This is a genomic window from Agromyces sp. P2_B3 (assembly GCF_056404815.1).
On the sequence record NZ_JBFUDH010000002.1, the window covers coordinates 172,744 to 288,086 of the forward strand.

The 115,343-nt window shown below is 70.9% G+C and carries 96 protein-coding genes, 1 tRNA gene, 1 pseudogene and 1 riboswitch (2 of these 99 only partly in view); of the genes and pseudogenes, 51 read left to right on the forward strand and 47 right to left on the reverse strand.

Annotation, left to right across the window (positions count from 1 at the left end; genetic code table 11):
• The 4 genes from AC1DZA_RS03685 to AC1DZA_RS03700 all read left to right on the forward strand — a co-directional run.
• Positions 1-95, forward strand: the 3' end of a protein-coding gene (locus AC1DZA_RS03685) for a type II secretion system F family protein (protein WP_476771748.1). It extends 934 nt beyond the left edge of the window; only the last 95 of its 1,029 coding nucleotides appear in the window; its start codon lies beyond the left edge, outside the window; the stop codon is at positions 93-95.
• Positions 96-236: 141 nt separating this feature from the next.
• The gene (locus tag AC1DZA_RS03690) at positions 237-428 is read left to right on the forward strand and encodes a DUF4244 domain-containing protein (RefSeq protein WP_476772006.1); all 192 of its coding nucleotides are present in this window, start codon (positions 237-239) and stop codon (positions 426-428) included.
• A gap of 16 nt (positions 429-444) precedes the next feature.
• Positions 445-756, forward strand: a complete 312-nt coding sequence (locus AC1DZA_RS03695) for a TadE family type IV pilus minor pilin (protein WP_476771749.1) — start codon at positions 445-447, stop codon at positions 754-756.
• Positions 753-1,121, forward strand: a complete 369-nt coding sequence (locus AC1DZA_RS03700) for an Rv3654c family TadE-like protein (protein ID WP_476771750.1) — start codon at positions 753-755, stop codon at positions 1,119-1,121. Before AC1DZA_RS03695 ends, AC1DZA_RS03700 begins: the two co-directional genes overlap by 4 nt.
• Positions 1,122-1,123: 2 nt before the next feature.
• Here the strand turns inward: AC1DZA_RS03700 and AC1DZA_RS03705 are convergent, their stop codons facing one another.
• The gene (locus AC1DZA_RS03705) at positions 1,124-1,360 is read right to left on the reverse strand and encodes a hypothetical protein (protein WP_159602713.1); all 237 of its coding nucleotides are present in this window, start codon (positions 1,358-1,360) and stop codon (positions 1,124-1,126) included.
• A gap of 201 nt (positions 1,361-1,561) precedes the next feature.
• On the opposite strand from AC1DZA_RS03705, the gene topA reads away from it, so the two are divergent.
• The 5 genes from topA (at position 1,562) to AC1DZA_RS03730 (ending at position 7,949) form a co-directional block, all read left to right on the forward strand.
• Entirely contained in the window at positions 1,562-4,384 is a 2,823-nt protein-coding gene (gene topA, locus AC1DZA_RS03710; protein ID WP_476771751.1) for a type I DNA topoisomerase, read from the forward strand.
• Positions 4,381-5,001: a dTMP kinase gene (gene tmk, locus AC1DZA_RS03715; protein WP_476771752.1), complete on the forward strand. Its 621-nt coding sequence runs from the start codon at positions 4,381-4,383 to the stop codon at positions 4,999-5,001. The genes topA and tmk overlap by 4 nt, the downstream gene beginning before the upstream one ends.
• Positions 5,002-5,071: 70 nt before the next feature.
• On the forward strand, positions 5,072-6,235 hold the full coding sequence (locus AC1DZA_RS03720) for a DNA polymerase III subunit delta' (RefSeq protein WP_476771753.1): 1,164 nt from the start codon (positions 5,072-5,074) through the stop codon (positions 6,233-6,235).
• Positions 6,236-6,270: 35 nt separating this feature from the next.
• A complete protein-coding gene (locus AC1DZA_RS03725) occupies positions 6,271-7,797 on the forward strand; it encodes an alpha/beta hydrolase (protein ID WP_476771754.1) in 1,527 nt (508 codons plus the stop codon).
• Between the two features lie 79 nt (positions 7,798-7,876).
• Positions 7,877-7,949: transfer RNA gene (locus AC1DZA_RS03730), tRNA-Thr, on the forward strand.
• A 71-nt stretch (positions 7,950-8,020) separates the two neighbouring features.
• Here the strand turns inward: AC1DZA_RS03730 and AC1DZA_RS03735 are convergent.
• Both AC1DZA_RS03735 and AC1DZA_RS03740 read right to left on the reverse strand, forming a co-directional pair.
• Positions 8,021-8,893, reverse strand: coding sequence for an SGNH/GDSL hydrolase family protein (locus tag AC1DZA_RS03735; RefSeq protein ID WP_476771755.1), 873 nt, complete (start codon positions 8,891-8,893; stop codon positions 8,021-8,023).
• A complete protein-coding gene (locus AC1DZA_RS03740; protein WP_476763625.1) occupies positions 8,890-9,693 on the reverse strand; it encodes an SGNH/GDSL hydrolase family protein in 804 nt (267 codons plus the stop codon). Before AC1DZA_RS03740 ends, AC1DZA_RS03735 begins: the two co-directional genes overlap by 4 nt.
• A 185-nt stretch (positions 9,694-9,878) precedes the next feature.
• Between AC1DZA_RS03740 and AC1DZA_RS03745 the strand changes: the two genes are divergently transcribed.
• Together AC1DZA_RS03745 and AC1DZA_RS03750 are read left to right on the forward strand one after the other, a co-directional pair.
• Complete coding sequence (locus tag AC1DZA_RS03745; protein ID WP_476763626.1) at positions 9,879-10,205, forward strand: DUF7882 family protein; 327 nt, start codon at positions 9,879-9,881, stop codon at positions 10,203-10,205.
• On the forward strand, positions 10,202-10,456 hold the full coding sequence (locus tag AC1DZA_RS03750) for a hypothetical protein (RefSeq protein ID WP_476771756.1): 255 nt from the start codon (positions 10,202-10,204) through the stop codon (positions 10,454-10,456). The genes AC1DZA_RS03745 and AC1DZA_RS03750 overlap by 4 nt, the downstream gene beginning before the upstream one ends.
• Before the next feature lie 24 nt (positions 10,457-10,480).
• Here AC1DZA_RS03750 and AC1DZA_RS03755 read toward each other — a convergent pair whose 3' ends face one another.
• A complete protein-coding gene (locus tag AC1DZA_RS03755) occupies positions 10,481-11,014 on the reverse strand; it encodes a hypothetical protein (RefSeq protein WP_476763623.1) in 534 nt (177 codons plus the stop codon).
• Between AC1DZA_RS03755 and AC1DZA_RS03760 the strand changes: the two genes are divergently transcribed.
• The 5 genes and pseudogenes from AC1DZA_RS03760 (at position 10,964) to AC1DZA_RS03780 (ending at position 16,312) form a co-directional block, all read left to right on the forward strand.
• Entirely contained in the window at positions 10,964-11,947 is a 984-nt protein-coding gene (locus tag AC1DZA_RS03760; protein ID WP_476771757.1) for a Gfo/Idh/MocA family protein, read from the forward strand. The two genes, AC1DZA_RS03755 and AC1DZA_RS03760, sit on opposite strands and share 51 nt — an antisense overlap.
• Before the next feature lie 84 nt (positions 11,948-12,031).
• Positions 12,032-13,618, forward strand: a complete 1,587-nt coding sequence (locus tag AC1DZA_RS03765; RefSeq protein WP_476771758.1) for a D-alanyl-D-alanine carboxypeptidase/D-alanyl-D-alanine-endopeptidase — start codon at positions 12,032-12,034, stop codon at positions 13,616-13,618.
• A 35-nt stretch (positions 13,619-13,653) separates the two neighbouring features.
• The gene (locus AC1DZA_RS03770; RefSeq protein ID WP_476771759.1) at positions 13,654-14,853 is read left to right on the forward strand and encodes a M20/M25/M40 family metallo-hydrolase; all 1,200 of its coding nucleotides are present in this window, start codon (positions 13,654-13,656) and stop codon (positions 14,851-14,853) included.
• Positions 14,850-15,425, forward strand: a pseudogene (locus tag AC1DZA_RS03775) (isochorismatase family protein); the annotation flags it as partial. The gene AC1DZA_RS03770 and the pseudogene AC1DZA_RS03775, both read left to right, overlap by 4 nt.
• 110 nt (positions 15,426-15,535) lie before the next feature.
• The gene (locus tag AC1DZA_RS03780) at positions 15,536-16,312 is read left to right on the forward strand and encodes an alpha/beta fold hydrolase (RefSeq protein ID WP_476771760.1); all 777 of its coding nucleotides are present in this window, start codon (positions 15,536-15,538) and stop codon (positions 16,310-16,312) included.
• A gap of 28 nt (positions 16,313-16,340) precedes the next feature.
• On the opposite strand, the gene hpaD is transcribed toward AC1DZA_RS03780, so the two are convergent.
• From hpaD to hpaH, 6 genes are all read right to left on the reverse strand, one after another.
• Positions 16,341-17,462, reverse strand: coding sequence for a 3,4-dihydroxyphenylacetate 2,3-dioxygenase (hpaD, locus tag AC1DZA_RS03785; RefSeq protein WP_476771761.1), 1,122 nt, complete (start codon positions 17,460-17,462; stop codon positions 16,341-16,343).
• A 50-nt stretch (positions 17,463-17,512) separates the two neighbouring features.
• Complete coding sequence (gene hpaE, locus AC1DZA_RS03790; protein WP_476771762.1) at positions 17,513-19,006, reverse strand: 5-carboxymethyl-2-hydroxymuconate semialdehyde dehydrogenase; 1,494 nt, start codon at positions 19,004-19,006, stop codon at positions 17,513-17,515.
• An 11-nt stretch (positions 19,007-19,017) separates the two neighbouring features.
• Positions 19,018-19,719, reverse strand: a complete 702-nt coding sequence (locus AC1DZA_RS03795) for a GntR family transcriptional regulator (RefSeq protein ID WP_476771763.1) — start codon at positions 19,717-19,719, stop codon at positions 19,018-19,020.
• Positions 19,709-21,205: a fumarylacetoacetate hydrolase family protein gene (locus AC1DZA_RS03800; protein WP_476771764.1), complete on the reverse strand. Its 1,497-nt coding sequence runs from the start codon at positions 21,203-21,205 to the stop codon at positions 19,709-19,711. The genes AC1DZA_RS03795 and AC1DZA_RS03800 overlap by 11 nt, the downstream gene beginning before the upstream one ends.
• A gap of 65 nt (positions 21,206-21,270) precedes the next feature.
• Positions 21,271-22,092 (reverse strand): HpcH/HpaI aldolase family protein, encoded by an 822-nt coding sequence (locus AC1DZA_RS03805; protein ID WP_476771765.1) that lies wholly within the window; start codon positions 22,090-22,092, stop codon positions 21,271-21,273.
• Positions 22,077-22,862, reverse strand: coding sequence for a 2-oxo-hept-4-ene-1,7-dioate hydratase (gene hpaH, locus AC1DZA_RS03810; protein ID WP_476771766.1), 786 nt, complete (start codon positions 22,860-22,862; stop codon positions 22,077-22,079). The genes AC1DZA_RS03805 and hpaH overlap by 16 nt, the downstream gene beginning before the upstream one ends.
• Positions 22,863-23,252: 390 nt before the next feature.
• On the opposite strand from hpaH, the gene AC1DZA_RS03815 reads away from it, so the two are divergent.
• On the forward strand, positions 23,253-26,066 hold the full coding sequence (locus AC1DZA_RS03815; RefSeq protein WP_476772007.1) for a hypothetical protein: 2,814 nt from the start codon (positions 23,253-23,255) through the stop codon (positions 26,064-26,066).
• A 128-nt stretch (positions 26,067-26,194) separates the two neighbouring features.
• Here AC1DZA_RS03815 and AC1DZA_RS03820 read toward each other — a convergent pair whose 3' ends face one another.
• Positions 26,195-26,359: a hypothetical protein gene (locus tag AC1DZA_RS03820; protein WP_203230729.1), complete on the reverse strand. Its 165-nt coding sequence runs from the start codon at positions 26,357-26,359 to the stop codon at positions 26,195-26,197.
• Between the two features lie 99 nt (positions 26,360-26,458).
• Here AC1DZA_RS03820 and AC1DZA_RS03825 point away from each other — a divergent pair, with 99 nt between their 5' ends.
• The 4 genes from AC1DZA_RS03825 to AC1DZA_RS03840 all read left to right on the forward strand — a co-directional run bounded on the left by AC1DZA_RS03825 (position 26,459) and on the right by AC1DZA_RS03840 (position 30,555).
• Positions 26,459-26,764, forward strand: coding sequence for a hypothetical protein (locus AC1DZA_RS03825; RefSeq protein ID WP_476761590.1), 306 nt, complete (start codon positions 26,459-26,461; stop codon positions 26,762-26,764).
• 246 nt (positions 26,765-27,010) lie between these two features.
• Positions 27,011-28,483 (forward strand): glyceraldehyde-3-phosphate dehydrogenase, encoded by a 1,473-nt coding sequence (locus AC1DZA_RS03830; protein WP_476772008.1) that lies wholly within the window; start codon positions 27,011-27,013, stop codon positions 28,481-28,483.
• 43 nt (positions 28,484-28,526) lie between these two features.
• Positions 28,527-29,702, forward strand: a complete 1,176-nt coding sequence (locus AC1DZA_RS03835) for a thiolase family protein (protein WP_476771767.1) — start codon at positions 28,527-28,529, stop codon at positions 29,700-29,702.
• Positions 29,703-29,766: 64 nt separating this feature from the next.
• The gene (locus AC1DZA_RS03840) at positions 29,767-30,555 is read left to right on the forward strand and encodes an SDR family NAD(P)-dependent oxidoreductase (RefSeq protein ID WP_476771768.1); all 789 of its coding nucleotides are present in this window, start codon (positions 29,767-29,769) and stop codon (positions 30,553-30,555) included.
• A 20-nt stretch (positions 30,556-30,575) separates the two neighbouring features.
• Here AC1DZA_RS03840 and AC1DZA_RS03845 read toward each other — a convergent pair whose 3' ends face one another.
• The 3 genes from AC1DZA_RS03845 to AC1DZA_RS03855 form a co-directional block, all read right to left on the reverse strand.
• Entirely contained in the window at positions 30,576-31,571 is a 996-nt protein-coding gene (locus AC1DZA_RS03845; RefSeq protein ID WP_476771769.1) for a permease prefix domain 1-containing protein, read from the reverse strand.
• The gene (locus AC1DZA_RS03850) at positions 31,568-31,912 is read right to left on the reverse strand and encodes a PadR family transcriptional regulator (RefSeq protein ID WP_476763082.1); all 345 of its coding nucleotides are present in this window, start codon (positions 31,910-31,912) and stop codon (positions 31,568-31,570) included. The genes AC1DZA_RS03845 and AC1DZA_RS03850 overlap by 4 nt, the downstream gene beginning before the upstream one ends.
• Before the next feature lie 218 nt (positions 31,913-32,130).
• On the reverse strand, positions 32,131-33,573 hold the full coding sequence (locus AC1DZA_RS03855; protein ID WP_476771770.1) for a helix-turn-helix domain-containing protein: 1,443 nt from the start codon (positions 33,571-33,573) through the stop codon (positions 32,131-32,133).
• A gap of 127 nt (positions 33,574-33,700) precedes the next feature.
• Between AC1DZA_RS03855 and AC1DZA_RS03860 the strand changes: the two genes are divergently transcribed.
• Positions 33,701-35,566 carry a phosphoenolpyruvate carboxykinase (GTP) gene (locus AC1DZA_RS03860; RefSeq protein WP_476771771.1) on the forward strand — a complete coding sequence of 622 codons (1,866 nt, stop codon included), beginning with the start codon at positions 33,701-33,703 and terminating at the stop codon, positions 35,564-35,566.
• On the opposite strand, the gene AC1DZA_RS03865 is transcribed toward AC1DZA_RS03860, so the two are convergent.
• Positions 35,563-35,688 carry a hypothetical protein gene (locus AC1DZA_RS03865; RefSeq protein ID WP_476771772.1) on the reverse strand — a complete coding sequence of 42 codons (126 nt, stop codon included), beginning with the start codon at positions 35,686-35,688 and terminating at the stop codon, positions 35,563-35,565. The two genes, AC1DZA_RS03860 and AC1DZA_RS03865, sit on opposite strands and share 4 nt — an antisense overlap.
• Before the next feature lie 53 nt (positions 35,689-35,741).
• On the opposite strand from AC1DZA_RS03865, the gene AC1DZA_RS03870 reads away from it, so the two are divergent.
• Positions 35,742-36,128, forward strand: a complete 387-nt coding sequence (locus AC1DZA_RS03870) for a DUF1622 domain-containing protein (protein ID WP_476771773.1) — start codon at positions 35,742-35,744, stop codon at positions 36,126-36,128.
• A 103-nt stretch (positions 36,129-36,231) separates the two neighbouring features.
• Here the strand turns inward: AC1DZA_RS03870 and AC1DZA_RS03875 are convergent, their stop codons facing one another.
• From AC1DZA_RS03875 to AC1DZA_RS03885, 3 genes are all read right to left on the reverse strand, one after another.
• Positions 36,232-37,152: a hypothetical protein gene (locus AC1DZA_RS03875; protein WP_476771774.1), complete on the reverse strand. Its 921-nt coding sequence runs from the start codon at positions 37,150-37,152 to the stop codon at positions 36,232-36,234.
• Between the two features lie 107 nt (positions 37,153-37,259).
• Positions 37,260-37,736, reverse strand: a complete 477-nt coding sequence (locus tag AC1DZA_RS03880) for a 2'-5' RNA ligase family protein (protein ID WP_476771775.1) — start codon at positions 37,734-37,736, stop codon at positions 37,260-37,262.
• 44 nt (positions 37,737-37,780) lie between these two features.
• Positions 37,781-38,602 (reverse strand): hypothetical protein, encoded by an 822-nt coding sequence (locus AC1DZA_RS03885; protein WP_476771776.1) that lies wholly within the window; start codon positions 38,600-38,602, stop codon positions 37,781-37,783.
• A 271-nt stretch (positions 38,603-38,873) separates the two neighbouring features.
• Here AC1DZA_RS03885 and AC1DZA_RS03890 point away from each other — a divergent pair, with 271 nt between their 5' ends.
• Entirely contained in the window at positions 38,874-39,959 is a 1,086-nt protein-coding gene (locus tag AC1DZA_RS03890) for a ScyD/ScyE family protein (protein ID WP_476771777.1), read from the forward strand.
• 45 nt (positions 39,960-40,004) lie between these two features.
• Here the strand turns inward: AC1DZA_RS03890 and AC1DZA_RS03895 are convergent, their stop codons facing one another.
• The 4 genes from AC1DZA_RS03895 to AC1DZA_RS03910 form a co-directional block, all read right to left on the reverse strand.
• Positions 40,005-41,897 carry an ABC transporter ATP-binding protein gene (locus AC1DZA_RS03895; protein WP_476771778.1) on the reverse strand — a complete coding sequence of 631 codons (1,893 nt, stop codon included), beginning with the start codon at positions 41,895-41,897 and terminating at the stop codon, positions 40,005-40,007.
• An 81-nt stretch (positions 41,898-41,978) separates the two neighbouring features.
• On the reverse strand, positions 41,979-42,206 hold the full coding sequence (locus AC1DZA_RS03900) for a hypothetical protein (protein ID WP_476771779.1): 228 nt from the start codon (positions 42,204-42,206) through the stop codon (positions 41,979-41,981).
• Between the two features lie 37 nt (positions 42,207-42,243).
• Entirely contained in the window at positions 42,244-43,197 is a 954-nt protein-coding gene (locus tag AC1DZA_RS03905) for a carbohydrate kinase family protein (RefSeq protein ID WP_476771780.1), read from the reverse strand.
• Positions 43,181-44,098 carry a pseudouridine-5'-phosphate glycosidase gene (locus AC1DZA_RS03910; protein WP_476771781.1) on the reverse strand — a complete coding sequence of 306 codons (918 nt, stop codon included), beginning with the start codon at positions 44,096-44,098 and terminating at the stop codon, positions 43,181-43,183. The genes AC1DZA_RS03905 and AC1DZA_RS03910 overlap by 17 nt, the downstream gene beginning before the upstream one ends.
• Positions 44,099-44,189: 91 nt before the next feature.
• Here AC1DZA_RS03910 and AC1DZA_RS03915 point away from each other — a divergent pair, with 91 nt between their 5' ends.
• The 4 genes from AC1DZA_RS03915 (at position 44,190) to AC1DZA_RS03930 (ending at position 47,282) form a co-directional block, all read left to right on the forward strand.
• Complete coding sequence (locus tag AC1DZA_RS03915) at positions 44,190-45,116, forward strand: ABC transporter ATP-binding protein (protein WP_476762047.1); 927 nt, start codon at positions 44,190-44,192, stop codon at positions 45,114-45,116.
• Positions 45,113-45,952 (forward strand): ABC transporter permease, encoded by an 840-nt coding sequence (locus AC1DZA_RS03920; protein ID WP_476762048.1) that lies wholly within the window; start codon positions 45,113-45,115, stop codon positions 45,950-45,952. Before AC1DZA_RS03915 ends, AC1DZA_RS03920 begins: the two co-directional genes overlap by 4 nt.
• Positions 45,949-46,782, forward strand: coding sequence for an ABC transporter permease (locus tag AC1DZA_RS03925; RefSeq protein WP_476762049.1), 834 nt, complete (start codon positions 45,949-45,951; stop codon positions 46,780-46,782). The genes AC1DZA_RS03920 and AC1DZA_RS03925 overlap by 4 nt, the downstream gene beginning before the upstream one ends.
• Before the next feature lie 146 nt (positions 46,783-46,928).
• On the forward strand, positions 46,929-47,282 hold the full coding sequence (locus AC1DZA_RS03930) for a hypothetical protein (RefSeq protein ID WP_476762050.1): 354 nt from the start codon (positions 46,929-46,931) through the stop codon (positions 47,280-47,282).
• Positions 47,283-47,339: 57 nt separating this feature from the next.
• Here AC1DZA_RS03930 and AC1DZA_RS03935 read toward each other — a convergent pair whose 3' ends face one another.
• From AC1DZA_RS03935 to AC1DZA_RS03975, 9 genes are all read right to left on the reverse strand, one after another.
• Complete coding sequence (locus AC1DZA_RS03935; protein ID WP_309973363.1) at positions 47,340-47,918, reverse strand: four-helix bundle copper-binding protein; 579 nt, start codon at positions 47,916-47,918, stop codon at positions 47,340-47,342.
• A gap of 51 nt (positions 47,919-47,969) precedes the next feature.
• On the reverse strand, positions 47,970-49,391 hold the full coding sequence (locus AC1DZA_RS03940) for an MFS transporter (protein ID WP_309973361.1): 1,422 nt from the start codon (positions 49,389-49,391) through the stop codon (positions 47,970-47,972).
• Between the two features lie 203 nt (positions 49,392-49,594).
• On the reverse strand, positions 49,595-49,951 hold the full coding sequence (locus AC1DZA_RS03945) for a hypothetical protein (protein WP_476771782.1): 357 nt from the start codon (positions 49,949-49,951) through the stop codon (positions 49,595-49,597).
• Positions 49,952-50,038: 87 nt separating this feature from the next.
• Complete coding sequence (gene ribH / locus AC1DZA_RS03950) at positions 50,039-50,509, reverse strand: 6,7-dimethyl-8-ribityllumazine synthase (RefSeq protein ID WP_476762053.1); 471 nt, start codon at positions 50,507-50,509, stop codon at positions 50,039-50,041.
• Positions 50,506-51,810 carry a GTP cyclohydrolase II gene (ribA, locus tag AC1DZA_RS03955; RefSeq protein ID WP_476771783.1) on the reverse strand — a complete coding sequence of 435 codons (1,305 nt, stop codon included), beginning with the start codon at positions 51,808-51,810 and terminating at the stop codon, positions 50,506-50,508. Before ribA ends, ribH begins: the two co-directional genes overlap by 4 nt.
• Positions 51,807-52,523 carry a riboflavin synthase gene (locus AC1DZA_RS03960; RefSeq protein ID WP_476771784.1) on the reverse strand — a complete coding sequence of 239 codons (717 nt, stop codon included), beginning with the start codon at positions 52,521-52,523 and terminating at the stop codon, positions 51,807-51,809. Before AC1DZA_RS03960 ends, ribA begins: the two co-directional genes overlap by 4 nt.
• Before the next feature lie 3 nt (positions 52,524-52,526).
• Complete coding sequence (gene ribD / locus AC1DZA_RS03965) at positions 52,527-53,567, reverse strand: bifunctional diaminohydroxyphosphoribosylaminopyrimidine deaminase/5-amino-6-(5-phosphoribosylamino)uracil reductase RibD (protein WP_476771785.1); 1,041 nt, start codon at positions 53,565-53,567, stop codon at positions 52,527-52,529.
• Positions 53,568-53,656: 89 nt separating this feature from the next.
• A riboswitch (FMN riboswitch) is annotated at positions 53,657-53,802 on the reverse strand.
• Between the two features lie 74 nt (positions 53,803-53,876).
• Positions 53,877-55,043 carry a hypothetical protein gene (locus tag AC1DZA_RS03970; protein ID WP_476771786.1) on the reverse strand — a complete coding sequence of 389 codons (1,167 nt, stop codon included), beginning with the start codon at positions 55,041-55,043 and terminating at the stop codon, positions 53,877-53,879.
• Between the two features lie 79 nt (positions 55,044-55,122).
• Positions 55,123-56,115: a sugar-binding transcriptional regulator gene (locus AC1DZA_RS03975; RefSeq protein WP_476771787.1), complete on the reverse strand. Its 993-nt coding sequence runs from the start codon at positions 56,113-56,115 to the stop codon at positions 55,123-55,125.
• A 150-nt stretch (positions 56,116-56,265) separates the two neighbouring features.
• On the opposite strand from AC1DZA_RS03975, the gene AC1DZA_RS03980 reads away from it, so the two are divergent.
• From AC1DZA_RS03980 to glpK, 3 genes are all read left to right on the forward strand, one after another.
• On the forward strand, positions 56,266-58,020 hold the full coding sequence (locus tag AC1DZA_RS03980; protein WP_476771788.1) for a glycerol-3-phosphate dehydrogenase/oxidase: 1,755 nt from the start codon (positions 56,266-56,268) through the stop codon (positions 58,018-58,020).
• A gap of 167 nt (positions 58,021-58,187) precedes the next feature.
• Entirely contained in the window at positions 58,188-58,949 is a 762-nt protein-coding gene (locus AC1DZA_RS03985; protein ID WP_476771789.1) for an MIP/aquaporin family protein, read from the forward strand.
• A gap of 59 nt (positions 58,950-59,008) precedes the next feature.
• Positions 59,009-60,523 (forward strand): glycerol kinase GlpK, encoded by a 1,515-nt coding sequence (gene glpK, locus AC1DZA_RS03990; protein ID WP_476771790.1) that lies wholly within the window; start codon positions 59,009-59,011, stop codon positions 60,521-60,523.
• Positions 60,524-60,623: 100 nt separating this feature from the next.
• Here glpK and AC1DZA_RS03995 read toward each other — a convergent pair whose 3' ends face one another.
• Genes AC1DZA_RS03995 through AC1DZA_RS04015 form a run of 5 tightly spaced genes read right to left on the reverse strand, consistent with a single transcriptional unit; the run spans position 60,624 to position 65,103 of the window.
• Entirely contained in the window at positions 60,624-61,397 is a 774-nt protein-coding gene (locus AC1DZA_RS03995) for an HAD family hydrolase (protein ID WP_476771791.1), read from the reverse strand.
• Positions 61,394-61,972: a GNAT family N-acetyltransferase gene (locus tag AC1DZA_RS04000; protein WP_476763183.1), complete on the reverse strand. Its 579-nt coding sequence runs from the start codon at positions 61,970-61,972 to the stop codon at positions 61,394-61,396. The genes AC1DZA_RS03995 and AC1DZA_RS04000 overlap by 4 nt, the downstream gene beginning before the upstream one ends.
• Position 61,973: 1 nt before the next feature.
• Positions 61,974-62,984, reverse strand: a complete 1,011-nt coding sequence (gene trpS, locus AC1DZA_RS04005; RefSeq protein ID WP_476771792.1) for a tryptophan--tRNA ligase — start codon at positions 62,982-62,984, stop codon at positions 61,974-61,976.
• 55 nt (positions 62,985-63,039) lie between these two features.
• On the reverse strand, positions 63,040-63,879 hold the full coding sequence (locus AC1DZA_RS04010) for an exodeoxyribonuclease III (RefSeq protein ID WP_476771793.1): 840 nt from the start codon (positions 63,877-63,879) through the stop codon (positions 63,040-63,042).
• Between the two features lie 9 nt (positions 63,880-63,888).
• On the reverse strand, positions 63,889-65,103 hold the full coding sequence (locus tag AC1DZA_RS04015; protein WP_476771794.1) for a YihY/virulence factor BrkB family protein: 1,215 nt from the start codon (positions 65,101-65,103) through the stop codon (positions 63,889-63,891).
• 246 nt (positions 65,104-65,349) lie between these two features.
• On the opposite strand from AC1DZA_RS04015, the gene AC1DZA_RS04020 reads away from it, so the two are divergent.
• From AC1DZA_RS04020 to AC1DZA_RS04030, 3 genes are all read left to right on the forward strand, one after another.
• Positions 65,350-67,779, forward strand: coding sequence for a DUF7927 domain-containing protein (locus AC1DZA_RS04020; protein ID WP_476771795.1), 2,430 nt, complete (start codon positions 65,350-65,352; stop codon positions 67,777-67,779).
• 251 nt (positions 67,780-68,030) lie between these two features.
• On the forward strand, positions 68,031-75,200 hold the full coding sequence (locus AC1DZA_RS04025; protein WP_476771796.1) for a prealbumin-like fold domain-containing protein: 7,170 nt from the start codon (positions 68,031-68,033) through the stop codon (positions 75,198-75,200).
• Between the two features lie 308 nt (positions 75,201-75,508).
• Positions 75,509-85,024, forward strand: coding sequence for a VWA domain-containing protein (locus AC1DZA_RS04030; protein ID WP_476771797.1), 9,516 nt, complete (start codon positions 75,509-75,511; stop codon positions 85,022-85,024).
• A gap of 136 nt (positions 85,025-85,160) precedes the next feature.
• Here the strand turns inward: AC1DZA_RS04030 and AC1DZA_RS04035 are convergent, their stop codons facing one another.
• The 4 genes from AC1DZA_RS04035 to sdhC are packed head-to-tail and all read right to left on the reverse strand — an operon-like array spanning position 85,161 to position 88,620.
• Complete coding sequence (locus tag AC1DZA_RS04035; protein ID WP_159599891.1) at positions 85,161-85,919, reverse strand: succinate dehydrogenase iron-sulfur subunit; 759 nt, start codon at positions 85,917-85,919, stop codon at positions 85,161-85,163.
• A 1-nt stretch (position 85,920) separates the two neighbouring features.
• On the reverse strand, positions 85,921-87,729 hold the full coding sequence (gene sdhA, locus AC1DZA_RS04040; protein ID WP_476771798.1) for a succinate dehydrogenase flavoprotein subunit: 1,809 nt from the start codon (positions 87,727-87,729) through the stop codon (positions 85,921-85,923).
• Between the two features lie 7 nt (positions 87,730-87,736).
• Positions 87,737-88,183, reverse strand: coding sequence for a succinate dehydrogenase hydrophobic membrane anchor subunit (locus AC1DZA_RS04045; protein WP_476771799.1), 447 nt, complete (start codon positions 88,181-88,183; stop codon positions 87,737-87,739).
• Between the two features lie 14 nt (positions 88,184-88,197).
• On the reverse strand, positions 88,198-88,620 hold the full coding sequence (gene sdhC / locus AC1DZA_RS04050) for a succinate dehydrogenase, cytochrome b556 subunit (RefSeq protein ID WP_309973315.1): 423 nt from the start codon (positions 88,618-88,620) through the stop codon (positions 88,198-88,200).
• A gap of 215 nt (positions 88,621-88,835) precedes the next feature.
• On the opposite strand from sdhC, the gene AC1DZA_RS04055 reads away from it, so the two are divergent.
• From AC1DZA_RS04055 to AC1DZA_RS04105, 11 genes are all read left to right on the forward strand, one after another.
• On the forward strand, positions 88,836-89,960 hold the full coding sequence (locus AC1DZA_RS04055; protein WP_476771800.1) for a mannose-1-phosphate guanylyltransferase: 1,125 nt from the start codon (positions 88,836-88,838) through the stop codon (positions 89,958-89,960).
• A gap of 28 nt (positions 89,961-89,988) precedes the next feature.
• Entirely contained in the window at positions 89,989-91,059 is a 1,071-nt protein-coding gene (locus tag AC1DZA_RS04060; protein ID WP_476771801.1) for a BMP family lipoprotein, read from the forward strand.
• 202 nt (positions 91,060-91,261) lie between these two features.
• Positions 91,262-92,356: a BMP family lipoprotein gene (locus AC1DZA_RS04065; RefSeq protein WP_476771802.1), complete on the forward strand. Its 1,095-nt coding sequence runs from the start codon at positions 91,262-91,264 to the stop codon at positions 92,354-92,356.
• Positions 92,357-92,520: 164 nt separating this feature from the next.
• Positions 92,521-94,038 carry an ABC transporter ATP-binding protein gene (locus tag AC1DZA_RS04070; RefSeq protein WP_309973308.1) on the forward strand — a complete coding sequence of 506 codons (1,518 nt, stop codon included), beginning with the start codon at positions 92,521-92,523 and terminating at the stop codon, positions 94,036-94,038.
• Positions 94,035-95,426: an ABC transporter permease gene (locus AC1DZA_RS04075; RefSeq protein WP_476771803.1), complete on the forward strand. Its 1,392-nt coding sequence runs from the start codon at positions 94,035-94,037 to the stop codon at positions 95,424-95,426. Before AC1DZA_RS04070 ends, AC1DZA_RS04075 begins: the two co-directional genes overlap by 4 nt.
• Entirely contained in the window at positions 95,423-96,712 is a 1,290-nt protein-coding gene (locus AC1DZA_RS04080; protein ID WP_476771804.1) for an ABC transporter permease, read from the forward strand. Before AC1DZA_RS04075 ends, AC1DZA_RS04080 begins: the two co-directional genes overlap by 4 nt.
• Positions 96,713-96,777: 65 nt before the next feature.
• Positions 96,778-97,197 (forward strand): cytidine deaminase, encoded by a 420-nt coding sequence (locus tag AC1DZA_RS04085; RefSeq protein WP_476771805.1) that lies wholly within the window; start codon positions 96,778-96,780, stop codon positions 97,195-97,197.
• Positions 97,194-98,501, forward strand: coding sequence for a thymidine phosphorylase (locus AC1DZA_RS04090; protein ID WP_476762864.1), 1,308 nt, complete (start codon positions 97,194-97,196; stop codon positions 98,499-98,501). The genes AC1DZA_RS04085 and AC1DZA_RS04090 overlap by 4 nt, the downstream gene beginning before the upstream one ends.
• A 66-nt stretch (positions 98,502-98,567) precedes the next feature.
• Positions 98,568-99,680 (forward strand): adenosine deaminase, encoded by a 1,113-nt coding sequence (locus AC1DZA_RS04095; RefSeq protein WP_396133139.1) that lies wholly within the window; start codon positions 98,568-98,570, stop codon positions 99,678-99,680.
• A gap of 51 nt (positions 99,681-99,731) precedes the next feature.
• The gene (locus AC1DZA_RS04100; RefSeq protein ID WP_476771806.1) at positions 99,732-100,205 is read left to right on the forward strand and encodes a PTS sugar transporter subunit IIA; all 474 of its coding nucleotides are present in this window, start codon (positions 99,732-99,734) and stop codon (positions 100,203-100,205) included.
• Entirely contained in the window at positions 100,202-100,486 is a 285-nt protein-coding gene (locus AC1DZA_RS04105; RefSeq protein ID WP_476771807.1) for a PTS sugar transporter subunit IIB, read from the forward strand. The genes AC1DZA_RS04100 and AC1DZA_RS04105 overlap by 4 nt, the downstream gene beginning before the upstream one ends.
• Positions 100,487-100,560: 74 nt before the next feature.
• Here AC1DZA_RS04105 and AC1DZA_RS04110 read toward each other — a convergent pair whose 3' ends face one another.
• Genes AC1DZA_RS04110 through AC1DZA_RS04120 form a run of 3 tightly spaced genes read right to left on the reverse strand, consistent with a single transcriptional unit; the run spans position 100,561 to position 103,967 of the window.
• Entirely contained in the window at positions 100,561-101,427 is an 867-nt protein-coding gene (locus AC1DZA_RS04110) for an SDR family NAD(P)-dependent oxidoreductase (protein ID WP_476771808.1), read from the reverse strand.
• Positions 101,424-103,130 carry a phospho-sugar mutase gene (locus tag AC1DZA_RS04115; protein WP_476771809.1) on the reverse strand — a complete coding sequence of 569 codons (1,707 nt, stop codon included), beginning with the start codon at positions 103,128-103,130 and terminating at the stop codon, positions 101,424-101,426. Before AC1DZA_RS04115 ends, AC1DZA_RS04110 begins: the two co-directional genes overlap by 4 nt.
• Positions 103,131-103,139: 9 nt before the next feature.
• Positions 103,140-103,967 carry a purine-nucleoside phosphorylase gene (locus tag AC1DZA_RS04120; protein WP_476771810.1) on the reverse strand — a complete coding sequence of 276 codons (828 nt, stop codon included), beginning with the start codon at positions 103,965-103,967 and terminating at the stop codon, positions 103,140-103,142.
• Positions 103,968-104,052: 85 nt separating this feature from the next.
• Here AC1DZA_RS04120 and AC1DZA_RS04125 point away from each other — a divergent pair, with 85 nt between their 5' ends.
• Together AC1DZA_RS04125 and AC1DZA_RS04130 are read left to right on the forward strand one after the other, a co-directional pair.
• Positions 104,053-105,483 carry an NAD(P)H-quinone dehydrogenase gene (locus AC1DZA_RS04125; protein WP_476771811.1) on the forward strand — a complete coding sequence of 477 codons (1,431 nt, stop codon included), beginning with the start codon at positions 104,053-104,055 and terminating at the stop codon, positions 105,481-105,483.
• Positions 105,484-105,532: 49 nt separating this feature from the next.
• Positions 105,533-107,047, forward strand: a complete 1,515-nt coding sequence (locus AC1DZA_RS04130) for an APC family permease (RefSeq protein WP_476771812.1) — start codon at positions 105,533-105,535, stop codon at positions 107,045-107,047.
• 45 nt (positions 107,048-107,092) lie between these two features.
• Here AC1DZA_RS04130 and AC1DZA_RS04135 read toward each other — a convergent pair whose 3' ends face one another.
• Positions 107,093-108,877, reverse strand: coding sequence for an acetyl/propionyl/methylcrotonyl-CoA carboxylase subunit alpha (locus tag AC1DZA_RS04135; protein WP_476771813.1), 1,785 nt, complete (start codon positions 108,875-108,877; stop codon positions 107,093-107,095).
• A gap of 129 nt (positions 108,878-109,006) precedes the next feature.
• Positions 109,007-109,645, reverse strand: a complete 639-nt coding sequence (locus AC1DZA_RS04140) for a Maf family protein (RefSeq protein ID WP_476771814.1) — start codon at positions 109,643-109,645, stop codon at positions 109,007-109,009.
• A 46-nt stretch (positions 109,646-109,691) separates the two neighbouring features.
• Between AC1DZA_RS04140 and AC1DZA_RS04145 the strand changes: the two genes are divergently transcribed.
• From AC1DZA_RS04145 to AC1DZA_RS04160, 4 genes are read left to right on the forward strand one after another with little or no spacing between them, the layout of a single operon-like run.
• Complete coding sequence (locus tag AC1DZA_RS04145) at positions 109,692-111,029, forward strand: class I SAM-dependent RNA methyltransferase (protein ID WP_476771815.1); 1,338 nt, start codon at positions 109,692-109,694, stop codon at positions 111,027-111,029.
• 23 nt (positions 111,030-111,052) lie between these two features.
• Positions 111,053-111,760: a response regulator gene (locus AC1DZA_RS04150; protein ID WP_476771816.1), complete on the forward strand. Its 708-nt coding sequence runs from the start codon at positions 111,053-111,055 to the stop codon at positions 111,758-111,760.
• Entirely contained in the window at positions 111,747-112,985 is a 1,239-nt protein-coding gene (locus tag AC1DZA_RS04155; protein ID WP_476760615.1) for a sensor histidine kinase, read from the forward strand. The genes AC1DZA_RS04150 and AC1DZA_RS04155 overlap by 14 nt, the downstream gene beginning before the upstream one ends.
• Complete coding sequence (locus AC1DZA_RS04160) at positions 112,982-114,007, forward strand: hypothetical protein (RefSeq protein WP_476771817.1); 1,026 nt, start codon at positions 112,982-112,984, stop codon at positions 114,005-114,007. Before AC1DZA_RS04155 ends, AC1DZA_RS04160 begins: the two co-directional genes overlap by 4 nt.
• A gap of 319 nt (positions 114,008-114,326) precedes the next feature.
• Here the strand turns inward: AC1DZA_RS04160 and AC1DZA_RS04165 are convergent, their stop codons facing one another.
• Complete coding sequence (locus tag AC1DZA_RS04165) at positions 114,327-114,623, reverse strand: acyl-CoA carboxylase epsilon subunit (protein WP_476771818.1); 297 nt, start codon at positions 114,621-114,623, stop codon at positions 114,327-114,329.
• Positions 114,624-114,631: 8 nt separating this feature from the next.
• Positions 114,632-115,343: the 3' portion of an acyl-CoA carboxylase subunit beta gene (locus tag AC1DZA_RS04170; protein ID WP_476760612.1), read on the reverse strand. Its footprint extends 887 nt past the window's final position; 712 of the gene's 1,599 nt are visible here — the last part of the coding sequence; its start codon lies off the right edge, out of view; it ends in the stop codon at positions 114,632-114,634.

Below are 115,343 nucleotides of genomic sequence, written 5' to 3' on the forward strand. Positions count from 1 at the left end.
CGCTCGGCGCGTGCGTCCTCCCCGCGTTCGTCCTCCTCGGCGTCATGCCGCTGCTCATCTCGGTCGTCTCGGGCACGCTCGGCGCCGCCGCATGATGCCATCGAACTCGTGCCGTCCACCCGCCGGGACATCCGGCACCATGAAAGGAACACTGCATGCACGACCACGACCATGACCACGTCGCCGACCATGGTGGCGACGGCACCTGCACCGCGAGGCGCCACTCCACTGAGGCGGTGGCGAGGCCGCGACCGTTCCGTTCGGGGTTCCGCCGCCTCGCCGGCGAGCGCGGGGCCGCCACCGCCGAGTACGCCGTCGCGACGATGGCCGCCGTCGGGTTCGCCGGACTGCTCGTCATCATCCTCCGAGGTGATGAGGTGCGCGGAATCCTCACCGACCTCGTGCGGAATGCCCTCACCGTCGGATGAAGGCGAGCGCGGCAGCGTGACGGCGGAGTTCGCCGTCGCGCTGCCGGCGATCGCCGTGGTGCTCGCCACCTGCCTGGCGGCGGTCGTCCTCGTGGCGCAGCAGGTGCGGCTGACGGATGCTGCGGCCGACGCCGCGCGTGCCCTCGGGCGTGGTGAATCCGATTCGTCCGCCGTGTCGATCGCCCACCGGGTGTCGGGCGTCGGCGCGGGGCTGACGAGTTGGCACGAGGACCCGTTCGTCTGCGTCGCGCTGTCCGCGCCAGGCGCTGGCCTGCTGTCCGCCGTCACGCTTCGCGCGGAGTCGTGCGCCCTGGCCGGGGGACGGTGAGCGTGCGCGAGGCGGAACGCGGTGCGGCATCCGTGCTGGCGCTCGGCATCGTGGGTGCCGTGGTGGCGCTGACCGTGCTCACGGTGCCCATGCTGTCGGCCTTCGCGCTGGCGCAATGTGCCGCCAACGCGGCCGACGCGGCCGCCCTCGCTGCGGCCGACGCGATCTCGGGCGCGGTCCCCGGAGCGCCGTGCGACCTGGCCGAGCGGACGGCGGTCCGCAACGGGGCGGACGTGGAAGTCTGCGATCTCGATGGGGCGGTGGCGTTCGTCGCCGTGCGGGTGCAGGGAATCGGCATCGATATCCGCCGCGCGGCGCGGGCCGGGCCGCCGGGCGCGACCGGGCCGCCCGGCCCGACCGGTTGAGCTCAGTCGAAGACGGTCTCCACGAAGCGGTACTCCACGGCGGTGGGTCGGTCGTCGTCCTCGGCGCCGAACTCGAGGCCCGCGGCACGGGTATAGATGTAGTGCTTGCCCTTGTCGGTGTTGAGCTCGAGACGAGGACGGGGATCGCCCGTCTCGAGGAAGGCGGTGGCGACCGTCTTGCCCTCGAGCGGACCGTCGATGAGTTTCGCGGTGTACGAGGTCGCGGAAGTGGTGTCCATGGCGTCATTCTCCTCCGCGGCCCGCGAACTGCAAGGGGTTGCAAGCGCGTCGCCCCACCCCCAGTTCGCGCCGCCCGGTGGGTGCACTCACGGTGAGTGTGTGTATGGTGTGGCTGTCGGCGGTCCGATCCACCGGCAGGCACACCGCTCGGGGGCGCGGCTCGAACGTGCGTTGCCCCATTCATGGAACAGAGGAGTCTGGTGTCAGGCGCGAAGAAGTTGGTCATCGTGGAGTCGCCGACGAAGATGAAGTCGATCGCCCAGTACCTGGGCGACGGCTACCAGGTGCTGTCGTCGGTCGGCCACATCCGTGACCTCATCGAGCCGAAGAACCTGCCCGCGGAGTTGAAGAAGGGCTCGCTCGGCAAGTTCTCCGTCGACGTCGAGCACGGCTTCGAGCCGTACTACGTCGTCTCCGACTCCAAGAAGAAGACGGTCGCCGAGCTGAAGCGTGCCCTGAAGGACGCCGACGAACTCCTCCTCGCAACAGATGAGGACCGCGAGGGCGAGGCCATCGCGTGGCACCTCCTCCAGGAGCTCAAGCCCAAGGTGCCGGTGCGCCGCATGGTGTTCCACGAGATCACCAAGGACGCCATCCAGAAGGCGAAGGACAACACCCGCGAACTCGACACCGCACTCGTCGACGCGCAGGAGACCCGTCGCATCCTCGATCGGCTCTACGGGTACGAGGTGTCGCCCGTGCTCTGGCGCAAGGTCGGTCCGGGGCTCTCCGCGGGACGCGTGCAGTCCGCCGCCACCCGACTCGTCGTCGACCGCGAGCGGGAGCGCCTCGCGTTCGTCGCCGCCGGCTACTGGGATCTCATCGGTCGCTTCACGCCCGAGGCATCCGACCAGGGCTCCGCCTTCGAAGCGCGCCTCGTGCGCCTCGGCGGCGAACGGGTCGCGACCGGCCGCGACTTCGACGACGCAGGCCGGCTGAAGGGCAAGGCCGTCGTGCTCGAGGAGCGCGTCGCCGAGGCCCTCGTGCACGCACTGCGCGACGATCGCGTCCGGCGAACGGTCTCCAAGGTGGAGTCGAAGCCGTACTCGCGCCGGCCGGCGGCCCCGTTCACGACCTCGACCCTGCAGCAGGAATCGGCCCGCAAGCTCCGTCTCTCGGCTCGCGACACGATGCGCGTCGCGCAGTCGCTCTATGAGAACGGGTACATCACCTATATGCGCACCGACTCCGTGTCGCTGTCGCAGCAGGCGATCACGGCCGCACGGTCGCAGGCGACGAAGCTCTACGGCGCGGACTCCATCCCCGACGCCCCCCGCGTGTACACCGGGAAGTCGAAGAACGCCCAGGAGGCGCACGAGGCGATCCGCCCCTCGGGCGAGGTGTTCCGCACGCCCTCCGAGCTGCAGAGCGTGCTCCGAGGCAGCGAGTTCAAGCTCTACGACCTCATCTGGAAGCGCACGGTCGCCTCTCAGATGGCGGATGCGAAGGGCCAGACCGCGACCGTCACCATCGAGGTCGGGCCGACGGCAGCGGACGCCGCGACCCCCGCCGAGGCATCCGTCAGCGTCGCGGGCACGATCGCGGAGTTCACCGCGAGCGGCACGGTCATCACCTTCCGCGGCTTCCTCGCCGCCTACGAGGAGAGCCGCGACGAGGAGCGCAACGCCGACGAGACCCCCGGCGAGGCGAAGCTGCCGCCGCTGAAGGAAGGCCAGTCGCTCGCGATCGCCGACCTGGAGGCGAAGGGCCACGAGACCTCCCCGCCGCCCCGGTACACCGAGGCCAGTCTCGTGAAGCGGCTCGAGGAGCTCGGCATCGGCCGGCCCTCGACCTTCGCATCGATCATCTCCACGATCCTCGACCGCGGCTACGTCACGCAGCGCGGCCAGGCGCTCGTGCCCAGCTGGGTCGCGTTCTCGGTCGTCCGCCTCCTCGAGGAGCACTTCGGCGACCTCGTGCAGTACGACTTCACGGCCGAGATGGAGGACGACCTCGACCGGATCGCCTCCGGCGAGGCCGACCGGGTCGACTGGCTGAACGGCTTCTACTTCGGGTCCGACACCCACCGGGGCCTGCGTCAGGTGGTCGACAACCTCGGCGACATCGACGCCCGTGAGATCAACTCCGTCCGGATCGCGCCCGACATCACCCTCCGCATCGGCAAGTACGGTCCCTACCTCGAGACCGCCGACCCGGATGCCGCTGACGACGCCACCCCTCGTCGCGTCAACCTCCCCGTCGAACTCGCGCCCGACGAGCTCACCGAGGCCAAGGCCAGGGAACTCATCGAGGCGCCCGTGCAGACCGACCGCGTCCTCGGCCTGAATCCCGAGAGCGGCAAGCAGGTCGTGGTCAAGGACGGCCGGTTCGGCCCCTACGTCACGGAGCTCGAACCCGAGCCCGAGGAGCCCGAGGCTGCGGCCGCGGCATCCGTCGACCCGGCGACCGGCGAGGTCGTGGAGGCCCCCAAGCCGAAGCGGGCCGCGAAGAAGCCCGTCGCGGCGAAGCCGCGCACCGCCTCCCTCTTCAAGAGCATGCAGATCGAGGAGGTCGACCTCGACACCGCGCTCAAGCTGCTCGACCTGCCGCGCGTCGTCGGGCTCGACCCCGAGTCGGGAGAGGAGATCACCGCGCAGAACGGGCGCTACGGGCCGTACCTCAAGAAGGGCGCCGACACTCGAACGCTGCCCAGCGAGGATGCGATCTTCGAGATCGATCTCCCGGGCTCCCTGGAACTGTTCGCGCAGCCCAAGTACGGCGCCCGGCGCGCGTCGAGCGCACTCAAGGAGTTCGACAACGATCCCGTGAGCGGCAAGCCGATCAAGGTGAAGGACGGAAGGTTCGGTCCCTACGTCACCGACGGCACCACGAACGCGACCATCCCGCGTGCGGAGTCCGTCGAGGAGATCACGTTCGAGCGCGCGGTCGAGCTGCTCCAGGCCAAGCGCGACAAGGGGCCCGCCGCCCCCCGCGCAAAGCGCTCCACGACGACGGCCGCCAAGAAGGCGCCCGCGAAGAAGGCGCCGGCGAAGAAGGCGGCGAGCAAGAAGAGCACGGCGTGAGCCTCGGCGTCTTCATCACCCTCGAGGGTGGCGACGGCTCCGGGAAGACGACGCAGGCCGAACTGCTCGGCCGCTGGCTGGAGGAGGCGGGTCGCACGGTCGTGCGCACCCGGGAGCCCGGCGGCACCGAGGTCGGTGTCGAGGTGCGGGAGATCGTGCTCCACCACCGCGGGGACATCGCGCCGCGGGCGGAGGCGCTGCTCTACGCCGCGGATCGCGCACACCACGTCGCGACCCTGGTCCGCCCGGCGCTCGAGCGAGGCGACGTCGTCCTGCAGGATCGCTACATCGATTCGTCGGTCGCCTACCAGGGCGCAGGACGCGTGCTCGATCCAGACGCGATCCGCGGCCTGTCCGAGTGGGCGACCGAGGGACTGCAGCCCGACCTCACCATCCTGCTCGATCTCGATGCGGTGTCGGCGCGCGGACGCCTCGACCAGGCGCGCACCCGCTACGACCGGCTCGAGGCCGAGGCATCCGAGTTCCACGATCGCGTGAGGGCGGCGTACCTCGCACTGGCCGAGGCCGAGCCCGAACGGTTCCTCGTCGTCGACGCGACGCGCCCCGTCGATGAGATCGCCGGCGTGATCCGTGCCCGCGTCGCCGGCCTGCTCTGAACGGCCGGACGGCACGGATGCCCCGTACGGCGCGGATGGCGCGGTCAGGGGCGGAAGGTAGCGTGGACGCGTGAGCGTGTGGAGTGAACTGACCGGGCAGGACACGGCCATCGGCGTGTTCCGGTCGGCAGCCGAGGCCGCCGGCGGCGCGTCCCGGCAGATGACGCACTCCTGGCTGATCACCGGACCGCCCGGGTCGGGCCGGTCGAACCTCGCCTACGCCTTCGCGACGGCGCTCATCGCCGGGCACCCCGACGGCGATGAGCCCACCCGCATCCAGGTCGAGGCGCGAAGCCACCCCGACCTGCACGTGCTCGCCACCGAGGGCGTGATCATCAAGCGCGACGACGTGCGCGAGATCGTGAAGCGCTCGCACTACGCTCCGTCCGTCGGTCGGCACCGGGTCGTCATCGTCGAGGACGCCGACCGCATGACCGAGCAGACCTCGAACTTCCTCCTGAAGGAGCTCGAGGAACCGCCCGAGCGCACTGTCTGGATCCTCTGCGCCCCCAGCGAAGCCGACCTCATCCCGACCATCCGCTCCCGCGTCCGCTCGGTGCGGCTGCAGATGCCCACTGTGGCCGAGGTCGCCGCGCTCCTCGTGCGCCGCGACGGCGTCGATCCCGAGCTGGCCGAACGCTCGGCGCGCGAGGCGCAGTGCCACATCGGCATGGCGCATCGGCTCGCGACGAGCGACGAGGCCCGGCAGCGGCGAGCCGAGACCCTCCGGCTGGCGCTCGAGGTGCGCTCGGCGGCGACCGCCGTCTCGACCGCGGCGCGATTCCTCCAGATCGCGGGCGACGACGCCAAGGCGATCACGGAGCTCCGCGACGCCGAGGAGCGGGCGCACGCGCTGCGCTCCCTGGGCCTGGCTCCCGGGCAGGCGGTGCCGGCCGCGCTGCGACCGCAGCTCAAGGCGCTCGAGGACGACCAGAAGCGACGGGCCACGCGCAGCCTGCGCGATGGGATCGACCGCATCCTCGTCGACCTCGCGTCGCTCTACCGCGACGTGCTCCTGGTGCAGCTCGGCGCCGACGTCGAGCTGGTGAACCGTGAGCTGCTGCCGCAGATCGAGCGGGCGGCGGCATCCGCTGCGTCGGCACGGACTCTGGCGACGCTCGACGCCATCCAGGCGGCGCGCGAACGCATCGAGGGCAACGTGCAACCCGCGCTCGCGCTCGAGGCGATGCTCGTCAGCGCCATTCGCACTTCCACCGAACGGGGAGCCGCATGACCTCAATACCCCTCATGGCCCGATCAGGTGCACGGATGCGACGCGCTCGTCGTGTCGGCGTCGTCGGAGTGCTGCTCGCGGCGGTCGTCGCGCTGACCGGGTGCTCCACCGACTTCCTCCGCCCTGCGCCGCCGGTCTCGACGCCGACCGGAGAAGACGTGTCCGAGGCACTGCAGCCGTTCTACACGCAGGTGCTCGAGTGGGGGCCCTGCGGCGACGGTCTGGGCTGCGCCACGGCGAAGGCCCCGCTCGACTGGGAGAACCCCGCCGACGGCGAGGTGGAGCTCGCCCTGATCCGGCACGTGGCCACCGGAGAGCGGCTCGGCTCGCTGCTGGTCAATCCGGGCGGTCCCGGCGGGTCCGGATACGACTTCGTCGCGGACTCGCTCGACTACGCGGTGGGGCAGCCCCTGCAGGATCACTTCGACGTGGTCGGGTTCGACCCACGAGGAGTCGGTCGGAGCTCGGATGTCGCATGCTACGACGCCGCCGCGATGGACGACTACCTCTATGGGATCGTGCCCGCCGAGCGCGGCAGCGACGAGTGGATCGACCTCGTGGGGACCGCAGCCGCCGATTTCGGGAAGGCGTGCAGCGAGCAGACCGGCGACCTGCTGGCGCACGTCGACACGGTCAGCGCCGCGCACGACCTCGACCTGCTCCGCGCGGTGCTCGGCGACGAGAAGCTCAACTACCTCGGGTACTCGTACGGCACGTTCCTCGGGGCGACGTACGCCGACCTCTACCCCGAGAAGGTCGGGCGACTCGTGCTCGACGGCGCCCTCGACCCCGCCGCAAGCAACGCCGAGGTCAACGAGGTGCAGGCCGTCGGCTTCGAGCACGCGCTGCACGCCTACCTCGAGAACTGCCTCACCGGCACGGAGTGCCCCTTCCAGGGTTCGGCCGACGACGCCATGGCCGAGGTCGGTCGCCTGCTCGCGTCAGTCGATGCCAGCCCGCTGCGCGGCTCGGACGGCCGCATGGTCGGCGCGGACACCCTGCTGACCGCCATCATCTATCCGCTCTACAGCGAGGAGTCGTGGCCCTACCTCGACCAGATGTTCGAGTCGGTCATGTTCGGCGAGGCCGACGTCGCGCTCTCCTTCGCCGACGCGTATAACGGGCGCGGCGACGACGGCACCTACCTCGACAACTCCACCGAGGCGTTCCGTGCGATCAACTGCCTGGACTACACGTACCAGTCCGACGTGGCGGTGATGCGGGCGGATGCCGCGGCCATCGCCGCTGCAGCACCGATCATCGGGCCGTACTTCGGCTACGGCGACCTGGGCTGCGTGAACTGGCCGTACCAGAGCGACCGCGTGCGGGAGCCGATCACGGCGTCGGGCGCCGCCCCGATCCTCGTCGTGGGCACCACCGGAGACCCGGCGACCCCCTACGAATGGGCGGTGGCACTCGCCGACCAGCTCGAGAGCGGCGTCCTGGTCACCTACGACGGTGAGGGCCACACGGCCTACAACAAGTCGAATGCGTGCGTGAACGACGCCGTGGAACGGTATCTCATCGATGGCACCGTGCCCGAGTCCGACCCTCGGTGCTGAGGTGGTCAACGAGGGCGGCGAAACCCGCTAACATAGATTCTCGTGCCAGCCGGATCGCCCAGGCGAGACCGGATGCCACGCCGCCTTAGCTCAGTCGGCAGAGCGTCTCACTCGTAATGAGAAGGTCGTGGGTTCGATTCCCACAGGCGGCTCAGCACCGCGAACGGCCCCGGATCATCCGGGGCCGTTCGTGCTCTCGACCGAGGTCGTCCTGCGTGTGGCGCTATCCGATCACCTTGCGGACCTCGCCCGCGTACGCGGTGTAGCCGGTCGCCGTCGGATGGAAGCCGTCGGTGGTGCGGAGCCACGACCAGTCGTTGATCCACGGCGTGGCGCTGCCGACGCCATGCCCTGCGAACGCCGCCTCGACGTCGACGAAGACCGCGCCGTTGGCCACCGCGGCGGCCTCGACGGCGTCGTTGAGCGCCGTCGTGCTCTGGTTGACGCGCGCCGCCCACTGGTACTTCGTGTTCGGCACGTTGAAGAGCAGCGGGTAGCCCGTGACGACCACCTTCGCCCCGGGCGCGCGCACACGGAGCGCCTGGATGGCGGCCGCGACATTCGCCCCGAGCGTCCCGTTCGCCACGAGCGTCTCGCCTGAGACGATGCGCGACTCGCAGGTGCTCGACACGAGGACGAAGCAGGACTGCATGACGTCGGCGAATCCGACGTCGTTGCCGCCCACCGTCAGCGACACCCGTGTGGCCGTGGCCGGAATGGCGGGTACCTGCGCGGCGATGACCGTCGCGGTCGACGCCCCGGAGCAGGCCGGGAACGCCACCAGTCTGAGGTTCGCGTCGGCGTCGAGCACCTTCGGGTAGCTGCTCGAGCTGCGGTAGCACGACGTGTCGAGGTAGTTCCGCGCGCCGACGCCCGCGGCGAACGAGTCGCCGGCGGCGGCATAGTCCAACTCGGTCGTGCCACCCCCGCCGCCTGGCTTGCCCGGCTTGTCGGGCTTGCCGGCGACGACGGCTGCGTGAGCCGGCGCGGGCGGGCCGGCCAGTGCCGACGCGCCGACGATCGCGGCCGCGGCGAGCACCGCAGCCGCGAGCACGACGCGGCGCCGGCCCGCGGCCGGCGAGAGTGCGCCGATCATCGGGCGGCGCGGATGGCCGCCGCGTAGGCGTCGTACCCGGCCGGGTTCGGATGGAACGCGTCGGCGTTCGGCGGTGCGACGATCCACGGGCTCGCGGATCCGAGGCCGTGGCCGGCGAAGTCGTCGGTCACGTCGACATAGACGAACCCCGGACCGGCGGCGGCGACGACGCCCTGGATCACGGCATTGAGCGCCACGACGCCCGCGTTCACCACGCCCGCCTGCGGGACGGCCGGATCGAGCAGCAGCGGATAGCCGGTCACGAGCACGGTGGCCTTCGGAGCGGCCGTCCGGATCGCGGCGAGTGCGCCGGCGAGGTCGGACGCCAGCATCGGGAGGTTCGCCTGGGCGGCGGCGACGGCGGCGGCGCACTGCTCGACGGTGCCGAGCAGGCATGCCGTCGTGACGGTGTCGAGCCCGAGGTCGTTGGCGCCCACGGTCAGGGTGACCAGCCGCGTGCGGAGGTCCAGGCCGCCGAGCTGCGTCGCCACGACGTCGTCGACCGTGGCGCCGACGCATCCGCGCAGCGATGCGTGCACGGTGAGGCCGGGGTCGGAGGCGAGGTCGGCCGCGTAGCCGTTCGGGCTGGTGAGGCACGCGTCCAGGTAGTCGCCGCCGCCCACGCCCGCCGCGTAGGAGTCGCCGAGTGCGGCGTATGCGGCCTTGTCGGCCGACGGAGGTCCGGGTTGGCCACCGGGGGCGGCCATCGCGGGGAGAGCACCGAAGAGGGTCGCCGAGGCGACGAGGATCGATGCGCTGGCGAGCGTCGTGAGACGCCGGGTTCTCGACAGCGTTGTCATGCACGGATGGTAGTGCGGTCCGGCGCCGGCCGCCTGTCCCAGTTCGGGGCGCAGCCTTGGCGCCCCATGCGGGACGGGAGCGTCCTCGTCAAGGGGGGGCGGCGAAACACCCCTCGCACTATCCTTGCGGGGAAACGAGCACGTCGATGACCCGATCGAGCGGCGGCGCCGAGGAGGGAGGCACGGTGGGCAAGCTCACCTACGATTCCACGTTGACCGTCGACTTCGACGACCGCGTGCTCGCCCATCTCCAACTCGTGATCGCTGCGAAGCTCCGGCGCGGCGAGTCGTTCACCTTCAGCTGGCGAGACGATCCGGCGGTCGGCGACGGGCGGAGCGCACTGTGGATCCACCCGGCCATCCCGTTGTCGTTCAAGTACGCGGGCGGGCGCCAGCCGTCGATCAATCGAGCCTGGATCGAGGTGCTCATGAGTGCCGCGAACTCGCCGAGCGGCCTGCACCTGATCCCCGAACCCGACGACGTCGTCCCCAGCGGAGAGCGGGAGCCGTGAAGCGCATCCAGATCATCTACGCGGGTCGCGACTTCTCCATCGGCGAAGAGGACTTCGAGGCCATGAAGGCCGCGATCGAGCAGGCGAACCGCGACGGGCGCGCCGTCTGGATCACGGTCAACCACGGCGAGGGGCGGCCTCAGCCCGCTGAGCTGCTGATCGGGCCGGGCATTCCGGTCGCCCTCATGCCGGTTCCCGACGAGCCGCCCGTCCCCCAGGCCGACGGCGAGGGCACGGTGAGCACGTCCTAGGCCGGCTCGGACTCCAGCCGGCCCTCAGACCTCATCGGTCCAGTCGTAGTCGACGGACGACTCGCGATCGGCCGCATGATTGGGCACCGGATGCATCGGCGCGAGCTCGGCGGTGAGTGCCTGCAGCCGCGCGACGATCTCGGCGTCCTCGATCTCCTCGTAGCCCTCCGGATCGACCCGTTCGGTCACGAGCTGGCTGGCCGGACCGACCAGGAAGCGCACCCGACTGAGGCTGCCGTCGTCCTCGTGTCTGACCGGGATGTCGATGGTGCCCGCCGCGCTGCGCGTCGCCAACGCGGCCGCATAGGCGACGAGGGCCTGTGCGATCTCCGTGCCGGTGAGGAAATGGTCGCCCGCATAGTAGATCCGCTCCATACTCCACAGGTAGTGCACGCTTCCGACCCGATCAATCCCTTGACTCGACGGCTCGCGGGTGCGGGGGTGCGGGCATCCCACCCCGTCACGGACGCGCCGCCCGGCCGTCGAGGCCGCCGCTAGGCTTGCGCCATGACGGAACGACTGCGCTGGGGCATCCTCGCGACGGGTGGCATCGCCCATGCCTTCACCCACGACCTGAAGCTCAACGGATTCACGGTGCAGGCCGTGGGCTCGCGCTCCCAGGAGTCCGCCGACGCCTTCGCCGCGGAGTTCGACATCCCGACCGCGCATCCGAGCTACGAGGCCCTCGTCGCCGACCCCGAGGTCGACGTGGTCTACGTGTCGACGCCGCATCCCCTCCACGTCACCACGGCGCGCATGGTCCTGGAGGCCGGCAAGCACGTGCTCGTGGAGAAGCCGTTCACGGTGAACGCCCGCGAGGCGCAGGAGCTCGCCGACCTGGCGAGCGAGCGCGGGCTGCTCGTCCTCGAGGCCATGTGGACGAGGTACCTGCCGCACATGGCGCGCATCCGGCAGATCATCGCCGACGGCACGCTCGGCGAGGTGCGCACGCTCATCGCGGACCACACGCAGAAGCTCTCCGACGACCCGACGCACCGCATCAACGCGCTCGAGCTCGGTGGCGGGGCGCTCCTCGACCTCGGCATCTACCCGGTGTCGTTCTCGTGGGACCTGTTCGGCGCGCCGCGCACCATCCAGTCGACGGCGACGTTCAAGGACACGGGCGCCGACGCGCAGATCGCCAACCTCCTCGGGTACGACGGCGGCCGCGTCGCGTCGATCCTGTCGGCGAGCGACACCCTGGGGCCGAACACCGCGGCCGTGCTCGGCACCCTCGCCCGGATCGAGATCGACCGCGTCTGGTACACGCCGACCTCCTTCCGCGTGGTCGCCGCCGACGGCACCGTCATCGAGGAGTTTCGCTCCGAGGTCACCGGCCGGGGCATGCACTTCCAGGCCGAGGCCGTCGAGCGACTGGTCGCCGAGGGCAACCTCCGCGGCGACCTCCTCACGATCGACGAGACCGTCGCCATCATGGGCACGCTCGACGCCATCCGCGAGCAGATCGGGCTGCGCTACCCGGGCGAATGACGGGCCGGCGGGGCCGCAGCGCACTCGGCTTCCGCTCGGGCGACGGTCAGGTTCCGTTCCGGCCCGCCGCGTACAATTCCCCGGATGACCGACGAGACGGATGCCGCGGGCGAGCCCACGACGTCCGGCGACCCCGGGTCGAAGGACCCCGGGGTGCCTCGCGACGCGCCGACCAGCGGCCCCGCGGAGGACGCGCCCGGCGCTGCGGAGCCACCGGCCGCGCCACCCGCGCCGGCCGCCGGGGCCTCGCTCGGGGCATCCGTCGCCGCGTTCGCACGGAAGCACCGCGTGGCCCTCTCGATCACGGGCGGCGCGCTGGCCGTCGCGCTCCTGGGAACGGGCGCCGTGGTCGCGGGCGCGACCCTCAACGCCGGTGATCCCAGGCCCGACACCATCGCCGCGACGGCGCCGGCCACCCCCACGCCGACGGCCGACCCCGCTCGCCCGGCGCCGGCGGCGGCGATCCCCGCGAGCCGCATCCGCACGTGCTCGGTGGCCGACCGCGCGGCCGACGGACGACTGGCCAACCTCCAGGCGCAGGTCGTGAACGCCGCCACCGGTGAGGTGCTCTACGACCGCGGCGGCACCACGCCCTCGCGCACTGCCAGTGTCATGAAGGTGCTGACCTCGGCGGCCGCGCTGTCGGTCCTCGGACCCGACTACCGGGCGACGACGACCGTGGTCAAGGGATCTGAGCCGGGCTCGGTCGTGCTCGTCGGCGGTGGCGACGTCACCCTCTCGCGCACGCCGAGCGGCACCGAGACGGTGTACCCCGGCGCCGCGCACCTCGACGACCTCGCCGCCCAGGTGCGCGCGGCCTGGGACGCCGACCCGTCCAACCCGCCGCTCACGAAGCTGGTGCTCGACGCGAGCCTCTTCGCCGGCGACGAGTGGGAGCCCAGCTGGGAGGTGGTGGAGCGCGAGGACGGCTACATGTCGAACGTGACGGCGCTCCAGGTCGACGGCGACCGCGACGACCCGGGCGCGAACACGTCGTGGCGCAGTCCCGACCCGATCGGCCGCGCGGGCGATGCGTTCGCGTCGGAGCTCGGCGGCATCTCGGTGATCGAGCGCGGCACTGCGCCCGCGGGGGCGGCGCAGCTCGGCGCGGTCTCGTCGCCGACGGTCGCGCAGCTCATCGACAAGGCGCTGATCGTCTCGGACAACACCATCGCCGAGATGCTGGCGCGCCTCGTCGCGATCAAGGCCGGCACGGGCAACACGTTCGGTGCCATCAACGCCGGCGTGCTGCAGGGGCTGGCCCCCTACGGGATCGACACGAGCGGCATCACCGTCGTCGACGGGTCTGGGCTCAGCGACAACAACGCCGTGCCACCGTCGTACCTCACGCGCCTCTTCGTGAAGATCAACGCGCGCGAGGGCAACCTGGGCGTCATCATGGACGGGCTCCCCGTGTCGGGCGAACGGGGTTCGCTCTCGTACAGCGACCGGTTCTCGGGCGACAATTCCGTCGCCGACGGCGCGGTGTCGGCGAAGACGGGCTGGATCAACAGCGGCTACACGCTGTCGGGCGTCGTGCGCGCACAGGACGGCTCGACGCTCACGTTCGCGGTCTACGCGCTCGGCGACGTGTCGGATGACACGAAGCAGGCCATCGACACCCTCACGACCGGCTTCTTCCTCTGCGGCGACAACCTCTCGAATCGGTGAGCGGGCGGGCATCGGCTGACATGGGGGCAGAGCGGATGCCTCACGAGGACGTCGTGGCGCTCGCCCGCCGGCTCGTGGCCGTCGACGCCACGAACCCCTCGCTCGTTCCCGGCGGTGCCGGCGAGGCCGAGCTCGCGAGCGTCATCGCCGACTGGCTGGGTGCTCGGGGCTTCGAGGTGCGCCTCGTCGGCCAGGACCACGCACGACCGAGCGTGCTCGCGCGCCGTCGCGGGTCGGGTGCCGGCGGCAGCCTGCTCCTCGCCGGGCACCTCGACACGGTCGGCGGCAGCGGGGCGATCAGCGGTGCGTGGGCGGATGCCGCGGGCGATTCGTCACCGGATGCCGCGGCCGACCCGTCGGGGCCCGCGGACCGCATCGTCGGCCGCGGCGCGTACGACATGGCCGGGGGCCTCGCCGCGGCGATGGTCGCGGCGGCATCCGCGCCCGCCGACCTTCCGGGCGACCTCGTGCTCGCGTTCGCAGCGGACGAGGAGTTCGGCTCGGCCGGCATGGAGGACCTCCTCGCAGCCCTCGCCGACGGGTCCCTTCCAAATGCCGCGGTCGTGCTCGAGCCGACCGATCTCGAGGTGACGGTCGCGCACCGCGGCTTCGCCTGGTTCCGCGTCGAGTACGAGGGACTCGCGGCGCACGGCTCGCAACCCGAGCTCGGCGTGGACGCCATCGCCCGGGCCACCGACGGCCTCCTCGCCGTCAGGGCGTTCGCCGACGAGCTCGACGCCCGGCCGCGGCATCCGCTGCTCGGAGCCGGCAGCGTCAGGGTCGCCACCATCGAGGGCGGAACGGATGCCGCGACCGTCGCCGACCGCTGCGTGCTGGTGGTCGAGCGGCGCACGCTGCCGGGTGAGCCGGATCCGGGCGCCGAGCTGGAGCGGGTGCTCGCGTCCTCCCTGCCCGCGCGCATCGTGCCGCTCGTCGCCCGGCCGGCGATGGAGGCGGACGCCCACGCCGAGATCGTCGGGGCCGTCGTCGACGCGGTCGAACGGGCCACCGGCACGCCGGCGGTGCGCCGCGGCGATCCGTGGTGGACCGACGCCGGCCTCATCGCCGAGGCGGGAATCCCCGTCGTGCTCGTCGGTCCGCTCGGTGGCGGGGCGCACGCCGACGAGGAATGGGTGTCGACGGCGTCGTTGCGCACCCTCGTCGACGTGATCGATGGCGTGATCGCCGCCGTGTGCGGCGAGAATGGAAGACACCAGCGAAAGGAGCCGTCGTGACGAGGGCGTTGTTCATCATCGATGTGCAGAACGACTTCACCGAGGGCGGTGCGCTCGGCGTCGAGGGCGGCGCCGCGGTGGCGGCGGGCATCTCCGAGCTGCTCGCGCAGCACAAGGACCGCTACGGCGTCGTCGTCGCCTCGCGCGACTGGCACGACGCCGACAACGACAACGGCGGGCACTTCGCCACCGACGGCGCACCCGACTACGTCACCACCTGGCCCGTGCACTGCGTCGCCGGCACGGTCGGGGCCGCCTACCACCCCGCGCTCGACGTCGATGCGATCGACGTGCACCTGCTGAAGGGCCAGGGCGTGCCCGCCTACTCCATCTTCGAGGCCGTCGACGAGGGCGGTCGTGCCATCGGGGAGGTGCTCGATGAGTACGGCGTCACCGACGTCGACGTCGTCGGCATCGCGACCGACTACTGCGTGCGGGCCAGCGGCCTCGACGCCGTCGAGCACGGCCGCCACGTGCGCGTCTTCACGGACCTCGTCGCCGGCGTCGCACCCGAGACGTCGCAGGCGGCGCTCGCCGAGCTCGGCCATGCCGGTGCGGCCATCGCGGAGTCCACGGTGCTGGATGCCGAGGCCCGGGCGGACGCTGCGGGTGAGGCTGCGACCGGCGAAGCTGCGGATCGCGGCGACGCCGCCGACGCCGACGCAGAGCCCGGGGCGCAGGCGTGAGGCAGCCGGTCGCCGGCGACCTCCCCACGCTGCACGCCGAGAGCGCCGACGGGGTGCTCATCGCCTACCGGGTCCACGGCGTCGCCGAGGCCGACGAGCAGCTGCCGCCCGTGCTCCTGGTGCACGGGTTCGCCTCGAACGCCGCCGTCACGTGGGAGGGCACCGGCTGGGTGCGCGCACTCCTCGACGCGCATCGCGGCGTGATCACGGTCGACCTGCGGGGTCACGGCGACAGCGACAAGCCGATCGAGGCCGACGCCTACGCGCCCGAGCGGCTCGGCGGGGACCTGCTCGCCGTGCTCGACTCGGTCGGGGCCGGCGACGTGGACGTCGTCGGCTACTCCATGGGCAATCGCGTCGTCTCCGCGCTCACCGAGCTCGCTCCCGAGCGGGTGCGCCGCGTCGTCATCGGCGGCGCCGGCCCGACCGAGCTCTTCGCCACGTGGGACCTCGAAGAGGTGCGGGCGCTGCTGCTCCGCGACGAACCGGCACGCAACCCGGTGATCGAGCAGGTGCTGCGGCCCGCGATCGCGGCGGGCGCCGACCGCGAGGCGCTGCTCGCCTGCATCGAGGGGGTCTCGGGTGCGCCGCTGCTCATCCCGGGCGACATCCCGGCGCTCTTCGTCGCCGGCGAGCAGGACCCCGTCCCCGTCGGCGCGCGGGAGCTCGCCCTGGAGTGGGGCGCCGACTACGTGTCGGTCCCCGGGCGAGACCACGTGTCGACGCTCACCTCACGGGCCTTCAAGTCGGCGGCGATCGAGTTCCTGGCCTGACGAGTGCGGCCCGGCCGCGGCATCCGGCCTACAGGGTGTTGCCGAGCTTGAAGCCGCGCTCGTCGTCGCCCTTGCGCGTGTACGAGAATCCGTCCGCGCCGATGGTGACCTCCATCTCGGAGTCGTCGGTGCGCGAGGTGAGCGGCTGCGGGTTGCCGTCGAGGTCGAGCACGGTCGACGCCTCGGTGTACCACGAGGGCACGACCGGGTTGCCCCACCAGTCGCGGCGCTGGTTGTCGTGCACGTCCCAGGTGACGACCGGGTTGTCGGGATCGCCGGTGTAGTAGTCCTGCGTGTAGATCTCGATGCGGTGGCCGTCGGGGTCGCGCAGGTACAGGTAGAACGCGTTCGAGACGCCGTGCCGTCCGGGTCCGCGCTCGATGACGTCCGACATCCGCAGGGCGCCGAGCTTGTCGCAGATCGCGATGATGTTGTGCTTCTCGTGGGTCGCGAACGCGACGTGGTGCATGCGCGGGCCGTCACCGCCGGTCATGGCGGTGTCGTGAACGGTGGGCTTGCGTCGCATCCACGCCGCGTACGTGGTGCCGGCCTCGTCCTGGATGTCCTCGGTCACGCGGAAGCCGAGGTCCTCCATGTACTTCACCGCACGCGGCACGTCGGGCGTGACCTGGTTGAAGTGGTCGAGCCGCACGATCGCACCCGGCGTGTACAGGTCGTAGCGCCAGGCGAGCCGCTCGACGTGCTGCACGTCGTGGAAGAACTCGTAGGGGAAGCCCAGCGGGTCCTCGACGCGCACCGAATCCCCGATGCCGCGGGTGAATCCCTCGGGTCGGCGCTCGACGCGGCAGCCGAGCTCCTCGTAGAACGCGACGGCGAGATCGAGGTCCTCGGGGGTGCGCACGCGGTAGCTGAAGGCGGCGACGGCGGCGGCGTCGCCCTTGCGGAGCACGAGGTTGTGGTGGATGAACTCCTCGAGCGAGCGCAGGTAGACCGCCTCGTCGTCCTCCTCGGTCACGACGAGCCCGAGCACGTCGACGTAGAACGCGCGGGAGGCGGCGAGATCGGTGACGACGAGTTCCATGTAGGCGCAGCGCACGATGTCGGGTGGCGTGGCGGTGGGCGTGGGGATGGCGTGCGCGGGTGCCGGGATGGGGTCGGCGTCGGTGACGGTGGGCTCTGGGATCTGCATGTCAGCGTCCTTGCTGGGAGAGTGCGAGTGGTCTGGTCGGTCGGGAACGGTCAGCGCGCGCCGAAGCGGGGCGAGTGCGCCTCGTTCAGCGTGATGTGCACGGCCTGCTGGTCGGTGTAGAAGTCGATGGAGCGGTAGCCGCCCTCGTGCCCGAGGCCCGAGGCCTTCACGCCGCCGAACGGCGTGCGAAGGTCGCGGACGTTGTTCGAGTTGAGCCACACCATGCCCGCCTCGACGGCCTGTGAGAAGGTGTGGGCGCGCTTGAGGTCGTTCGTCCAGATGTAGGCGGCGAGGCCGTACTTCACGCCGTTCGCGAGGGCGAGCGCCTCGTCGTCGGTGTCGAATGGGGTGATCGCTACGACCGGGCCGAAGATCTCCTCTTGGAAGATGCGGGCGTCGGCTGCGACATCCGCGAACACCGTGGGGGCCACGTAGTTGCCGGTGTCGAGGCAGTCGGGGCGCCCGCCGCCCGCGACGAGGCGACCCTCGCCCTTGCCGATCTCGACGTACGACATGACCTTGTCGTAGTGCTCGGGGTGCACGAGCGACCCGACTTCGGTGGCCGGGTCGTGCGGGTCGCCGACGACGATGTTGCGGGCGCGCTCGGCGTAGCGGGCGACGAAGTCGTCGTAGATCGGCCGCTCGACGAGGATGCGCGATCCCGCGGTGCAGCGCTCGCCGTTGAGCGAGAACACGCCGAACACGGTCGCGTCGAGGGCCTGCTCGAGGTCGGCGTCGGCGAACACCACGGCGGGGCTCTTGCCGCCGAGCTCCATCGAGAGGCCCTTCAGGAACGGTGCGGCGTTGGCGAAGATCAGCTGCCCGGTGCGGCTCTCGCCGGTGAAGGAGATCAGCGGCACATCGGGATGCTTCACGAGCGCGTCGCCCGCCTCCTCGCCGAGCCCGTTCACGAGGTTGAAGACGCCCGTGGGCACCCCCGCCTCGCGGAAGATCTCGGCCCACAGCGAGGCGGAGAGCGGCGTGAACTCCGCCGGCTTGAGCACGACCGTGTTGCCCGTCGCGAGGGCGGGGGCGAGCTTCCACGACTCGAGCATGAACGGCGTGTTCCAGGGCGTGATCAGGCCCGCGACGCCGATGGGCTTGCGGTTCACGTAGTTCACCTGCCGGCCGGGCACCTTGTAGGTGTCGTCGCGCTGCGCCACGATCAGGTCGGCGAAGAACCGGAAGTTCTCGGCCGCCCGCTGCGCCTGCCCGAGCGCCTGCGTGATCGGCAGGCCGGTGTCGAAGGTCTCGAGCTCGGCGAGCCGGGCGTCCTGCGCCTCCACGAGGTCGGCGATGCGGTGCAGGACGCGCGCCCGGGCGCGGGGGAGCATCCGGGGCCACGGCCCGTCGGTGAAGGCGCGGCGCGCGGCGGCGACCGCACTGTCGACGTCGGCCGACTGCCCGGCGGCGGCCTGTACGTAGGTCTCGTTCGTGACCGGGTCGAGCACGTCGAACGTCTCGCCGCCCACCGAGTCGACGAACTCGCCGTCGATGTAGTGCCGGATGCGGTCGGGGAGCCCGTCGGGAATGTGGTGCGTCATCGTGGTCGCTCTCATCGTGCGCCGGCGGCGGCCGCGGCGGTCGGGTGGTTCGGGGACAGGTGGGCGTGGCTCGCCTGGTAGGCCAGCACGGCGTCGAGGGTCGCGGTGCGGTGGCGTCGCGCGGTCAGCTCGATCTCGACCGGGTCGGCGCCCTGCTCGATGAGGTCGACGATGCGGTCGTGCTCGGCGACCGAGTCGCGGGCGCGGCCGGGTACGAAGCTGAACGACGAGTCGCGCAGCATCCGCATCCGGTTCCAGCCGCGATGCACGAGGTCGAGCACGTGCGGGTTCGGGCACTCCTCGAACAGCACGGCGTGGAACTCGAGGTTGAGCTCCGTGAAGCGGTGCGGGTCGAAGTCGTCGAGGGTGCGCCGCATCCGCTCGTTGATCTCGCGCGCCCGGCGCAGGTGGTCGGGCGTCAGGTGCGGGGCCGACAACGCGGTGGCGGCGCCCTCGACGATCGCGAGGGTCTGCATGGTGTGCAGGTACTCGGTCTCCTTGATGAGCGCGACCTGCGCGCCCACGTTGCGCTCGAAGGTGACGAGCCCCTCGGCCTCGAGACGGCGGATCGCCTCGCGCACCGGCACCACCGACACGTCGAGCTCTCTGGCGATCTGGCCGAGCACGAGCCGGTACCCGGGAACGTAGCGCCCGTCGTCGATGCGCTCGCGGATGAACCCGTAGGCGAGTTGCGATTTGCTCTCAGCGGTCAACGGGGCCCCCGGGTTCGCGCTCCGCCTCGTAGCGGGCGCGCCATTCGTCGTTCATGGGGAACAGGCCGTCGACGGATGCCCCGGCCGCGACCTGTGCGGCCACCCACTCGTCCTCCGCCTCCTGGGCTGCCGCCTCGCGGGCCACGTCCCAGGCGAGCGAGGGCGGGATGACGATGACGCCGTCGCCGTCGCCCACGACGACGTCGCCGGGCTCGACGGCCGCGCCGCCGCATGAGACGGCGACGTCGACCTCCCACGGCACATGGCGGCGCCCGAGCACCGACGGGTGCGGCCCCTGCGAGAAGGTCGGGATGTCCATGGCGGCGACCACCTCGAAGTCACGGGTGCCGCCGTCGGTGACGATGCCGGCCGCGCCGCGCACCTGCGCCCGCAGGGCGAGCACGTCGCCGACCGTGCCGGTGCCGCGCTCGCCGCGGGCATCGATGACGATGACCTCGCCGGGCTCGACCGTGTCGAACGCGAGCTTCTGCGCGTTGTATCCGCCGCCCCTGCGGGCGAACAGGTCGGGACGGAACGGGATGAACCGCAGGGTGCGGGCGCGTCCGACGACGCGGGCTCCGGGGCGGTTGGCTCGGACCCCCTCGAGGAAGACGTCGGTGTAGCCGCGCTTGCGCAGCTGCACGCTGAGGGTCGCCACGCCGACGGACCCGAGCAGCTCGCGCAGCTCGTCGGTGAGTTCGAACGGCGGTGCAGCGGCATCCGGAACCGGAACGGCGGGGGCGATGCCCGCCGCCTGCGCGTCGCCCCACGCCTCGATCCGCTGGCGGTCGTCGACGGCGGGCGCGGAGCCGAAGTCGGCGAACGGCGTGGTGCCCTCGGTGATCGTCGTGCGGAGGCGTCCGGAGCTCGGGGCGCCGGGCGCCAGCGGTGCGTCGACCTCGACCTCCACCACGTCGCCGGGCACGACGACCGAGGATCCCGCGGGCGTGCCGGTGAGGATGACGTCGCCCGTCTCGAGCGTCATGAGCTGCGAGAGGTCGGCGACGAGGCGGCCGAACGGGAACAACAGCGTGTCGGTCGTGTCCTCCTGCACGAGGGCGCCGTTCACCCAGGTGCGCACGCGCAGGGCGTCGGGGGCGACGGATGCCGCGTCGATGAGGTCGGGGCCGAGCGGCGTGAACCCGTCGCCGCCCTTCGAGCGCACGTTCGACCCCTTGTCTGCGGCGCGCAGGTCGTAGAGCCCGAAGTCGTTGGCGGCGGTGACGGCCGCCACGTGTCGCCAGCCGTCGTCGGGGGAGACCCGGCGCGCGGGCTCGCCGATGACGAGCGCGACCTCACCCTCGAAGGCGAGGAGCTCGGTGCCCGCGGGGCGTTCCAGCACGTCGCCGGATGCCGCGACCGACGAGGACGGCTTCAGGAAGTAGCTCGGCTGCTCGGGGGTGCGACCGCGCTGCGCCGCGCGCGACGGGTAGTTGAGGTGCACGGCGATGATCTTGCCGGGGGTGGCGATGCCGGAGCTGCGCATGGACGTCCTCGTCTGTTGGTATCTCAAATAATATACGATCCGTGGAGCGGTCGGAGCGAATCCGCTCAGTAGCCGGCGCGCGGTGCCTCGGTCGGCGTCTCCGACGTGTCAGGGATGAACCGGGCCGCGAGGGCCTCGGAGGCGCGCGCCAGCAACGCGACATCCGCGCCGACGAGCACGAACGCCGCGCCGGCAGCGAGGTAGCGGTCGGCCGCCGTGGGGTCGAACGCGTTCACGCCGCAGGGCTTGCCCGCATCGACCGCCGCGCGGATCGAGCGCAGCACCCCGTCGACGACCTCCGCGTGCTCCTGCTGCCCGAGTCGTCCCATCGAGGCGGCGAGGTCGGCGGGGCCGACGAGGATCCCGTCGACGCCGTCGACCGCGACGATCTCGGCCACGTGCTCGACGGCGGCCCGCGATTCCACCTGCACGAACAGCGAGATCGTGCTCGAGGCATCCGCGAGGTAGCCGGGCACCCGGTTCCACCGCGACGACCTGGCCAGCGCACTGCCCACGCCGCGGACGCCGAGGGGCGGGTACCGGACGGCGCGCACGACTTCGGCGGCCTGCTCGGCGGAGTCCACCATCGGCACGAGGAGGTTCTGCACGCCGAGGTCGAGGTACTGCTTGATGACGACCGTGTCGCCGAACGGCGGGCGCACGAGCGGCGCGACGGGATAGGCGGCCACCGCGTGCAGCTGGGCGATGATCGACTCCGGGCCGTTGGGGGAGTGCTCGGCGTCGATGAGCACGACATCGAGGCCGCTGCCGGCGGCGATCTCGGCGTTCAGCGCGCTGCCCGAGCACACCCACATGCCCACGAGCGGCCGGTCGGATGCCGCGAGCCGGGCGGCGAGCGTGGGCGGAAGGGTCATTCGAACCGGCATGTCACCGTTCCCAACTCGCGGTAGTCCGCGTGCACCGTGTCGCCGCGCTGCACCCACATCGGCCGGGTGAAGGAACCCGCGAGGATGATCTCGCCGGCCTCGAGCGCCTGGCCGTGCTGCGCCAGCTTGTTCGCAAGCCACGCGACCCCCATCGCCGGATGGCCGAGGACCGCCGCCGCGACGCCCGATTCCTCGATCACCTGGTTGCGGGAGAGGAGCGCGGAGACCCAGCGGAGGTCGACGGCGTCGGGCTTCACCGGGCGGCCGCCGACGACCATGGCGCCCATCGCGGCGTTGTCGGAGATGGTGTCGACGATCGTGCGGCCCTCGAGCGCGATGTGGGAGTTGAGGATCTCGAGAGCGGGCACGACGTACGCCGTGGCGTCGAGCACGTCGAAGACGGTCGTGTGCGGCCCCTCGAGCCGGTGGCGCAGCACGAACGCCAGCTCGACCTCGATGCGCACGTTCGAGAAGCGGTCGAACTCGACGGATGCCCCGGACTCGAGGACCATGTCGTCGAAGATCACGCCGTAGTCGGGCTCGGTGATGCCGGTCGCGGCCTGCATCACCTTGGAGGTGAGGCCGATCTTGCGGCCGACGAGCCGACGGCCCGAGGCGATGCCGCGGTCGGCCCACTCGCGCTGCACGGCGTAGGCGTCGTCGACGGTCATGCCGGGATGGCGGGCGGTCAGGAGCGGCACCGTGCTGCCCGCACGATCGGCGTCGGCCAGTTCATCGGCGATCGCCGCGATCTGCAAGGGGTCGAGCACGTGCGCTCCACTTCGTCGTCGGATGCTGGTGCGATCGTATACGATCCGGCCGGATCCGCGCCAACACTGGGATCGCGGGGAAGCCCTTTCCCGACGCGCCGCGACGCGCAGAAATCTGCTTGACCCTTCTTCGATGTGAACGGTAACATCGCCCCTGTTCGGGGGACAGACGTCAGCTCACGGTGCAGATCGCATCGCTCTCGAGCTTTTTCCACCACGCAAGGAAGCGTTGCTTCAGCGCGCCCGGAAACGGGTGCGTCAGCACGATACGAAGGGGTATGAGGGGTGCAGGAACACGAAAGAACACGCCGGTCGGGGACTCGGCTGAATCCGCCCCGCGGGGATGCCGCTGCTCGCTGGTCGCGAAGCGCGGCCACCGTCGTGAGCGCGATGGTCATCTCGGGACTCGCGCTCTCGGGCGCGCCGGCCGCGTCGGCGGCCGAGGCCGACGACTCCGCGGGCCAGGTCGCAGCGCCGCCGGCGACCACGGCGACCATCACCGTCGACGGGTCGAGCGAGGGTCGCATCTTCGACGGCATCGGAGCCATCTCGGGCGGCGGCGCGACCTCGCGGCTGCTGCTCGACTACCCGGAGCCGGAGCGAGACGAGGTGCTCGACTACCTCTTCAAGCCGGGCTACGGGGCCTCGTTGCAGCTGCTGAAGGTCGAGATCGGCGGTGACACCAACACCACCGACGGCTCGGAGTCGAGCCATGCCCACGTCCGAGGTGAGGTGAACTGCGACGCGGGCTACGAGTGGTGGCTCATGCAGGAAGCCGTCGAGCGCAACCCGGACATCACGCTCGGCGCCCTGGCCTGGGGTGCTCCGGGGTGGCTCGGCGACGGCGAGTACTTCTCGCACGACACGATCGACTACTTCATCGACTGGCTCGACTGCGCGAAGGGCCACGGCCTGACCATCGACAACATGGGGGTGCGCAACGAGCGGGAGTACGAGTCGGCCTGGGTCAAGGAGTACCGTGCCGCCCTCGACGCGGCCGGCTACGAGGACGTGCGCATCATCGCCTCCGATGAGGCGGCGAGGAAGGGGGAGTGGCCGATCGCCGTCGACATGGCGAACGACCCCGAGCTCGTCGACGCCGTCGACCTGCTCGGCAACCATTACTCGACGGGACCCAGCTCGGCGACCGCGCAGTCGCTCGGCAAGCCGCTCTGGATCTCCGAGGGCGGCCCGTGGTCGGCCGAGTGGGGCGTCGGCGGCTCGGCGAAGTCGATTCCCTCGCTGCTGAACCACGCCTACATCCAGGGCCGCATCACGGGCGTCGAGATCTGGAACCTGCTCACCGCCTACTACGACGGCCTCAGCATCTCCGACGCCGGGCTCATGCGGGCGAACACCCCGTGGTCGGGTGACTACCAGGTGCAGTCGGCGATCTGGGCGGTGGCCCACACGACCCAGTTCACCGAGCCGGGCTGGCAGTACCTCGACGAGGCGTCCGGATACTTCGATCCCGCCTCACCGGCGCAGGGCAGCTTCGTGACCCTGAAGTCGCCGAGTGGCGGCGACTGGAGCACCGTCATCGAGAACATCGGCACCTCGGAGGCGCGCAGCGTCACGCTGTCCGTCAGCGACGACCTGAAGGCCGGCGACCTCCACGTCTGGCAGACGACGGCCGACGACTGGTTCGCGCCTCAGGCTGACCTCGCGCCGGCCACCGACGGCACCTATACGCTCACGGTTCCCGCGAACTCGGCCGTGACGGTCACGACCACGACCGGGCAGGGTCACGGCGATGCAGTCGGCCAGCCGCAGTCCGCATTCCCGTTCCCCTATCGCGACAGCCTCGCCGACGGCGGGGCCAGCGGGCAGACGCGGTACTTCTCGCAGATGGAGGGTGCCTACGAGGAGCGTGCGTGCGAGGGCGACCGCGAGGGCACGTGCCTCACACAGGTCTCGATGCAGCCTGCGATCTCATGGGCTGCGTGGAAGAGGCCGGCGGGCATCCTCGGCGACCTCGACTGGAGCGACTACCGCGCCACCGTCCAGGCGTTCGTGCCCGACGGTGGGACGGCGCAGGTGCTCGGACGCGTCTCGAACGACGCGATGCAGCCGGTCCCGAACGGGTACGGCCTCAGCCTCGCCTCCGACGGGACCTGGTCGCTGAGCCGCGCAGTGCCGGGCGGACGGTCGTCGCTCGAGCTCGCCACCGGCAAGCTCGACGGCTCGGGCGCCGGCTGGCATGAGCTCTCGCTCACCTTCGATGACGACGTGATCACCGGCGAGATCGACGACACGCAGGTCACCGGGGTGACGGATGCCACGTGGATCGCCGGCATGGTCGGCCTCTCGGGCGACTACTCGGCGACCCAGTTCGCCGACCTCGCGGTGGAGCCGCTCGACCCGATCCTCACGATCGACGACGCGGCGACGACGATCACGTACGACGGCGGGTGGCAGCACTGCTCGGCCGGCGCCGGCCGCCATGACGGATGCTCCGGGTTCACGGTGCCGCAGGTCGACGGCGCGGGCGACGGCACGATCGCCGGCAGCAACCGGGCCGGCGACGCGATCACCGTCGACTTCGACGGCACGCAGGCGACTCTTGTCGGCGTCGGTGGACCGCGTGGCGGAGCGGCGACGGCCTCGATCGACGGCAACGAGCCCGTTGCGCTGTCCTTCCAGAAGCAGGGCAGGGGCGGCGAGGTGGTCTGGCGGACGCCGGTGCTGATCGACGGGCCGCACACGCTCCGTCTCGAGGTGACCTCCGACGACCCCGGAAATCGCGGGTGGGTCGGGCTCGACCGCGTCGAGGTCGTCCAGGCGCGCGGAGGCGCGAGTTCCGTCGACGACCAGTCCGAGGGTTCGGGCGGTGGCCGGCTGGACTACCGCGGAAGCGGCTGGCTCAGCTGCCCCGGCTGCATCAACCGCACGGGCCTCTACCACTCGTCCGTCACGTCCACGTCCGTGGCTGGCGACTCGGTCGATTTCCGGTTCGCCGGGTCGTCGGTGGAGCTCTACGGCCTTCGGGCGTCCAACCAGGGCATCGCCACGGTGCTGATCGATGGGGTCGAGGTCGGCAGCGCCGACTTCTACGGCAAGGTCCGGGTCGGCAACCAGCTGATCTGGACGAGCCCTGCACTCGCGCCGGGCGTGCACGTGCTGTCCTTGGTGGCCACCGGCAGCGGCAACGAGCAGGCCTCGGGCGCCGATATCAACGTCGATCGCCTCCTGGTGCGGCCGTGATCACACGGGTGTCGGGGTGCGCGTGACGCGTCCCGGCACCCGTGTCGCCGCGCAAACACGCAGCAGCGCCCGGAACGAGACGTCGTACACGTCTCGCCCGGGCGCTGTCGCGTTCGGGGCCGGCGGGATCAGACCCGGCGGCTGCCCGTCATCATGCGCACCAGCCACACGATCACGGCGATCACGAGCAGGACGATGCCGACCCAGAGCAGGAAGTTCAGGGACTGCACGAACCCGCCGGTGAGCAGCAGGATGATGGCGATGATGGCGACGATGATCAGCAGGATGTTCATGCCGATCACTCGACCACATCCGCAGGATTGTTGTCGAGGGCTTCCGTTGCGGCGCAGATTGTGCCATGCGTCAGCGAACGGGCAGGCAGAATGGGTCGGGTGAAGACGATCCAGCTGCGCCGGTACACGCTCGTCGACGGAGAGTACGACGCGTTCGTCGAGTGGTGGCGTGGGGCGATGCCCGCCGTGCGGCCGCCCGCCGGGTTCACGATCGAGTTCGCCTACGGCGTGCGCGAGTCCAACGAGTTCGTGTGGGCGGTGAGCGCCGCGGGTGACCGCGAGGAGTTCGGCCGGCTCGAGCAGGCCTACCTGGCGTCGGATGCCCGCGCCGCGGTGTTCGACGGGGTGCCGCAGCGGGTCGCGGTCTACGACATCCGGTTCGTCGACGACGCGCCGGCCGGCTGACGCGACGCCGCGTCGTGTACGCGTGCGTGTGCACGCCACGGTGTACAGGGACCGCACGCTCGCGGCCGCATAGACTCGAGGGCATCCCCCGGAAGACACCTGGTCGACGCTGCCCACCGGCAGGCGCGGCCCGAGCATGACACGGCGACGTCGCCCACCTGCGCGCGCCCGAGAAGGAACACCGTGAGCCACGACTTCGACGCCCGACGTGCGGAATGGATCGCCCGAGAGGAGCTCGCCGAGCGGATGATCCCGCTCATCGGCGGCCTCTACCGCGAGCACGGGGTGGTGACCTCGATCCACGGTCGCCGGCTCATCAACCGGTCGGCCATCGCGCTCGTCAAGGCGCACCGCTTCGCGCGCCAGGCCGGCGACGAGGAGCTCTCGCTCGTCGACACGATGCGCGTGCTCGAGGCGCTCCGCGAGTTGCGGCCGCGTGCGGCATCCGTCGACGTCGCGCGCCTCGTCTCGCGCCACCGGGAGTCCGGTGCCGAGGGCGAGCGGATGCCGCTGGCCGACTTCCTGCGCGCCGAGCTCGCTCCCGTGCTCGGTGCCGACACCGCCGCCGACGCCGCGCCCGTGGCATCCGGCGCCGACGTCGTGCTGTATGGGTTCGGCCGCATCGGACGGCTGCTCGCGCGCATCCTCATCGCGCACACCGGCGGCGGCCAGGGGCTGCGGCTGCGGGCGATCGTCGTGCGCAAGGGCTCGGCGAACGACCTCGTGAAGCGCGCGAGCCTGCTGCGCCGCGACTCGGTGCACGGCCCGTTCGCCGGCACGATCGAGGTCGACGAGGAGGCGAACACGATCCTCGCGAACGGCACGCTCATCCAGGTGATCTATGCGAACGACCCGGCCTCGATCGACTACACGGCCTACGGCATCCACGACGCGATCGTCGTCGACAACACCGGGCGCTGGCGCGACGAGGAGGGGCTCGCGCAGCACCTGCGCTCGACCGGCGTCGCGCGCGTGCTGCTCACCGCGCCGGGCAAGGGCGCGATCAAGAACATCGTGCACGGCATCAACCACGACGACATCGCGGCATCCGACCGCATCCTCTCCGCCGCCTCGTGCACCACGAACGCCATCACCCCCGTGCTGAAGGCCGTGGACGACGCCTACGGGGTGGTGCGCGGCCACGTCGAGACCGTGCACTCGTTCACGAACGACCAGAACCTCATCGACAACTTCCACTCGGGCGACCGCCGGGGCCGCTCGGCGGCGCTCAACATGGTCATCACCGAGACCGGTGCGGCGAAGGCCGTGGCCAAAGCCCTGCCGGGCTTCGCCGGCAAGCTCACGGGCAGCGCCATCCGGGTGCCCACGCCCGACGTGTCGCTCGCGATCCTCAACCTGCAACTGGAGCGCCCGGCGTCGAAGGCCGAGCTCAACCGGTACCTCCGGCAGGTGTCGCTCACGTCGCCGCTGCGCCAGCAGGTCGACTACATCGAGTCGCCCGAGGTGGTCTCCACGGACTTCGTCGGCTCCAACCGTGCCGGCATCGTCGACGGGCTCGCCACGATCGCCGACGGCACCGACGCGATCCTCTACGTCTGGTACGACAACGAGTACGGCTACTCCTGCCAGGTCGTGCGCGTGATCGAGGCGATGGCCGGCACGCACCCGCTCGTGCTCCCCGAACGCCAGCCCGTGGTGCTCGAACGCGAGCTCGCGGCATCCGTCGCCTCGCTCACCTCGGTCGCCGACGCCGGCTGAGCGCGGCGGGCCGGCCGCCTCGCAACCGTCCTAGGCTGGAAGCATGAGCACCGAAGCCGTCATCGTCGACGTCATCCGCACGCCCGTCGGGCGCGGCAAGCCCGGCGGCATCCTGTCGGGCGTGCATCCCGTCGACCTGCTCGCCGGCGTGCTCGACGCGCTGGTGGCCCGCAACGACCTCGATCCGGCTCTCATCGACGACGTGATCGGCGGATGCGTCAGCCAGATCGGCGAGCAGAGCTACAACATCACCCGCAACGCCGTGCTCGCGGCGGGCTTCCCCGAGACGGTGCCCGGCACCACGATCGACCGGCAGTGCGGGTCGAGCCAGCAGGCCGCGACCTTCGCCGCGCAGGCGGTGCTCGCCGGGCAGGCCGACATCGTCATCGCGTGCGGCGTCGAGTCGATGAGCCGGGTGCCGCTCGGCTCGAGCGCCGCGGGCGCCGACCCGTTCGGCTCGCGGCTCCGCACGCGGTACCCCGAGGGGCTCGTGAACCAGGGCGTGTCGGCCGAGCTCATCGCCGCGAAGTGGGGCTTCTCGCGCGGGGAGCTCGACGCGTTCGCGGCCCGGTCGCACCGGCTCGCGGCCGAGGCGGGGGAGTCGGGTGCGTTCGCGACCGAGGTCGTGCCCGTGCCCGGCGTGGACGCACTCGCCGACGAGACCGTGCGACCCGGCACGACGGTCGAGTCGCTCGCGGGCCTCAATCCCGCGTTCCACAGCGATCGGCTCGCCGAGCGGTTTCCCGAGCTCGACTGGCGGATCACGCCGGGCAACTCGTCGCCCCTCACCGACGGCGCGTCGGCCGCGCTCATCATGAGCGCCGAGGCGGCCGAGCAGCTGGGGCTCGAGCCGCGCGCGCGATTCCGCGCGTTCTCGGTGGTCGGCAGCGATCCGCTGTACATGCTCACCGGCGTCATCCCGGCAACCGAGCGAGTGCTCGAGCGCGCCGGACTGGTGCACGCCGACATCGACGCCTACGAGGTCAACGAGGCGTTCGCGTCGGTGCCGCTCGCGTGGCTCCGCGAGACCGGGGCGGATGCCGCGAAGCTCAACCCCCGCGGCGGCGCGATCGCACTCGGGCACGCCCTCGGGTCGTCGGGCACGCGCCTGCTCACCACGCTCGTCAACCAGCTCGAGGCCACGGGCGGGCGTCTCGGCCTGCAGACGATGTGCGAGGGCGGCGGCATGGCCAACGCGACGATGATCGAGCGGATCTGACGCCTCACGCGGCGGCCTTCGCCACCCCCGGCGGCCTCGGCCGCACTCGACGAAAGGACACCACATGGAACTCGACGGCGCCTCCGCGATCGTCACCGGCGGAGCATCCGGCCTCGGACGCGCCACCGCCCGCGCTCTCGTCGAGGGCGGCGCCTCCGTCGTCCTGGTCGACCTGCCCGGCCCACGCGGCGAGGAGGCCGCGGGCGAGCTCGGCGACCGTGCCCGCTTCGTGGCGGCGGATGTCGCGAACGAGGCCGAGGTGCAGGCCGCCGTCGACGCGGCATCCGCCCTCGCACCGCTGCGGGTCGCCGTGAACTGCGCCGGCATCGTCACCGCGAACCGCACCGTCGGACGCGACGGGCCCGCGCCGCTCGAGGCGTTCGAGCGCACGATCCGGGTGAACCTCATCGGCACGTTCAACGTGACCCGGCTCGCGGCCGCCGCGATGGCCGCGACCGACCCCGTCGAGGGGTCGGTGCCCGGCGGCCCGGCGACGGCCGAGCGCGGCGTCATCGTGAGCACCGCATCGGTCGCGGCGTTCGACGGGCAGATCGGGCAGGCCGCCTACTCCGCGTCGAAGGCCGCGGTCGCCGGCATGACGCTGCCGATCGCCCGCGACCTGTCGAAGCTGCTCATCCGTGTCGTGACGATCGCGCCCGGCATCTTCGAGACGCCCATGATGGCCGGCATGCCCGACGACGTGCGCGCCTCCCTCGAGGCCCAGGTGCCGCATCCGTCCCGGCTGGGACACCCCACCGAGTACGCCGCGCTCGTGCGGTCGATCATCGCGAACCCGATGCTGAACGGCGAGGTGATCCGCCTCGACGGCGCGATCCGGATGCAGCCGAAGTAGGCCGCATCCGGATCGTCGGGTCAGGCGGCGACGGGCTGGGAGTCGACTCCGGCGCGACGGCCGCTCGTGGCGCGCCAGGCCTTGATGCCGCCGTCGACCACGTCCCACGCGGCGGCCGCGATGACCACGACCACGATGATGGTGACGATGATCGGGCCCGACTCGCCCCACGGCCAGTCCATGGCGTCGAGCGCGGCCGGATTGAGGAGCTGCCCGGTGAGGAAGAGCCACAGTGCCGGCACCGCGAACGCGACGTTGAGCACCAGGTTGGCCCCGGCGAGCCACCAGTTCCAGCCCCAGGCGTAGAGGGCGAACGCGAAGAGGATCTCGAGCACGATCAGCCCGAGGAAGTACGGCAGCCAGAAGCTCCACAGCGACGGGTCGAGCAGCGGCACCGACTCGAGGTCGTCCACCCAGGGCACGCCGAACTGCTGGAGCACGATGAGGCCCGCGAACACCACGAGCATCACGACCGAGGCGATCAACTCGCCGCGCCGAGACGCCTTCGCGGGCTCGGGCAGGGCGGGCAGCATGTCGAGCGTCCATGGGGCGTCGATGCCGCGCCGGCCGGCCGGGGCCGGGGTGCGCTCGAGCACGGCGAAGATCAGCGTCGTCCAGAAACCGATGTGCACCGCGACCGAGATCGTGAGCCCGATCGCCGAGCCGATGATCTCGCCGATGTCGGCACCCGCCACGGCCTTCGCGATCGCGATGCCGAGGGCCGCGAACGGCAGCACGACCGCGAGGAGCAGCTTCAGCAGGCGCCACCACACCAGGTAATAGCGCGGACCGATGAGCTGCAGCGGGCGGTCGACGTAGCGGGCCGCGAGTGCGACCGGGTCGCCGAGCTCAGTGAGGGCCGCGCGTTCGGCGTCGATGGGCGAGCGCCCGCTCTCGACGAGCGCGTCGGTCTCGTCGCCGATGCGCTCGCGCAGTTCGCGCTCGAGCTCGGTGCGCTGGGCTTCCGGCACGCTGCGGGCCGCGGCCCACACGTAGCGGTCGGTGAGGGTGGTCATCGTTCGTCTCCTGTGGTGGTGAGTCTGGTGAGGGCGTCGTCGACACGGCGCCAGTCGGTGGTGAGGACCTCGGCGAGGGCCTCGCCGGTGGGGCTGGTGCGGTAGAACTTGCGGGGTCGCGCCTCGTCGGTGTTCCACTCGCTGACGAGCAGGCCCTGCTTCTCGAGGCGCCGGAGGAGCGGGTAGAGCGTGTTGGCGTCGACGAGGATGCCGAGCGCGTTCAGCGACTCGAGGAGCGCGTACCCGTAGTCGGGCCGGCGCAGGCGCACGAGGCAGGCGAGCACCACGGTGCCGCGTCGCAGCTCCTGGATGTGGCCGGCCGTCGTCTCATCAGTGGTCATGCGTCACACGATACTGTGTGTCACACACTATTGCAAGACACACATCGAAGTGCCGTGGCATCCGCCGATCGACGCGGCGCCCGCCACGCTGCGCGCGCGTCGAGACCTTGTGTTCGGTGCGCCATGCATCTGGATCGGCACCGAACACAAGGTTTCGATGCGCCGTGGGCAGCAGAGCTCGCTCGGCACGCCGAGGCGACGTCAGGCCGCGGATGCCGCTACTGGTCGGCGTGGGCCTCGAGGAACGCGTACACCTCGGCGTCGTCGACGCCCGGGAACGTGCCGGAGGGGAGCGGCGAGAGCACGTGGGCGTGCAGGCGCGCACTCGGCCAGGCCCGGCCCGACCAGCGCTCGGCGAGTCCGTTCGGCGCCCGACGGCAGCATCCCTCATCGGGGCAGGTCGACACCGCCCGCAGCGTGGTCTCGCGCCCGCGGAACCACTTCGCCTGCGCGAACGGCACGCCCACCGTGATCGAGAACTCCGCGGCATCCGTGCGCCCGGTCTGCGTGGCGCACCAGAAGGTTCCCGCGGGGGTGTCGGTGTACTGGTAGTTCTCGGTCGTGCGGTTGGTGTGCTCGAAGGCCGTGCGGGCGCTCCACTTCTTGCACACCCACTGCCCCTCGATCGAGCCGGTGACGTCGGTCGGCAGCACGAGCCCGTCGTTCTCGTAGCCCTTCAGCAGCGCGCCGTCTCCCGCGACCCGCAGGAAGTGCAGGGTCATGTCGAGGTGGCTGGTCGCGAGGTTGGTGAAGCGCAACGCGGCCGCCTCGTGGGTGACGCCGAACGCGTCGCGGAAGTCCTCGATGGCGAGTCGCTTCTCCTTCTTGGCCTGCTGGAGGAAGGCGACGGATGCCTCCTGCGGCATCAGGCACGCGGCGGCGAAGTAGTTGATCTCCAGCCGCTGCCAGAGGAACTCGTCGTAGCTCGCCGGCGGGGTGTGCCCGAGGAGGCGGTGCGCCATCGCCTGCAGGGCCATGGAACGCAGTCCGTGTCCGCCCGGGATGGACGCGGGCGGCAGGTAGATGCGGCCGTTGGCGAGGTCGGTGATGGACCGCGTCGAGTCGGGCAGGTCGCTGACGTAGATGAGCTGGAAGCCGAGCCGCTCGGCCATCACGCTCACCTCGCGGTGGGTGAGCGCGCCGGTGCGGTGGCCCGAGGCGCGCACCTGCTCCTCCGCGAGCTGCTCGATGTGCGGGAGGTAGTTGTCCTGGTCGCGCATGCGCTCGCGCAGGTCGGTGTTCGCGCGACGGGCCTCCTCGGGCGTCGCGATCGCCTCGCTCGCGCGGCGCTGCAACTCGCGGTGCAGTCCCACGATGGCCTCGAGCGTCTCGTCGCTGATGCCCCGGCCGGGCCGCACGGCCGGAAGCCCGAGCGTCGCGTAGAGGGCGCTCGACTGCGCGCGGCCGAGCTCGAGCTCGAGAGCGGCGCGGCGGCTCGGCGCCTCGCGCGCGAGCAGGTCGGCCAGCTCGACGTCGAGTGCGGCCGCGAGGGCGTCGAGCGTCGAGAGCTTCGGCTCGCGCTTGCCGTTCTCGATGAGGGACAGCTGGCTGCCGGCCAGGCCCACGGCATCGCCGAGCTGGTCGAGGGTCAGCCCGCGCTCACCACGGAAGTGGCGGATGCGGTGTCCGAGGGTGGCGAGGTCGGGCGTGCCGGCTTTCATGGCTTAAGGATAGCGAAAGAACGTGCGTTCTTAACGGCTCTTTCGACCGAGAGGAGGCCGCAAACCGTCGCATCCTTGAAGTACGAACCAATCCGGCCCCGGTCGGGAACCCACGAAAGGGACGACGATGACGATCTCCGAGTTCTCGATCGGAACCTCCGGCTCCGAGCCATCCGAGCACGCGCGGCGCGGCACCACCGACTCCGCATTGCGTGCATGGGTCGATGAGATCGCCGCGCTCACCAAGCCCGACGAGATCGTCTGGTGCGACGGCTCCAAGCACGAGGCCGACCTGCTCACCAAGCAGCTCGTCGCCGAGGGCAAGCTCGTCAAGCTGAACCCCGAGTGGCGCCCGAACAGCTACCTCGCGCGCACCGACGCCGGCGACGTCGCCCGCGTCGAGGACCGCACCTTCATCTGCTCCACCTACGAGGAGGACGCCGGCCCCACGAACAACTGGCGCGATCCCCGCGAGATGCGCACCGAGCTGCTCGACGTCTTCGACGGCTCCATGAAGGGCCGCACGATGTACGTCGTGCCGTTCTCGATGGGCCCGCTCGGCGGCCCCATCTCGCAGCTCGGCGTCGAGATCACCGACTCGCCGTACGTCGTGCTCTCGATGGGCATCATGACCCGCATGGGCGAGTCCGTGTACCGCCTCATCGAGGCGGGGGAGCCGTGGGTGCGCACCATCCACTCGGTCGGCTACCCGCTCGTCGACGGGGTCGGCCACCGCCGCGCCGAGGTCGACTGGCCCTGCAACGAGACGAAGTACATCGTGCAGTTCCCCGACTCGCGCGAGATCTGGTCGTACGGCTCGGGCTACGGCGGCAACGCGCTGCTCGCGAAGAAGTGCTTCGCGCTCCGCATCGCGAGTGTCATGGCCCGCGACGAGGGCTGGCTCGCCGAGCACATGCTGCTCATCAAGGTGACGTCCCCCGCCGGCAAGGTCTACCACGTCGCCGCGGCCTTCCCGTCGGCCTGCGGCAAGACCAACCTCGCGATGATGCAGCCCACGATCCCCGGATGGCGCGTCGAGACCATCGGCGACGACATCGCCTGGATGCGACCGGGCGAGGACGGCCGCCTCTACGCGATCAACCCCGAGGCGGGGTTCTTCGGGGTCGCGCCCGGCACGGGCGAGACCACGAACCCGACCGCCGTGCAGACCCTCTGGGGCAACACGATCTTCACGAACGTGGCACTCCGTCCCGACGGCGACGTCTGGTGGGAGGGGCTGACGGACGAGGCGCCGGCCGAGCTCACCGACTGGGAGGGGCACCCGTGGACCCCGGCATCCGGTCGCCCCGCTGCTCACCCGAACTCCCGGTTCACCGTGGCGGCGGCGCAGTGCCCGCAGATCTCCGACGACTGGGACGCGCACGACGGCGTGCCGATCGACGCGATCCTCTTCGGTGGGCGTCGGGCCACCAACGTGCCCCTCGTCGCCGAGGCGCGCAGCTGGAAGCACGGCGTGTTCATGGGCGCGACCATCTCCTCCGAGCAGACCGCCGCAGCCGAGGGCACCGTGGGCGAGCTGCGTCGTGACCCGTTCGCGATGCTGCCGTTCTGCGGCTACAACATGGCCGACTACTGGGGTCACTGGGTGAAGATGGGCCGCGTCCTCGGTGAGAACGCGCCGAAGATCTTCCAGGTGAACTGGTTCCGCAAGGGCGCCGACGGCTCGTTCCTCTGGCCCGGATTCGGCGAGAACTCGCGCGTGCTCGAGTGGATCGTCGGGCGCATCGAGGGCGGCGCCGACGCGGTGGAGACGCCGATCGGCCTGCTCCCGGCATCCGACTCGCTCGACCTCGACGGCATCGAGATCACGGATGACGCGCTCGAGCAGCTCTTCGACGTGGACCGAGACTCGTGGCTGGCCGAGTGCGACCTCACCGAGGAGTACTTCGCGCAGTTCGGCGACCGCGTGCCCGCCGCGCTCAAGGCGGAGCTCGCGAGCCTCCGGTACCACCTGCAGCACCAGGACGCCTAGCTGCTCACGACGGTGCGCCCCGGTCCGCCGGGGCGCACCGACGTGCGGTTGACGGATGCCGCGGGCGTGCGCGCACGGGAAGGCGCCGCGTCCGCGGCATCCGTCATCCGCGTCAGCGGCACGTCGCGCGCCGACGGCGAGCCTCCGGCGCTAGCGTGTGCCGCGAGGAGGCGCCATGGAGTTCGGCACCATCATCGAGTCGATCGGCCAGGTCATCGACGTCGTCGGCGTGCTGGCCATCGTGGTGGGCGTGCTCTACGCGAGCATCGACGCCGGTCTCAGGGGCATCCGTGGGAAGTATCCGATCTACGAACGATTCCGCCGCGTGCTCGGCCGCGCCATCCTGCTCGGCCTCGAGCTGCTGGTCGCCGCGGACATCATCAAGACCGTCGCCGTGACGCCCACGCTCGACTCGGTGCTGGTGCTCGCGATCATCGTGCTCATCCGCACGTTCCTCAGCTGGTCGCTCGAGCTCGAGGTCTCGGGGCGGTGGCCGTGGCAGAAGCGCGCGGCGCCGATCGACGGTGCCGACACGACGCCCGCCCCGGCCGACGCCCGCTGAGTGCGAGGCGACACGCCGAGGCGTTCCGCCGAGTGGTCGCATTCCGTGGTCATCCACCTGGGAAGACCGCGGAACGTGACCACTCGACGCCATGGGGCGCGTGTCACACGCCGCCCGGACGCCAGCCACGGGTCCGCAGCGTCCGCTCGATCAACGCGACCGTGGCCGGCAACGCATCGAACTGGCGTGCACCGACGCGAAGGCTGAGCCATCCGAGCTCCTGGTACCGGTTGAACCGATCGAGATCGTGCGCCCACTGTCGCCCATCGATGAGGTGGTGCGCACCCTCGTACTCGATCAGCACCCGGTAGTCGGGAAAGGCGAGGTCCGCGATCGCGACGGTGATCCCCGCCGCGTCGAGCACGGCGAAGCCGGGGGTGGGACGCGGCAGCCCGGCGTGCACGAGTCGCAACCGGAGCTTGGTCTCGCGCGATGAGTCAGACTCCTCGATCGCCTCGGGGAGGGCGGATCGCAACAGGCGGATGCCGCGAGCACCCGGATGCCGCAGCAGCACCAGCTCGAGCTGGTGGCAGGTCGCGAGCGGCCGGCGCCGACACAGGATCCGGTCGGCTGCGACGATGAGGTCTTCCACGCCGAGACCAGTGGTCGCGAGGTCCAACCAGGTGCGGGCAGGCGCCGTCACGGCGACCGGTCCGTCGACGTGCAGCTCGCCCGGCCGAAGGTCCAGGCGATGCCCGCGGACGACGGCGCCCCGTGGACGCGGGAGCTCCGAATGGACGCTCAGGTGCACCAGGCCTCGATCGCGCGGCGGCTCGACCTGCAGGCCCCAGAACGCTGCGGCGGTGCCATGGCTCAGGAATGATCCCGGATGGCGTTGTGCCAGCAGCCCGGCGCGCACGTCGGGCCCTGCTGAGCCGTCGGCGGGAAGCCGGATGCCCCAAGCCGGCGCCACGAGATCCGACGCCCGCAACCGGGCCGGCGTGAGGCCGTGGGCGCGAGCCTCTGAGACGGTGAAGCCCCGATCGTGCAGGTGCGCTGGAAGCGGGTGCGGAGCTCGCGGCATCCGCTCATCGTGCGATGGACATGGGGTCGACCGCATCGACGGGAGGTCGGGCGGGGAACGAATCCGTGCGTGGCGGCGTGTGGAGGCCGAGTGCTACGTCGCGCGGGTCAGGTGCCGAGCCGCCAGGCCGCCACCACGCGGCGGTGGTGCGCGCCCTCGGCGGGCCGCATGTCGATGAGGGCGACGGTGTCGAGCACCACGCGGTCACCGGGGTGCAACTGGCCGTGCTGCTTGCGGGTGACGTGCGGACGGAAGTCGAGGCGGGAGCGCACCTCGATGCCGGCTCCGACGAGCGCGTGCAAGGTGCGCGCGCGGAGCCCGGCGAGCTCGCCGCCGTCCTGCACGAGCGTCACCGGCACGTCGCGCCGGCGACCGAACAGCGCCTCGTCGCCCGCGGTCGCGCGGATCGGGGTGCCGCCCGTGCCGATGCCCTCGACGCCGCCGACGACCTCGGAGAGCTCGTCGGCATCGAGGCCGGCCTGGAACGGCTCGACGAGCGTCACGTGCAGCGGCCAGTCGGCGACGGTGAACTCGTCGCCCTCGGTGAGCGGCACCAGCGGCAGCACGACGACGAAGCGCGGCATCCGGCGATTCTAGACCGCGGTCTGCTGCGTCGGCCGGATGCCGGTCAGGCGACCCCGTGCGACTCGTCGAGCCGTCCGAGCAGGCGCAGCATCGCGGCGGGGGCGTAGCGGAACTCGACCGTTCCGCTGGCGCCGGGCTCCGACGGGCCGATCCAGGTGCTGGAGCCCTCGTGCACCCGCACCCAGCCGTCCCGGAAGAGCAGGTCGGTGCCGATCACGAAGGCCATCGCGGGCGTGTCGCCCTGGCGCACGGTGATCGAGCCCTCGAAGACCTGCGATGCCGAGGCGTCCTGGTCCTCCCGGGCCTGCACGCCGACGAGGGGGCGCGCGATGGGGGTGGCGAAACCGGGAGCCTCGAACGGGCTCGCCTTCGCGGCATCCGGCACGATGCCGAAATGCACGCTCGTCGAGGCGAGACTGAGCTCGGCCCGTCCGTCGAGCACGAGGCGGCTGGACACGCGGAAGCGGTAGTAGAGGCGTCCGGCGTCGCGCGCCGGCGGCAGCACGGCCAGGCTCGTCCAGTTGCGGGACCAGTTGAGCGGCGCGCCCTCACGGCTCGGCGGGTCGTAGAGGCTCGCCGTGACCCGCACCGCGCCGTCGGTCGTGGTGGGCGCCGCGCGGAGACCGCTGCGACCGCGGTCGGACGCGGGCATCTCGTCGCGCACGGCGGCGAAGGCGGGAAGGCGCAGGGGCTCCCAGTGGCGGAGCCAGCCCTGGATGCCGGCCTGCACCCGCTCGAACGAGTCGCCGAGGCCCGCGCGCGCCGAGGACGCGTCGGCGACGTTCGGCAGGTCGTCGATGAGGTCGACCGGCAGTTCGTCGAGACGGGAGAGGTCGCGCGTTGCGGACATGGTCGCGATGGTCATGATGGTCCTCCGTGGGGGAATGGGCTCAGGGCACCCCGGGATCGGGTGCGGAGGCCCACGCTACGGAGCATCATGCAGCGTGCCATCCCGGCCAGCCCCCATTCGGCCCCGGGGTTCTCCCTGAGTCGGTTCCGCTCGGGGTGTCCCCCGTTCGGGGGTTTTCGCCACCTGCGCGTCGGCGTAGAGTCCGGGCCATCCGCCGCAGCTGTGGCCCGAGACAGCGGCCTCGGCGTGAGCATTCCCGATGCGGCGTTCCTCGAAGGGGAGAACCATGCGACGATCCACTGCGCTCGCCACGACCGCGATACTCATGGGGGTGGCGCTCACGGCGATCGCGTCGCCGGCCGTCGCCGCGCCGAACGGGCCGAAGCCGCCGTCACCCGGCGAGACGGTGATGGAGGCCGAGCACCTCGTCGGGCCGCTCACGTTCGACGTGACGCCGAACGGCATCCTCTACGTCGGCCAGGACTTCGCCGGCCTGCTCACGAAGATCTCCGGCGGCGCCTCAGAGGTCCTCGCGACGGGACCCGGCATCGCCGCCGTGTCGACGCTGGACGGCGTCGTCACGTGGGGCGAGCGCGAGGGCGACATGGAGCAGGTCCTCGCCTCGCGGCTCATGCGGCGCGCCGCAGATGGAACGGTGACCTCGGTGGACGTGCTGGCGTGGGAAGAGGTGAACAATCCCGACGCGGACGCCGAGTACGGGTTCCGCGACCTCCCCGAGGAGTGCCTCGCACAGATCCCGCCGTCCCTGCTGCCGTTCGTCGGGCCGCACGGCGGCGCGATCGACACGCACGTCTACGGGTCGCTCATGCTGAAGGACGTGACGTACGTCGCGGATGCGGGCGCGAATGCCGTGCTGGCGGTCGACTCGGCCGGTGACATCTCGACAGTGGCCGTGCTGCCGCCGTCGAGCTTCGTCGCCACGGAGGCGCTCGCTGCATCATTCGGCCTGCCAGACTGCGTCGTCGGCCAGAAGTTCATCACCGAGCCGGTGCCGACGGACGTCGAGCTGGGCAAGGACGGCTGGCTCTACGTCACCTCGTTGCCCGGCGGCCCCGAGGACGCGAGCCTCGGTGCGAATGGCTCGGTGTACCGGGTGAACCCGGCGACGGGGGAGGTGCAGCTGTACGCCACCGGCTTCGCGGGCGCCAGCGGCCTCGCGGTCGCGCCGAACGGAACGGTCTTCGTCGCCGAGTTGTTCGGCGACCGGGTGTCGGTCATCACGAAGCGCGGCGAGGTCAGCACCTTCGCCGAGGTGACCTCGCCTGCGGGCGTCGAGTGGCAGCGTGGACGGCTCTACGTCTCGACCGACGTGTTCGGCGACGGGAGGGTCGTCTCGATCGGGCTGCGCTAGCGGACGGGCCTGGGGCCGTCGCGGCACGCGACGGCCCGGTCGGCCTCAGACCAGCAGCTGGTGCGCCGCGAGGTCGCGGTAGAGCGGCACGGAGTCGACGAGCTCGGCGTGCGTCCCCTCGCCGATGACGTGCCCGCCATCGAGCACGACGATGCGGTCGGAGTCGATCACCGTCGACAGGCGGTGCGCGATCACGATCAGCGTGCGGCCCGCCGAGACGGCGTCGATCGCCTCGCGCATCATCCGCTCGTTGAGGCCGTCGAGCGACGACGTGGACTCGTCGAGCAGCAGGATCGGCGGCGCAGCGAGCAGGGCGCGGGCGATGGCGAGGCGCTGGCGCTCGCCGCCCGAGAGCATGATGCCGTCCTCGCCGACCGCCGCGTCGAGTCCGGCCGGGTCGCGGTCGAGCACTGAGCCGAGGTTCACGGCGCGCAGCACGTGCTCGCACTCGGCGTCGCTCGCGTCGGGGCTGCCGAGCTTGAGGTTGTCGCGGAGGGATCCGGCCAGCACCGGGGCATCCTGCTCGACGTAGCCGATCTGCGCCCGCAGCTCGTGACGGTCGAGGGTACGCAGGTCGAGCCCGCCCATGCGCACCTCGCCGACGCTGGGGTCGTAGAAGCGCTCGATGAGGGCGAGGATCGTGGACTTGCCGGCGCCCGAAGGGCCGACCAGCGCGACCCGCTGGCCCCGCGGCACCTGGAACGAGACGCCGCGGAGCACGGGCTGGCGGGCGGTGACGTCGGGCTCGGGCAGGTGCTCGTCGGGGGAGTCGTTGCCGGGATCGGCCGGGTCCTGCCGGGTGGCCGCGTACGCGAAGTGCACGTCGTCGAGCTCGATCGCAGGCGCGTCGGGGCGCACGGCGCTGTTCGCGTCGCCGACCATGACGGCGAGCGGGGCGAGGTCGCGGTCGTGCGCGTCCTCATCGGGCAGGTCGAGGATCTCCTGGATGCGTCCGAGCGCGCCGAGCGCCTGGTTCACCGAGGTGACGGCCCCGAACGCCTGGCCGAGCGGCAGGATCATCATGAAGAGGAACAGGATGAACGCGACGAGGTCGGCGACCGTGATGGCGCCCGAGGCGACGCGGAAGCCGCCGACGCCGAGCACGACGAGGAACGACACCTGCATGGCGATGCCCGCGACGGGCACGATGAGGGCCGAGATCTTGGCGACCTTCACGCCCATCTCCCAGGCGCCCTCGGCGGCCGCGTCGACCGAGCGGATCTCGCGCTCGGTGGCGCCCGACGCCCGGATGGTGCGCACGGCGCTGATGGCCCGCTCAACGGAGGCGGCGACGTCGCCGACCTTCTCCTGGGCCTGGTGCGACGCCTCGCGAACCCGCCCCGAGAGCAGGGTGACGGTGGTGATCGCGATGGCGATGACGAGCACGGTGAGGCCGAGCAGCACGGGGTCGATGATGAGCATCGCGATGAGGGCGCCGATGAACGTGACCGTGCCGCCGATGGCCTCGACGAGGCCCTGGGTGAGCGCGGCGCGCAGCATCGTGGTGTCGCTGCCCACGCGCGACACCAGGTCGCCGGTTCGGCGCGTGTCGAACTCGGCGATGGGCAGGCGCAGCAGCTTCGCGACGAGGCGCTTGCGGCTCGAGAGCACGACGCCCTCGCCGGTGCGCTGCAGTAGGTAGTGCTGGTAGCCCGAGATGATGCCGCTGATGATCACGAGGGCGATGAGGCCCCACACGATCCACCCGAGCGGCTGGCCGGCCTCGACGATCGTGATCACCCGGGCGACGAGCAGCGGCTGGGCGAGGCTCGTGATCGCGCCGATGATCGACAGCACGGCGACCCAGATGAGCACGGGGCGGTGCTCGAAGATGAATGGCAGGAGTTGCCGGAACGTGGCGCGGGGGCCGGTCGGCGGGGTTCCGCGCCGGCCGAAGGAACTGCGTCGGGCGGGGGTGGGGGTCTGCGTGGTGCTCATCTGCTCTTCCTGGTGTGCGAGGTGAGCGGATGCCGCATCCGCCCGATGCCTGCGTCGTCGCCGCCTTGCAGCATACGTCGCCTACCTGCGTCCGTACTTCTTGTGCACCGCCTGCTTCGACACCTCGAGCGCGAGGGCGATGAGCTGCCAGCTGGATCCGGCCGCGCGGGCACGGCGCACGGCGACGGCCTCGGCCCGGTCGAGCGCGAGGTTCACCTCGATGCGCGCGCGGTGCAGCTCGCGGAGGGCGCCGTAGGGGTCGTCGCCGTCGGCCGCGGCGATGGCGGTGCGGAGGGTCCGGTCATCCATGTCGTCAACCGTAATTGACGGCGATCGAGAAGTCAATTCAGGTTGACGAATGCCTCGCCGCGACGTCGGCGGGCGGCGGGGTCGCCGCGGTCGCGGCGTGGGCGCCCGGGCTCGTGAGCACGGATGCCGCGGCAGCATGACCCGCGAGGCACGCCGCCGCGGCATCCGCCCCCTGCAGCGTCGCGGCGAGGAAGCCGGCGGCGAACGCGTCGCCGGCGCCCGTCAGGTCGCGGATGCCCGCCACCGGCGCCACGTCGACCCGCTCGGCGAGCTCGCCGGCGACGATCACGTCGGTCGGCAGCGGCCCGTGCTTGACCACGACCACGGGTGCGACGGATGCCGCGACCGCGCCGCCGCCCGCCAGGCCGAGCAGCGCGGCCTCGTCCTCGTTCGCGAAGCACACGTCGGGGCGCATCGCGCGGATCAGGCCGATCGCCGACCCGACGCCGAGCGCCGACAGCAACCCGGTCGACGACGCGTCCACCGAGACCCGGGCTCCCGCCCAGCGGGCGACACCCGCGAGGCGGACGCACTCGCCGCGCATGGGCTCCAGCTCGAGCCCGTAGGCCGGCACGTGCAGCCAGGCCACCCCGTCGAGCCACCGGTCGTCGACGTGCGCCAAGGCGGCAGAGGCGCCGCGGTCGGGGAACATGGAGCGCTCACCGTCGGGGTCGACGAGGAGCACGACCGTGCCCGTGCGCCCCTCCCGTTGCACACGCACGTCGACCCCGGCCGCGGCCAGCTCGGCCACGAGCACTTCGCCCGCGGCATCCGACCCCACCCGGCCGATGAAGCGCGCCGGCACGAGCCGTGCGGCAAGGGCGGCGACGTTCGCGGCGCTCCCGCCCCGGGCGCGGAACACCCGTGCCGCCGTATCGGTCGCGGTGCGCACCGGCTCCGAGGCCCACACGATGACGTCCTCGACGAGGTCGCCGACCACGGCGAGCACGCCGGCCGATGCCGCGGGCTGGCGCTCACCCGGCGACGGCACGCGCGATCTCCGCCCCGAGCGCGACGTTGCCGCGGTACACCTCGAGGTTGACCTCGAGGCTCCGCCCGCCCGTTGCCCGCTGCACGTGGTCGAGCAGGAACGGCGTGGTGTCGTGGCCCGTGATGCCGGCGTCGGATGCCGCGGCCAGCGCCTCGGCGAGCACCTGGTCGTGGAAGGCGGGGTCGAGCTGCAGCTCCTCGTCGACCGGGTTCGCCACCAGCACCGCCGAGGAGAGGCCGAGCTCGTCGCGCGCGTGCGCCAGCGTCGCGGCATCCGCTGCGCTCTCGATGCGGTAGTCGAGTGCGAAGCCCGAATCGGCGACGTAGAAGCCGGGGAACCGATTCGTGCGGTAGCCGACGACCGGCACGTTGAGCGTCTCGAGGCGCTCGAGGGTCGCGCCGATGTCGAGGATCGACTTGACGCCCGCGCTCACGAGCGTGATCGGCGTCGTCGCCAGCGTGCCCAGGTCGGCCGACTCGTCGAAGCTCTCACTCGCCCCGCGATGCACGCCGCCGAGCCCTCCGGTCGACATGATGCGGATGCCGGTGCGGTGCGCGAGCCACGCCGTCGCAGCCACGGTCGTGCCGCCGTCGAGGCCCTTCGCCCGGGCGATGGGCAGGTCGCGCACGCTCACCTTCACCACGTCGCCCGAGGTGCAGAGCCGCTCGATCTCGGCGGGGGAGAGTCCGACGACCGCGATGCCGTCGACCACGCCGACCGTGGCGGGCACCACCCCCGCGTCGCGCACCTGTCGCTCGGCCGCCAGCCCGACCTCGAGGTTGCGCGGGGCGGGGAGGCCGTGGCTCAGGATCGTCGACTCGAGCGCCAGCACGGGAGCACCCGCGGCGATGGCGGCGCCCACCTCATCGGACACGCGGATCGCCGGCGTCAGGGTCTGCATGTCGTCATCGTAGGGGCGCGCTGCGACCGTGCAACAGGCCGCCGCGGCATCCGCTCGCCGATGTCGGCGGCCGCGGCTACGGTGGACTACCGTGCCAGCACCTGTCATCGTCGCCCAGGACCTCGTGAAGCGCTACGGCGAGTTCGCCGCGGTCGACGGCATCTCGTTCGAGGTGGCGCCCGGCGAGTCGTTCGGGCTGCTCGGGCCCAACGGCGCCGGCAAGTCGACCACGATGCGCATGGTCGGCGCGGTCTCCACCCGCACGTCGGGCGGCCTGGCGATCCTCGGTCTCGACCCCGACACGCACGGGCCCGAGATCCGCTCGCAACTGGGCGTCGTGCCGCAGGCCGACAACCTCGACGCCGAGCTGCGCGTGCGCGAGAACCTGCTGGTCTACGGCCGCTACTTCGGCATGCCGGGCCGCCTCGTCGCGAAGCGCGCCGACGAGCTGCTCGCGTTCGCGCAGCTGGAGGACAAGGGCAAGGCCAAGGTCGACTCGCTCTCGGGCGGCATGAAGCGGCGGCTCACCATCGCGCGGGCGCTCATCAACGACCCACGGGTGCTGCTGCTCGACGAACCCACCACCGGTCTCGACCCGCAGGCCAGGCACATCCTCTGGGACCGCCTGTTCCGGCTGAAGGAGCAGGGCACCACGCTCCTCCTCACCACCCATTACATGGACGAGGCCGAGCAGCTCTGCGACCGGCTCGTCGTGGTCGACAAGGGCGCAATCATGGCCGAGGGCACGCCGGCCGACCTCATCCGCCGCTACTCCTCCCGCGAGGTGCTCGAGGTGCGGTTCGGCAGCGACCGCAACAGCGAGGTGGCCGAGCGCCTCGCCGGCATCGGTGACCGCATGGAGGTGCTGCCCGACCGCATCCTCGTCTACAGCGACAACGGCGAGGCCGAGCTGGTGCGCATCACCGACGCCGGCTTCCGCCCCATCACGAGCCTCGTGCGCCGCTCGAGCCTCGAAGACGTCTTCCTCCGCCTGACCGGACGGAGCCTCATCGAATGACCGAACCACTCTCGGCCGTGTCGACCGACCCGGCCACCGCCCGGGCGATCGCCGGCGGGCGCCGGACCCGTCGATGGGGCGCCTGGTACGTGGCGCTGCACCGGTTCCGGGTGATGAAGAGCTACACCGGTACCGTCGTCGTCGCCGGCATCGGCAACCCGCTGGTCTACCTCTATGCGCTCGGCGTCGGCCTCGCGACGATCGTCGACGTCGACCTCGAGGGCGTCAGCTACCTCGTGTTCGTCGCTCCCGCACTGCTCGCGAGCGCCGCCATCACGGTGGCCAGCGAGGAGTTCACCTACCCGATCATGCTCGGGTACAAGTGGAATCCCACCTTCACCGGCATGAGCGCCTCGCCCCTGCGCCCCACCCAGATCGTCGACGGCATCGTCATCTCGGTGGCGGTGCGCATGACCGTGAACCTCGTGCTGTTCCTCCTGCTCATCCTCGTGTTCGGTGCCGCGCCGTCGCCGGTGGCGGTGGGCATGATCGTCGCCGGCCTGCTCGGCGGGCTCGCCTTCGGCACGGTGCTCATGGGCTACACGTCGACCCTCGAGGAGGACACCGGGCAGCTCGCCATGGTGATGCGCTTCGTGGTGCTGCCCATGACGCTCTTCTCGGGCACCTTCTTCCCGCTCGCCACGTTCCCGATCTGGCTGCAGTGGATCGGGTGGATCTCGCCGCTGTGGCACAGCACCGAGCTGGCGCGGGTCTTCTCCTTCGGGTACGCCGAGCCGATCTGGCTCAGCATCGTGCACGTCGTCTACCTGGTCGTGCTCATCGTGGTGGGGTGGGCCTGGGCTCGTCGCATCGCCGTGCGGAGGCTCGGAAAATGACCGACGTCACGCAGCGCCAGCGTGCGCAGTCCGGCGCCCGGCCCCGGCCGGTGCGCTCGCTCTACTCCGGCAACGCCAAGGCGGTCATGCTCCGCGGCTGGCGCGCGACGCGCAGCACGAACTGGCTGGTGGTGGTGAGCGGCTTCTTCGAACCGATCTTCTACCTCCTCGCCATGGGCATCGGGCTCGGCACGCTCGTCGGCGACGTGACGACGGCGAGCGGCCAGGTCGTGCCGTACGCGGCGTTCATCGCCCCCGCCCTGCTGGCGGTGGCCGCGATGAACGGCGCGATCTACGACTCGACGTGGAACGTGTTCTTCAAGATCCGGTTCGCGAAGCTCTACGAGGGCATGCTCTCCACGTCGCTCGGCCCCCTCGACGTGGCCCTCGGCGAGATCCTGCTCGCGCTCCTGCGCGGCGCGCTCTACGCCGTCGGATTCCAGCTCGTCATGCAGGTGCTCGGGCTCAACCTGTCGTGGTGGGCGCTGCTCGCGGTGCCCGCCGTGCTGCTCATCGCCTTCGGGTTCGCGAGCCTCGGCATGGCGATCACGAGCTACATGAAGTCGTTCCAGCAGATGGACTGGATCAACTTCGTGCTGCTGCCGATGTTCCTGTTCTCGGCCACCTTCTATCCGATCACGGTCTACCCCGAGTGGCTGCAACGCGTCATCGAGGCGCTGCCCCTCTGGCACGGCGTCGAGCTCGTGCGAGGCCTCACCACCGGCGACGTCGGGTGGGGGCTGCTGTGGCACGTGCTCTACTACGTCGTCATGATCGCGATCGGCCTGGTCTTCACCACCCGCCGACTCCGCGCCCTCTTCCTCGACTAACGCGCCGAGCCTTCCTCGACTGGCACGCCGAGCGGACTGCGGACGGCCAGTCGCCGTGCTCCTCCGTGTTTCCGCGTGTGACGCCGTCCCGCGACATCCCGGGGACCCGCGCGTATCGTGGCCGCAACGATCACCGAGGAGCCCTCATGTCGCACCACGAGCCGCACGCCACCACCGAGCCCCGCACGGGCGCGGCGATGGGCATGCGCGGCTGCGAGTCGGCATCGGAGTGCCGCAGCGATCGGCCCGGACACGGCCTGCACGCGATGCAGGATCGGCTCGCGGCCACCACCGCGAGCAAGTGGATCGACGCGGTCGTCGCGGGCGTCGACGCGCACGGCTTCGCGACCGTCGTCGGCTTCCACGACGGCGAGGTGCACCGCGTCTGGCACCACGATGCGTTCGGCGACGCACTCCGGGCCGGTGAGCCGGTCGCGCTGCACACGCTCTACGGCGTGCTCGCGCGCGGCCGCGACCGGTTCAGCGTCGCCTACGCCTGAGCTTCCTCGGACCGGATCGCAGCGTCGAGCCGGCCCGCGTCCGCGCGATCTCGGCGATCACGCCACCGGCATCGCCTCGCTCATGGTGCCCATCATCTTCTCCATCGCCATGACCGCCTGATCGCACGCCATCGCGCACATGCGGCAGTGCTCGCTCATCTCGGCGTGCATCGCGCACTCGGCCGAGCAGGCCCGGCACATCATGATCGTCGTCTGCATCATCGACGTCATGACCTGCACGTCCCAGCCGTTCATGCGCAGCATCATCCGCATCATGGTGTCGCAGACGTCGGCGCAGTTCGCGCACATGCCCGCGCAGCGGCCCATGCCCTCGCCCGCGTCGGCATCGGCGCACATGATGCACGCCTGCATGCACGCGGAGAGGGCCTCCAGACACTCCTGCATCATCGCCGGGTCCATGCCCTCCATGGGCTTCCCCGACGACGACATGGCGCCCTTCATCATGTCCATCGTCATGTTCATCTGCGGCTCGCCGTTCCGGGTCCCCGAGCGCCGACGGTGCCGGCGGACGTCTCGACGGCCCTGTTCGCAGCCATGGTACGCCGGGCCGGGAACGGCGAGAAGGGTGCGTGCCGAGCGTTCACGAGCATGAAACAGGGCGGATGCCGCGGGCATGGGCCCGTGGCATCCGCCCGGTCGATCGCGGTGGGCGACGGGGTCGCCGACCTACAGGCTGGCGGCCTCGGCCTGGCCCTCGGCGAGCTCGGTCTCAGCGTCGCCGGCGGCCTCGTAGTCGACGTCCTTCGTCTCCTTGGAGAGCAGCAGTGCGATCAGCGTGAGGACCGCCATGACCGAGAGGTAGACGCCCACCCAGAACGGGCTGCCGCCGCCGGCGGCCCAGAGCGCCGTGCCGATGAACGGCGCCACCGCGGCGCCGAGGATCGACGAGACGTTGTAGGCAATGCCCGAACCCGTGTAGCGCACGTTCGTGGGGAACAGCTCGGGCAACAGCGCGCCCATCGGCCCGAACGTGAGCCCCATGAGCGAGAAGCCGACGATGAGCCAGAGCATGACGCCCCAGAAGCCGGCGCCGAGCAGGGGCACCCAGATGAGGCCGAAGACGATGATGCCGAGCGTGACCCAGATGAGCGTGCGCCGGCGACCCCAGCGGTCGGCCCAGGGGCCGGACACGAGGGTGAAGATGCCGAAGAACACCACGCCGGCGATGAGCATGAGCACGAAGGTGTTGTACGAGTAGCCGAGCCCGGGCTGCGCGCCCTCGGGCGGCTCGACGGGCGAACGCCCGTAGGCCAGCGAGAACGTGGTCATCAGGTAGAAGAGCACGTAGGTCGCCAGCATGAAGAACGTGCCGAGGATGAGCTGCTTCCAGTGGTTGCGGAACACGCTGGCGAGCGGCAGCTTCGCGAGCTTGCCGGCTTTCGACGCCTTGGAGAACGCGGTGGACTCGACGAGCCGCAGCCGCACCCAGAGGCCCACGATCACCATCACGGCCGAGAACAGGAACGGGATGCGCCAGCCCCAGTCGAGGAACGCCTGCGACGGCATCGACGGGTCCTCCGAGGGCAGCACCGCGGCGATCACGAGGAACAGGCCGTTGGCGATGATGAAGCCGATCGGCGCGCCGAGCTGCGGGAAGGTGCCGTACCAGGCGCGCTTGCCCGCCGGCGCGTTCTCGGTAGCGACGAGCGCCGCGCCCGACCACTCGCCGCCCAGCGCGAAGCCCTGCGCGATGCGGAGGATCACGAGGAGGAGTGGCGCGAGCCAGCCGACCATCGCGTAGGTCGGCAGCACGCCGATGAGGAACGTGGCGATGCCCATGGTGAGCAGGGCGCCGACGAGGGTCGCCTTGCGTCCGTGCTTGTCGCCGAGGTGCCCGAAGATGACGGCCCCGAGGGGGCGGGCGACCATGGCCGCGCCGAACACCGCGAACGACGCGAGCAGGGCGGCGGTGGGGTCACCGGGCGGGAAGAAGAGGTAGGGGAAGACCAGCACCGCCGCCGTGGCGTAGACGTAGAAGTCGTAGAACTCGATCGTCGTGCCGATGAGGCTCGCGAGCACGACACGGCTGCGCGGGTTGGCGGGAACTGGGGTGGCGGCCGTCGCGGCCGCTGGGGTGGGTGAGGACATCGCCTGCGTGACTCCGTGGAACGTGTGGAACGTGTGGGACCGCTCCGCGACCGGCACGTCGATCAGGCGTGGGCATGGGCGCGGAGGCCGGGAATCGTCGCTTGTGGCAACCGCAACACCCTACGCCCGCGGCATCCGCCGATCGAACCGGGTGCGACGAGCGGCCGTGATCGTGCGATGAGCGGCGGGCACGCGCCGACGGGTCAGTGCCAGGCGACCGCGATGACGATGTTGGCGAAGGTCAGCGCGCCGACCGTCCAGAGCGCCCAGCTCGGAGCCGGCTTCTTCGTGCGGTAGACGAAGACGAGCACCGTGATCACGATCGCGATGAGGAGCTTCACCGCGAGCTTCACGTTGTTCAGCTCGAACAGGTCGCCCATCTGGATGGTCGCCACGAGGAGGACACCCGTGACGATCTGCGTCAGTGCGCCCCGCCACATGACGGGCAGCACGGTGCCCTCACCCTGTGCGATCGCCTTCTGCTGCACCAGGAATCCGCCGAAGAGCATCGCGAGACCGACGAAGTGGAGGATGAGGAGGATGATGCGCAAGACGTCCATGCCCTGAGCCTAGGGCGCCGGCGAACGCCGCCACGACGGAATCGGCGTCAGCGGGCCGAGATCATCCGAAGGTCGGAGGCTCGCAGGTCACCGCCAGACGGCGCGGATCGCCCGCGCCGTCGCGATGGCGGCCTCGGCCGCCTCGCGACCCTTGTCCTCCTTGGAACCCGGCAGGCCCGCCCGATCGAGGCCCTGCTGCTCGTCGTCGAGCGTGAGCACGCCGAACCCGACGGGCTTGCCGGTGTCGAGGGCGACGCGGGTGAGGCCGTCGGTCGCGGCTGCGGAGACGTACTCGAAGTGCGGCGTGCCGCCGCGGATGATGACGCCGAGCGCCACGACCGCGTCGGCGCCCGCCTCGAGCGCCGCCTTCGACACGACGGGCAGCTCGAAGCTGCCGGGCACTCGCACGAGCTCGAACGAGGCGCCGGATGCCTCGAGGGTGCGGGTGGCGCCGTCGATGAGCCCGTTCGTGATCTCGTCGTGCCAGCTGCCGGCGACGATCACCACCCGGAGGCCGGTGCCGTCGACGTCGAGCTCGGGGGAGCCTGATCCACTCATGATGCGTGTCCTTCCAGGAGGGTCTCAGCCGCGGCATCCGTCAGCTGCTGATCGTCGATGGCGTGGCCCATGCGGCGACGCTTGGTGTCGAGGTAGCCCTCGTTGACGGCGCCCACGCCGACGACGAGCGGGAGCCGCTCGGCGACGCGGATGCCGTGGGACTCGAGCTGGCGCACCTTGTCGGGGTTGTTCGTGAGCAGGCGCACCGTGTCGATGCCGAGGTCGGTGAGGATCGCCGTGGCGGCCCCGTAGTCGCGGGCATCGACCGGGAGGCCCAGCGCCAGGTTGGCGTCGAGCGTGTCGAGGCCGTCCTCCTGCAGGCGGTACGCGCGCAGCTTGTTGATGAGCCCGATGCCGCGGCCCTCGTGCCCGCGCAGGTAGACCACGACGCCGTCGCGGGCCTGGATCTCGTCGAGCGCGGCGTCGAGCTGCGGGCCGCACTCGCACTTCAGCGACCCGAACGCCTCACCGGTCAGGCATTCCGAGTGCACGCGCACGACCGCGCCGGCCGCGTCGTTCGCCGGGTCGCCGTGGATGATGGCCACGTGGTCGGCGCCCGTGCTGCGGTCGCGGTAGGCGCGAACGGTGAACACGCCGTGGTCGGTCGGCAGCGAGGTCTCGACCTCGAAGGCGACGCGCGACGACTCGGGCACGGCGACCGGGCCCGCCCCGTCGGCATCGTCGACGTCGGCGTGCCACTCGTTCAGCCAGGCGACGAGGGCCGCGACCGTGGTCACGGGCAGTCCGTCGCGGGCGCCCAGCTCGATCAGCCCGGGGAGCCGCATCATCTCGCCGTCGTCGGCCACGATCTCGCCGATCACGCCGACGGGCGAGAGCCCGGCCAGGCGCATCAGGTCGACCGCCGCCTCGGTGTGGCCGGCGCGCTCCCGCACGCCGCCGTCGACCGCCCGCAGGGGGATGACGTGACCCGGGCGGATCAGCCGATCGGGCGTCGACGCGGGGTCGGCGAGCACGCGCAGGGTGTGCGCGCGGTCGGCGGCGCTGATGCCCGTGGAGGTGCGGTCGGCCGCGTCCACCGAGATCGTGTACGCCGTGCCGCGCAGGTCCTCGTTCCGCTCGGTCATGAGCGGCAGCTCGAGCCGGTCGGCGAGGGCATTCGGCATGGGCGCGCAGAGGAACCCGCTCGTGTGCCGCACCATCCACGCGATCCACTCCTGCGTGGCGAACTCGGCGGCCATGATGGCGTCGCCCTCGTTCTCGCGCGCCTCGTCGTCGGCCACGAGCACGGGCTTGCCCGCACGCAGCGCCTCGAGCACCTCGGGGATCGTGGCCAGGCTCATGCGAGGCTCCCCACGCTCGTGGTGTGCGCCGGCGGCTCGGCGGTCGGCGGCTCGGCGAGCGATGGCTCGGCGAGCGACGACTCGGCGAGCGACGACGGCAGGGCGCGATGCGTGTCGAGTCGCAGCATCCGCTCGACGTGCCGGGCCAGGATGTCGGTCTCGACGTTCACGCGATCGCCGACCTCGCGACGGCCGAGGGTGGTGGCGGCGAGGGTCTCGGGGATGAGCGACACCTCGAACCACGACCCGTCGGGCTCGTCGCCGAGCGCGCTCACCGTGAGCGAGACGCCGTCGACGGCGATCGAGCCCTTGTCGACGACGAGCGGGGCGTGGGTGTCGTCGAGCGAGAAGCGGATGACGCGCCACGCGTCGCCCGGACGGATCTCGAGCACGCGGGCGGTGCCGTCGATGTGGCCCTGCACGATGTGGCCGCCGAGGCGGTCGCCGACGAGGGCGGCGCGCTCGAGGTTGACCGGGAGGCCCTCGGCCGCGGCATCGAGGGTGGACATCGCGAGCGTCTGCGCCATGACGTCGGCCGTGAACGACTCGCCGTCGAAGTCGACGACGGTGAGGCACACGCCCGAGACGGCGATCGAGTCGCCGTGCTTCACGCCCTGCACGGCGAGCGGTCCGCGCACGGTGAGCCGCGCGGCATCCGCGCTGCGCTCGACGCGCGTGACGGTGCCGAGCTCCTCGATGATTCCGGTGAACATGCGTCAGTTCCCTTCGGTCGGTCTGGGGTGGGCGACGACGAGGAGGTCGTCGCCGAGCCGCTCGACGGCGGCGAAGTCGAGGCGCCGGGCGCCGGTGATGGTGGAGATGCCGAGGTCGCCGACCGCGAGGCGGGGTCCGCCGAGCAGCGCGGGCGCGAGGTAGACGAGCACCTCGTCGGCGAGGCCGGCGGCGAGGAACGCGCTCGCGAGCGTGGGCCCGCCCTCGACGAAGAGCGAGCGGATGCCGCGGCGCTGCAGCTCGTGCAGGTCGGCGGCCAGATCGGCGCCCTCGAGGAGCACTGGGGCGTGCGGATGCCGCGTGAGGGCCGCGCCCGCGGGCACCGGGCGTCGCCCGAAGACCACGGGAACGGGCTGCTCGTCGACGAGCCCGCCGCCGGCGTCGCGTGCGGTGAGCGCCGGATCGTCGGCGAGCACGGTGCCGGTGCCCACGGCGATCGCGTCGGCGGCGGCGCGGCGACGGTGCACGTCGGCGCGGGCGGCCGGGCCGGTGATCCACTGGCTGGAGCCGTCGGATGCCGCGGCGCGGCCGTCGAGGCTCGACGCCCACTTCACCGTCACCCTGGGGCGCCGGTGCCGCGCGGCGAAGAGCCAGTCGTCGAGCATCGCCTCGACCTCGGCGCCGAGCACGCCGCCCTCGACCGCCACGCCCGCCTCGCGGAGGCGCTCGGCGCCGCCGGCGGAATGCTCGCCCGGATCGGCGACCGCGTAGACGACGCGGCCGATGCCGGCGTCGATGAGGGCGACCGCGCAGGGGCCGGTGCGACCCGTGTGGTTGCACGGCTCGAGCGTCACGACGGCGGTCGCGCCCTCGGCCGCGCCGGGGGCCAGCTTTCCGAGCGCGTCGACCTCGGCGTGCGCGGTGCCCGCGCCCCGATGCCAGCCCTCGGCGAGCACGTCGCCGTGCGGCGAGAGGATGACGCAGCCGACGCGCGGGTTGACGCCGCGGGCGGGGCCGCGAACGGCGAGCTCGAGGGCGCGGCGCATCGCTGCGGCATCCGCCATCGTGTGCTCACCCGTCGTCATCCCGTGTCCTGTCCTGAGGGCTCCGGGGGATGCATCGGCGATGCCGCGGTGTCGACCACCGCCTCCATCGGCTGCGCACAGCGCAGCCGACACGTGCCGCCTCCCATCCGGACTTTCACCGTCGGTACCGGAATTCCACCGGTTCAACCGCTCGTGCGGGGCCTCTCGGCCTCACGCTCGCAGCTCGCGGACTGTCACCGCCGGCTCGGATTTCCACCGACCCCGGAGCACGTTTGTCGTGTCGATTCTAGGTCAACGCGTGCGCGGCCCGGCTATTCCCGTCATCCGGCGCCGCACGGCGCACCTCGCTCAGCGGCACTGCGCGGCGGCGGCGATCTGTGCGTCGGTGGGTCGCCCGTAGGCCTCGATGCCGGCCCCGGGGAGGTCGTAGCCCATGCCGATCGCCCACGCGGTCGCCCACATCTCGTGGTCGCGCCGGAACTCGGCGCCCTCGAAGATGGGGGCGCACGTCGGGCGGATCGCCTGCGTGTGGCCGACCTCGTGCACGACCACCGCCTCGGCGTTCCGGTCGTCCCAGCTGTCGTCGATGCTGTACGTCAGGGTGATGTGACCCCAACCGCCGTCCTCGGGCCAGAACTCCGCCGTGCCGGCGTACCAGCCGTCGCTCGGCACGCCCGCCACCTCGTACGCCCACTCGAAGTCGAGCGTGACGCCCTGCGAGATGGATCGGGCGAAGTCCTCGATCTCGGCTCGGCGCGGATACTCGGCTCGCGCCGCCTCGACGGCGGCCTGCGATGCGCGCAGCGCGGTGACCGCGTCGACCAGTTGCGTGAACCCGGTCGCGCTGTTCGACTGGCCGTCGACGCCGCTGCCGTCGATGAGGTGCCGCACGTCGAGCACCGTGCGGTACGTCGCGAGGGGGTGCGATGCGATCTCCGCGTCCGCTCGTTCCCTGGCATCCGCGAACACCGCGTCGACGCGCTCGGCGACCGTCTCGCGAGCCCGTCGCACGTCGGCTTCCGCCTGCCGGAAGGTCTCGAGCGCTTCGGCGCGCTCGGGAAGCGCCTCGGCCATCGCGACGAGATCGGCGTAGCGCTCCCAGGCCGGTGAGAACTCCGTGGGTTCGTCGAAGAGGCCGGTGAGGGGGCCGCTCGCGGCGGGCGCCGTGTCGAGGGATGCGGTCAGCTCATCGGTCTCGGCGCCCAGGGCCTCGACGAGGTCGGGGGAGACGAGGTCGCCGCCGACGACCGTGCGGAGCGCCTCGGCCCGGGCGGCGACGGCGTCGGAGCGATCCAGCCCGGCCTCGTAGTCGTCGATCGTCTCGGTCAGCTCGGCCTCGGTCGAGGCGAGGGCGCTCCAGACCTCCTCGTAGGCGGTGGTCGAGATCCACTGATGTCCGAGGACGCCGAGCGCGAGTGCGACGGCCGTGCCGGCCACGATGGCGGCCACGGGCGGTCGGGACCGGCGCGGCGTGGGGTCGGGCCGGTGCGGCGTCGGGTCGTCGCCTGCCTCCACGCCGCTCCTTCCGCCATGCCGCTCGGGTGCGGCATCCATACGCTAACCCGGCGGCCGTGGCCTGGTGGTCACGATCTCGTCACGCCTCGACGAGCGCCCGGGCGGTGCCCTCGTCGACGATGAGGTCGGTGATGAGACCGGCCGCGAGCGCACCGCGCAGGCTCGGGAGCTTGGCCCGCCCCGAGACGACGCAGATCCGCCGGGGCGCACGCCGGAGCACGGCGAAGTCGGGTCCGGTCGCACGTTCGTTCAGGGCGATGCCCTCACTCGTGCCGTCGGCGCGGTAGAAGACGGTGGCCACGTCGCCCACGGCGCCCTCGCGACTGAGCCCCTCGTAGTCGGCCCGCTCGAGGTAGCCGCCCTGGTAGACATGGCTCGGCACCTCGGCGAACGGCGACCCCACGCCGAAGATCGCGACGTCGAGGCGCCCCTGGAGGTCGAGGAGCCGCCGCGTGCTGCGCTCCTTCCAGAACGCCCGCTTCGTGGCCGGGTCGTCGAAGAACGCGGGAACCGGGAACTGCTGCACCCGCGCGCCGAACGCGTCGCCGAAGCGGCGCAGGAGCTCGCTCGCATAGAGGATGCCCGTCGTGCGCACGTTGCCGGCGCCGTTCAGCTGCACGATCTCGGTGTTGTGGGTGGCCTTCGGCACGAGGTGCCGGCTCATCGCGGTCATCGTCGACCCCCAGGCCACGCCGATGGCCTGGTTCGAGTCGACGTACTGGCCGAGAATCCGTGCAGCCGAGAGCGCGACGCGATCGAGCCGGTCCACGTCGCTGGCGTGGTCGGGCACCGGGATGACGTGCGCCCGCACCTCGTGCCGCGCGAGGATCTCCTGCTCGATGCGGCTCGGGAGGTCGAGCGGCGAATGGATCGAGATCTCGACCAGTCCGCTGGCCCGCGCGTGGCTCAGCAGGCGCGAGACGGAGGAACGCGAGGTGTGCAGCTCGTGCGCGATCGCGTCCATCGTGAGGTCCTGCATGTAGTAGAGGTGCGCGGCGCGCAGTGCGTCCCTGGTCTTGCCGTTCACGGAGTCGCCGCCCTCGACGGTCGCTCGCGGCTCGTTCTCACTCATCCGGTCCCCTTGCACATATGTTCACACGGCTTGCAACAGCGTGCGCTCGTGCTCACGATGTATTCATCCACACCCGGCCGATCGACGCAAGCCGACGCGGTCGAGCACCACTCGCACCACTGCACCCGCACCCGCATCGAGAGGACAGCGATGTCTCCGCATCCCACGACCCCGCAGCCGCACGAGCACGGCCGAATCGACGGCACGCGCACGGATGTCGCGGCGCTCCGCGCCCGCCCGTCCGCCGACGTGCTCATCATCGGCGGCGGCATCAACGGCATCGCCACGTTCCGCGACCTGGCCCTCCAGGGCGTCGACGTCGTGCTCGTCGAGCGCGACGATTTCGTCTCGGGCGCGTCGTCGGCGTCGTCGCACATGATCCACGGTGGCATCCGGTACCTCGAGAACGGCGAGTTCCGGCTCGTGCAGGAGTCGGTCGAGGAGCGCAACGGGCTCATCCGCATCGCGCCGCATTACGTGAAGCCCCTCGAGACGACCGTGCCGATCTTCTCCACCTTCTCGGGCATCCTCTCGGCGCCGCTGCGATTCCTCACGCATCGCCAGGGCAAGCCCACCGAGCGTGGGGCCGCCCTCATCAAGACGGGCCTCACCATCTACGACGCCTTCTCCCGCGACGGCGGCGCCGTGCCCAGGCACCGCTTCCACGGACGTCGGCGGTCGCTCGCCGAGCTGCCCGCGCTGAACCCCGGCGTGAAGTACACGGCCACGTACTACGACGCGAGCATGCACGACCCCGAGCGCCTCGCGCTCGACGTGCTCTTCGACGGGCTCGCTGCCGGCCCGCACGCCCGAGCCGCGAACCACCTCGCCGCGGTCGGGCTCGACGCCGAGGGCGTGCGCGTGCGCGACGGCCTCACGGGCGAGGAGTTCGCGATCGCCGCCGACGTGGTGGTCAACACCTCAGGGCCCTGGACCGACCTGACGAACGGCGACCTCGGCCGCCGGACGGCGTTCATGGGCGGCACCAAGGGCTCGCACATCGTGCTCGACAACGACGAGCTGCTCGCCGCGACGGGCGGACGCGAGATCTTCTTCGAGCACGAGGACGGTCGCATCGTGCTGATCTACCCGCTGAAGGGGCGCGTCATGGTCGGCACCACCGACCTCGAGCACGACATGCGCGAGCCCGCCGTGTGCACCGAGGAGGAGGTCGACTACTTCTTCGAGCTCGTCGCGCACGTTTTCCCAGACGTCCACGTCGACCGTTCGCAGATCGTCTACCGCTTCTCGGGGGTGCGTCCGCTGCCCCGCCACGACGAGACGCAGCCCGGCTTCGTCAGCCGGGACTACCGCATCGAGCGCTCGGATGCCGCAGCGCGGCCGGACACGACCGTGCTGTCGCTCGTCGGGGGCAAGTGGACCACCTTCCGGGCGCTGGCCGAGCACCTCTCGAACGAGGTCCTGGACCTCCTCGGGCGTGAGCGGACGCGTTCGACGCGCGGTCTGGCCATCGGCGGGGGAGCGGGCTACCCGGCCACCGACGATGCCCGACAGGTCTGGCTCGCCTCGCACGGCGACGAGGTGGGCCGTGTCCGCGCGGATGAGCTGCTCGAGCGCTACGGCACCCGTGCCGAGGTGCTCCTCGCGGAGACCGCCGGCCAGGGCGACCGCCCGCTCGCGCACCACGCGTCGTACACCCGCGGGGAGATCGCGTGGCTGCTGCGCAACGAGCGCGTCGTGCACTTGCCCGACCTGGTGCTCCGCCGCACGAGCATCGCCTTCACCGGAGCTCTCTCGACGCCGCTCCTCGAGGAACTGGCCGACCTCGCCGCGGACGTCCTCGGCTGGGATCCGGCGCGCCGCACGGAGGAGGTCGAGTCGACCCGCCGGCTGCTCTCCGAGCGCCACGGCGTGCGCCTCGACGAGGTCGTCTCCGCCGCCTGACCCGGCCCGGCCACCCGCCGCCGGGGCGGTGAGATCTGCACGCATGTGCAGGCGAAACCGCCCCGCGGCGCCCCGGCCGATCGGTACGTTACGTCGGGGCCGATCGCCCCGGACACCACACGAGGCCGCCGAGCGGCGCCCTCGTCACGCAGAGAAGAAAGGTCAACGTGGACAATCTCGGAATCGTGTTCCTGTCGGAACTCGTCGGAACCGCACTGCTCGTGCTGCTGGGCTGCGGCGTCGTCGCCAACGTCGCACTCGTGCGCACCAAGGGCAACAACGGCGGGTTCCTCATGGTGAACTTCGGCTGGGGCCTGGCGGTCTTCGCCGGCGTCACGGTCTCGTACGCGTCGGGAGCGCAGCTGAACCCCGCCGTGACCCTGGGCCTCGTCGCCAACGGCGCCACCGAGTTCGGCATGGGGGTGCCGGTGAACGTCCTGTCGGTGCTCACCTACATCTCGGCGCAGATGATCGGCGCCATGATCGGGGCCGTGCTCTGCTGGCTCGCCTACAAGCAGCACTTCGACGCCGAACCGGATGCCGCGAACACCCTCGGGGTCTTCTCGACCGGTCCCGCCATCCGCTCCTACGGCTGGAACCTCGTCACCGAGATCATCGGCACGTTCGTGCTCGTCTTCGTCGTCATCGGCTTCGGCGGCGGACGCCAGGGCGACGGCGGCCTCGCCGCGCTCGGCGCCCTGCCCGTGGCGCTCCTCGTGATCGGCATCGGCGCCTCGCTCGGCGGTCCCACCGGGTACGCGATCAACCCCGCCCGCGACCTCGGCCCCCGCATCGTGCACGCCATCCTGCCCATCCCGGGCAAGGGCGGCAGCGACTGGTCGTACTCGTGGGTCCCGGTCGTCGGACCGATCATCGGCGGCGTGCTCGCTGGTCTCGCCGCGATCCCGCTCCTGCCGATCCTCGGCTGAGCCGCGGCATCCGCTCACCCCTCATCCCACCCATTCACTGAAGCAACGGAGTTTCTCAGATGGCCGACTACATCCTCGCGATCGACCAGGGCACCACCTCGTCGCGCGCGATCATCTTCGACAAGGCCGGGTCGATCATCTCGACCGGGCAGCTCGAGCACGAGCAGATCTTCCCCAGGGCAGGGTGGGTCGAGCACGACCCCGCCGAGATCTGGCGCAACACCGGCGAGGTCATCGGACAGGCGCTCGGCAAGGCGAACCTGACCCGCCACGACATCGCCGCCGTGGGCATCACCAACCAGCGCGAGACCGCGGTGGTCTGGGACCGCACCACCGGCGAGCCGGTGTACAACGCCATCGTCTGGCAGGACACCCGGACCCAGTCGATCGTCGACCGCCTCGCCGCGGACGGCGGAGTCGAGCGGTTCAAGGCCAGGGTCGGCCTGCCGCTCGCCACGTACTTCTCGGGCACGAAGATCGTGTGGATCCTCGAGAACGTGCCCGGCGCACGCGAGAAGGCCGACGCGGGCGACCTGCTCTTCGGCACCACCGACACCTGGGTGCTGTGGAACCTCACGGGCGGCGTCGACGGGGGCGTGCACGCGACGGATGTCACGAACGCGAGCCGCACGATGTTCATGGACCTCGAGACGCTCCAGTGGGACGACGAGATCCTCGCCGCGTTCGGCGTGCCGCGCTCGATGCTGCCCGAGATCAAGTCGTCGTCGGAGGTCTACGGCGTCGCGAACGAGCACTCCCTCCTGCGCGAGACCCCGATCGCCGGCATCCTCGGCGACCAGCAGGCAGCCACCTTCGGCCAGGCGGCCTTCGACGCCGGCGAGGCGAAGAACACCTACGGCACCGGCAACTTCCTCATCTTCAACACGGGCGAGGAGATCGTCCACTCGAAGAACGGCCTGCTGACCACCGTCGGCTACAAGCTCGGCGACGCACCCGTGCACTACGCGCTCGAGGGTTCGATCGCCGTGACCGGCTCGCTGATCCAGTGGCTGCGCGACAACCTCGGACTCATCTCGTCGGCGTCGGAGGTCGAGGCGCTGGCTGCGACCGTGGAGGACAACGGCGGCGCGTACTTCGTGCCCGCGTTCTCCGGGCTGTTCGCGCCGTACTGGCGACCGGATGCGCGCGGCGCGCTCGTCGGACTCACCCGGTACGTGAACAAGGGCCACATCGCTCGCGCCGCCCTCGAGGCGATCGCGTTCCAGACCCGCGACGTCGTGGAGGCCGTCAACGCCGACGCGGGCATCGACCTCAGCGAGCTGCGGGTCGACGGCGGCGCGACCGCCAACGACACGCTGCTCCAGTTCCAGGCGGACATCCTCGGGGTTCCCGTGGTGCGACCCGTCGTCGCCGAGACGACCGCCCTCGGCGCCGCGTACGCGGCCGGCCTCGCGGTGGGGTTCTGGTCGGGCCTCGACGAGCTGCGTGCGAACTGGCAGGAGGACCGCCGCTGGACGCCCGGGATGGACGAGGCGGAGCGGCAGCGGCTCGATCGCAACTGGAAGAAGGCCGTCACGAAGACCCTCGACTGGGTCGACGAGGACGTCGCGTAGCCCCCACCGCAGGTACGGTGGGACGACGGGTCGGACGCATGGGGGTGCGTCCGGCCCGTTCCTCGTTCTCGGGTCGTGCTCTCGCGCGAGTTGCTGCGCCCTATGCGTTCGGTCGGCCGAGGCGCTGCGCGAGCAGGGCCGGGAGCTCGTCGAGTCCTCGGATGCGCACCACGCCCACCTCGTCGGCCTCGGCAGCGTCGGCGGCGACCGGTTCGACGCCGTGGCGATCGAGCCAGACGCCGAGGAGCCCGGCACGGGCGGCGCCGATGGCGTCGGTGCGCAGGCGGTCGCCGACGTATGCGCCGGCCGAGACCGCCGCGGTGCCGCTGAAGCGCCGGAGCGCCTCGTGGAAGATGCGCACGTCGGGCTTCGCGATGCCCACGTCGCCCGAGGCGACGACGTGCTCCATGCGCGCCTGCAGCGCCAGCCGCTCGACCTTCGAGGTCTGGAACGCGAGCTCGCCGTTCGTGATGATGCCGTAGCGCACGCTCGGCAGCGCGGCGGCGATCGCGTCGAGCGCGGGCAGCGCGTCGTCGTGCAGGGTCCATGCGTCGCGGTAGTGCCGGACGTACTCCCCGAACCAGGCGGTCGCCGCGGCCTCGTCGAGGTCTTCGCCGAATGCCTCGGCGAAGGCGGCGGCTCGGGCGCGGCGCTGGCCCTCGTACGTCAGGGAGCCCTCGAGATAGGAGGTGTAGTGCTGCTCCTCCAGCTGGTGCCAGCGCTGCGCGGCTGCTCGCTCGTCGCCCTGATATGCACGTGCGCGCATGTGACGGGCGATGCCGGTCGCGACCGCCTCGCGATGTGCCATGAGCGTGTCGTCGAGGTCGAAGAGCACGACCGGGGTCGCCGTCGGGGCGGCTGCCGGGGAGGTCATCGATCGCCGCCGAGGATCGGGCGCCAGCTCTCGTGGACGCGCGGATCGACGGGCTCCGTGCGCACCGCGTGCCACGCGGGCAACGTGCCGCCGTCGCGTGTCGGCACGGTCGGCGCGACGGGCTCGATGCGGCGGAATCCCGCGGCACGCGCCACCCTTGCCGAGGCGGTGTTGCCCTCGACGGCGCGCCACATCAACGAGGTGGCGCCGCGGATGCCGCCGGCCAGCACCCACTCCGTGACGGCCGTGGCGGCCTCGCTCATGAGGCCGCTGCCCCGGTGTGCGGCACCCAGCCAGAAGCCTAGCTCGTGCTGCGCCTCGCGCACGCTGATCATGCCCATCACCGGCCCGCCGTCGACGTCTCGGATCGCCCAGGTCAGCTCCCGGCCGCTCGCCCACGACTCGGGCACATACGATCCGAGGAATGCGTCGGCGTCAGCCCTCGTGTAGGGCCACGGCGTCGTGAGGTACCGCTCGAACAACGGATCCTGGCAGTACTCGGTCACGAGCTCGGCATCGGCGAGGCGGGGCTCGTCGAGGGTGAGCCGCGCCGTGCGCAGGGTGACCGGTCGCACGCTACGCCCGGCGCGTGAAGCCGACGCGGTCGTACGCCGCGGCGAGCATGCGCTCGGCCCGCTCGCTCGCCCGTTCCGCTCCGATCGCGAGCAACCGATCGAGCTCCGCCGGGTCTTCGAGCAGCTCGAGCGTGCGCGCCCGGATGGGCGCCAGGCGGTCGACCACCGCGTCGGCGACGTCCTTCTTGAAGTCTCCGTAGCCGCGGCCGTCGTACTCGGCCTCGAGCTCGGTGATGGGGCGCCCCGTGATCGCGGCCAGGATGTCGAGCAGGTTCGAGATGCCCGGCTTCTCGGCCGGGTCGTAGTGCACCTCGCGACCGGTGTCGGTGACCGCGCTCCGGAACTTCTTCGCGGTGACCGCGGGATCGTCCATGAGCTTCACGAGACCCGACTCGGAGACGGCGGACTTCGACATCTTCGCCGTCGGCTCCTGCAGGTCGTAGATGCGCGCCGACTCCTTGGGGATGAGGGCCTCGGGCACGACGAACGTCTCGCCGTAGCGTGAGTTGAAGCGACCCGCGAGATCGCGCGTGAGCTCGAGGTGCTGGCGCTGGTCATCGCCGACGGGCACGAGCTGGGTGCCGTAGAGCAGGATGTCGGCCGCCATGAGCACCGGGTAGGTGAACAGGCCCACCGTCGTGGCATCCGCCCCCTGCTTGGCCGACTTGTCCTTGAACTGGGTCATGCGGCTCGCCTCGCCGAAGCCCGTGAGGGTGCCGAGCACCCACGCCAGCTCGGCATGAGCCGGCACGTGCGACTGGATGAAGAGCGTCGAACGCTCGAGGTCGACCCCCGACGCGAGGTACTGCGCGGCGGTTCGGCGCACGTTGGCGTGGAGCGCCGCGGGATCCTGCTGGACGGTGATGGCGTGCAGGTCGACCACGCAGTAGATGGGGTCGTACTCGTCTTGCAGGGCGACCCAGTTGACGAGCGCTCCCAGGTAGTTGCCGAGGTGCAGGGAGTCGCTCGACGGCTGCATGCCGGAGAAGACGACGGGACGGGAGGTGGTCATGCGGTGCGGGTCCTTGTCACGTGGTCGTGGAGTCGTGGAGTCGTGGGAGCGCGGGTCAGAGGTCGTAGTCGACGACGACCGGCGAGTGATCGGAGAACCGCGCGTCGTAGGTCGCGGCGCGGTCGATGCCGTAGGAGAGGGCGAGATCGGCGAGCGGCGCCGTGGCCAGCTGGTAGTCGATGCGCCATCCGGTGTCGTTGTCGAAGGCCTTGCCGCGGAACGACCACCACGAATAGGGGCCGTCGACCTCGCCGGCGAAGCGTCGGCCGACGTCGATCCAGCCGAGGCCGCCGCCGCGGTTGTAGTCGTCGTCGCCCTCGGCGCCGACGAAGCGATCGAAGTAGGCCCGCTCCTCGGGGAGGAAGCCGGCGCGCTTGACGTTGCCCTTCCAGTTGCGGATGTCGAGCGTGCGGTGCCCGACGTTCAGGTCGCCCACGACGAGCGCGAGCTCGGAGTGCGCGGCGAGCTCGGGGAGGCGCGCCTCCATGGCGTCGAGGAAGCGGTACTTCTCCACCTGCTTCGCGGTCTCGGCCTCGCCCGAGTGGACGTAGGCGCTGACGACGGTGATGATGCGGTCGCCGACCTCGTAGTCGGCCTCGAGCCAGCGCCCTGCGCTGTCGAAGTCGGGTGCGCCGAGCTCGACGCGGTGGATGCTCGCGCGGTTGCGGCTCGCGATCGCGACGCCGGCGCGCCCCTTCGCCGTGGCGGGGTCGTGCAGGATGTCCCACTCGTCGCCGAGCAGCGCCTGAAGGTCTTCGGTGGACGCGCGCACCTCCTGCATCGCGAGGATGTCGACGCCACGGCCGTCGAGCCACTCGCCCATGCCCCGGCGGAATGCCGCCCTGACCCCGTTGACGTTGACGCTGGCGACACGGAGCGGTTTCGCTGAGGGCATGCTTCGATCCTACGGGAGCCCTCCGACGTCGCCGGCTGCCGGTGGGGCGGCGGCCGCCTCGAGACGGGCGAGCTCGCCCTCAGCCCGCGAGAGTCGGCGGCGAGCGGGGATCCGCTCGAACCAGCCGGCCCGCTCGAGCTCGGCCCTGGCCTGCCTGACCCGCACCCGCGCCGCCGTGAGCAGCGCCTCCTGCTCGCGGACGCGTTCCTCCTCGACGAGCTGCTCGGGCGTGACCCGGCGAAGCGTCTCGTTGTGGTCGAAGGCCTCGACCGCGATCCAGCTGGCGGCCACGAGGATCACGATGCCGGTGAGTCGGAACCAGAGCAGCAGCGCGATGAAGACCGCGAAGGTCGCGAGCAGCGGGTTCTTCCCGGCGCCGGTGATCACCAGTCCGCCGAGCAGCTGCAGCACGGTGAGCGCCGCCGAGCCGAGCAGGGACCCGACCCACATCCGACGCCACGGCATCGCGGCGCCCGACAGGAAGCGGAACAGCACCGCCAGCGCGGCGGCGTCGATCACGAAGACGACCAGCATCGATCCGGCCTGGAACAGGAGGTTCGACCACACCGAGTCGGGTGACAGGTGGAGCAGTGCGACCAGCCAGGTCCAGAGCGAGGTCGTCGCCACCGTGAGCACGGTCGCGGCCAGCAGGATCGTGCCGAACAGGAGCCCGACGATGAAGTCGCGCGTCTTCAGCAGCACGTAGGCGCGGGTGTCCTTCGGCAGCAGGAAGATGCTGCGCACCGCGATCCTCGAGTACGTGATCCAGCCGATGGCCGTCCAGATCAGGCCCGCGAGGGCGACGGCGCCCGTCCAGCCGAAGAGGCTCGTGCTCGTCGTCGCGATCGCGTAGAGGTCGTCGGTCGAGATGAGGCCGTCGTCGCCGATGAGCCCCGGTGCGTAGGAGTTGAGCAGGGCGATGAAGGCGTTGAGGGTCTGCGAGTCGGCGGTGAGCCAGATGCCCGCGACGGCGAACACGACGTAGACGGCGGCGAAGATGGCGAACAGCGCCTGGTAGCTCATGCCCGAGGAGAGCAGGAAGCCGTTGCGAGCGAGGAAGTGCCGCCACACGCGCACCGGGAACAGCGCCATGGTGCGTTGCGTCAGGTCGCTGACCCGGCTGATCGGTTCCTCGAACCGCTCCTTGAAGGCCTCATTGCGCGAGACCGGATGCGGCGGCGCGGTCCCCAGCGGATCGTCGTCGATCGGGGTGCGCTCGCTCACGGCTCCAGACTAGCGACCCGTCGGCGGGGCGGCGGATGCGGCTCGACGGGGCAGTAGACCGGTCCCATGTGGCTCCCGAGGGCGGCCCCGTCTTCGGGGGGCAAATGCGAGAAATCCTTGGAATGCGATGGGTCACACGCGCAAACTGGCGGTGCTGACCCGTTACCCGAGCCGGCTCCCAAACCCGATCCTGGAGCTGTCATGTACCCGATGAGGAATACCCGTCGGGCGCGCCATTCCATCGGAATGCGTGCCCGCGGAGGCATCCGCACCACACTGGCCGGCGCCGTCGTCGGCGCACTCGTGCTCTTCGGCGCGCCCATGTTGGCTGCCGCAGACGAGCTCCCGGCCGACCCGTCCGCGACCGAGGCATCCGTCACCACGGAGCCCACGGCTGAGCCGGCCGCCGAGCCCGCCGCCCCCGACCCGGTCTCCGAGCCCGCGCCAGAACCGGCCGTCGAGGCCGAGGCGCCGCCGGCCGCGACCCAGGAATCACCGCCGCCCGCTGAGACCGGCTCCGCGGCAACGCCGCCCGACGGGTCCGAGTCGGCGGCCACGTTCTCCGACGAGGGCGCCCCGCAGGTAGCGGCGCGCATGGCGCCCGCCGACGCGGGAGGGCCGCCCGTCACGACCATCCCGGAGTGGAACGACCACGTCGACATCTGCCACTCGACGGCGAGTGCGACGAACCCGTATGTCGCGATCAGCCCGAGCGTGCGCTCGATCATCGACCCCAACGGCGACCCGAACGACGAGTACGACGCCGACCACGCGCACTCGATGCACCACGACTTCGGCGACATCATCCCCGAGTTCGACTACTTCGACAAGGACGGTGGCCAGCACCACTTCCCGGGGCTGAACCTCGACCTGCTGCCGATCTTCGAGAACGACTGCAACCTGCCGCAGGTCGGCGTGCTGCTCTCGGTGGCGCCGTGCCCGAGCGTCGCAACCGAAGCGCGGATCATCGACTTCGACCTGTCGAACCTCGCGATCTCGTTCGACTACGAGTTGACCGTGTACGTCGCGGGTACCACTGAGGTTGTCAGGACGCTCACGTTCCAGGCGGTCAGCGGCACGCTCTCCGGCTCCTTCACCCCGCTGTCGCCGGGCGACTACGTCGTGGTGCTCCACCGCGTCGGGGCCGACCCGTACGGGGACCTCTCGAGGCCCGTGACGCTCACGGCGTGCCCGGTGCCGTTCTGGGAGCTCGAGAAGAGCTCCGATCCCGTTGACGGCGCCACCGTGCCCGCCGGATCCATCGTGACGTACACCCTGACCGCGACGAACACGTCGCAGGTCCTCGTCACCGGAGCCGTCGCGCTCGACGACGTCTCGGACGTCATCGACAACGCAACGCTCTGGATGCCGCTGCCTGCCGGCCTCACCGGCCCCGTCGACGGCGTGCTCACGTGGGCGATCCCCGACCTCCAGCCGGGCGCCAGCGCGACCGTCAGCTACGCGGTCGCCGTCAACCCCGACGCATCCGGCACGCTCCTCCACAACGTGGTCGAGCCGACCGGCGACGGCGAGTGCCCAGTGGTCGAGGAGGATGAACCGTGCGTGGTCGACCACCCCGTCGGCGACGTGAACCTCGTGCTCGTGAAGGACGAATCCACCGAGGGCGACGAGCCGGTCGACTCCGGTGAGGGCGACGTCATCACCTACACGCTCACGATCACCAACGAGGGCGAGTTCGCGGCGTTCCACAGCCTGGTCACCGACCAGCTCCCCGACGGCGTGACCTACGTCGACGGCTCCGCGGTCATCTCCCCGAACCCGGGGGAGTGGGGCCCGGTGGACGTGACGGACGGCGTGATGACCGTGCAGCACATGGGCTGGATCGAGCCGGGTGACGTCATCACGATCACGTTCGACGTGACCGTCGGCGACCTGGCCCAACCCGGCACCGGCCCGATCCCCGACCTCGTCAACAGCGCCTGCGTGGCCAGCGAGCCGTACGAGGCCGAGAGCGAGAGCGGCGAGCTGATCGGCCACGAGGCCGACGAGTCCGACAACTGCGACGAGGCGACCACGCCGGTGAAGTCGATCGGCCTGACCGCTCTGGCGCAGTGCCAGAACGACACCCCGTTGTTCAGCTACTCGATCACGCCGTACAACATCGACGACCCGTCGGCCAACCCGATCGTGCTGATCTGGTGGACCCCGGCCGCCTTCGCGAGTCACGACCCGTCGATCCCGGCGAGTGACATCGCGGCGATCCTCGCCGACGGCGCCTCCCAGGTCGACCCGATCGCATATCCCCCGGGGTGGACGAGCGGCCAGGCCATCTCCGGCCAGCAGCTCTGGCCCGGTGCAGAGGTCGACGCCGCCGGCAACCCGATCGACTGGCCCGGATGGACGCTCCTCGCCGACGGCACGTGGGTCCTCGACCCGAGTGCGCCGTTCTACGACCTCCGGGCCGAGGCGGTCGTCGAGATCCGGATCAACCCGTCGAACGACGCCGTGGCGGTCTACCCGCCGCCGACGCCGAACTGCAACGCGGCACCGCCGTCGAACACGCCGCCCACCGTGGTCCCGGCCTCGACGTCGAGCTCCGCCCTCCCTGGCACGGGCTTCGAGACGGGTGGATTCCTCGCCGCCGCGCTCGGACTCCTCGTCGCAGGCGGGGTGGGAATGGCCGCCGCACGGTCGCGCCGCCGCATGACGGAGTGACCGCACAGCGCCCGTGATGACGGGCAAGCGGATGCCGCGACCGAGCCTCGGTCGCGGCATCCGCTGTGCGCAGCCGACGGCGCGCCGAGCAGACGACCACCCCCGTTTTGGGACCAGCCCCCGGCCGTGCCCGACTGACAGGATGGCGACTGAGTCCATTACCCGGGACTCGGGCCCGTTCTACCCGACGGGTCGGTACAGCCCAGGGGCAGTGGCTGTCGCTTGCTGCTCCATCAACCCGAAGGCTGATGATGAGCGCGAAGACGCGTGTGCACGCCCGTTCGACCGACGACCTGCCCGACTCGCGGATGGCGCGACTGCTGCACCGGCGCTCGAGGCGCCGCCTGCTCAGCACGCTCGTGGTCGGCGCACTGGTCGCGACGAGCGGGATGGTCGCGGTGGCGCTCGCGCCCGCGACCTCCGCGGAGGCGGCGACGCTCGGCCCGATCACGACCTCGTTCGAGATCGACGGGAACACGTCGGGCGCGAACGACTGGGCGGGTGTCATCGGGTCCACGCCGAAGCCGGCGTACACGACCTCGCCCGGCGGATACCAGTCCTCCGGGATCATCGCGGCACAGAAGAGCTGGGATGCAGGGACGACGCAGGGTACGCCGGGGGTGTGCGGCGTGAACCTCGGGGTCGACAACATCCTCGTTCCCAGCACCAAGGTCGACAACGCAACCTGGCCGCTCACGACCGGGACGGCGAACGACAAGGGCGATGCCTGTACCGGCGGCTCGGCGTACGAGATCGTGACGGTGGGCGGGGTGCAACACACGATCTTCTACGCCTACTGGACCCGATACTCCGGCAACGGCGACATGACCTCCTATGAGATCTTCGAGGGACCTGCTGCCGGGCGTTCGGACGACTACCTGATCCAGTTCAACTACGATCCCGCCGGCGGCGGCACGACGTCGGTGAGCATTCTCAGCTGGAACGGGTCGTCGTGGGTGTCGACCGGAAACCCCGTCGTCTACCAGGCTGCGGTCGGCCTGAACACCGACACGAACACGACCGGCAACGACGCCACGTTCGGCGAGATGGCCGTCGACCTCACGGCCTCGGGCTTGCTTCCGACACAAGGTTCCTGTCGGACCTTCCTCGATGCGGGCTTCGTGACGCGCACCGGCAACGGAGATCAGGCGACGCTGAAGGACAAGCTCGTCTCCACAAACCCGCTCACCATCACCAACTGCGGCGGCCTCGTCGTGAAGAAGGTCGCGAACCCGGCGGATGCCACGTCGGACGACGTCTTCGACTACACCGTGACCCGCACCGGCGGTGGCATCGTGCACGACAGCACGCTGACCGGCCCGGTACTTCCCCAGGGCAACAACAACGCGATCGCCGCGCCGATCGGCGTCGGCGACACCCACACCTGGGGCAACGTCTTCGCGGGCACCGACTACCAGCTCGCTGAGACGGTCGACGCCGGGCAGCCGTGGGTGCACCAGTCCACCGTCTGCACCGTGACGAACCCCTCCACCAACCAGGTCGAGACCTACACGAACCAGCCCTTCAAGCTCTTCGTCGGCGCCACCACCACCTGCGTGATCACGAACTCCACCTCGGGCGTGAAGATCACGAAGGTCGCCCAGGGCGACCCGACCACGTTCGACTTCGCCATCAACGGCACACCCGTGAAGGTCGACGGCGGCCAGAGCTCCGGGGTGACGTACTTCGTGCCCGGCTCGACCGTGACGATCAACGAGTTCCCCGAGCCAGGCACGCCGGCCTGGCACCTCACGGCGCTGACCTGCTCCACCCCCGCCACCACCACCCTCGCGACCGGCACCGCCGTCGTCACCACGGTCGCCGGGCAGATCACCGAGTGCACCTTCACCAACCGGCAGGACGGCGCGATCAGGATCATCAAGAACGTCGCGGGCGCCAACGGCACCTTCGACTTCACGACGACGGTCCCGGGCGGGCCGTTCCAGATCACCACGACCGGAGACACCAAGACGGGGTCGAAGGACTACACGAGCGTCGCCCCGGGCGACTACACGGTGACCGAGACGACGCCGGCACCGGCGTACGACCTCACCGGCCTCACCTGCACCGACGACGCCACGGGCGTCGCCTCGACGGGCGATGTGGCGACGGGCGTCGCGAGCATCCACCTGGAACCCGGTGAACTCGTCACCTGTACCTACACGAACACGCAGCGCGGCAACATCATCGTCAAGAAGGAGACCAACCCCGACGGTGCGACGACCTCGTTCGACTTCACGCTCACGGGCCAGCCCGGCTTCGCGCTGAAGGACGGCGGCGAGAAGGCCTTCAACCAGGTCAAGCCCGGCGTGTACACCCTCACCGAGGCGGCGCTCGCCGGGTGGGATGTCACGAGCATGACCTGCACCAACGAGAACCCGACCACGGATTCGCCGATCAACATCACCCTCGACCCGGGCGAGACGGTCACGTGCACCGTGCTCAACACCGCGACGCGCGGCGAGGTCACCGTCACGAAGCACGTGGACGGTGCCGACGAATGGGCGTTCCAGATCGGGATCGACCCGGTTCCCGGCGGCCAGCAGAACCCGAAGACGGTGTCCGACGAGACGCCGACGGCCAAGTGGACCGACCTCATCGTCGGCCAGACCTACACGCTGAACGAGATCGCGGTCGCCGGCTACACGACCGAGGGCTTCACCTGCAACGTCGGCCAGGAGGTCGGCGACACGTGGCAGTTCACCGTGACCCCAGGCCTCGTGGTCACGTGCGACATCACGAACGTCGCCACCCCCGGTGAGGTGACCGTCACGAAGACCGTGGCGGGCGTGGCATCCGGAACCGACTGGGCGTTCGACCTCACGATCTCGCCGAGCGCCGGGGTGACCCCCGGTGCCACGCAGACGGTGAGCGGGTCGGGGAACACGACCGACAGCGTCACGTGGAAGAACCTCGACGTCGGCACCGAGTACACGATCACGGAGAAGCTGCCGGCCGGATGGGCCGGCGGAGCCGTGGAGTGCGGCCCCGACTCGAACCCGAACCTCGCCGGCGACCAGTTCATCGTCACGCCGGGCTTCACGCTCACCTGCACCGTGCTGAACACGGCGGTGCCCGGTTCGGCGAAGATCACGAAGACCTCGGTCGGCGCGAGCGGTACCTTCACGTTCGTGCTCACCCCGCTCGCACCCGCGGGCGCCCCGGTCGAGCAGATGGTCGCGACTCCCGCCGGCGGCGGATCGGCCGAGACCACGTTCGCGAACCTCGTGCCGGGAACGACGTACTCGCTCGCGGAGAAGAACCCCGGCACCGGCTGGGTCGCGGGTGAGCTCACCTGCACCGTGAAGCACGCGGGCAGCGATGCCGCGCAGCCGGTCACCGAGAGCGGGTTCACCGTGCAGGCCGGAGACGTGTTCGCGTGCGACATCACGAACACCGCCAAGGGCAAGATCATCATCGTCAAGAACATCGACGGCGCTGATTCGACCTTCCAGTTCACGGGCACGTGGCCCTGGGCCGGCAACCCCTCGATCGGCAGCTTCGGCATCACCACCGCCGGCGGCGTCGGCGCCAACACCTACGACAACGTCGTGGCCGGCAGCTACAGCGTCACCGAACTGCTGACGAACACCCACGTCGGCAAGCTCGTCGGCTGCGTGGAGTCGCGCGCTGGTGGCGCCGACAACGGCTCCGCGGTGGACGCCCAGAACGCGCTCAAGGGCCTCATCGACCTCGATCCGGGCGAGACGGTCACCTGTACCTACTCGAACACCGAGCTGTCGACGATCATCATCGACAAGGTGGTGCCGGGCGTCGGCTCGATCCCCGGCGGCGCGGGCGTGGACTTCCCGTTCACCTTCGATGCTCCGGATGCCCCGGCGACCAACTTCACGCTGAAGGACGGTGACCCGGCGAAGATCTTCGGGCAACTCCTTCCCGGCACCTACACGGTCAACGAGTCGGCGACGGCGAACTGGGACCTCCAGGGCCTCGAGTGCTCGCCGAGCGGCGGCGTCGAGGTCACGGATGCCACGGCGGAGATCACGCTCGCGGCCGGCCAGACCGTGACGTGCACCTACACGAACGTGCCCGAGGCGGGCGACGTGACGGTGCGCAAGATCGTCGAGGGCGTGCCGCAGGGCTACCCCTTCGACTTCGCGATCACGATCTCGCCGGTGGTCACCGGCCAGGACGCGACCCAGCACGTCACCCAGGCCGACTCCAGCGTGAGCTGGGACGGACTCGTCGTCGGCCAGACCTACACCCTCACGGAGGGTGACGTGGGTGGCTGGAACGAGGGCGGCTTCGTCTGCAACGGCGGCAACCTCACGGACGCCGATGCGGCGCTCGCCGGCTTCCAGTTCCTCGTGACGCCGGGCCTCTCGCTCAGCTGCACCGTCACCAACACGGCGCAGCCCGGTGACGTCACCGTCACCAAGCACGTGACCGGAGTGCCCGAGGGGTTCGAGTGGGAGTTCCCGCTCACGATCGCTCCGGCCGACGGCGTGCTCCCGCAGGCGGAGCAGACGGTGTCGGGAATCGGTGACGAGACCGACAGCGTGACGTGGACGAATCTCGCGATCGGTACCGTCTACACGGTCACCGAGGGCGACCTTCCCGAGGGCTGGTCGGGTGGCGAGGTCGTCTGCACCGACGACGACCCCGAGACGACGGGCAACACGTTCGTCGCGACGCCGGGCGCCTCGCTCACCTGCGAGGTCACCAACGACGTCGTGCCGCCGACGGGCCTGATCACGAAGGACCTCACCTCCATCGAGCAGAAGACCGACGGCACCTGGGACCTCGTCTACGAGGTGACGGTCACCAACCAGAGCCCGGTCGCGCCGCTCGTCTACGACCTCGACGACGAGCCGTACTTCGGCGTCGGCGTCGTGATCAACGACTCGTCGGCGACGGGACCGTCGGATGAAGCCGCGAACTGGGACGCCGAGGCGTCGAACTTCGTGCTGGCCCGCGACGAGTCGGTCGCGGCATCCGGAACCGACACCTACACCGTCACGATCAACGCGACCGTGCCGGAGCAGGTGTACGAGACCAGCCAGGACATCTGCCAGCCGGGTGACACCGAACCGGGCGGATTCCGCAACACGGCGTTCCTGACCGTCGGCGAGGGCGAGCCGCAGGCTGCCACCGACTGCGACGAGCCCGGACGCACGACGGTCACCAAGGAGATCGTGGGATCGCCCGAGAACCTCGGCGGGGGCGACTGGAAGGTCGTCTACCACGTCGTGGTGACGAGCGAGAGCGCCGACCTCGATCTGTACTACGACCTCGAGGACGAACTCGGATTCCCCGATGGCGTCACCATCGACGACGGCGACGCCGTTGCGACCAACGACGCCGGCGTCGACACGTCCGATTGGAACGGTGACGACGTCACGGTCCTCGCCGACGACGAGGTCATCGCACCGCTCGCCGTGCACACCTACACGATCACCGTCGTGGCGAACGTGGTGAACGTCACCGATCTCGATGACGTCGCCTGCCTCGCCTCGACGAGCGGCCACGGGTTCTTCAACGGGGCGACGCTGGTGAACGGCACGATCGTCACCGACGTCGACGCGTGCGCGACGATCCCGGTCGGGCGCATCCAGCTCCAGAAGACGGTCGACAACTCGGCCCTCGAGGCGATCCTCAGCCGGATCGACCTCGGCGGGGTGACGCCGGGATCGCTCTCGGTGCTGACGCCCGGCGACTGGAACCTGACCGGCGACAACGCCGCGAAGGCGACGCAGCTGCTGGTCGCTGGTGACGCGGGCCTCGTGTTCACGGTGCCGACCGGTGACTACTCGCTGCTGGAGGCGATCTCCCAGGCGAAGGCGAACTACCCGCTCCTCGCGTACTACTTCAACGGCGATTGGCGATGCGGCATCGACGGCGGCGCGAAGGTGGACACCGATGACGTCGGTACCGTCACCCTCGGCCACCTGACCAGCTGTGCCGTCGAGAACGAGGCGGAGTCGGTCGACGTCAGCCTCGAGAAGGCGTACGAGCTGGCCGAGGGCGCGACCGCGGTCGACGCCGGCGATGAGTTCGACTACGTGCTCACGGTGCGGAACAACGGAACGCTCCCGGTCGCCGAGCTCGACATCGCCGACACGATCGATGCGCGCTTCGCGATCACGGGTGCCGCGGACTTCGACGGACTCGGCACCTGGAGCGAGTCGACCGTCGGCAACGAGTTCGCCGCCCACGGCGTCGGCCCGTTCGCACCCGGTGAGGTCGTGACGGTGCACATCCCGGTCACGATGCTCCAGCCCGCCCCGGTCGAGGCGCCCGGCGTCGTCGGACCGAACGATCCGCCGCCCGTGGTGGAGCCGGTCGACCTCGGGGACATCCCGAACGAGGCGTGCGTCGCGATCACGCCGACCGAGGGCGCCCTGGCGGACCTCATCTCGACGAACGACTGCGATGACGTCGACGTGCCGCAGAAGGCCATCGACGCCGGCGCCTACCCGCGCTGCGTGAACGACGTGCCGTACCTGTACCTCGACATCAAGGTCTCGGACAGTGTCACGCCCGGGCCGATCACGGTCACGTGGGTCTCGGGTGACGGCACGCTCACCTACGAGGTCGTCGTCCCCTGGGAGGACCGGAACGAGCCGCTGCTCTGGCCGGGCGCCGCGGTCGACGCGAACGGCATCCCGTACCAGTTCCCGGGATGGCGCCCGATCACCGAGCAGGACCTGATCACGCCGCCGACTCCGGGCACGCGGTTCCTCGACCTCATCCTGGATGAGACCGTGCCGACGTACCCGTGGCGCGACATGGTGAACCCCGCGACGGTGACCTTCTCGATCAACCCGAGCCAGGCCGTCCTGGTCACCTACCCGCAGGCGCTGCCGGCGTGCGCGATCGTGCGTCCGCCCGACCTCGACATCGAGAAGACGGCGAGCGTCTCGTCGACGGCGCCGGGCGGCGACTACGAGTACACGCTGAAGGTCACCTCGGTGGGAACCGGGGGAGCGGAGCCCGTCGAGATCTTCGACGCGATCCCGACCGACCTGCGGGTGGACTCGATCGACACGGCGCCGGCGCCAGCCTTCCCCCGCTGGGAGGACTGCCAGGTGACGGGCAAGGACAGCGCCGGCTATGGTGGCGTGCTCCACTGCGACCTCCTGGGCGTGCTCGGGCCGAACCTCACGACGGCGCCGCCGATCACCCTCGGTGTGCACGTGAACCCGGCGAGCCACGCGACGTCGATCTCGAACACCGGTGAGGTGTGCTGGGACGATGCGGATGCCCCGGCGGACGCGGAAGCGGTGATCACGTGTGCAGATGACACGGTCGACGTGCCGGTGAAGCAGGCGGCGATCGCCTCGACCGGGCTCGACGTCACGCCGTTCGTCTGGGGCGGTGGGGTGCTCGCCCTCCTGGGCGCGGTGCTCGTGGGCCTGACGATCATCCGACGACGCCGGGAGGGTCGCATCCAGGCCTGAGGCAGGGGGGAAACGAACCCGGTGGGGCCGGCGCGAATGCGCCGGCCCCACCGGCGTGCGCAGAGCCCGGGTTCGCGTTGTGTCCCCAGCGCGTCCCCCGATCGGACGTCGCGTGCCGGGGGACACGTACCCCGTCTTCGGGTGACACGATTTCGCAGTGCCTGATCAGGTGCGCTTTCGAAGCGGACCATGTCCCCCGTATTGGTGTCGAGTGCACCCTGTCGTGTCCCCCGTTCGCTCTGCTTGACTCGGCGCAGTTGCGCAATCCTCAGATCTGCGCCGCCCCCCGACGCGAAGGTTCGACAACCATGGACAGCTTGTTCGACCGTTCCTCATCCACTGGCGCCTCCACCACGCGCCGAAGCCGTCGAGAGCGGGTCGAGCGGCGCAAGCGCACGTTCCGCGGGGCCGTCGCCGTCGTCGCGGTCGCGGGCCTGCTGGCGATCGGCCTGCCGACGATGGCGTTCGCCGATCCGGCTGACGATCCGGGTACGGATGCCTCGACGAGCGAGACCTCGGAGGCGACGACGACGGTCGCACCGACGGAGGAGTCTCCCGCGGCGACGGACCCGTCGACCGACCCGGCCACCGACCCCGCCGAGTCGACGCCGACGCCGACGCCGGCCGACGAAGACGCGGAGCCGACCGACGAGCCCGGCGACGAGACCTCCACCGAGGAGCCGTCGGAGACCGACGAGCCGACGGACGCACCGCAGCAGCGCAAGGCCGCCCCCGACGAGGCGCAGGGCGACGTCGGCGTGTTCGCCGTTCCCCCGGCCACGGGCGACAACGCGGTCATCACCGTGCGCACCGGCGACGTGCGCAGCACCGCCGACCCGAACTCGATCTCGGCGCTCCCAGGGGTGCAGCTCGGGCTGTACACCGCCCGCACGGGCGGCACGCTGCTTTTCAGCTGTACCGCGGATGCCGCGGGCGACTGCAGCTTCGTCGTCCCCGACACCGATCAGGGCGGCGTGAACCGCGACCGCGAGATGTGGGTTCGCCAGATCGCCGCTCCCGCCGGATACTTCACGAACCCCACGCTGCGCACCGGCGACGCCTTCGGCGGCGACAACCAGGCGACCAGCTACAGCTTCCGCGTGGGTCTCCGGCCGCAGAACGGCAACACGTGGCAGATCCGCCAGGGGCAGACCTACACCACCACCCCGCCCGCCGAGTTCATGGTGAGCTCGGGCAACACCAACCGCGACGCATCCGGCGGCGTCTGGCAGACCTCGCGCAACAACGTGGCCGCCCCCCAGCAGTGCGGCCTGGACGTGGCCCTGGTCATGGACCTGTCAGGGTCGGTGAACTCCTCGATCGCCCAGGCCCGCGCGGCCGGCACCACCCTCGTCGACGCGCTCGTGGGAACCCCCTCGAACGTCGGCCTGTTCACGTTCGCCTCGGCGGCCCCCGCGAACTACAGCAACAACCAGAACCGGCCCATCACGGCCGTGTCGACGGCAGCCGGCGCGGCCACCGTCAACGGCTGGATCAACGGCCTCACCGCCCCGACGAACGGCAACACCAACTGGGACCGCGGCCTGCACCAGGTCGCCGTCTCGCCGACGGCGTACGACGTCGCGATCGTCCTCACCGACGGCAACCCGACGGTCTACGGCTCCGAGACCGATCCCGGCGACTTCACCCGGGTGCGCGAGGTCGAGAACGCCATCTTCTCGGCCAACGCGATCAAGGCCGAGAACACGCGGGTCATCGCGCTCGGCGTGGGCAACGGCGTGAGCAACGTCGACACGGCCCTCAATCTCCGCGCGATCTCGGGACCGACCGCCTACAACGGCAGCAACCCGGGCACCGCCGACTACTACCAGACCGCGAACTATGCCGCCGCCGGCGCCGCCCTCCGCCAGCTCGCCCTCGGCAACTGCCAGGGATCCGTGAGCGTGGTGAAGCAGGTCGTGCCGCCGGGCGGCACGATCCAGCAGGCGCAGCCCACGGGCGGCTGGGCCATCTCGGCCACGAACCCGACCGCGGGCGTCACGGTCGGCGCGCCGAACCCCGCCAACGGCCAGACCGGTGCCGGCACCGGCTCGATCAACTACCCGCTGGTCTTCACGGGTGGCACGACGACGGGCACCGTGGTCGTGCGAGAGACGATGCAGGCGGGATTCACCGGCCTGCCGCAGTCGGGCCTCAACGCGGTCTGTCGCAACCTCACCGACCCCGCCCAGCCGATCATCGCCGGCGTGACCAACAACAACACCGTGCCCGGACAGCCCGGCGTCAACGTGCCGGTCAGCCCGAGCACGGCCGTCAGCTGCACCTTCTACAACCAGGCGCCCAACCCGGCCGCCACGGTCGTTGTCAACAAGCTCTGGGCGATCAACGGCCAGCCGGCGATCCCGCACGGACAGAACCCCGCCCTCACCGGCAACGCCGTGGTGAACGGGCAGGGCACCGGCTTCGGCAACGTCGTCGGCGGATTCTCCGCCGGCCAGACCATCCCGATCAACGAGACGCTCGGCGCCCTCCCGACCCTGTGCCAGGTCGTCAGCAAGACGGTCACCCAGGTCAACGGCAGCGGCACGAACGTGCCGCTGACGAACCCCTACCAGCTCCAGCTCGTGGCCGGCGCGAACACGGTGCAGATCACCAATACGGTGACCTGTCCGACGCGCCTCACGCTGCGCAAGGACGTGGCGGATGACGCCGTGCCCACGAACCTGTGGACGCTCGACGCCCTGACGCCCGGCGGTGGAGCCCTCGCGTTCCCCGAAGGCCAGGACAGCGGCTCCGGCGTCACCGGCACGATCACGCCCGGTGTCGTCTACCCGCTCGCCGAGTCCGGCGGCGACCCGCGGTACACGCAGCTCGACAACCGCGACCCGGTGCTCTCCGTGCCCGGCTCCACCGGCAGCTGGGCGTGCGTGCCGCTCGATGCCAACGGCCAGCCGACCGGCGGCAACGCGGGCGGCCTGAACGGCGGCGTGAACGTCGGCTTCGGCAACTGGGTGCAGTGCACGGCGGTCAACCAGACCGCGCGGCTCACGCTCGTGAAGACGCTCCAGCCGATCGACGGCATCACGGCGAACCCCGCCGCGTGGAACCTCACCGCCACCCCCAACGCGCCGGCGGTCCCGGGGCTGAACGCTCAGACGGTCACCACGGGCCAGACCATCTCCGTCCGCCCGGGCAAGGCCTACACGATCTCCGAGTCCGGCGGCCCCGCCGGCTGGGAGCAGGTCTCCATCCAGTGCAACACCGGCCCGAACGGCACGTACGTCACGACGACGACCGTCACCCTTCCGGCGCTCGACAGCGCCACGTGCGTGATCACGAACCGTCCGATCCCGCCGAAGCTCTCCCTCGACAAGGTCGTGACCGGCAGCGTCGCGCCCGACACCGCCTGGACGCTGAGCGCGACCCGGAACGACACGGCCGCGGTCGTGGCATCCGGTGCCGGTGGCACCCCCGGATTCGTCACGGTGCCCGCGGGCGTCGCCCTGACCCTCGCCGAGACGACGGCCCTGCCCAACGCCGACCAGTTCCAGGCCGGCACCTGGCAGTGCTCGAAGAACGGCGGCCCCAATGTTCCCGGCCCGGCCGTGGGCGCCCTCAGCGCCGGCGACTCGGTGGCCTGCGTCGTCACCAACACGCTGAAGCCGTTCACGCCGACGGTCGTGAAGAACGTGGCCGTGCCGGTCATGAACGCCGATGGCACCTGGACCATCACCTACACGATCGATGTGAAGAACCCGAGCGCGTTCGCTCCGGTCACCTACGGACTGGCCGACCAGCTCGGCTTCGGCGGCGACATCACGATCCTCGACGCCGACTACGCCGAGCCGAACGGCGGCCCGTCGCATCCGTTCGCCGGTGGCTTCGGCAGCGTGCAGACGTTCACGGCCGGCAGGTCTCTGCCCGCCGGTGCGACCGACACGTGGACCGTGGTGGTCCAGGCCACGGTCGATGCCGGTGCGTTCGCCGATCCCGAGAACGAGCTCGCCTGCCCGGCACCCACGTCGGGTGACAGCGGCGGATTCCTGAACACCGCGACCCTCTCGGTGAACGGGCAGACCGTCGGCGAGGATGACGCGTGCGCCCAGCCGGTCAACCCGACCATCACGAAGGTTGGCGGTGCGGCGGTCGCGAACGGCGACGGCACGTGGACGCTCCCGTACACGATCACCGTGACGAACCCGTCGGCCACCACCGGCGTGATCTACGACCTCGGGGACGCCCTCGACCTCCCGGCCTCGGCCGAGGTGGTCGGCACCGCGACCGTCGTGTCCGCGCCCGTGCCCACGGTCCCCGGATGGACCGGTCTCGCTCCGAACACCCTCCTCGCCGACAACGTCGCGCTGCCGGGCACACCGGGCGTCGACCAGCACGTCTACCAGATCGCCGTGACGGTGCGCATCGGGGCGGATGACCCCGCCTACACGTGCCCGTCCGACGACGGACTGAACAACACGGCCACGCTCCTCTCGGGTAACCAGGAGACGGATGCAACCGGCTGCGTCACCGTGGACACCCCCGACATCGTGCACGAGAAGTCCGTGGTGTTCGGCTCGGTGTCGCAGGGCGCCGACGGCCTCTGGACCATCGCCTACGACCTCGTCGTGACGAACACGGACGCGTTCGGCGGCACCTACTCCCTGGCCGACGAGCTCCACTTCGGTGCGGGCGTCGACCTGGGCGGAGCGGGCTACGCCGTCACGAAGGACGGCGTGCCGTACCCGACGTCGTGGGCCGGATCCGGCGACCTCGCGGTCGACGCGTACCTCGCGGGCAACGCCTCGACGACGTACCGGATCACCGTGACGGGCATCGCCCTCGATGGCCCCGACCTCACCCCGGCCCAGACCGCGTGCCCCTCGGGCGCGACCGACGGCGCCTTCAACAACGCCGCCGTGCTGACGGTGGGCGGCGAGGACACCACCGACACCGCGTGCGACAGCCCGAGCGCTCCGACCATCTCGAAGACCGGGGCGACTGCGGCCCAGCAGCCCGACGGCAGCTGGAACGTCAGCTACACGCTCACGGCCGCCAACACCGCGCCGGGGGCGAAGCCGAGCTTCTACTCGCTCATCGACGACCCGCAGTTCCCGGCGGGAGTGATCTACAACTCCTACGTGATCGACGGCGGCCCGACCGTGGCCTACGACGGCACGACGGACATCGTCATCGCGACCGACCAGCCGATCGCCGCCGGCGAGACCGACGTCTTCACGATCGTGCTGAACGTCGACGTCCCGTCGGGCAGCGTGCCCCCGGCCGACCTCGAGTGCACGGTCGCGGCACCCACGCCGGGCAAGGGCTTCTTCAACGAGGCCGTGCTGACGAGCGGTGAGATCGTCCGCGACGACGAGGAGTGCACCGACATCACCGACGGCGGCGTGCCGACGGTGTCGAAGGGCGACCCGGTCGTCACCCAGGACGCCGACGGCGTGTGGACCGCCGTCTACGACGTGACCGTCACCGGCAACGCCGACTTCATCACGAAGTACACGCTGAGCGACACCCTGCGCTTCGGCCCCGAGGTCGAGATCCTCTCGGCCGAGTGGACGGGCGAGGGCGACGACGGCGACTGGGCCGACCCCGAGGCGAACCCGACCGAGACGATCGTGGGCTCGCCCAAGCTCATCGGCATCGACGAGGTCGACACCTACACGGTGACGGTCACGGCGACGGTCGACGCCGAGGCGTTCGCGGATCCGACCACGGGCAGTTGCGCACCGACCGACGGCGCTCCGAACGTCGGATTCCTCAACGAGGCGTCCCTCACCTCGGGCGCGACCACCCAGACCGACACCGGGTGCGGCCTGCCCGCGCAGCCCGAGGTCGTGAAGTCGACGGTCGGCGGCGTGGTGCAGGTCGGCGACCACTGGGAGGCCGGCTACCAGATCACGGTGCGGAACCTCAGTGCCGACCAGGGCCTCGTCTACGACCTCAGCGACACCCCGAACTTCACGGAGGACGTGACGATCGTCGATCGCGAGATCACCAGCACGGATGTCACGGTGAACCCCGCCTGGAACGGCGCTGACTCCACCGACGACACGGTCGTCGAGGACCAGGCGCTCGCCGGCGGCGTGACCCACACCTTCCAGGTCGTGGTGTCGTTCACGGTCGACGACGTGCCGGGCGACGCCTCGCACCGCTGCGACGGTGAGGGCGGCCAGGGGCTGCTGAACGGGGCGCTCGTCGTCTCGGGCGACGACTACGAGTCCGAGGCCTGCTTCGACGTTCCCGTCGTGGTGGAGCTCCAGAAGCTCTGGGTCATCGACGGCGGCGACCCGATCGCCTGGGACAGCGACGCGCTGCCCCAGGGCTTCGAGGCCACGCCGACGCTCGACGGCGACCCGGTCGCCTGGGGTGAGGAGTACGGGCCCTACGTGGAGGACGACGAGGTGTCGATCGACGAGAGCGACGTCGTCATCCCCGAGGGCTGCGAGCTCGTCGGCACCGACGGAACCGGCGTCGAGACCCTCGTCGACACGTACAACGTGTTCACGGTGACGAACGAGGTCGACTGCGAGCAGGAGGTCACGCTCGAGAAGATCGTCGACAACGCGCACGGCGGCGACGCCGTGGCCACCGACTGGACGCTCAGCGGCACGAACGTCGGCGACGACGCCGACGCCTTCAGCGGTGACGGCTCAGCCACCGGTTCGGTGCAGGTCGACACGGGCTACACGCTCAACGAGGTCTCCACCGTCTGGGAGGACGGCGTCGCCTACGAGGTCTCGCAGACCTGGGCGTGCACCTCGCCGCAGGGCGATGACGCCTTCACCCTGGTGACCAGTGCCGGCGCGACGAACGCCACGCTCACCGTCACGCAGCTCGGCGCGAGCGTCGACTGCGAGATCGTGAACACGGATGTCGCGCCGAAGCTCACGCTCGTGAAGACCGTCGAGCCGGCCGAGGTCGCGGGAGAATTCCCGCCCACCCTCTGGACGCTCACGGCCTCCGACGGTGACACCGAGGTGCTCTCGGGCGCCGGCGGTGCCACGGGCGAGGTCGACTCGAACACGCCGTACACGCTCGCCGAGTCCGCGGACTTCCCCGAGGCTGACGAGTTCGAGGGCGGGGACTGGGTCTGCACGGTGACGAGCACCGACCCGAACACCCCGGCGCAGCTGGAGGGCGCCGACGTCACCCTCGAGCCGGGCCAGACGGTGACCTGCGAGATCGTCAACACCGCCAAGCCGGCCGAGTACACGGTCGAGAAGACGGTGGCCTCCACCGAGCAGCTGACGGACGGCAGCTGGGTGATCGTCTACTCCCTCGCGGTCCGGAACCTCAGTGGGGTGTCGCCGCTCACCTACGACCTCGAGGACGACCTCGACCTGTTCGGGTCGGGCATCACGGTCGACGAGGCATCCTGGACCGGCCCCGGCGGATCTTCGGGCAGCTGGGACGACCTGCCGGCGACCACGACCGCGACGCTCGCGGACGACGTGGTGCTGCCGCCGGGGACCACCCACCAGTACGCGATCACGGTCGGCGCGACCGTGACCGAGCAGGCCTGGGAGGACGAGACCACCGAGTGCAGCCAGGAGAACGTCGAGGAGGGTGGATTCCGCAACGTCGGCACGCTGACGGTCGACGGGCTGCCCACCGAGGTGAGCGCGTGCGACGAGCCGGGACAGGCGACGGCCGAGAAGCTCGTCACCGGCCCGGCGACGAACCTCGGGCTCGGCAACTGGGAGGTCGAGTACGAGATCACGGTCACGAACGACAGCGATGACGACCTGTTCTACGACCTGAGCGACACGCCGGCCTTCCCGGCGGGCGTCGTCATCACCAGTGCGGTGGCCACTGATCCCGACGGCGACGTCGTCGCCACGTGGAACGGCGACACCGACACGACGCTCACCTCCGGCGACGCCATCGCCGCGGGCACGAGCGAGGTGTGGACCATCACGATCCAGGCGTTCGTCGCGAACATCCAGTCGATCGACACCGTGGACTGCGTGGCCTCGGAGACCGGCAACGGCTTCTTCAACGGCGCGACGTTCGGCAACGGCACGATCGTGACCGAGCTCGACGACTGCACGAACATCCCGGTCGGCCAGATCGGGCTGCAGAAGTTCGTCGACAACTCGGCCTTCGCGAACATCGACCTCGGCGGGCTCACCCCGTTGCAGGCGAACGCGTGGAACGTGCTGGCGGCCGGCCTCGTGAACGTCGGCGGCATCGGCAGCGGCCAGCTCGTGTTCACGGTCCCGACGGGCACCTACAACCTGTCCGAGACGCCGAACGCGACCGGCCTCGCGAACCCGCTCCTGCAGTTCTACGAGAACGGAGCGTGGGGCTGCATCCGCGGCGGCCAGGCGACGGACGCGACGGTCGTGCTGGGCGCGCGCGTGGACTGCCAGGTCACGAACGTGGCCGAGCCGGTCGACGTGGGCATCGTCAAGGAGTACGTGCTCCCCGAGGGCCAGACGGCCGTCGAAGAGGGCGATGCCTTCGAGTACACGCTCACCGTGACCAACAACGGCACCGAGCCGGTCACGAACGTGGTGGTCAGCGACCTGCTGCCCGACACGCTCGAGATCACGGGGCCCGCGACCTTCGATCCCGACAGCGGCGACTTCACCGAGAACACGGTCGGCAACCAGTTCAGCGCCACGGCGGCCGGACCGTTCGGCCCGGGCACGATCACGACCATCACCATCCCGGTGCTCTTCACGGTCGTGCCGGTCGACGCGCCGCCTGCCGTCGGCCCCGACGACCCGCCCCCGGTGATCCCGCCGCTCGACAGCGACCCGATCCCCAATGAGGCGTGCGTCGAGGTGTATGAGGACGACCTGTTCACCACGAACGACTGCGACGACGTGGATGTCCCCGTCAAGCGGATCGACTCCGGTGCCTACGTCCGCTGCGTGAACGACGTGCCGTGGCTCTACTACGACATCTCGGTCACCGACAACGTCGCCCCGGCCGACATCACGGTCACGTGGGTGTCGGCGGACGGCACGCAGACCAAGGTGGAGACGATCCCCTGGGATGCGCGCACCGGCCGGCTCCTCTGGCCGGGGGCCGCGGTGGACGCGAACGGCATCCCGTACGCGTTCCCCGGCTGGCGTCCGATCACCGAGCAGGACCTGATCACGCCGCCCACGCCCGGAACCAGGTTCCTCGACCTGATCCTCGACGAGACCGTGCCGACCTATCCGTGGCGCGACCAGGTGAACCCGGCCTCGATCACGTTCTCGATCAACCCGAGCGAGGAGGTGCTGGCGGTCTACCCGCAGGCGCTCCCGACCTGTGCGATCGAACGGCCGTCGGAGCTCGTGATCGAGAAGACCGCGAGCGTGACGTCCACGAAGTCCGACGCGAACTTCTCGTACACGCTGGGGGTCACCTCGGTCGGCACGGGCGCCGCGGACACGGTGGAGATCTTCGACACGATCCCCAGTCATCTCCGGGTCGACTCGATCACCACGGATGCCGCGCCCGCCTTCCCGCGCTGGGAGGACTGCGAGGTCACCGGTGAGGATTCGGGCGGCTACGGCGGCACCCTGCACTGCGACCTGCTCGGAGTGCTCGGACCGAACATCACCACGGCGCCCGACATCGTGCTCGGCGTGCACGTGCGACCGGGAACCATGGCGTCCTCGATCGTCAACACCGGCGAGGTCTGCTGGGATGACGCGGACACGGGCGACGACGTGCCCGACCTGATCGAGTGCGCCGAGGACTCGGTGACCGTGAGCCTGCCGCAGAAGACCGCGGTCACCGGCTTCGCGTCGGAGCCCTGGCTCTGGTTCGGTGGCGGCCTGATGCTCCTCGGCGGCCTGGGTGTGGCTTGGGTCCTCATCCGGCGGCGACGGGGAACGGTGTCCGGCGACTGAGCCCGGTCACCCGGCGGGGCGGTGACGCCCCGCCGGGCCGGACCGCCCGGCACGGCGCAGGGGGAACGGCCTGCCGGTGCCACGACGAAGGGCCGGTGCATCGCACCGGCCCTTCGTCGTGGTCTGCGTCAGCGCCTCAGGGCTTGCCGCGCATGATGGCCTGCTTGACCTCGGCGATCGCCTTGGTCACCTCGATGCCGCGGGGGCAGGCGTCGGTGCAGTTGAAGGTCGTGCGGCAGCGCCACACGCCCTCCTTGTCGTTCAGGATGTCGAGGCGCACGGATGCCGCGTCGTCGCGCGAGTCGAAGATGAACCGGTGCGCGTTGACGATCGCCGCGGGGCCGAAGTACTGGCCGTCGGTCCAGAACACCGGGCACGACGAGGTGCACGCCGCGCAGAGGATGCACTTCGTGGTGTCGTCGAAGATCTCGCGCTTCGCGATCGACTGGATGCGCTCCTTGCCGGCCTCGGGCGTCGAGTTCGCGATGAGGAACGGCTGCACCTCGCGGTAGCTCGCGAAGAACGGCTCCATGTCGACGACGAGGTCCTTCTCGAGCGGAAGGCCCTTGATCGCCTCGACGTAGATGGGCTTCGAGATGTCGAGGTCCTTGATGAGGGTCTTGCACGCGAGCCGGTTGCGGCCGTTGATGCGCATCGCGTCGGACCCGCAGATGCCGTGGGCGCACGAACGGCGGAACGTGAGCGAGCCGTCCTGCTCCCACTTGATCTTGTGCAGGGCATCGAGCACCCGGTCGGTGGGGTACATCTCGACGTCGAAGTCCTGCCAACGCGGCTCGGTGTCGACATCGGGGTCGAAGCGGCGGATCAGGAACGTGACGGTGAACGACTGGATGGCGGCATCCGTCGACTGGGCCTCGAGCGTGGCGGTGGTCACGTCAGTACTTCCTCTCCATCGGCTGGTAGCGGGTGATGGTCACGGGTTTCCAGTCGAGCCGGATGTGGTCGTCGGCGAGCGAGGAGTGCGCGTCGCCCGACAGGTAGGCCATCGTGTGCTGCATGTAGTTCACGTCGTCGCGGTTCGGGAAGTCGTCGCGCATGTGGCCGCCGCGGCTCTCCTTGCGGTTGCGGGCCGAGAAGACGACGACCTCGGCGAGGTCGAGGAGGAAGCCGAGCTCGACCGCCTCGAGGAGGTCGGTGTTGAACCGCTTGCCCTTGTCCTGCACGGCGATGTTCCGGTAGCGGTCGCGCAGCCCGGCGATCACGTTCGTGACATGCGCCAGGGACTCGTCGGTGCGGAACACCTGTGCACCCTTGTCCATCTCGTCCTGCAGCTCCTTGCGGATCGCGGCGATCCGCTCGGTGCCGTTCGAGTCGCGCAGCAGCTGCAGCATGCGCCGGATGTCGCCGGCGGGGTCGTCGGGCAGCGGCACGAAGTCGGCCGTCTGCACGTACTCGACCGCGTTGCGGCCGGCCCGCTTGCCGAAGACGTTGATGTCGAGCAGCGAGTTGGTGCCGAGGCGGTTGGATCCGTGCACCGAGACGCAGGCGCACTCGCCGGCGGCGTACAGGCCGGGTACGACGGTGGTGTTGTCGCGCAGCACCTCGGCGGCGACGTTGGTGGGGATGCCGCCCATCGCGTAGTGCGCGGTCGGCATGACCGGGACGGGCTCGTACACCGGGTCGACGCCGAGGTAGGTGCGCGCGAACTCGGTGATGTCGGGGAGCTTCGTCTCGAGCACCTCGGCGCCGAGGTGGGTGCAGTCGAGCAGCACGTAGTCCTTGTGCGGCCCGGCGCCGCGGCCCTCCGCCACCTCCTGCACCATGCAGCGGGCGACGATGTCGCGCGGGGCGAGGTCCTTGATGGTGGGTGCGTATCGCTCCATGAACCGCTCGCCCGAGGCGTTGCGGAGGATGGCGCCCTCGCCGCGGGCGCCCTCGGTGAGGAGGATGCCGAGGCCGGCCAGGCCGGTCGGGTGGAACTGGAAGAACTCCATGTCCTCGAGCGGCAGGCCCTTGCGCCAGATGATGCCGACGCCGTCGCCCGTCAGGGTGTGCGCGTTCGAGGTGGTCTTGTAGATCTTGCCGAACCCGCCCGTCGCGAAGATGATCGCCTTGGCCTGGAAGACGTGCAGCTCACCGGTCGCGAGCTCATACGCCACGATGCCCGACGGCTGCTCGACGCCGTCGACCTCGGTCATCACGAGGTCGAGCGCGTAGTACTCGTTGTAGAACTCGATGCCGAGCTTCACGCAGTTCTGGAACAGCGTCTGCAGGATCATGTGGCCCGTGCGGTCGGCCGCGTAGCACGCGCGGCGCACCGGTGCCTTGCCGTGGTCGCGCGTGTGGCCGCCGAAGCGCCGCTGGTCGATCTTGCCCTCGGGCGTGCGGTTGAACGGCAGGCCCATGTTCTCGAGGTCGATGACCGCGTCGATGGCCTCCTTGGCGAGGATCTCGGCGGCGTCCTGGTCGACGAGGTAGTCGCCGCCCTTGACGGTGTCGAAGGTGTGCCACTCCCAGCTGTCCTCCTCGACGTTGGCGAGGGCCGCGGCCATGCCGCCCTGCGCCGCGCCGGTGTGGGACCGCGTCGGGTAGAGCTTCGAGATGACGGCCGTGCGCGCACCGGGGCCGGCCTCGATGGCCGCCCGCATGCCCGCGCCGCCGGCGCCGACGATGACGATGTCGTACTGGTGGTAGTGGACGCCGTCGACGGTCTTCGTCTCGACGTGGGCGCTCTCGGGATTCACAGGTCTCCTAGACGGCGGGGCAGAACGAGGGGAGCAGGTCCGCGGGGGAGCCCGCGGGGCACGGGTCGAACGTGAAGACCACGAGGGTGCCGAGCACGATCAGCACGGCCGCCGCGGCGAACAGCGCGCCCTTCAGCACCTTCTGCAGCGAGCCGGGGTTCGTGTAGTCGTTCACGATGGTGCGCATGCCGTTGGCGCCGTGGATGAGCGCGAGCCAGAGCATCAGCACGTCCCACCACTGCCAGAACGGCTGCGCCCACTTGCCGCCCACGAACCCGAAGTCGATGGCCTTGATGCCCTCGCCGTCGATGAGGTTCACGTAGAGGTGCCCGAAGATGAGCACGAGGAGCACCACGCCCGAGGCGCGCATGTAGATCCAGCCCCACTTCTCCCAGTTCACGCCGCGCTTCCGAGCGGGGCGTGCGGGAGTGCGAGGCGCTTCGATGGCAGTCATGTCCCTGGGCCTCCTCAGTGGCTGAAGACGTTCATCAGGTGCCGGGGCACGAAGGCGAGCATGGTCACGACCCAGAGCGCGATGACCACGTAGAAGAGGACCTTCTGGTGCCGGGTGGCCCAGGCCCAGAAGTCGACGAGGATGATCCGCAGGCCGTTGAAGGCGTGGAAGACGATCGCGCCGACGAGCGCGGTCTCGCCGAGGCCCATGAGGGGCGTCTGGTACGTGCCGATCACCGCGTTGTAGGCCTCGGGGCTGACCCGCACGAGCGATGTGTCGAGCACGTGCACGAGGAGGAAGAAGAAGATCGCGACACCCGTGATGCGATGCAGCACCCACGACCACATGCCCTCTCGGCCGCGATACAGCGTGCCGCCAGGCCTCTGCTTCGCCGGCTTCCCGGATGCGGTCAGGGTTCCTGCCGAGGTCTCTGGCATGAACAACCCTCCCTGGCTGTGTGATACGCCCTGGACATGAGGGCACGACGGGCGCACGGCCCGGTTCGAGTGTAGTCCCGAGCCGATCGCGACGCCGCTTAGGGCTGCCTAACTGTCTCGACATCGAGAGACCTGGCCGAGCGGATGCCGCGTGCCGCGTGCCGTTCGCATGCACGACCCCCGGCCGAAACACGGCGCCCGGTATCCTCGGAGCCATGTCCGATGCATCCCTTCCCCTCGACGGCTTCTACAGCGTCATCCCCGCCGGAGGCGTCGGGTCCCGACTGTGGCCGCTGTCCCGGGCGGACGCCCCGAAGTTCCTGCACGACCTCACCGGGTCGGGCCAGACGCTCCTGAAGGACACGTGGGACCGGCTCGCCCCGCTCTCGGGGGAGCAGCGCATCATGGTCGTCACCGGCCGCGCCCACCGCGCGGCCGTCGAGACGCAGCTGCCCGCGCTCGCCGACGCCAACGTCGTGCTCGAGAGCGAGCCCCGCGACTCCACCGCCGCCATCGGCCTCGCCGCGGCCATCCTCGAGCGCCGGGAGCCCGGCGTCGTGATCGGGTCGTTCGCGGCCGACCACGTGATCTCGGGCGATGCCCTCTTCCGCTCCGCCGTCGCCGACGCCGTGGCTGCTGCGCGCGCCGGCTACATCGTGACCATCGGCATCACGCCCACCGAGCCGGCGGTGGGCTTCGGCTACATCGAGTGCGGCGGACCCCTCGAGGTGCCCGGTGCCCAGCGCGTCGAGGCGGTCTCGAACTTCGTCGAGAAGCCCGACCTCGAGACCGCCCGACGCTACCTCGCGGGCGGCGACCACCTGTGGAACGCCGGCATGTTCATCGCGAAGGCGTCGACGCTGCTCGAGGAGCTCGCGCGCACGAAGCCCGAGCTGCACGACGCGCTCGTCGAGCTCGCCGCGGCATGGGACGACCCCGCGACCCGCGGACCGGCGGTCGACCGCATCTGGCCGACCATCGAGAAGATCGCGATCGACTACTCCGTCGCCGAGCCCGCGGCCGCGGCCGGGCGCCTCGCCGTGATCCGCGGGCACTTCCAGTGGGACGACGTGGGCGACTTCGCCTCCCTCGCCAAGCTCAACACGGCGGGGCGCTCCGGCGAGCTCGCCATCCTGGGCGAGAACGCGCGCGTGCTGGCCGACGCCTCCAGCGGCATCGTGGTGAGTCGCGCGAACCGGGTCATCAGCCTGATCGGGGTGCACGATATCGTCGTGGTCGACACGCCCGACGCGCTCCTGGTCACCACGAGCGAGCACGCCCAGCGGGTCAAGGCCGTCGTCGACGCGCTGCGCCTCGGCGGTTCGAGCGACGTGCTCTAGCGATCACACGAGGGAACGGGAGCTGCGGATGTCGGTGCGACGGTGGTTCGGCAGTGGGGCTGCGCTCGTCGCGGCATCCGTCATGCTCGCGGGCTGTGCACCCGCGCCCGAGTCGGGCGGCAGCGACGCCGCCGACGCCGGGTGCGTCCGCATGGTCACGAACTCGGGTGGACTCGAGGACCGGTCATTCAACCAGTCGAGCTGGGAGGGCCTCCAGCAGGCGGAGGACGAGCTCGGCGTCGAGGCCGAGGCCATCGTCTCGACCGGCGAGACCGACCTGGCGCCCAACGTGCAGCAGGCGGTGGACTCGGGCTGCGAGCTCATCGTGACGGTGGGCTACGAGCTGGCCGAGGCGACGCTCGAGCAGGGCGAGGCGAACCCCGACCTCGCCTTCGCCATCGTCGACGAGACCGTCGAGGGCGACAACGTCAAGCCGGTGGTGTTCGACACCGCGCAGGCGTCGTTCCTCGCCGGGTACCTCGCCGCGGGCGTGTCGAAGACGGGCGTGGTGGCCACGTTCGGCGGTGGCAACCAGCCCCCGGTCACGCTCTTCATGGACGGGTTCGTCGACGGCGTCGCGAAGTACAACGAGGTGCACGGCACCGCCGTGCGGGCGCTCGGGTGGGACAAGGCGAAGCAGGACGGCGCCTTCACCGGCGACTTCGAGGACATCAACAAGGGCAAGGCGCTCACCGAGGGCTTCATCGACCAGGGCGCCGACGTGATCCTGCCCGTCGCGGGCCAGGTGGGGGAGGGCGCGGCCTCCGCCGCGCTCGAGCGCGGCGGCGTGTCGGTCATCTGGGTCGACAGCGACGGGTACGAGTCGCTGGCTGCCGAGTTCCGGCCGGTGCTGCTCACCAGCGTGCTGAAGAACACGCAGGACGCGATGGTCGAGATCGTCGGCGCCGTGCAGGACGGCTCCTTCTCGAACGAGCCCTACGTCGGCACACTCGAGAACGGCGGCGTCGAGATCGCGCCCTACCACGACCTCGCGGCGCTCGTCACGCCCGAGCTCGACGGCGAGATCGAGGGCCTGCGACAGGCGATCATCGCCGGTGAGCTCGTCGTCGATTCGCCCAGCTCACCCGCTTCGCGCTGACCCGGAGCGGGCACGAGGGCCCCGGCCGGGACCGGTGGGCCCCCGTGCGGGGGAGTAGCGGCCTGCTCATATGAGCAGAATGTCGCGTCTTCATAACCATTGCATGTCCCCGGGCGACTGGGCCGGGGCGGCGGCCGCAACATTCGGTAACGTGACTCATCGAGTCCCCGCGACAGTCGGGGCGCAGTCTTTGGAGGACACAGTGAAGGTCACGACCAGGAAGGCCGCCCTCGGCGGTCTTGCGATGTTCGGCGCAGCCGTGCTGCTCGCCGGTTGCGGATCCGCGCCCGAGGACTCGGGCTCCACCGAGGGGGCGGCGGCATCCGACTTCCTCCCCTGCATGGTCTCCGACGCGGGCGGTTTCGACGACAAGTCGTTCAACCAGCTCGGGTTCGAGGGCCTGACCAAGGCCGCCGACGAGCTCGGCGTCGAGCCGGTCACCGTGCAGTCCGACTCCGAGACGGACTTCGCGCCCAACCTGACGAACCTCGTCGACCAGGGCTGCAACCTCATCACCACGGTCGGCTTCGCGCTCGCCGCTGCCGCCGGCGAGTCCGCTGCGGCCAACCCCGACATCGAGTACGTCTCGATCGACGACGTCGTCGACAACGACTTCGACGGCAAGACCGACTCCGACAACATCAAGCCGATCATCTTCGACACGGCCCAGGCGGCGTTCCTCGCCGGCTACGCGGCCGCCGACTACTCGAAGACCGGCGTCGTCGGCACCTTCGGCGGCATGAACTTCCCGACCGTCTCGATCTTCATGGACGGCTTCAAGCAGGGCGTCGACTACCACAACACCGAGAAGGGCACGAATGTGCAGGTCCTCGGCTGGGACGGCACCGACGGCCTCTTCACCGGTGGCTTCGAGGCCAACGACACGGCCCGCAACACCGCGCAGGGCCTCATCGACCAGAACGTCGACGTGCTCCTGCCCGTCGGCGGCCCGATCTACCAGTCGGCTGCCGCGGCCATCCGCGACTCCGGCCGCGAGATCGCGATGATCGGCGTCGACGCGGACTTCACCGAGACCGACCCGTCGGTTGCCGACCTGATGCTCACCTCGATCCTCAAGGGCATCGACGTCGGCACGTACGAGGCCGTCATCGCAGCGGGCAACGGCGACTTCGACAACACCCCGTTCGTGGGCACCCTCGAGAACGAGGGCGTGGGCATCGCCCCGTTCCACGACTTCGAGTCGAAGGTCCCGTCGACGCTCCAGGGCGAGCTCGACGACCTCAAGGCCGCGATCATCGCGGGCGACGTCGAGGTCAAGTCCTACCTCGCCAAGTAGGAACGACGCTCTGATCGGGGAGGTCGGCACCAGCCGACCTCCCCGATCGACGTCCAGGCGCACTTCGGAGCGGAACGCGCAACATCTGCGCAGCACCTCTCCGGCACCCTCAACTTTCGCGCAGCATCTCCGACGGATGCAGCCACCTCAGTAGGATCGGGGACATGAAGCTCGAACTTCGCGGCATCACGAAGCGATTCGGCAGCTTGGTCGCGAACGACCACATCGACCTCACCGTGGAGGCCGGAGAGATCCACTGCCTCCTCGGCGAGAACGGTGCAGGCAAGTCGACGCTCATGAACGTCCTGTACGGCCTGTACCAAGCCGACGAGGGCGAGGTGCTGCTCGACGACCAGGTCCAGCACTTCGCCGGCCCGGGCGACGCCATGGCAGCGCACATCGGCATGGTGCACCAGCACTTCATGCTCATCCCCGTCTTCACCGTCGCCGAGAACGTGATGCTCGGACACGAGGAGACGAAGCTCGGCGGACGACTCGACCTCCCCGCCGCACGCGCGAAGGTGCGCGAGATCTCCGAGCGGTTCGGGTTCGACGTCGACCCCGACGCGCTCGTCGACGACCTTCCCGTCGGCGTGCAGCAGCGCGTCGAGATCATCAAGGCGCTCTCCCGAGACGCGAAGGTGCTCGTCTTCGACGAGCCCACCGCCGTGCTCACGCCCCAGGAGACCGATGAGCTCATGGGCATCATGCGCCAGCTGAAGCAGACCGGCACCTCCATCGTCTTCATCACCCACAAGCTCCGCGAGGTGCGCGAGGTGGCCGACCGCATCACGGTCATCCGCCTCGGCAAGGTGGTCGGCGAGGCGTCCCCGACGGCGACGAACGCCGAGCTCGCGTCGCTCATGGTGGGCCGTGCCGTCGAGCTGACGGTGCACAAGGAGGAGCCCACGCTCGGCGACGCCGCACTCCAGGTGCAGGGCCTCACGGTGATCGACCCCATCGGCCAGCTCGTGGTCAACGACGTGAGCTTCGAGGTCCGCCGAGGTGAGATCCTCGCGATCGCCGGCGTCCAGGGCAACGGGCAGACCGAGTTGACCGAGGCGCTGCTCGGCCTGCAGCCGCGGGTGCAGGGCTCCATCAGGATCGACGGCATCGAGCTCGGCTCGTCCAGCGTGAAGCGGATCCTCGACGCCGGCGTCGGATTCGTACCCGAGGACCGCACGGAGGACGGACTGGTCGGCGAGTTCACCATCGCCGAGAACCTCATGCTCGACCGCAGCGACGGTGCGCCGTTCGTGCGGGGCGGCAGCATCCAGCGTGGCGCCCTCGCCGACTTCGCCCGCGACAAGGTGAAGGAGTTCGACGTCCGCACGCAGGGCATCGATTCCAAGGTGCGGCAGCTCTCCGGCGGCAACCAGCAGAAGGTCGTGCTGGCTCGCGAACTCAGCCGCGAGCTGCGCCTGCTCGTGGCCGCGCAGCCCACGCGCGGCGTCGACGTGGGCTCCATCGAATTCATCCACAAGCGCATCGTCGAGACCCGCGACGCCGGCGTCCCCGTGGTCGTCGTGTCCACCGAGCTCGACGAGGTGGTCGCCCTCGCCGACCGCATCATGGTCATGTACCGCGGCCGCATCGTGGGCATCGTCCCGGGCGACACCCCCCGCGACGTGCTCGGCCTGATGATGGCCGGCGAACAGCCCGCAGAAGGAGCCGCCGCATGAGCGACCCCCGTCAGCCCGACGCCGCCGGCTCGGCCGGATCGACGCCCGCCGACCTCGACGCCGACATCGCCATCGAGGAGCCCGGGGCCGTCGCGCCCGAGGCGTCGCAGGCCGTCGTCGACGGTCAGGTCCCCGTCGCAGGCGCGCCGGGCGCCGCGGCGCCGGCCGAGGTGCCGCCGCCGTCGCGCTGGCACACGACGCTCCACCAGATCACGACCGGCAACGCGATCATCTCGGTGCTCGCGGTGCTGCTGGCCCTGCTCGTCGGCGCGATCATGATCGCGTTCACCGACGAGCGCGTGCAGGAGGCGAGCGGCTACTTCTTCGCCCGTCCGGGTGACACCCTCATCGCCATCTGGGAATCGGTGTCCGGAGCCTACTCCGCGCTCTTCCAGGGCTCGGTCTACAACTTCCGGCGCGACGACTTCATCTCCGGCATCCGCCCGCTGACCGAGACGCTGACCTTCGCCACGCCGCTCATCGCCGGTGGCCTCGGCGTGGGCCTCGCGTTCCGCGTCGGCATGTTCAACATCGGCGGTCGCGGGCAGATGCTCATCGCGGCATCCGTCGCCGGCTGGCTGGCGTTCGGGTTCGACCTCCCCTGGGGCATCCACATGCTGGTCGCCCTCCTCGGCGGCCTCATCGGCGGCGCGCTGTGGGCGGGCATCGCGGGCGCGCTCAAGGCGCGAACCGGGGCGCACGAGGTGATCGTCACGATCATGCTCAACTACGTCGCCTTCTACCTCGTGTCGTGGATGCTGCGCACCCCGGGCCTCCTGCAGGCGCCGGGGTCGAGCAACCCGAAGACTCCCGCGATGAAGGAGACGGCGATCTTCCCCGCCCTCCTCGGACCGCAGTTCAACCTGCACTTCGGCTTCATCCTCGTGGTCGTCGCGACGATCATCGTGTGGTGGATCCTCAGCCGGTCGAGCCTCGGCTTCCGGTTCCGCGCGGTGGGCGAGAACCCCAACGCGGCGCGCGTCGCCGGCATCAACGTGCCGTCCATGTACATCTACGCGATGCTCATCTCCGGCGCGCTGCTCGGCCTCGCCGGCGTGAGCCAGGTGCTCGGCACCGTCACCACCGGCTTCACGGCCGGCATCGACGCCGGCATCGGATTCGACGCGATCACCGTCGCCCTGCTCGGGCGGTCGACGCCTTGGGGCATCTTCGTCGCCGGCATCCTGTTCGGCGCCTTCAAGGCGGGCGGCTTCTCGATGCAGGCGGCCGAGGGCGTTCCCATCGAGATCGTGCTCGTCGTGCAGTCGCTCATCGTGCTGTTCATCGCGGCGCCGCCGCTCGTGCGCACGATCTTCCGCCTGCCCGACCCGGCTTCGCCGAAGCGCAGACCCGTCCCGAACGTCACGCAGGAGGTGAAGGCGAAGTGAGCACCGCCGTGCAGCACCCCGCTCCCGCGCCGCAGGTCGTCGCGCTCGACACGACCGTCGTCACGAGCTGGAAGGCGCCGATCGCGTTCGCGATCTTCACGCTCCTCGCGATCGCCCTGGCGGTCTTCGCGCCGCAGGACGGCGAGACGACTTTCCGCCTGTCGACCCAGTCCGACGTGATCCAGCTCCCCGAGATCACCGTGCCCACGATGCCGACCCTCTGGATCACCATCGTGCTGCTCGCGCTCGCCACCGCCTACTCCGCCATGCTCGTGGCGTCGAAGCGCCGCGTGCCGATCTGGCTCGTCGTGGTCTTCGCGATCCTGTTCATGTTCGGCTTCCTGACGTGGGCGGCGTCCGGTGCGGCGATCCCCGTGATCGGGCTGCTGTTCGGCTCGCTGAGCCTCGCGGTGCCGCTCATCTACGGCTCCCTGGCCGGCGTCCTCGGCGAACGGGTGGGCGTCATCAACATCGCGATCGAGGGCCAGCTGCTCGCCGGGGCGTTCACGGCGGCGGTGGTGGCGTCGATCACGGGCCAGCCGATCCTCGGGCTCATCGCGGCGATGGTGGCCGGCATGCTCGTCGGCATGGTGCTCGCGGCATTCGCGATCAAGTACTTCGTCGACCAGGTCATCGTCGGTGTGGTGCTCAACGTGCTCGTCGTCGGCCTCACGAGCTTCTTCTTCTCCCAGGTCCTCGCGCCCAACGCGGCCCAGCTCAACACGCCGCCCCGCTTCGAGCGCCTGCCGATCCCCGTGCTGAGCGAGATCCCGATCATCGGGCCGGTGCTCTTCCGCCAGACCCTCGTCGTCTACCTCATGTACGTCGCGGTGGCGCTCGTGTACTTCGGGCTGTTCCACACCAAGTGGGGCCTTCGCCTCCGCGCGGTCGGCGAGCACCCGCAGGCGGCCGACACCGTGGGCATCAAGGTGAACCGCACCCGGTTCTGGAACGTCGCCCTCGCCGGCGCCATCGCCGGCCTCGGCGGCACGTTCTTCACCATCGGCTCGGGCATCGCCTTCAACAAGGAGATGACCGCGGGCGCGGGCTTCATCGCCCTCGCCGCCGTGATCTTCGGCCAGTGGGACCCCATCAAGGCGACCCTGGCGGCCCTCCTGTTCGGGTTCGCCTCGAACCTGCAGAACACGCTCTCGGTCATCGGGTCGCCGGTCCCGAGCGAGTTCATGCTCATGCTGCCCTACGTGGTCACGATCTTCGCCGTGGCCGGGCTGGTCGGCAAGGTGCGGGGGCCCGCTGCGGCCGGCAAGCCGTACATCAAGTCCTGAGCGGATGCCGCGTGGCCGCGGCATCCGTCATCTCACCGAAGGCCGATCCTGAACGGGGGAGCACCATGACCGCAACGGATGCGATCGACTGGGCCTCGCTGCGCGACCGCGCGCGCGAGGCCATGGCCAAGGCCTACGTGCCGTACTCGGAGTTCCCGGTCGGGGCCGCCGCGATCGTCGACGACGGCCGGGTCGTGAGCGGATGCAACGTGGAGAACGCCTCGTACGGCGTGACCCTCTGCGCGGAGTGCTCGCTCGTCTCGGCGCTCGTCATGTCGGGCGGCGGCAAACTCGTCGCGTTCTCGTGCGTGGACGGGCACGGCAACACGCTGATGCCGTGCGGTCGCTGCCGGCAGCTCCTCTACGAGCACTCCGCCGAGGGCATGCTCCTCGAGACGGTGTCGGGCGTGAAGACGATCGATGAGGTGCTGCCCGACGCGTTCGGTCCCCGCCAGCTCGCGGAGTTCAAGGGGGCGTCCGCATGAGCGCGGTCGAGGCCTTCGACGCGGTCGACCTCATCCGCGCGAAGCGCGACGGTCACGAGCTCGACACCGCCGAGATCGACTGGCTGATCGACGCCTACACGCGGGGCTACGTCGCCGACGAGCAGATGTCGGCGATGACCATGGCGATCTTCCTCAACGGGATGTCCCGTCGTGAGATCCGCGACATGACGATGGCCATGATCGCGTCGGGTGAGCGCATGGACTTCTCGGGCCTCGGCAAGCCGACGACCGACAAGCACTCCACCGGTGGCGTGGGCGACAAGATCACCCTGCCGCTCATGCCGCTCGTCGCGACCTTCGGGGTCGCCGTGCCGCAGCTCTCCGGTCGTGGGCTGGGCCACACGGGCGGCACCCTCGACAAGCTCGAGTCGATCCCCGGGTGGCGGGCCGACCTCACGAACGACGAGATGTTCGCCCAGCTCCGCGACGTCGGCGGGGTCATCTGCGCCGCCGGATCGGGGCTCGCGCCGGCCGACAAGAAGCTCTACGCGCTCCGCGACATCACGGGCACCGTCGAGGCGATCCCGCTCATCGCGTCGTCGATCATGTCGAAGAAGATCGCCGAGGGCACGGGGGCGCTCGTCCTCGACGTGAAGTTCGGCTCCGGCGCCTTCCTCCAGGACATCGAGCGCTCGCGCGAGCTCGCCCGCACGATGGTCGAACTCGGCGAGGATGCCGGTGTGGCGACGTCGGCGCTCATCACGAACATGAACGTGCCGCTGGGCCTCACGATCGGCAATGCCAACGAGGTGCGCGAATCCGTCGAGGTGCTCGCCGGCGGCGGACCCGCCGACGTGCGCGAGCTCACGGTCGCCCTCGCCCGAGAGATGCTCGAGCTCGCCGGCGTCCACGACGCCGACGTCGAGGCGGCCCTCGACGACGGCCGGGCCATGGACACCTGGCGACGGGCGATCGCCGCGCAGGGCGGCGATCCCGATGCGCCGCTGCCGGTGGCGCGGGAGCAGCACGTGGTCACCGCCGATCGGGACGGAGTGCTCGTGAAGCAGGAGGCCCTGCCCTTCGGCATCGCCGCGTGGCGCCTCGGCGCCGGCCGGGCGCGCAAGGAGGATCCGGTGCACCACGCGGCCGGCGTCGAGCTGCACGCGAAGCCCGGCGACGCGGTGCGTGCCGGCGAGCCCCTGTTCACGCTGCACGCCGACGAGCCGGCCCGGTTCGGTCGCGCGCTCGAAGCGGTGCAGGGCGCCTATCGCATCGGCGATGCGGGTGAGGCCGTCGAGGACGGCGGCCCGCTCATCGCGGATCGGATCGGGCGAGACCGCTAGCCCACGAGCTTCGAGATTGCCGAGACTTCGCGGGCGGGGCGCCGCTATCGTGGACACGTGAACACGATTCCGACGGAGTACCGCCTCGAGGGCGACGGCACGAACATCCAGGCGCTGCCGAAGGTGTCGCTGCACGACCACCTCGACGGAGGCCTGCGCCCGCAGTCGCTCCTCGAGCTCGCCGACGAGATCGGCCTCGAGGTGCCGGCGTCCGACGGCGAGGCGCTCGCGGCATGGTTCGCCGAACAGTCGAACTCCGGCTCGCTCGTGGAGTACCTCAAGACGTTCGATCTCACGACCGCCGTCATGCAGACCCGCGCGGGCCTGCAGCGCGTCGCGCGCGAGTTCGTGCAAGACCTGGCGGCCGACGGCGTGATCTACGGCGAGATCCGCTGGGCGCCCGAACAGCACCTCGCGCGCGGGCTCAGCCTCGATGAGGCCGTCGAGGCCGTGCAGGAGGGCATCGAGCAGGGCATCGACGATGCCCGGCACCAGGGGCAGGCCATCCGCGCCGGGCAGCTGGTCACCGCGATGCGACACGCCGATCGCGGGCTCGAGATCGCGGAGCTCGCCGTGCGTCACCGCGACCGCGGCGTGGTCGGATTCGACATCGCGGGCGCCGAGGCCGGGTTCCTCCCCGCACGTCATCGCACCGCCTTCGACTTCCTCGCCTCCCAGTTCTTCCCGGTCACCGTGCACGCCGGCGAGGCCGACGGGCTCGAGTCCATCCGCAGCGCGCTCTTCGACGGTCGCGCCCTGCGCCTCGGCCACGGCGTGCGGATCGCCGAAGACCTCACCATCGAGCGGCAGGACGACGAGAACACCTATGTCTCGCTCGGGCCCATCGCGCAATGGGTACGCGACCGCGAGATCGCCCTCGAGACCAGCCCCTCGTCGAACCTGCAGACCGGCGCGATCGCGGCGTGGGGGGACGAGCTCGTGGACCACCCGTTCGACCTCCTCTACCAGCTCGGGTTCCGCGTCACGGTCAACACTGACAACCGCCTCCAGAGCGGCACCTCCCTGACGCGCGAGCTCTCGCTGCTCAGCGACGCCTTCGGGTACGACCTCGACGACTTCGAGACCTTCCAGCTCAACGCCGCGGCATCCGCCTTCCTCCCGCTCGACGACCGCGAGGAGCTCGCCGAGCTCATCCAGGACGGCTTCGACGAAGCCTGACCGGCGCCGCGAGGCTTCGCCGCGACCCCACGCGCCCTGAACGGACCCCCAATGACCACCATCCCCTCGCTGCCCGACACCGCCGTGGTGCTCGGCGCCACAGTCGACGACTGGCGCGCCGCCGTGCGCGAGGCCGGCCGGGCGCTCACCCGATCGGGAGCGACGCGGTCGGAGTACGCCGACCGAATGATCGCCGTCATCGAGGAGTTCGGCGCCTACGTGGTCATCGCCCCGGGCCTCGCCCTGGCGCACGCCCGTCCGGGCCCCGACGTGCGGCGCGAGGGCCTCGCGGTCGTCACGCTCGCCGAGGCGGTGCCGTTCGGGCATCCGCACAACGATCCCGTGCGCGTGGTCGTCGGGCTCGCCGTCTCGAACGCCGAGGAGCACGTGGCATCCGTCGCGCGGCTCGCGAACGCGTTCAACGACAGCGGCATCGTCGGCCGCATCGCCCGCGCGACGACCGCCGACGAGGTGCGCAGCCTGCTCGGCGTCGAGGCGAGCCCAGTCGAGGGCGCCGGCGCATGAGGATCGTGGCGGTCTGCGGTGCGGGCGTGGGCACGTCGGCGATCCTGAAGGTCAACGCCGAGCGCGCCCTCGATCGCCTCGGCCTCAGCGCCGACGTCAGCGCCAGCGACCTCGCCGGCATCTCGGATGCCGCGGCCGACGCCCAGGTGATCATCACGTCGACCGAGCTCGCCGGCGCCGTGCGGCAGGCCATCGGCCGCAGCTTCGCCGAGGTCGTCGAGGTCGTGAACTACTTCGACGTCGAGGAGATCGGCGCGAAGCTCGAGGCCTCGCTGGGCTAGGCGGTTCCGCCCGTGGCCCGTCGCCCGTCGCCCGTCGCCTGTCGGCGGAGAGCGGAGCACGGCGCGCGCCGTGCTCACTCCCGGAGTTCGGCGAGGAGGGACTCGGGAGTGAGGGCGCCGGCCAGCGGCCGGCGGGCGCTGGCGGGGTACCGCTGCAGCTGGAACTCCCCATCCGCTGCGTTCACGACCCGTCCGGTCCACGGACATTCGCGTGATGCGAGCAGGACGGCAGCGGGAGCGATGCTCGCCGGGGTGAGCTCGTCGGCGCCGGTCGGGCGCCGGAAGATCCGGGTCGCTGCGATGGGCTCGATGGCGTTGGCGAGGATGCCGTGCTCCGCCCCTTCGCCCGCGAGCCCGTTCATCAGCCCGAATTGGGCCGCCTTGCCGACCCCGTAGGCCGTGACGTCGGACCCGTCGATGGGTCGCAGGCCGTAGCTCGACACCGTGAAGACGAGGCGGCCGTAGCCGCGTTGCCGCATCGACGGCCAGACGGCGCGGGCGAGCCACCACGCCGATTCGACGTTCACGGCGAGCATGCGCCGCCACTCTTCGTCGGGCGTCGATTCGATGCCCGCGTACCGCACGATGCCGGCGCTGTGGACGAGGGCGTCGATGCGGCCATGCCGGCCGAGCACCCGCTCGACGAGTCCGGTGCATCCGCCCTTCGTCGCGAGGTCCTGCGTCTCGGGCTCGGCGAGGATGCCGGCGGCCGACAGCTCGCCGGCCACGCGGGCGGCCACCGCGGCATCCGCAACAGTGCCGTCGCGCTGAACGCCGGCGTCGTGCGCGATGATCGTCGCACCGCGCGTCCCGATCGCCTCGGCGTAGGCGCGACCGAGACCGCCTGCGGCGCCGGTGACGACCACGACCTGCCCGTCGAATCGGATGCGTTCGGCTGGATCGCCCTTCGCCTCCGACCGCGCGTTGATCGACCCCGTCATGCCGTGAGTTGACGCATCCCGGCCTCGAGGGCCTCGACGGCGGCGGATGCCGCGGCGCGGCGCTCGTCGACCGAGCCATCGGCGCCAACGGCGTCGATGTAGACCTTGAGCTTGGGCTCGGTGCCGCTCGGCCGCACCATGACGCGGGCGCCGCCCTCGAGCACGATCCGCAGCACGTCGGAGGGCGGGAGCGCGCCGAAGCCGTCGGCAAGGTCCTCGATGCGCTCGACGCGGATGCCGCCGACGGAGGCGGGCGGCTCGGCGCGGAGCCGCGCCATGATGGCGCCGATGCGCGAGAGGTCGGTGACGCGCAGCGAGACCTGCGTCGAGGCGAAGCATCCGAACCGCTCGACGAACTCGTCGAGATGGTCGGCGACCGTGCGGCCGCGCGCCTTCAGCTCGGCGGCCAGCGACAGGAACGCGACGGCGGCCGAGATGCCGTCCTTGTCGCGCACGGTCGCGGGGTTCACCAGGTAGCCGAGCGCCTCCTCGAAGCCGAAGACGAGCCCGGGCGCGCGGGAGATCCACTTGAATCCGGTGAGCGTCGCCTCGAAGTCGAGGTCGTATGCCTGCGCGACGGCCTCGAGGCCCGGTGACGACACGATCGAGCACGCGAGCGCGCCGTTCGGGCCGGAGTCGCCGGAGGCGTCGGCGGCATGGCGAGCCGCGCGCCATCCGAGGAGCAGCCCGACCTCATTGCCGCTGAGGCGTCGGTAGCCGCCCTCGGCGCCAGGGTCGGGGATGGCGACCGCCAGCCGGTCGGCGTCGGGGTCGTTGGCGATCACGAGCTCCGCGCCGACGGCGCGGGCCTCCTCGAAGCTGAGGTCCATCGCCCCGGGCTCCTCGGGATTCGGGAACGCGACGGTGGGGAACGCGGGATCGGGGGAGATCTGGGCCGCCACGGGCGCCGGAGCGTCGAAGCCGGCTTCCGCGAAGACGCGAGCAGCCGTCGCCCACCCGACGCCGTGCATCGCGGTGTAGACGACCCGGGGCTGCGCGGCGGGCGGGTCGGCGACCAGGGCGGTGCGGCGGATGTACTCCTCGAGGAGGTCTTCGCCGACCGTTTCGAACGCGCCGCGCGGCAGCTGCGGCACGCTCACGGTCGCAGCCACGCGCTCGATGTGCGCGGCGATCTCGGCGTCGGCGGGCGCGACGATCTGCGAGCCGTGGTCGCTGCCGCCGAGGTACACCTTGTAGCCGTTGTCGTTCGGGGGATTGTGCGATGCGGTCACCATCACGCCGGCAGCGGTGTCGAGGTGACGCACGGCGAATGCGAGGACCGGCGTCGGGAGCAGCGTCGGCAGCAGCAGCGCCCGAACCCCTGCGCCGGCCATGATCTCGGCGGAGTCGCGGGCGAAGACGGCGGAGTTCTTGCGTCCGTCGTAGCCGATGACGACCGAGGGCGTCTCGCCGGGCTCTGCGCGCTCGACCAGGTAGGCGGCGAGGCCCGCGGCGGCCTGCGACACGAGCACGCGGTTCATCCGGTTGGGGCCGGCGGCGATCTCGCCGCGGAGCCCGGCGGTGCCGAACGCGAGTCGGGTGTCGAAGCGGTCGGCGAGGTCGGCGACGGCTGCCGCGTCGCCGGTGCGCGCTCCCTCGACGAGGGCGGCCAGCTCGGCGCGGGTCTCGGGATCGGGGTCCTGGGCGATCCAGGACTCGGCGAGGGCGAGCCGTTCGGCGTCGGCGTCGTTCGTCTGCGGCATCCGTGTCTCCTACAGCTCTGCGACGATCTTCGCGAGCAGGTCGGAGATCACGGATTCGGCGGCGCGACCGGCTTCGATGACCTCCTCGTGGCTGAGCGGCGTCGTCTGGATGCCGGCGGCGAGGTTGGTGATGAGCGACATGCCGAGGATCTCCATGCCGGCCTGGCGGGCGGCGATCGCCTCGAGCGCGGTGGACATGCCCACGATGTGGCCGCCGATGGCCTTGGCCATCTGCACCTCGGCGGGCGTCTCGTAGTGCGGCCCGCGGAACTGGCAGTAGACGCCCTCGTCGAGGGAGGGGTCGATGGAGCGCGCGAGGTCGCGCAGGCGACGCGAGTAGAGGTCGGTGAGGTCGATGAACGTCGCGCCCTCGAGGGGGGAGTCGGCCGTGAGGTTGATGTGGTCGCTGATCAGCACGGGCGTGCCCGGGGTCCACGTCTCGCGGATGCCGCCGGCGCCGTTCGTGAGGATCATCGTGGTGGCACCAGTGGCGGCGGCGGTGCGCACGGAGTGCACGACGCGGCGCACGCCGTGCCCCTCGTAGTAGTGGGTGCGCGCGCCGATGACGAGCGCGCGCCTGCCGTTCGGCAGCGCCACCGAGCGCAGCGTGCCCACGTGGCCCTCGAGCGCGGGCTTCGAGAAGCCGGGCACGTCGGCGGCGGGGATGGTGTGGGTCGTCTCGCCGATGAGGTCGGCCGCGCGGCCCCAGCCGCTGCCGAGGGTGAGGGCCACGTCATGGCGTTCGACCCCCGTGAGCTCCGAGATCCTCGCCGCGGCCTCGGCGGCGATGGCGAAGGGGTCGGCTGTGGGGTCGTCGAGCGGGTTGGCACCATGCATCCCACCACTCTAATGACGGCGCGGATGCCGCCGCTGGCGCGTGCTCGTTTGCTGGCTCGCCGCGCACATACGACAGAATGTGAGCATGGCCTACGAGTTCGAGCGCACGCAACGGATCGCCGTCCTCGGAGGAGGACCCGGCGGATATGAGGCCGCCCTCGCGGGCGCCCGACTGGGAGCGGAGGTGACGCTCATCGAACGGGCGGGGGTCGGCGGCTCCGCGGTGCTCACCGACGTCGTGCCCTCGAAGTCGCTCATCGCCACCGCCGAGGCGTCCAACGCCGTGAAGGAGGCGGCCGACCTGGGCGTGCAGTTCTACGCCAAGGGGCAGTCCGACAAGGCGGTGAAGCCCAGCGTGGCCATCAACCTCGCGGCGGTGAACAAGCGCCTCCTGGGGCTCGCGGCCCAGCAGTCCGAGGACATGCGCTCGAACCTCATGGATGCCGGGGTGAACCTCGTGCAGGGCGAGGGCCGGCTCGACGGCTCGAACGCGATCATCGTCGCCACGGCCAAGGGCGGCACCGACTTCGACCGCATCGAGGCCGACACCCTCGTCATCTCGGTGGGCGCCACGCCGCGCATCCTCCCCTCGGCCGTGCCCGACGGCGAGCGCATCCTCACGTGGACCCAGCTCTACGACCTGCCCGAGATCCCCGAGCACCTCATCGTGGTCGGCTCGGGCGTGACGGGCGCCGAGTTCGCCTCCGCGTACCGCGCGCTCGGCTCGAAGGTGACGCTCATCTCGAGCCGCGACCAGGTGCTTCCGGGCGAGGACGCGGACGCGGCATCCGTCATCGAGAAGGTCTTCAAGCGCAACGGCATGAAGGTGCTGAACAAGTCGCGGGCCGAGTCGGTCGTGCGCGACGGCGATGGGGTCGTGGCCACGCTGACCGACGGGCGCGAGGTGCGCGGCAGCCACTGCCTCATGGCGGTCGGCTCGGTGCCGAACACGGCGGGCATCGGCCTCGAGGAGGCCGGGGTGCAACTCTCCGACAGCGGGCACATCCGGGTGAACCGCGTCGCGCGCACCTCCATCCCCAACATCTACGCCGCCGGCGACTGCACGACCTACATCCCGCTGGCGTCGGTCGCGTCGATGCAGGGCCGCACCGCGGTGTTCCACGCGATGGGCGACATCGTCGACCCGCCCGAGGAGCGCAACATCACCTCGAACATCTTCACGCAGCCCGAGATCGCGACCGTCGGGTGGACGCAGAAGGACATCGAGGAGGGCGTCGTGCCGGGCGTCATCTACAAGCTCCCACTCGCCTCGAACCCGCGCGCGAAGATGATGGGCATCCGCGACGGGTTCGTGAAGCTGTTCGCGTCGAACGGCTCGGGCGCGATCATCGGCGGGGTCATCGTCGCCCCTCGCGCCTCCGACCTGATCTTCCCGCTCACCCTCGCGGTGGAGCACCGGCTCACGGTCGACCAGTTCGCCGAGGCGTTCCCGATCTATCCGTCGCTGACCGGTTCGCTGACGGATGCCGCGAGGGCCATGCACGTCGTACGCTGAGACGCGACGCGGCGCAGCGGGGCGGCGCGCAGGGACTCGGGGGAGATCCATGAATCTGCGAGTGAAGTCCGTCGAGGCGTCGATGGCCGACGCCGCCGACCACGAGCGCAGCCTCAGGCGATCGCTCGGCACGTGGGACCTGGCGCTCATGGGCATCGCCGTCGCGGTGGGCGCGGGCATCTTCTCGGTGGGCGCGCAGGCCGCGGCGAACTTCGCCGGGCCGAGCGTGATCGTCTCGTTCATCCTCGCGGCCGTCACGTGCGGCCTCGCGATCATGTGCTACGCCGAGTTCGCCTCGACGGTGCCGGTCGCCGGAAGCGCGTACACGTTCACGTACGCGACGATGGGCGAACTGCTCGCCTGGATCATCGGCTGGGACCTCATCCTCGAGATGTTCACGGGCGCGGCCGTGCTCGCCAAGTACTGGGGCGTCTACCTCGGTGAGGCGCTGCTCGCGTTCGGGCTGCCGTTCCCGGCCACGCTCGAGATCGCGAGCATCGACGTGAGCTGGCCGTCCTTCCTCATCGTCGCGGTCTTCACGGTGCTGCTCGTCGCGGGCACGAAGCTCACGGCCCGCGTGGGGTCGGTGTTCACGATCATCAAGGTCGCGATCGTGCTGTTCGTCATCGTGGTGGGGTTCTTCTTCATCAACGGCGCCAACTACGTGCCGTTCATCCCGGAGGCGGTCCCCACCGAGGGTGGCTCGAGCGACGTCTGGACCCAGTCGCTGTTCGCCTGGGCCACCGGAGCCGAGCCCGCGAAGTACGGCATCTTCGGCATGCTCTCGGCCGCCTCGCTCGTGTTCTTCGCGTTCATCGGGTTCGACGTGGTGGCCACGAGCGCCGAGGAGGTGCGCGAACCGCAGAAGCGCCTCCCGCGCGGCATCTTCCTCGGGCTCGGCATCGTCACGCTGCTCTACGTGCTCGTCTCGATCGTGATGACCGGCATGGTGTCGTACACCGAGCTGGCGGCAGAGGAGACGCCGTCGCTCGCGACCGCGTTCCGCCTCGTCGGACAGGACTGGGCCTCCGCGGTGATCTCGATCGGCGCGCTCGCGGGGCTCACGACGGTCATCATGGTGCTGTTGCTCGGCCTGTCTCGCATCGTCTTCGCCCTCAGCCGTGACGGGCTCCTGCCGCGCTGGCTCTCGAAGACCACGGAGCGCACCAAGACGCCGGCACGGATCCAGATCATCGGCGGCACGATCGTCGCCCTGGTCGCGGCGTTCACCGACGTGGGCCTGCTCGAGGAGATGATCAACATCGGCACGCTCTCGGCGTTCGTCCTCGTGAGCCTCGGCATCATCGTGCTGCGGCGCACGCGTCCCGACCTGCCCCGCGGCTTCCGCGTGCCGTGGTCGCCGGTGCTGCCGATCATCTCAGCCGTGCTCTGCTTCTGGCTGATGCTCAACCTGACGACCCTGACGTGGGTGCGGTTCCTCGTCTGGCTCGTGATCGGCGTCGTCGTCTACCTGCTCTACGGACGCCGCCGCTCCCGCTGGGGCAACGCGGGCGTCAGCGAGGTCGAGCTGCCGACGCCGCAGGGCGCGCCGGCGGCCGACTGAGCTCGCGGGGTCGGGCCGGCCGGCAGCGCGTCGGGCCCAGCGGACTCAGGCCGCCGGCGCGTCCTTGATGGCGAGCAGCAGGTGGCCGCTCGAGACGGTGGAGCCCGCCTCGGCGTTCACCAGGCCGATGACGCCGTCCTTGTGCGCCATGATGGGCTGTTCCATCTTCATCGCCTCGAGCACGAGCACCAGGTCGCCCTTGACGACCTTGTCGCCTTCGGCGACGGCGACCTTGACCACCGTGGCCTGCATCGGCGCCTTGACGGCGTCGCCCGTCGCCGTGTCGACGGCGTGGGCGGCCGTCCGGCGGCGGGGAGCGGGCCCGGCCGTCGCCGCGCTGCCGGCGGACGTGCCGCTCACGAGCTTCTTCGGGAGGCTGACCTCGATGCGGCGTCCGGCGACCTCGACGACGACGCTGCTGCGGTCGGCCGGCGCCGCGGACTCGGCGAGCTCGCCCGACCACGGCTCGATGCGGTTGTCGTACTCGGTCTCGATCCACCGCGTGTAGACGGAGAACGGCGCGTCGCCGTCGGGCGCGAATGCCGGGTTGCGCACGATGTCGCGGTGGAAGGGCAGCACGGTGGGCAGTCCGGCGACCTCGAACTCGTCGAGGGCGCGGCGGGCGCGCTCCAGGGCGTCGGTGCGGGAGGAGCCGGTGACGATGAGCTTCGCGAGCAGCGAGTCGAAGGCGCCCGAGATCTCGTCGCCGGTGGTGACGCCGGAGTCCACTCGCACGCCGGGCCCGCCGGGGAAACGGAGCACGTGCACGGGCCCGGGGGAGGGCAGGAAGTTGCGGCCGGGGTCCTCGCCGTTGATGCGGAACTCGATCGAGTGGCCGGATGCGACCGGGTCGGGGTAGTCGAGCGCGCCGCCCTCCGCGAGGCGGAACTGCTCGCGCACGAGGTCGAGGCCGGTGACCTCCTCGGAGACGGGGTGCTCGACCTGGAGGCGCGTGTTGACCTCGAGGAACGAGACCGTGCCGTCCTGGCCGATGAGGAACTCGCACGTGCCGGCGCCGACGTAGCCGACCTCCTTGAGGATGGCCTTCGACGCCTCGTACAGCAGGCGGTTCTGCTCCTCGGTGAGGAAGGGCGCCGGCGCCTCCTCGACGAGCTTCTGGTGTCGGCGCTGCAGCGAGCAGTCGCGGGTGGACACCACGACGACGTTGCCGTGCGCGTCGGCGAGGCACTGGGTCTCGACGTGGCGGGGCTTGTCGAGGTACTTCTCGACGAAGCACTCCCCGCGACCGAAGGCGGCGACCGCCTCGCGGGTGGCCGACTCGAAGAGCTCGGGCACCTCCTCGCGCGTGCGGGCGACCTTGAGGCCGCGGCCGCCGCCGCCGAAAGCGGCCTTGATCGCCACGGGCAGGCCGTGCACGTCGACGAAGTCGAGCACCTCCGAGGCATCCGCCACCGGGTTCAACGTGCCCGGCGCGAGCGGGGCGCCGACCTTCTCGGCGACGTGACGCGCCGAGACCTTGTCGCCGAGGCGCTCGATGGCCTCCGGCGAGGGACCGATCCAGATGAGGCCGGCGTCGATCACGGCGCGGGCGAAGTCGGAGTTCTCGGCGAGGAAGCCGTAGCCGGGGTGCACGGCGTCGGCGCCCGAGCGGCGGGCCACCGAGAGCAGCTTGTCGATGACGAGGTACGTCTCGGCGCTCGTGGTGCCGTCGAGCGCATAGGCCTCGTCGGCGAGCTTGGCGTGGCGGGCATCGCGGTCCTGGTCGGCGTAGACGGCGACGGAGCCGATGCCGGCGTCACGGGCGGCCCGGATGACGCGGACGGCGATCTCGCCACGGTTGGCGATGAGGACCTTCGTGATGCGCGGCATAATGCTCAAGCCTATTGGCCGCCCCCCGAAGGCCTTTGGGTTGCTTCCACAAAAAAGGAACGCAACCCTTGCGGGCGTCGACAATGGTCGTGGGGGCGACGCATCCCGCGGGGCCGCTGATCCGGCCGGTCAGGCCCGGTTCCAGAGGGCGGTCCACTCGACGCCGAGCTCGCGAACCAGGTCGCGCAGCGTCGACAGCGAGAGGCCCACGACCGTCGACGGGTCGCCCTCCACCCGTCGGATGAACGGACCGCCCAGGCTGTCGATCGTGAAGGCGCCGGCCACGAGCAGCGGCTCGCCGGTCGCGATGTACGCGTCGATCTCGGCGTCGTCGAGCGCGGCGAACCGCACGGTCGCGACATCCGCCCGTCCCACCGCCGCGTTCGCGCGGCCGCCGCGATGGTCGATCAGCCAGTGCCCCGACCACAGGTCGCCGTGGCCGCCGTTCTGCGCGAGCCAGCGCTCGCGCGCCACGTCGGGCCGGTGCGGCTTGCCGTGGATGGCGCCACCGGTGAGGAAGGCCGAGTCGCCGCCGAGGATGAGGCCGTCGATCGGCTCGCCGTCGTGGGTGACGCCGACGATCGCCTCGGCCTTGGCCCGCGCGAGCAACTGCACCATGTCGGATGCCTCGAGCCGGCCGGATTCCGCCTCAGCGGCCGCGACGGCCGCCTCCTCGTCGACGCCCGGGGCGATCGCGATGGGCTCGATGCCGGCGGCCCGCAGGGTCTGCAGTCGGGCGGGCGACGTGGAGGCGAGGTAGAGGCGCATTCCCCCATCCTGCCGTCACCGCCGCAGCCTGTGGAATGCTCGGAGCATGGCCGAATCCCGTCGTCGTCCCCGCCGTCCCGATCCGCGTGGCCGCGGCTCCCGGCGTCCGGCCCCCGCTCCGCCCGAGACCGACGGTCCCGTCGTCGAACTCGACGTCGAGCGCGTCGCGCACGGCGGGGTCTTCGTCGCCCACCACGAAGGACGTGTGGTCTTCGTCCCCGACGCCGTCCCCGGCGAGCGGGTCGTCGCCCGGGTCACCGACCGGCGGCACGTCCGCTTCTGGCGTGCCGAGACCCTCGAGGTGCTCACGGCATCGGCCGACCGGCGCGAGCACGTCTGGGCCGAGGCATCCGTCGAACGTGCGCCGGCAGCGCGCGCCGGCGGCGCCGAGTTCGGCCACATCCGCATGGAACGGCAGCGGGCGCTCAAGGCGGAGGTGCTGCAGGACGCACTGGCTCGCATGGCCGGCGTCGAGCGCGACGTGGTGGTGCGCGCCGTCGATCCGTCGCTCGCGCCAGGCGTCACCGCCGAGGGCACGGGGTGGCGCACCCGCATCCGCCTGCAGGTCGACGACGACGGCTCGGTGGGGCCGTACGCCGCGCGGAGCCACACGGTCGTGCCCGTGGCATCCGTGCCCCTCGCCGTTGCCGCCCTGCAGGGGCTCGCACCGCTCGACGGGCGGTTCCCCGGTGCGCGCGCGATCGACCTCGTGGCCCCCTCCTCAGGTGACGCCGCCCTCGTGGTGGTCGACGGTGAGCGGATGCCGCGGGGCCCGCGCCCCACGATCCAGGAGCGCGTCGGCGACCGCACGTTCCGCCTCGACCGCGACGGGTTCTGGCAGGTGCACCGCGGGGCGGCAGCGACCCTCTCGGCCGCCGTGCAGGAGCTCATCGATCCCGACCTCTTCGATCCCCGGGCGGCGAACCTCGACCTCTACGGCGGCGTGGGGCTGCTCGCCGCCGCGGTCGGCGACCGGTTCGGAGAGACGGTGCGCATCACGACCGTCGAGGCCGAGGCCGGTGCCACCGAGCACGCGGGAGCGAACCTCGCCGACTGGGTCGGTGCTCGCGCGGTCACGGCACGGGTCGACCGCTTCCTCGATGACCTCGCCGAGGGCTCGTCCGCCGGAGAGCGGTCCCGCCTTCGTGATGCCACGGTCGTGCTCGACCCGCCGCGGTCGGGCGCGGGCCGCGCCGTGGTCGACCGGCTCGCGGAGCTGCGGCCCCGCCAGCTCGTCTACGTCGCGTGCGATCCGGTGGCCCTCGCGCGCGACGTGGGGCTCCTGCGGGAGCGGGGATACCAGCTCGACGACCTCGTCGCGTTCGATCTGTTCCCGAACACGCATCATGTCGAGGCCGTGGCCAGGCTGACCGCTATCGTGTGACTGTCGGGGAAAGGGGGACACGGATGTCTGGTGAACCACCCACGCCGGTTGCGGCGACCGTCGCGCCGGTTGCGGCGACCGTCGCGATCGTCGACGACCACGAGGCGGTCCGGCTCGGGCTGCGGGCAGCGTGCCGCGAGGCGGGCTACGTGGTGGTCGCCGAGACCGCGAACGTCCCCGACCTGCTCGTCGCCCTCGACGGCCGCTCCTGCGACGTGGTGGTGCTCGACCTCTCACTCGGCGACGGCTCCTCCGTGACGCGCAACGTGCACGCCGTGCGCGACACCGGCAGCGCCGTGCTCGTGCACAGCATCGCCGATCGCGTCGCCGCGGTGCGCGAGGCGCTCGCCGCCGGTGCCGCGGGCGTCATCCCGAAGGCGTCGCCCATGTCCATGGTCATCGGTGCGATCGCGACCGTCGCCAACGGCGAGGTGCTCAACAACGTCGAGTGGGCGAGCGCGATCGAGGCCGACCGCGACTTCGCGAAGGCGCAGCTCGGGCGTCGTGAGCGCGACGTGCTGCACCTCTACGCGTCAGGACTGCCGCTGAAGCTCGTCGCGATGCAGCTCGGCATCGCCCACTCCACGGCCAGGGAGTACCTCGACCGCATCCGGGCCAAGTACGTCGAGGTGGGGCGACCCGCGCCCACCAAGGTCGACCTGCTGCGGCGCGCAGTGGAAGACGGCATCCTCCCCGGACTCGATGGCGAAGGCGGGGATGGCCGCCGTTGAATGGCGGGTCGCGCGACTCGCCACGCGCCGCAGGACCGCGGTCACGCGTGCGCAGGTCGAGACCGTCTCGGGGCGTGCGCTCGGCCTCTTCGGGCTCGTGTTCGGGGCCCAGACGCTCCCGCTCGCACTCGCGCAGTCGTCGGCGCTGATCCCCGGAGCCGGCGCCGCCCTCATGGCGGTGCTCTACGGCACCATGGCGACGCTCGCCGTCGCGAGCGTCGCGAAGGTCGCCGTGCGCGGTGCGGCCCTCGCGCTCGCGGGCCTCTACGCCCTCGCGCTGCTGGTGTGGCCGCTGCTCGTCGTCGATCCTGCCGCACTCGACGGCCAGGCCCCGTGGCTCTACTACATCTGCACCGTCGCCACGGCCGCCGCCGTGATCGCCCTTCCCGTGCCGGGCGCCACCGCGTACACGATCGCCATCCCGATCGTCTACGGCATCATCCGGCTGTTCCCCGCGGGCGGGCAGGTCAACGGCCTGCTCGCGGTGCTCGACGCCATGTACGCGGTCATCCTCGGCGTCGCCGTCCTCGTCATCATCACCATGCTCCGCCAAGCGGCCGAGGCCGTCGACACCGCACAGGAGGGCGCGCTGCAGCGGTACGACCTCGCCGCCCGCCAGCACGCCACCGAGAACGAGCGGGTCAAGGTGGACGCCCTGGTGCACGACAGCGTGCTGACCACCCTGCTCTCGGCCGCGGCCGCGGCGTCACCCGAGGAGCAGGCGCTCGCGGCGCGCATGGCCCGCGATGCGATCAACCGGCTCGACGAGGCCGGCGCCTCCGGCCCGCGGGCGCTCGAGAACGTGGGACTGCCGGTGCTCGTCCGGCGGTTGCGGGCGGCACTCACGACCTTCTCGGCCCCCTTCACCGTGCGCGTGGTGAACGCGGGCGGGGTGGAGCTGCCCGTCGAGGCGGTCGAGGCGCTGTACACGGCGTCCGTGCAGGCGATGGTGAACAGCATGCAGCACGCCGACGAACCCGGACGCGCCACGCGACGAGAGCTCCGGATCCGCGGGGTCCGGGCCGGCGGCTGCGTGATCGAGATCGCCGACAACGGCGCAGGCTTCGACCGGTCGAGCGTGCCCGACGAACGGCTCGGGCTCCGGGTGTCGATCGAGGAGCGCATGGCCAACGCGGGCGGCAGCGCCGAGATCGTGTCCGCTCCGCACCACGGCACGACGATCACCATCGCCTGGCCCGCCGGCGCGTCAGGGGGCGACGCATGATCACCGTGCCCCGCTGGCTCCTCCTCGCGCTCGGCGCCCTCTTCTCGATCTACCATGTGGTGCTCGGCATCTACTCGCTGAACATCCCGCGCTCGCCGCTGCCCACGATCGTCGCGCTCGTGCTCTACTCGGTCGCGACGGCCGCGAGCCTCTGGCCGGCGAAGCGCATGCGGATGCCCGATTGGCTGGCCGCGTTCGACCTCGCCGTGAGCATCGTGATGCCCCTCCTGGTGACGAGCCAGCTCGATCCCGATGACCCGAACGGATACGCGACCTGGTACGTCGCCGCGGTCGGCACGCTGATGACCATCGCGGCGGCCAGGCGCCAGCTGGTGGCCGCGTGGACCGGCGTCATCGTGCTCGCGGTGCAGACGGTGATCTGGGCCGGGCCGATCGCGCTCGGCACCCTCGGCGTGATCGGCAGCATGGTGTGGGTGGCGATCGCCCACATGCTGACCACCGCCCTCACGACCGCAGCGCGGGAGACCCGGCGGTACGCCCAGGCCGAGCGCGAGGCGGCCGCGTGGCAGGCCGCCCAGGACGCGCACCTCTTCGAGGGTCGCATGCGACTGGCCCAGACGAATCGCATCGCGGCACCGATGCTCCGCCGCATCGCCGACGTCGGCGGTGTCCTGACCGAGGGCCAGCGGCGCGAATGCCGAATGCTCGAGGCGGCGATCCGCGACGAGATCCGGGGCCGGATGCTGCTGACCGACGCGGTGCGCAGCGAGGTGCAGCGCGCGCGTGAGCGCGGCATCACCGTGACGCTGCTCGACGAGGGCGGCATCGACGACCTCGACGAGCCCTCACGCGACCGCGTGCTCTCGCGCCTGGCGGAGGCGGTGGCGCGGTCGAACGCCGATCGCATCATCGCCCGCACCGCTGCGGAGGGCTCTCCGGTCGCCGTGACCGTGGTGGGCCTCAGGGAGCCGCTCGACGGCGCAGCGCCGGCACAGAACACCGACGACCTCGAGGTCGAGTTCTGGATGGAGATCCCGCGCAGCGAGGTGACCCGTGCGTGAGGTTCCCCCGACATGAAGGTGGGGGGCCGATCTGAGATCGACCCCCCATCAAGCCCGAGCCACGGCGACAACCCGAATATCGCCCTGACTCGCCCCCAACGGTCACCGGTTACCCGACCGGTGACGGTGGCGACTCCATCACGGAGCCTGCAACACCCATACTGGACCAGATCCAATGGATCGCAAAGTCATCATTTGGGGGGACAAACGAGGGTTTCGGGGGACAACCCCGACCGATCGTTCCGAGCGGCCCCCGCGATACGGCGGCGGCGGCTCCCCGGCTCCGCATCGGCCGACGCCGAACGGGGGACACGCCGGGTCAGCGCGTGGATCGCGACCAGGCGCCGCGGCCGACCTCGATGGGGGCGCGGAGGGCGTTGCCGCTCCGGACCCAGGGGTCGCGGCGGGGCTCCTCGTCGATCGCCGCGGCCCCGCCGGCCTCGTCGAGTGCCGCGAGGAGCACCGCGGCCACGGCGGCGGCCTCCTCGTCGCTCACCTGACGGGTGACGAATCGGATGGCGTCGACGCGGTCGTCGCCCGTGGCGTCGCCCGATGGTCCGGCGGTGCCGGGTGCACCGGGTGCGCCGGGTGTGCCCGTCGTGGTGTCGTCGGTCATGGCGCCCCCTACAGCGGGATGTTCCCGTGCTTCTTCGGCGGCAGGCTGGCCCGCTTGGTGCGGAGCGCCCTGAGCGCCTTCACGACGGCCACGCGGGTCGCCGCGGGCTCGATGACGCCGTCCAGCTCGCCGCGCTCGGCGGCCAGGAACGGGGAGGCGACGTTGTACGTGTACTCGTTCGCGAGCTTCGTCCGCACCGCCGCGACATCCTCGCCCGCCTCCTCGGCGCGCTTGATCTCGCCGCGGTAGAGGATGTTCACGGCGCCCTGGCCGCCCATGACGGCGATCTCAGCGGTGGGCCAGGCGAGGTTGATGTCGGCGCCGAGCTGCTTGGACCCCATGACGATGTAGGCGCCGCCGTAGGCCTTGCGCGTGATGATCGTGACGAGCGGCACGGTCGCCTCGGCGTAGGCGTAGAGCAGCTTCGCGCCGCGGCGGATGACGCCCGTCCACTCCTGGTCGGTGCCGGGCAGGTAGCCGGGCACGTCGACGAGGGTGAGGATCGGGATCGAGAACGCGTCGCAGAATCGCACGAAGCGGGACGCCTTCTCGCCGGCGGCGATGTTCAGCGTGCCGGCCATCTGGCTGGGCTGGTTCGCGATGATGCCGACCGAGCGCCCCTCGATGCGGGCGAAACCGATCACGATGTTCGGCGCGAACAGCGGCTGCACCTCGAGGAAGTCGCCGTGGTCGACGATGCCCTCGATGACGGCGTGCATG

Coding starts and splice junctions, on each gene's coding strand:
- AC1DZA_RS03705 (WP_159602713.1), bottom strand. CDS start 1,360: ATGGACACCACTTCCGCGACCTCGTACACCGCGAAACTCATCGACGGT.
- AC1DZA_RS03725 (WP_476771754.1), top strand. CDS start 6,271: ATGCGACGCGCTCGTCGTGTCGGCGTCGTCGGAGTGCTGCTCGCGGCG.
- AC1DZA_RS03735 (WP_476771755.1), bottom strand. CDS start 8,893: ATGATCGGCGCACTCTCGCCGGCCGCGGGCCGGCGCCGCGTCGTGCTC.
- AC1DZA_RS03740 (WP_476763625.1), bottom strand. CDS start 9,693: ATGACAACGCTGTCGAGAACCCGGCGTCTCACGACGCTCGCCAGCGCA.
- AC1DZA_RS03760 (WP_476771757.1), top strand. CDS start 10,964: ATGACGGAACGACTGCGCTGGGGCATCCTCGCGACGGGTGGCATCGCC.
- AC1DZA_RS03755 (WP_476763623.1), bottom strand. CDS start 11,014: ATGGGCGATGCCACCCGTCGCGAGGATGCCCCAGCGCAGTCGTTCCGT.
- AC1DZA_RS03765 (WP_476771758.1), top strand. CDS start 12,032: ATGACCGACGAGACGGATGCCGCGGGCGAGCCCACGACGTCCGGCGAC.
- AC1DZA_RS03770 (WP_476771759.1), top strand. CDS start 13,654: ATGCCTCACGAGGACGTCGTGGCGCTCGCCCGCCGGCTCGTGGCCGTC.
- hpaD (WP_476771761.1), bottom strand. CDS start 17,462: ATGCAGATCCCAGAGCCCACCGTCACCGACGCCGACCCCATCCCGGCA.
- hpaE (WP_476771762.1), bottom strand. CDS start 19,006: ATGACGCACCACATTCCCGACGGGCTCCCCGACCGCATCCGGCACTAC.
- AC1DZA_RS03800 (WP_476771764.1), bottom strand. CDS start 21,205: ATGCGCAGCTCCGGCATCGCCACCCCCGGCAAGATCATCGCCGTGCAC.
- AC1DZA_RS03805 (WP_476771765.1), bottom strand. CDS start 22,092: ATGCCGGTTCGAATGACCCTTCCGCCCACGCTCGCCGCCCGGCTCGCG.
- AC1DZA_RS03815 (WP_476772007.1), top strand. CDS start 23,253: ATGGTCATCTCGGGACTCGCGCTCTCGGGCGCGCCGGCCGCGTCGGCG.
- AC1DZA_RS03820 (WP_203230729.1), bottom strand. CDS start 26,359: ATGAACATCCTGCTGATCATCGTCGCCATCATCGCCATCATCCTGCTG.
- AC1DZA_RS03830 (WP_476772008.1), top strand. CDS start 27,011: ATGATCCCGCTCATCGGCGGCCTCTACCGCGAGCACGGGGTGGTGACC.
- AC1DZA_RS03835 (WP_476771767.1), top strand. CDS start 28,527: ATGAGCACCGAAGCCGTCATCGTCGACGTCATCCGCACGCCCGTCGGG.
- AC1DZA_RS03840 (WP_476771768.1), top strand. CDS start 29,767: ATGGAACTCGACGGCGCCTCCGCGATCGTCACCGGCGGAGCATCCGGC.
- AC1DZA_RS03845 (WP_476771769.1), bottom strand. CDS start 31,571: ATGACCACCCTCACCGACCGCTACGTGTGGGCCGCGGCCCGCAGCGTG.
- AC1DZA_RS03850 (WP_476763082.1), bottom strand. CDS start 31,912: ATGACCACTGATGAGACGACGGCCGGCCACATCCAGGAGCTGCGACGC.
- AC1DZA_RS03855 (WP_476771770.1), bottom strand. CDS start 33,573: ATGAAAGCCGGCACGCCCGACCTCGCCACCCTCGGACACCGCATCCGC.
- AC1DZA_RS03860 (WP_476771771.1), top strand. CDS start 33,701: ATGACGATCTCCGAGTTCTCGATCGGAACCTCCGGCTCCGAGCCATCC.
- AC1DZA_RS03870 (WP_476771773.1), top strand. CDS start 35,742: ATGGAGTTCGGCACCATCATCGAGTCGATCGGCCAGGTCATCGACGTC.
- AC1DZA_RS03875 (WP_476771774.1), bottom strand. CDS start 37,152: ATGCCGCGAGCTCCGCACCCGCTTCCAGCGCACCTGCACGATCGGGGC.
- AC1DZA_RS03880 (WP_476771775.1), bottom strand. CDS start 37,736: ATGCCGCGCTTCGTCGTCGTGCTGCCGCTGGTGCCGCTCACCGAGGGC.
- AC1DZA_RS03885 (WP_476771776.1), bottom strand. CDS start 38,602: ATGACCATCGCGACCATGTCCGCAACGCGCGACCTCTCCCGTCTCGAC.
- AC1DZA_RS03890 (WP_476771777.1), top strand. CDS start 38,874: ATGCGACGATCCACTGCGCTCGCCACGACCGCGATACTCATGGGGGTG.
- AC1DZA_RS03895 (WP_476771778.1), bottom strand. CDS start 41,897: ATGAGCACCACGCAGACCCCCACCCCCGCCCGACGCAGTTCCTTCGGC.
- AC1DZA_RS03900 (WP_476771779.1), bottom strand. CDS start 42,206: ATGGATGACCGGACCCTCCGCACCGCCATCGCCGCGGCCGACGGCGAC.
- AC1DZA_RS03910 (WP_476771781.1), bottom strand. CDS start 44,098: ATGCAGACCCTGACGCCGGCGATCCGCGTGTCCGATGAGGTGGGCGCC.
- AC1DZA_RS03920 (WP_476762048.1), top strand. CDS start 45,113: ATGACCGAACCACTCTCGGCCGTGTCGACCGACCCGGCCACCGCCCGG.
- AC1DZA_RS03925 (WP_476762049.1), top strand. CDS start 45,949: ATGACCGACGTCACGCAGCGCCAGCGTGCGCAGTCCGGCGCCCGGCCC.
- AC1DZA_RS03930 (WP_476762050.1), top strand. CDS start 46,929: ATGTCGCACCACGAGCCGCACGCCACCACCGAGCCCCGCACGGGCGCG.
- AC1DZA_RS03935 (WP_309973363.1), bottom strand. CDS start 47,918: ATGCCCGCGGCATCCGCCCTGTTTCATGCTCGTGAACGCTCGGCACGC.
- AC1DZA_RS03940 (WP_309973361.1), bottom strand. CDS start 49,391: ATGTCCTCACCCACCCCAGCGGCCGCGACGGCCGCCACCCCAGTTCCC.
- AC1DZA_RS03945 (WP_476771782.1), bottom strand. CDS start 49,951: ATGGACGTCTTGCGCATCATCCTCCTCATCCTCCACTTCGTCGGTCTC.
- ribH (WP_476762053.1), bottom strand. CDS start 50,509: ATGAGTGGATCAGGCTCCCCCGAGCTCGACGTCGACGGCACCGGCCTC.
- ribA (WP_476771783.1), bottom strand. CDS start 51,810: ATGAGCCTGGCCACGATCCCCGAGGTGCTCGAGGCGCTGCGTGCGGGC.
- AC1DZA_RS03960 (WP_476771784.1), bottom strand. CDS start 52,523: ATGTTCACCGGAATCATCGAGGAGCTCGGCACCGTCACGCGCGTCGAG.
- ribD (WP_476771785.1), bottom strand. CDS start 53,567: ATGACGACGGGTGAGCACACGATGGCGGATGCCGCAGCGATGCGCCGC.
- AC1DZA_RS03975 (WP_476771787.1), bottom strand. CDS start 56,115: ATGAGTGAGAACGAGCCGCGAGCGACCGTCGAGGGCGGCGACTCCGTG.
- AC1DZA_RS03980 (WP_476771788.1), top strand. CDS start 56,266: ATGTCTCCGCATCCCACGACCCCGCAGCCGCACGAGCACGGCCGAATC.
- glpK (WP_476771790.1), top strand. CDS start 59,009: ATGGCCGACTACATCCTCGCGATCGACCAGGGCACCACCTCGTCGCGC.
- AC1DZA_RS03995 (WP_476771791.1), bottom strand. CDS start 61,397: ATGACCTCCCCGGCAGCCGCCCCGACGGCGACCCCGGTCGTGCTCTTC.
- trpS (WP_476771792.1), bottom strand. CDS start 62,984: ATGACCACCTCCCGTCCCGTCGTCTTCTCCGGCATGCAGCCGTCGAGC.
- AC1DZA_RS04010 (WP_476771793.1), bottom strand. CDS start 63,879: ATGCCCTCAGCGAAACCGCTCCGTGTCGCCAGCGTCAACGTCAACGGG.
- AC1DZA_RS04020 (WP_476771795.1), top strand. CDS start 65,350: ATGCGTGCCCGCGGAGGCATCCGCACCACACTGGCCGGCGCCGTCGTC.
- AC1DZA_RS04025 (WP_476771796.1), top strand. CDS start 68,031: ATGAGCGCGAAGACGCGTGTGCACGCCCGTTCGACCGACGACCTGCCC.
- AC1DZA_RS04030 (WP_476771797.1), top strand. CDS start 75,509: ATGGACAGCTTGTTCGACCGTTCCTCATCCACTGGCGCCTCCACCACG.
- AC1DZA_RS04045 (WP_476771799.1), bottom strand. CDS start 88,183: ATGACTGCCATCGAAGCGCCTCGCACTCCCGCACGCCCCGCTCGGAAG.
- sdhC (WP_309973315.1), bottom strand. CDS start 88,620: ATGCCAGAGACCTCGGCAGGAACCCTGACCGCATCCGGGAAGCCGGCG.
- AC1DZA_RS04055 (WP_476771800.1), top strand. CDS start 88,836: ATGTCCGATGCATCCCTTCCCCTCGACGGCTTCTACAGCGTCATCCCC.
- AC1DZA_RS04060 (WP_476771801.1), top strand. CDS start 89,989: ATGTCGGTGCGACGGTGGTTCGGCAGTGGGGCTGCGCTCGTCGCGGCA.
- AC1DZA_RS04070 (WP_309973308.1), top strand. CDS start 92,521: ATGAAGCTCGAACTTCGCGGCATCACGAAGCGATTCGGCAGCTTGGTC.
- AC1DZA_RS04075 (WP_476771803.1), top strand. CDS start 94,035: ATGAGCGACCCCCGTCAGCCCGACGCCGCCGGCTCGGCCGGATCGACG.
- AC1DZA_RS04085 (WP_476771805.1), top strand. CDS start 96,778: ATGACCGCAACGGATGCGATCGACTGGGCCTCGCTGCGCGACCGCGCG.
- AC1DZA_RS04090 (WP_476762864.1), top strand. CDS start 97,194: ATGAGCGCGGTCGAGGCCTTCGACGCGGTCGACCTCATCCGCGCGAAG.
- AC1DZA_RS04100 (WP_476771806.1), top strand. CDS start 99,732: ATGACCACCATCCCCTCGCTGCCCGACACCGCCGTGGTGCTCGGCGCC.
- AC1DZA_RS04105 (WP_476771807.1), top strand. CDS start 100,202: ATGAGGATCGTGGCGGTCTGCGGTGCGGGCGTGGGCACGTCGGCGATC.
- AC1DZA_RS04110 (WP_476771808.1), bottom strand. CDS start 101,427: ATGACGGGGTCGATCAACGCGCGGTCGGAGGCGAAGGGCGATCCAGCC.
- AC1DZA_RS04115 (WP_476771809.1), bottom strand. CDS start 103,130: ATGCCGCAGACGAACGACGCCGACGCCGAACGGCTCGCCCTCGCCGAG.
- AC1DZA_RS04120 (WP_476771810.1), bottom strand. CDS start 103,967: ATGCATGGTGCCAACCCGCTCGACGACCCCACAGCCGACCCCTTCGCC.
- AC1DZA_RS04125 (WP_476771811.1), top strand. CDS start 104,053: ATGGCCTACGAGTTCGAGCGCACGCAACGGATCGCCGTCCTCGGAGGA.
- AC1DZA_RS04130 (WP_476771812.1), top strand. CDS start 105,533: ATGAATCTGCGAGTGAAGTCCGTCGAGGCGTCGATGGCCGACGCCGCC.
- AC1DZA_RS04135 (WP_476771813.1), bottom strand. CDS start 108,877: ATGCCGCGCATCACGAAGGTCCTCATCGCCAACCGTGGCGAGATCGCC.
- AC1DZA_RS04140 (WP_476771814.1), bottom strand. CDS start 109,645: ATGCGCCTCTACCTCGCCTCCACGTCGCCCGCCCGACTGCAGACCCTG.
- AC1DZA_RS04145 (WP_476771815.1), top strand. CDS start 109,692: ATGGCCGAATCCCGTCGTCGTCCCCGCCGTCCCGATCCGCGTGGCCGC.
- AC1DZA_RS04150 (WP_476771816.1), top strand. CDS start 111,053: ATGTCTGGTGAACCACCCACGCCGGTTGCGGCGACCGTCGCGCCGGTT.
- AC1DZA_RS04155 (WP_476760615.1), top strand. CDS start 111,747: ATGGCCGCCGTTGAATGGCGGGTCGCGCGACTCGCCACGCGCCGCAGG.
- AC1DZA_RS04160 (WP_476771817.1), top strand. CDS start 112,982: ATGATCACCGTGCCCCGCTGGCTCCTCCTCGCGCTCGGCGCCCTCTTC.
- AC1DZA_RS04165 (WP_476771818.1), bottom strand. CDS start 114,623: ATGACCGACGACACCACGACGGGCACACCCGGCGCACCCGGTGCACCC.